The 115,343-nt window shown below is 64.3% G+C and carries 92 protein-coding genes and 3 tRNA genes (2 of these 95 cut by a window edge); 53 read left to right on the forward strand and 42 right to left on the reverse strand.

All coding sequences use genetic code 11. The annotated features are described in order from the left end of the window. The 3 genes from llg_RS19310 to llg_RS19320 form a co-directional block, all read left to right on the forward strand. Positions 1–793 carry the 3' portion of a Gfo/Idh/MocA family oxidoreductase gene (locus llg_RS19310; protein ID WP_338286602.1) on the forward strand. 455 nt of this gene lie to the left of the window's left edge, so the window shows 793 of its 1,248 coding nt (coding positions 456–1,248); its start codon lies off the left edge, out of view; the stop codon is at positions 791–793. Positions 794–895: 102 nt separating this feature from the next. After that, positions 896–2,458 carry a peptidase S10 gene (locus llg_RS19315; protein ID WP_338286603.1) on the forward strand — a complete coding sequence of 521 codons (1,563 nt, stop codon included), beginning with the start codon at positions 896–898 and terminating at the stop codon, positions 2,456–2,458. Between the two features lie 62 nt (positions 2,459–2,520). After that, positions 2,521–2,997 (forward strand): DUF4870 domain-containing protein, encoded by a 477-nt coding sequence (locus tag llg_RS19320; RefSeq protein WP_338286605.1) that lies wholly within the window; start codon positions 2,521–2,523, stop codon positions 2,995–2,997. A gap of 182 nt (positions 2,998–3,179) precedes the next feature. Here the strand turns inward: llg_RS19320 and llg_RS19325 are convergent, their stop codons facing one another. The 5 genes from llg_RS19325 to trpS all read right to left on the reverse strand — a co-directional run bounded on the left by llg_RS19325 (position 3,180) and on the right by trpS (position 7,259). Beyond that, entirely contained in the window at positions 3,180–3,752 is a 573-nt protein-coding gene (locus llg_RS19325; protein ID WP_338286607.1) for a DUF420 domain-containing protein, read from the reverse strand. Then, the gene (locus llg_RS19330; protein WP_338286609.1) at positions 3,749–4,483 is read right to left on the reverse strand and encodes an SCO family protein; all 735 of its coding nucleotides are present in this window, start codon (positions 4,481–4,483) and stop codon (positions 3,749–3,751) included. The genes llg_RS19325 and llg_RS19330 overlap by 4 nt, the downstream gene beginning before the upstream one ends. After that, positions 4,483–5,277, reverse strand: a complete 795-nt coding sequence (locus llg_RS19335; RefSeq protein WP_338286612.1) for a hypothetical protein — start codon at positions 5,275–5,277, stop codon at positions 4,483–4,485. Before llg_RS19335 ends, llg_RS19330 begins: the two co-directional genes overlap by 1 nt. A gap of 18 nt (positions 5,278–5,295) precedes the next feature. Further along, positions 5,296–6,207 (reverse strand): heme o synthase, encoded by a 912-nt coding sequence (cyoE, locus tag llg_RS19340; protein ID WP_338286614.1) that lies wholly within the window; start codon positions 6,205–6,207, stop codon positions 5,296–5,298. 83 nt (positions 6,208–6,290) lie between these two features. Beyond that, complete coding sequence (gene trpS / locus llg_RS19345; protein WP_338286615.1) at positions 6,291–7,259, reverse strand: tryptophan--tRNA ligase; 969 nt, start codon at positions 7,257–7,259, stop codon at positions 6,291–6,293. Positions 7,260–7,520: 261 nt separating this feature from the next. Between trpS and llg_RS19350 the strand changes: the two genes are divergently transcribed. After that, entirely contained in the window at positions 7,521–8,366 is an 846-nt protein-coding gene (locus llg_RS19350; protein ID WP_338286617.1) for a LysM peptidoglycan-binding domain-containing protein, read from the forward strand. A gap of 158 nt (positions 8,367–8,524) precedes the next feature. On the opposite strand, the gene llg_RS19355 is transcribed toward llg_RS19350, so the two are convergent. Beyond that, a complete protein-coding gene (locus llg_RS19355) occupies positions 8,525–9,223 on the reverse strand; it encodes a TetR/AcrR family transcriptional regulator (protein ID WP_338286619.1) in 699 nt (232 codons plus the stop codon). A gap of 346 nt (positions 9,224–9,569) precedes the next feature. Between llg_RS19355 and llg_RS19360 the strand changes: the two genes are divergently transcribed. Then, positions 9,570–10,034 carry a hypothetical protein gene (locus llg_RS19360; protein ID WP_338286620.1) on the forward strand — a complete coding sequence of 155 codons (465 nt, stop codon included), beginning with the start codon at positions 9,570–9,572 and terminating at the stop codon, positions 10,032–10,034. Positions 10,035–10,046: 12 nt separating this feature from the next. Here the strand turns inward: llg_RS19360 and llg_RS19365 are convergent, their stop codons facing one another. From llg_RS19365 to llg_RS19380, 4 genes are all read right to left on the reverse strand, one after another. Further along, positions 10,047–10,244, reverse strand: coding sequence for a hypothetical protein (locus tag llg_RS19365; RefSeq protein WP_338286621.1), 198 nt, complete (start codon positions 10,242–10,244; stop codon positions 10,047–10,049). A 79-nt stretch (positions 10,245–10,323) separates the two neighbouring features. Next, entirely contained in the window at positions 10,324–10,950 is a 627-nt protein-coding gene (locus llg_RS19370) for a peroxiredoxin (RefSeq protein WP_338286622.1), read from the reverse strand. 86 nt (positions 10,951–11,036) lie between these two features. Further along, a complete protein-coding gene (locus tag llg_RS19375; protein WP_338286624.1) occupies positions 11,037–12,485 on the reverse strand; it encodes a DHA2 family efflux MFS transporter permease subunit in 1,449 nt (482 codons plus the stop codon). Next, positions 12,482–13,246: a sulfite exporter TauE/SafE family protein gene (locus llg_RS19380; protein WP_338286625.1), complete on the reverse strand. Its 765-nt coding sequence runs from the start codon at positions 13,244–13,246 to the stop codon at positions 12,482–12,484. Before llg_RS19380 ends, llg_RS19375 begins: the two co-directional genes overlap by 4 nt. Positions 13,247–13,469: 223 nt before the next feature. Here llg_RS19380 and llg_RS19385 point away from each other — a divergent pair, with 223 nt between their 5' ends. The 5 genes from llg_RS19385 (at position 13,470) to llg_RS19405 (ending at position 24,248) form a co-directional block, all read left to right on the forward strand. Then, positions 13,470–16,973 (forward strand): hypothetical protein, encoded by a 3,504-nt coding sequence (locus tag llg_RS19385; RefSeq protein ID WP_338286626.1) that lies wholly within the window; start codon positions 13,470–13,472, stop codon positions 16,971–16,973. Between the two features lie 91 nt (positions 16,974–17,064). Next, positions 17,065–18,408 (forward strand): hypothetical protein, encoded by a 1,344-nt coding sequence (locus tag llg_RS19390; RefSeq protein ID WP_338286627.1) that lies wholly within the window; start codon positions 17,065–17,067, stop codon positions 18,406–18,408. Positions 18,409–18,500: 92 nt separating this feature from the next. Next, a complete protein-coding gene (locus llg_RS19395) occupies positions 18,501–19,850 on the forward strand; it encodes a hypothetical protein (protein WP_338286628.1) in 1,350 nt (449 codons plus the stop codon). Between the two features lie 88 nt (positions 19,851–19,938). Further along, a complete protein-coding gene (locus tag llg_RS19400; RefSeq protein ID WP_338286630.1) occupies positions 19,939–21,258 on the forward strand; it encodes a hypothetical protein in 1,320 nt (439 codons plus the stop codon). A gap of 326 nt (positions 21,259–21,584) precedes the next feature. After that, entirely contained in the window at positions 21,585–24,248 is a 2,664-nt protein-coding gene (locus tag llg_RS19405) for a trypsin-like peptidase domain-containing protein (protein WP_338286631.1), read from the forward strand. Between the two features lie 147 nt (positions 24,249–24,395). Here llg_RS19405 and llg_RS19410 read toward each other — a convergent pair whose 3' ends face one another. From llg_RS19410 to llg_RS19435, 6 genes are all read right to left on the reverse strand, one after another. Then, entirely contained in the window at positions 24,396–27,758 is a 3,363-nt protein-coding gene (locus llg_RS19410; protein WP_338286632.1) for a DEAD/DEAH box helicase, read from the reverse strand. Positions 27,759–28,125: 367 nt separating this feature from the next. Then, positions 28,126–29,052: a metal ABC transporter permease gene (locus llg_RS19415; RefSeq protein WP_338286634.1), complete on the reverse strand. Its 927-nt coding sequence runs from the start codon at positions 29,050–29,052 to the stop codon at positions 28,126–28,128. Continuing rightward, positions 29,049–30,335 (reverse strand): iron chelate uptake ABC transporter family permease subunit, encoded by a 1,287-nt coding sequence (locus tag llg_RS19420; protein ID WP_338286636.1) that lies wholly within the window; start codon positions 30,333–30,335, stop codon positions 29,049–29,051. The genes llg_RS19415 and llg_RS19420 overlap by 4 nt, the downstream gene beginning before the upstream one ends. Continuing rightward, positions 30,332–31,096 carry a metal ABC transporter ATP-binding protein gene (locus tag llg_RS19425; protein WP_338286638.1) on the reverse strand — a complete coding sequence of 255 codons (765 nt, stop codon included), beginning with the start codon at positions 31,094–31,096 and terminating at the stop codon, positions 30,332–30,334. The genes llg_RS19420 and llg_RS19425 overlap by 4 nt, the downstream gene beginning before the upstream one ends. A gap of 22 nt (positions 31,097–31,118) precedes the next feature. Beyond that, entirely contained in the window at positions 31,119–31,895 is a 777-nt protein-coding gene (locus llg_RS19430; protein WP_338286640.1) for a transporter, read from the reverse strand. Beyond that, complete coding sequence (locus llg_RS19435; protein ID WP_338286641.1) at positions 31,895–32,839, reverse strand: zinc ABC transporter substrate-binding protein; 945 nt, start codon at positions 32,837–32,839, stop codon at positions 31,895–31,897. The genes llg_RS19430 and llg_RS19435 overlap by 1 nt, the downstream gene beginning before the upstream one ends. A 198-nt stretch (positions 32,840–33,037) precedes the next feature. Here llg_RS19435 and llg_RS19440 point away from each other — a divergent pair, with 198 nt between their 5' ends. Beyond that, positions 33,038–34,273, forward strand: a complete 1,236-nt coding sequence (locus llg_RS19440; RefSeq protein ID WP_338286643.1) for a metallophosphoesterase family protein — start codon at positions 33,038–33,040, stop codon at positions 34,271–34,273. Between the two features lie 9 nt (positions 34,274–34,282). Here llg_RS19440 and llg_RS19445 read toward each other — a convergent pair whose 3' ends face one another. Beyond that, on the reverse strand, positions 34,283–36,271 hold the full coding sequence (locus llg_RS19445) for a DUF3160 domain-containing protein (protein ID WP_338286644.1): 1,989 nt from the start codon (positions 36,269–36,271) through the stop codon (positions 34,283–34,285). Between llg_RS19445 and llg_RS19450 the strand changes: the two genes are divergently transcribed. The 4 genes from llg_RS19450 (at position 36,264) to nusB (ending at position 39,351) form a co-directional block, all read left to right on the forward strand. Further along, positions 36,264–36,485, forward strand: coding sequence for a hypothetical protein (locus llg_RS19450; RefSeq protein WP_338286645.1), 222 nt, complete (start codon positions 36,264–36,266; stop codon positions 36,483–36,485). The two genes, llg_RS19445 and llg_RS19450, sit on opposite strands and share 8 nt — an antisense overlap. A 20-nt stretch (positions 36,486–36,505) precedes the next feature. Beyond that, on the forward strand, positions 36,506–37,711 hold the full coding sequence (locus llg_RS19455; RefSeq protein ID WP_338286647.1) for a bifunctional 3,4-dihydroxy-2-butanone-4-phosphate synthase/GTP cyclohydrolase II: 1,206 nt from the start codon (positions 36,506–36,508) through the stop codon (positions 37,709–37,711). Positions 37,712–37,943: 232 nt separating this feature from the next. Then, the gene (gene ribH / locus llg_RS19460; protein ID WP_338286648.1) at positions 37,944–38,462 is read left to right on the forward strand and encodes a 6,7-dimethyl-8-ribityllumazine synthase; all 519 of its coding nucleotides are present in this window, start codon (positions 37,944–37,946) and stop codon (positions 38,460–38,462) included. Further along, on the forward strand, positions 38,455–39,351 hold the full coding sequence (gene nusB, locus llg_RS19465; RefSeq protein ID WP_338286650.1) for a transcription antitermination factor NusB: 897 nt from the start codon (positions 38,455–38,457) through the stop codon (positions 39,349–39,351). Before ribH ends, nusB begins: the two co-directional genes overlap by 8 nt. Positions 39,352–39,417: 66 nt before the next feature. Here the strand turns inward: nusB and llg_RS19470 are convergent, their stop codons facing one another. Beyond that, entirely contained in the window at positions 39,418–43,137 is a 3,720-nt protein-coding gene (locus llg_RS19470; protein ID WP_338286651.1) for a LamG-like jellyroll fold domain-containing protein, read from the reverse strand. Between the two features lie 351 nt (positions 43,138–43,488). Beyond that, a complete protein-coding gene (locus llg_RS19475; protein WP_338286653.1) occupies positions 43,489–44,637 on the reverse strand; it encodes a glycosyl hydrolase family 8 in 1,149 nt (382 codons plus the stop codon). Between the two features lie 778 nt (positions 44,638–45,415). Between llg_RS19475 and llg_RS19480 the strand changes: the two genes are divergently transcribed. Further along, positions 45,416–46,702, forward strand: a complete 1,287-nt coding sequence (locus llg_RS19480; protein WP_338286655.1) for an AI-2E family transporter — start codon at positions 45,416–45,418, stop codon at positions 46,700–46,702. Positions 46,703–46,753: 51 nt separating this feature from the next. Next, positions 46,754–47,047, forward strand: a complete 294-nt coding sequence (locus llg_RS19485; RefSeq protein WP_338286657.1) for a DUF6172 family protein — start codon at positions 46,754–46,756, stop codon at positions 47,045–47,047. A 7-nt stretch (positions 47,048–47,054) separates the two neighbouring features. On the opposite strand, the gene llg_RS19490 is transcribed toward llg_RS19485, so the two are convergent. Continuing rightward, entirely contained in the window at positions 47,055–49,223 is a 2,169-nt protein-coding gene (locus llg_RS19490) for a family 1 glycosylhydrolase (RefSeq protein ID WP_338286658.1), read from the reverse strand. 197 nt (positions 49,224–49,420) lie between these two features. Here llg_RS19490 and llg_RS19495 point away from each other — a divergent pair, with 197 nt between their 5' ends. Next, positions 49,421–53,572, forward strand: coding sequence for an autotransporter-associated beta strand repeat-containing protein (locus llg_RS19495; RefSeq protein WP_338286659.1), 4,152 nt, complete (start codon positions 49,421–49,423; stop codon positions 53,570–53,572). A gap of 97 nt (positions 53,573–53,669) precedes the next feature. Beyond that, a complete protein-coding gene (locus llg_RS19500) occupies positions 53,670–54,422 on the forward strand; it encodes an ABC transporter ATP-binding protein (RefSeq protein ID WP_338286660.1) in 753 nt (250 codons plus the stop codon). Between the two features lie 16 nt (positions 54,423–54,438). Here llg_RS19500 and llg_RS19505 read toward each other — a convergent pair whose 3' ends face one another. Continuing rightward, the gene (locus llg_RS19505) at positions 54,439–59,748 is read right to left on the reverse strand and encodes an autotransporter-associated beta strand repeat-containing protein (protein ID WP_338286662.1); all 5,310 of its coding nucleotides are present in this window, start codon (positions 59,746–59,748) and stop codon (positions 54,439–54,441) included. Between the two features lie 616 nt (positions 59,749–60,364). On the opposite strand from llg_RS19505, the gene llg_RS19510 reads away from it, so the two are divergent. Then, positions 60,365–61,162 carry an ABC transporter permease gene (locus llg_RS19510; protein WP_338286664.1) on the forward strand — a complete coding sequence of 266 codons (798 nt, stop codon included), beginning with the start codon at positions 60,365–60,367 and terminating at the stop codon, positions 61,160–61,162. Positions 61,163–61,224: 62 nt separating this feature from the next. On the opposite strand, the gene llg_RS19515 is transcribed toward llg_RS19510, so the two are convergent. Both llg_RS19515 and llg_RS19520 read right to left on the reverse strand, forming a co-directional pair. Next, positions 61,225–62,619: an FAD/NAD(P)-binding protein gene (locus tag llg_RS19515; RefSeq protein WP_338286666.1), complete on the reverse strand. Its 1,395-nt coding sequence runs from the start codon at positions 62,617–62,619 to the stop codon at positions 61,225–61,227. Positions 62,620–62,704: 85 nt separating this feature from the next. Beyond that, positions 62,705–63,430, reverse strand: a complete 726-nt coding sequence (locus tag llg_RS19520) for a hypothetical protein (protein WP_338286667.1) — start codon at positions 63,428–63,430, stop codon at positions 62,705–62,707. 266 nt (positions 63,431–63,696) lie between these two features. Here llg_RS19520 and llg_RS19525 point away from each other — a divergent pair, with 266 nt between their 5' ends. From llg_RS19525 to llg_RS19580, 12 genes are all read left to right on the forward strand, one after another. Beyond that, entirely contained in the window at positions 63,697–64,290 is a 594-nt protein-coding gene (locus llg_RS19525; protein WP_338286668.1) for an Rrf2 family transcriptional regulator, read from the forward strand. Beyond that, a complete protein-coding gene (locus tag llg_RS19530) occupies positions 64,271–64,471 on the forward strand; it encodes a YezD family protein (protein ID WP_338286669.1) in 201 nt (66 codons plus the stop codon). The genes llg_RS19525 and llg_RS19530 overlap by 20 nt, the downstream gene beginning before the upstream one ends. Before the next feature lie 216 nt (positions 64,472–64,687). Beyond that, positions 64,688–66,124: an alginate export family protein gene (locus tag llg_RS19535; RefSeq protein WP_338286671.1), complete on the forward strand. Its 1,437-nt coding sequence runs from the start codon at positions 64,688–64,690 to the stop codon at positions 66,122–66,124. 7 nt (positions 66,125–66,131) lie between these two features. Next, a complete protein-coding gene (locus llg_RS19540) occupies positions 66,132–67,157 on the forward strand; it encodes a sulfate ABC transporter substrate-binding protein (RefSeq protein ID WP_338286673.1) in 1,026 nt (341 codons plus the stop codon). 111 nt (positions 67,158–67,268) lie between these two features. Continuing rightward, positions 67,269–68,153: a sulfate ABC transporter permease subunit CysT gene (locus llg_RS19545; protein WP_338286674.1), complete on the forward strand. Its 885-nt coding sequence runs from the start codon at positions 67,269–67,271 to the stop codon at positions 68,151–68,153. 2 nt (positions 68,154–68,155) lie between these two features. Beyond that, a complete protein-coding gene (cysW, locus tag llg_RS19550; RefSeq protein ID WP_338286675.1) occupies positions 68,156–68,998 on the forward strand; it encodes a sulfate ABC transporter permease subunit CysW in 843 nt (280 codons plus the stop codon). Positions 68,999–69,074: 76 nt separating this feature from the next. Beyond that, entirely contained in the window at positions 69,075–70,076 is a 1,002-nt protein-coding gene (locus tag llg_RS19555) for a TOBE-like domain-containing protein (RefSeq protein ID WP_338286677.1), read from the forward strand. Between the two features lie 256 nt (positions 70,077–70,332). Continuing rightward, entirely contained in the window at positions 70,333–71,115 is a 783-nt protein-coding gene (locus llg_RS19560; protein ID WP_338286678.1) for an Hsp33 family molecular chaperone HslO, read from the forward strand. Between the two features lie 12 nt (positions 71,116–71,127). After that, positions 71,128–72,048 (forward strand): glucosyl-3-phosphoglycerate synthase, encoded by a 921-nt coding sequence (locus llg_RS19565; RefSeq protein ID WP_338286680.1) that lies wholly within the window; start codon positions 71,128–71,130, stop codon positions 72,046–72,048. A 67-nt stretch (positions 72,049–72,115) separates the two neighbouring features. Beyond that, positions 72,116–72,559 (forward strand): GNAT family N-acetyltransferase, encoded by a 444-nt coding sequence (locus llg_RS19570; RefSeq protein ID WP_338286682.1) that lies wholly within the window; start codon positions 72,116–72,118, stop codon positions 72,557–72,559. A 25-nt stretch (positions 72,560–72,584) separates the two neighbouring features. Continuing rightward, positions 72,585–74,042: a hypothetical protein gene (locus tag llg_RS19575; RefSeq protein ID WP_338286684.1), complete on the forward strand. Its 1,458-nt coding sequence runs from the start codon at positions 72,585–72,587 to the stop codon at positions 74,040–74,042. A gap of 46 nt (positions 74,043–74,088) precedes the next feature. Continuing rightward, the gene (locus llg_RS19580) at positions 74,089–74,790 is read left to right on the forward strand and encodes an HAD family hydrolase (RefSeq protein ID WP_338286685.1); all 702 of its coding nucleotides are present in this window, start codon (positions 74,089–74,091) and stop codon (positions 74,788–74,790) included. Between the two features lie 191 nt (positions 74,791–74,981). Here llg_RS19580 and llg_RS19585 read toward each other — a convergent pair. From llg_RS19585 to llg_RS19655, 15 genes are all read right to left on the reverse strand, one after another. Beyond that, positions 74,982–75,058: transfer RNA gene (locus llg_RS19585), tRNA-Asp, on the reverse strand. A 136-nt stretch (positions 75,059–75,194) separates the two neighbouring features. Next, a tRNA-Asp gene (locus tag llg_RS19590) sits at positions 75,195–75,271 on the reverse strand. A 90-nt stretch (positions 75,272–75,361) separates the two neighbouring features. Continuing rightward, positions 75,362–76,288, reverse strand: a complete 927-nt coding sequence (gene fabD / locus llg_RS19595; RefSeq protein ID WP_338286686.1) for an ACP S-malonyltransferase — start codon at positions 76,286–76,288, stop codon at positions 75,362–75,364. A 12-nt stretch (positions 76,289–76,300) separates the two neighbouring features. Further along, positions 76,301–77,410 (reverse strand): glycerate kinase, encoded by a 1,110-nt coding sequence (locus tag llg_RS19600; protein ID WP_338286687.1) that lies wholly within the window; start codon positions 77,408–77,410, stop codon positions 76,301–76,303. Positions 77,411–77,473: 63 nt separating this feature from the next. After that, on the reverse strand, positions 77,474–78,355 hold the full coding sequence (locus tag llg_RS19605) for a hypothetical protein (RefSeq protein WP_338286689.1): 882 nt from the start codon (positions 78,353–78,355) through the stop codon (positions 77,474–77,476). 123 nt (positions 78,356–78,478) lie between these two features. Beyond that, positions 78,479–80,479, reverse strand: coding sequence for a M13-type metalloendopeptidase (locus llg_RS19610; RefSeq protein ID WP_338286691.1), 2,001 nt, complete (start codon positions 80,477–80,479; stop codon positions 78,479–78,481). A 151-nt stretch (positions 80,480–80,630) separates the two neighbouring features. Further along, positions 80,631–84,365, reverse strand: a complete 3,735-nt coding sequence (locus tag llg_RS19615) for a hypothetical protein (protein ID WP_338286692.1) — start codon at positions 84,363–84,365, stop codon at positions 80,631–80,633. Positions 84,366–84,391: 26 nt separating this feature from the next. Beyond that, positions 84,392–85,129 (reverse strand): hypothetical protein, encoded by a 738-nt coding sequence (locus tag llg_RS19620; RefSeq protein WP_338286695.1) that lies wholly within the window; start codon positions 85,127–85,129, stop codon positions 84,392–84,394. Next, a complete protein-coding gene (locus tag llg_RS19625; RefSeq protein WP_338286696.1) occupies positions 85,126–86,133 on the reverse strand; it encodes a hypothetical protein in 1,008 nt (335 codons plus the stop codon). Before llg_RS19625 ends, llg_RS19620 begins: the two co-directional genes overlap by 4 nt. A gap of 5 nt (positions 86,134–86,138) precedes the next feature. Beyond that, positions 86,139–87,062: a BatA and WFA domain-containing protein gene (locus tag llg_RS19630; RefSeq protein ID WP_338286698.1), complete on the reverse strand. Its 924-nt coding sequence runs from the start codon at positions 87,060–87,062 to the stop codon at positions 86,139–86,141. Continuing rightward, a complete protein-coding gene (locus llg_RS19635) occupies positions 87,059–87,832 on the reverse strand; it encodes a hypothetical protein (RefSeq protein WP_338286700.1) in 774 nt (257 codons plus the stop codon). Before llg_RS19635 ends, llg_RS19630 begins: the two co-directional genes overlap by 4 nt. Positions 87,833–87,873: 41 nt before the next feature. Then, complete coding sequence (locus llg_RS19640) at positions 87,874–88,731, reverse strand: DUF58 domain-containing protein (RefSeq protein ID WP_338286702.1); 858 nt, start codon at positions 88,729–88,731, stop codon at positions 87,874–87,876. Between the two features lie 11 nt (positions 88,732–88,742). Continuing rightward, the gene (locus llg_RS19645; protein WP_338286703.1) at positions 88,743–89,714 is read right to left on the reverse strand and encodes a MoxR family ATPase; all 972 of its coding nucleotides are present in this window, start codon (positions 89,712–89,714) and stop codon (positions 88,743–88,745) included. A gap of 55 nt (positions 89,715–89,769) precedes the next feature. Next, positions 89,770–90,795: a TlpA disulfide reductase family protein gene (locus tag llg_RS19650; RefSeq protein ID WP_338286705.1), complete on the reverse strand. Its 1,026-nt coding sequence runs from the start codon at positions 90,793–90,795 to the stop codon at positions 89,770–89,772. 573 nt (positions 90,796–91,368) lie between these two features. Beyond that, positions 91,369–91,458 (reverse strand) — tRNA-Ser (locus tag llg_RS19655). A 110-nt stretch (positions 91,459–91,568) separates the two neighbouring features. Between llg_RS19655 and llg_RS19660 the strand changes: the two genes are divergently transcribed. The 6 genes from llg_RS19660 (at position 91,569) to llg_RS19685 (ending at position 96,060) form a co-directional block, all read left to right on the forward strand. Then, the gene (locus llg_RS19660) at positions 91,569–92,003 is read left to right on the forward strand and encodes a hypothetical protein (RefSeq protein ID WP_338286706.1); all 435 of its coding nucleotides are present in this window, start codon (positions 91,569–91,571) and stop codon (positions 92,001–92,003) included. Positions 92,004–92,181: 178 nt separating this feature from the next. Beyond that, complete coding sequence (locus llg_RS19665) at positions 92,182–92,643, forward strand: MarR family transcriptional regulator (RefSeq protein ID WP_211634224.1); 462 nt, start codon at positions 92,182–92,184, stop codon at positions 92,641–92,643. 144 nt (positions 92,644–92,787) lie between these two features. Beyond that, complete coding sequence (locus tag llg_RS19670) at positions 92,788–93,390, forward strand: laccase domain-containing protein (RefSeq protein WP_338286711.1); 603 nt, start codon at positions 92,788–92,790, stop codon at positions 93,388–93,390. After that, entirely contained in the window at positions 93,387–94,232 is an 846-nt protein-coding gene (gene ispE, locus llg_RS19675) for a 4-(cytidine 5'-diphospho)-2-C-methyl-D-erythritol kinase (protein WP_338286712.1), read from the forward strand. The genes llg_RS19670 and ispE overlap by 4 nt, the downstream gene beginning before the upstream one ends. Positions 94,233–94,325: 93 nt before the next feature. Continuing rightward, positions 94,326–95,258 (forward strand): alpha/beta hydrolase, encoded by a 933-nt coding sequence (locus llg_RS19680; protein ID WP_338286713.1) that lies wholly within the window; start codon positions 94,326–94,328, stop codon positions 95,256–95,258. Between the two features lie 37 nt (positions 95,259–95,295). Continuing rightward, on the forward strand, positions 95,296–96,060 hold the full coding sequence (locus llg_RS19685; protein WP_338286715.1) for an SGNH/GDSL hydrolase family protein: 765 nt from the start codon (positions 95,296–95,298) through the stop codon (positions 96,058–96,060). A gap of 202 nt (positions 96,061–96,262) precedes the next feature. Here llg_RS19685 and llg_RS19690 read toward each other — a convergent pair whose 3' ends face one another. Both llg_RS19690 and llg_RS19695 read right to left on the reverse strand, forming a co-directional pair. Continuing rightward, positions 96,263–96,721 (reverse strand): SRPBCC family protein, encoded by a 459-nt coding sequence (locus llg_RS19690; RefSeq protein ID WP_338286717.1) that lies wholly within the window; start codon positions 96,719–96,721, stop codon positions 96,263–96,265. A 66-nt stretch (positions 96,722–96,787) separates the two neighbouring features. Beyond that, positions 96,788–97,270 carry a hypothetical protein gene (locus tag llg_RS19695; RefSeq protein ID WP_338286719.1) on the reverse strand — a complete coding sequence of 161 codons (483 nt, stop codon included), beginning with the start codon at positions 97,268–97,270 and terminating at the stop codon, positions 96,788–96,790. Between the two features lie 379 nt (positions 97,271–97,649). On the opposite strand from llg_RS19695, the gene tig reads away from it, so the two are divergent. From tig to llg_RS19740, 9 genes are all read left to right on the forward strand, one after another. Beyond that, positions 97,650–98,978 (forward strand): trigger factor, encoded by a 1,329-nt coding sequence (tig, locus tag llg_RS19700; protein WP_338286720.1) that lies wholly within the window; start codon positions 97,650–97,652, stop codon positions 98,976–98,978. A 195-nt stretch (positions 98,979–99,173) separates the two neighbouring features. Further along, the gene (locus llg_RS19705; protein WP_338286722.1) at positions 99,174–99,821 is read left to right on the forward strand and encodes an ATP-dependent Clp protease proteolytic subunit; all 648 of its coding nucleotides are present in this window, start codon (positions 99,174–99,176) and stop codon (positions 99,819–99,821) included. Between the two features lie 296 nt (positions 99,822–100,117). Beyond that, a complete protein-coding gene (locus llg_RS19710; protein WP_338286724.1) occupies positions 100,118–101,197 on the forward strand; it encodes an acyltransferase in 1,080 nt (359 codons plus the stop codon). A 152-nt stretch (positions 101,198–101,349) separates the two neighbouring features. Then, on the forward strand, positions 101,350–102,630 hold the full coding sequence (gene clpX, locus llg_RS19715; protein WP_338286725.1) for an ATP-dependent Clp protease ATP-binding subunit ClpX: 1,281 nt from the start codon (positions 101,350–101,352) through the stop codon (positions 102,628–102,630). 64 nt (positions 102,631–102,694) lie between these two features. Continuing rightward, positions 102,695–103,504 carry a hypothetical protein gene (locus llg_RS19720; protein ID WP_338286727.1) on the forward strand — a complete coding sequence of 270 codons (810 nt, stop codon included), beginning with the start codon at positions 102,695–102,697 and terminating at the stop codon, positions 103,502–103,504. A gap of 94 nt (positions 103,505–103,598) precedes the next feature. After that, positions 103,599–104,816, forward strand: a complete 1,218-nt coding sequence (locus llg_RS19725) for a S41 family peptidase (RefSeq protein WP_338286728.1) — start codon at positions 103,599–103,601, stop codon at positions 104,814–104,816. A gap of 16 nt (positions 104,817–104,832) precedes the next feature. Further along, positions 104,833–105,135 (forward strand): hypothetical protein, encoded by a 303-nt coding sequence (locus tag llg_RS19730; RefSeq protein WP_338286730.1) that lies wholly within the window; start codon positions 104,833–104,835, stop codon positions 105,133–105,135. 103 nt (positions 105,136–105,238) lie between these two features. Continuing rightward, positions 105,239–106,267, forward strand: a complete 1,029-nt coding sequence (gene tsaD / locus llg_RS19735; protein WP_338286732.1) for a tRNA (adenosine(37)-N6)-threonylcarbamoyltransferase complex transferase subunit TsaD — start codon at positions 105,239–105,241, stop codon at positions 106,265–106,267. A gap of 56 nt (positions 106,268–106,323) precedes the next feature. After that, positions 106,324–106,959, forward strand: a complete 636-nt coding sequence (locus tag llg_RS19740; protein WP_338286734.1) for an HAD-IA family hydrolase — start codon at positions 106,324–106,326, stop codon at positions 106,957–106,959. A gap of 54 nt (positions 106,960–107,013) precedes the next feature. On the opposite strand, the gene llg_RS19745 is transcribed toward llg_RS19740, so the two are convergent. After that, positions 107,014–107,433, reverse strand: a complete 420-nt coding sequence (locus llg_RS19745; RefSeq protein WP_338286736.1) for a DUF6515 family protein — start codon at positions 107,431–107,433, stop codon at positions 107,014–107,016. Between the two features lie 249 nt (positions 107,434–107,682). Between llg_RS19745 and llg_RS19750 the strand changes: the two genes are divergently transcribed. Together llg_RS19750 and llg_RS19755 are read left to right on the forward strand one after the other, a co-directional pair. Continuing rightward, positions 107,683–108,810, forward strand: coding sequence for an OmpA family protein (locus llg_RS19750; protein ID WP_338286738.1), 1,128 nt, complete (start codon positions 107,683–107,685; stop codon positions 108,808–108,810). A 61-nt stretch (positions 108,811–108,871) separates the two neighbouring features. Next, positions 108,872–109,285 (forward strand): hypothetical protein, encoded by a 414-nt coding sequence (locus llg_RS19755; protein ID WP_338286740.1) that lies wholly within the window; start codon positions 108,872–108,874, stop codon positions 109,283–109,285. Positions 109,286–109,468: 183 nt separating this feature from the next. On the opposite strand, the gene llg_RS19760 is transcribed toward llg_RS19755, so the two are convergent. Further along, positions 109,469–110,617, reverse strand: coding sequence for a prepilin peptidase (locus llg_RS19760; RefSeq protein WP_338286742.1), 1,149 nt, complete (start codon positions 110,615–110,617; stop codon positions 109,469–109,471). 105 nt (positions 110,618–110,722) lie between these two features. Here llg_RS19760 and llg_RS19765 point away from each other — a divergent pair, with 105 nt between their 5' ends. The 4 genes from llg_RS19765 to llg_RS19780 all read left to right on the forward strand — a co-directional run. Beyond that, a complete protein-coding gene (locus llg_RS19765) occupies positions 110,723–112,048 on the forward strand; it encodes a CCA tRNA nucleotidyltransferase (RefSeq protein WP_338286744.1) in 1,326 nt (441 codons plus the stop codon). Positions 112,049–112,212: 164 nt separating this feature from the next. Further along, on the forward strand, positions 112,213–114,555 hold the full coding sequence (locus llg_RS19770; protein ID WP_338286745.1) for a hypothetical protein: 2,343 nt from the start codon (positions 112,213–112,215) through the stop codon (positions 114,553–114,555). 141 nt (positions 114,556–114,696) lie between these two features. Next, positions 114,697–115,152 carry a VOC family protein gene (locus llg_RS19775; protein WP_338286747.1) on the forward strand — a complete coding sequence of 152 codons (456 nt, stop codon included), beginning with the start codon at positions 114,697–114,699 and terminating at the stop codon, positions 115,150–115,152. A gap of 168 nt (positions 115,153–115,320) precedes the next feature. After that, on the forward strand, positions 115,321–115,343 hold the beginning of the coding sequence (locus llg_RS19780; RefSeq protein ID WP_338286749.1) for an Lrp/AsnC family transcriptional regulator. 1,084 nt of this gene lie beyond the right edge of the window; the window shows 23 of its 1,107 coding nt (coding positions 1–23); its start codon is at positions 115,321–115,323; its stop codon lies beyond the right edge, outside the window.

The raw sequence follows: 115,343 nt of genomic DNA on the forward strand, positions 1-115,343 counted from the left end.
CTCGATCCGCACCCACGAGGGCGTGGAGCCCTACCACCAGGCCCACTCGTTCGTGCGCGGCCACTGGAGCCGCACCGACCGTTCCACGCCGATGATCGTGGCGAAATGCTCGCACGACGCCGACCTGATCTGCTGGCTCGGCGACTCCCCCGTGTCCTCGGTTTCCAGCTACGGTGATCGTAGTTGGTTCCGCGCGGAGAACGCCCCGGCCGGGGCTCCCGCCCGCTGCACCGATGGCTGCCCCGCGGCGAAGGACTGCATCTACGACTCCCACCGCTACCTGAAGGACAAGCGCCGCTGGCTGGGTATGGTGATGGACGGCTGGGAACAGGCGGACGATGGCGCGGTGATCGAATTCCTCCGCACCTCGCCCTGGGGCCGCTGCGTCTACCACTGCGACAACGACGTGGTGGATCACCAGGTGCTCGCCTGCGAGCTGGAGAACGGCATCACCGTGACCCACACCATGACCGCCTTCGACTACGCCCGCGCGATCGAGATCTACGGCACCAAGGCCGCGCTCAAGGGCGGCCATCCCTATCATGAAGCGGGAGCCCCCGAACTCTGGCTGCGCCACCATGAGCACGGCTCCATCGAGCCGGTGGAAATCGTCAAACCGGCCGATGACGGCTATGCCGGCCACGGCGGCGGCGACTACGGCATCGTCGATGCGCTGGACCACCTTTTCAAAGGCCCGCACGCACTGCCGCCGGGTCTCGATGGCCTTGCGGGACACCGCCTCGCCTTCCAAGCCGAAGCTTCCCGCGTGGCCAAGGGCGTGCCGATGCATTAGGTCGCGATCGTCTCGACCAATTTTTCAGAATGTCCCGTCCGTCGGCATCGCTGTAAGACGATCTCTCATCGCACCGTCTCCCATCCGTCCCTTTTCCCGCCCATGAAACCCGCCCGCTTCGTCCCCATCGCCCTCGCTGCTCTTTCCGCCACCGCCCTGGCCGCGGACGCCGTGAAGGACGCGCCGAAAAACGACAAGGCCGAGAAGGCGGAGGCCAAGGGTGAGGGACCTAACAAGGACATCCCGAAACCGGAGAAGGAGCCCAAGGACACCCCGCCGGTCACCCGCCCTTCCGCCGTGACCATCGCCGGCAAGACCGTCCCCTACGAGGTCACCGCCGCGAAACTGGTGCTGAAGGAGGAGGACGGCAAACCGCGCGCCTCGATCTTCCACGTGGCCTACACCCGCACCGGCCTGACCGATGCGGAGAAGGCGAAGCGCCCGGTCCTGTTCGCCTTCAATGGCGGCCCGGGTTCCTCCGCGGTGTGGCTGCACCTCGGCATCCTCGGACCGAAGCGCGTGGACATCCCCGGCGATGGCACCACTGCCCCGCCGCCACCCGCCCGCCTGATCGACAATCCGGAGAGCATCCTCGACGTTTGCGACCTGGTCTTCATCGACCCCGTTTCCACCGGCTACAGCCGCGCCGAAAAGGACACCAAGCCGAGCGACTTCCACGGCGTGGAGGAGGACATCAGCTCGGTGGGCGACTTCGTGCGCCGCTGGGTCAGCGAGCACGACCGCTGGGGTTCGCCGAAGTTCCTGCTCGGCGAGTCCTACGGCGGCGTCCGCGTGGCCGGTCTGGCGAACCATCTGCAATCCCGCTACGGGATGAGCCTCAATGGCGTGGTGATGCTCTCCTCGCTCGTCGACTTCCGCACGCTCACCGGCGACCAGGGCGATGACCTCGTCTATCAGGTCTACCTGCCGGTCTACGCCGCGGTGGCCCATTTCCACGGCAAGCTCAAGGGCGACCGCGACGCCCTCATCGAGGAGGCCCGCAAGTTCTCCTTCGGAGACTACGGCGTGGCCCTGCTCCGCGGCACCCACATTCCCGCCGAGGAACGCGCGAAGCTCGCCGAGAAGCTCGCGGCCTTCAGCGGCATCGAGGCCGCGGTGTGGCTGAGCCATGACCTGCGCATCGACCCCACCTTCTTCCGCGCCGAACTGCTGCGAAAGGAGCACAAGGTGGTGGGCCGCTTCGATGCCCGCGTCGCGTGGGGCGCCACCAGCGAGTCCGATCAATCGCCCGACTACGATCCTTCGTACGCGCTGGCGCAGGGGGCCTTCTCCACCGCCATGTTGAACTACCTGGTCCACGACCTGCAGTGGAAGGAAGACCAGCCCTACGAGATCCTCACCGGCAAGGTGAACCCGTGGCGCTGGAACGCGAGCAACGGCTACGTGAACCTCAGCGACCGGATCTCGAATGCCATGCGGGACAACCCTCACCTCAAGGTGATGGTGATGTGCGGCCACGCCGACCTCGCCACCCCGCCGGACGGCATCGGCTACTCGTTCAGCCACCTCTTCCAATTGCCGGAAGCGCAGCGTGGAAACGTGAGCTTCACCCACTACGATGGTGGTCACATGTTCTACCTGAACCCACCGGACCGGGTGAAGGCCCGCGAGGACCTGGTGAAGTTCCTCAACGGGGCGAAGTGAGGCGGCGCACGCGCCGCGCTACGTTCTCGACTCTCCCGCCCATCCTCCTATCGTCCGTGGACATGGAGTTCGATCCCACCGTGCCCCAGGGGCCGCCACCCTTGCAGCAACCGCCCCAGCCTCCGCCGATGATGCTGGCGCAGCCGCCGCCGGGCCTACCTCCAGGCATGATGGTGCCCGCGCCCGGCTACCCGCTCTCCACCCCGGACGAACGGACGATGGGATTGCTCTGCCACCTGCTCCCGATCTTCACCGGCTTCCTCGGCCCGCTCATCCTGTGGCTGGTGAAAAAGGAGGGCTCGCCGTTCGTGGATCACCACGGCCGGGAAGCGCTCAATTTCCAGATCTCGAAATTGATCTACTTCTTCGGCGGCGGCGCCTTGACCATGGTGCTCGTGTTCGCTGGCGGCATCGGCATCTTCCTGATCCCGCTGCTCATGATCATGGGCGTGCTGATGCTGGTGGCGGAAATCATGGCCGCCCTCGCCGCCAACCGCGGCGAATGGCACCGCTATCCCTGCTGCATCCGGGTGATTTGAAGGTAGGGTCATCTCGCCGAGATGACCGGGCGGAGGATGTTGTTCGCGGGACGAACGCCGCCCGATCAAACGAAGGGATGGGACATGCCGTTGGCAGCGGACGCACCCGTTAGACCCGGTCGCCCCGGCGGTGCGCCCCTACCTTCAGAGAGGCACCTTCCTTCCGAAACAACACTCCGCGCTCACCCGTAATACGGCCGCAGCATCAGGTAGCAGATCGGCCCCGTGACGGCCACGTAGAGCCACAGCGGGAACACCCATTTCGCCAAGCGGCGGTGCGCTGCGAAACGGTTCGTCCAACCGGCGGTGAACGTGAAGAGGATGAACGGCAAGCTGACACCCGCCAACGTGATGTGAGTGATCAGCAGGAACAGGTAGACCGCTTTCATCCAGCCGGTGCCGCCATAACGCGTTTCATCGGTGGTGAAGTGATAGGCCACGTAGCACAGCAGGAACACGACCGAGAGCCCCATCGCCGCGAAAATGAACGAGCGGTGGCGCGCGATCTTCCCCTGCTTCACCGCCACCAGCGCGCCGACGAGGCACACCGCCACCAGCGAATTCAGAATCGCGTGGACCGGCGGCAGGAAGGTGAACGACCAGCCCTCCGGCAGCGGGATCCGCAGTTCCGGACGCCGCATCAGACCAACCAGGATCAGCACCACGGCGGTGAGCACCCAGGTCACGATCCCGAGCTTCTTCGAAAGCGCCTCGTCCGGCGTGCGGGACAGCCACTCCTTGCGTTCGTCGCTCATCGTTCGACCGTCTCGTTCTTCTTCTCCAGCTCGGTGCGGATGCGTCCGTAGAGCTGCGTCTTGAGTTCCTCGTAAAGCCCCGGCTGGCGTTTCACCGCCTCCTCGGAGCGGGCATCGGCCAGCGGCCATTTCCCGACGATCTGCCAGTTCTTGTCCACCAGCAGGAAGGAGAGGTCGTGCGCGAAGCGGCCGTTCGACTCGATGTCGACCGGATCGCGACGCTCGCGGACGCCCATGAACTTCAGCTCGTGCTCCAGGTACTGGTGGGTCGCCTTCTCGTCACCGGCATTGAAGAACCACCAGTTTTTCGCGTCCGCGCCGAGGGCTCCGGCATACTCCTTCAAGCGTTCCGGGGAATCGCTGGTGGGATCCACCGAGATGCACACGATCTGGAAATCCGGGTTATTACGGAAAGTATCGTACAAGGCGCGCAGCTCGACGCCGTTGCGCTGCGCGCAGTGCGGGCAGACCGCGAAGAACTCGGCGACGAGGACGACCTTCCCTTTCAGGTCGGACAGCTTCACCTTCTCGCCCGCCTGGTTGGTGCCCTCGAGGTCCTTCTCGATCGGCACCCATTGGTCCTCGGTGCCCTTGCCCGCGTTCACCACCAGCGCATTTGCCGGCAGCGCGGGCTTCAGTCCCGTCCGCAGCCACATGGCGGTGCCGATGATGGCGGCGCAGACCACTGCGACCACTCCGTAAATGACAGCCAGTTTTCCTTTCGAGTGCATCAGTCTTTCAGTGGCTCCTCACGGAGCTGTTCGATGGTTTTGACCAGCACGCCCTCCAGCGTCTGGGCGTTGGTTTGATCGGTACCAGTCTTCACGCCGCGGGCGTCCCACTCGGCGGCCTGGTCGAAATCGAACCGGGCGACATAGGCCTCGCCGCCGCGCTTCTGCGGGATCACGGCGTTGCGCACGTGGCGGTTGCGGTCCACCACGACGATGGAGGTGTCATACTTCCACTTGCCATCCTCCTGGTGGGGAAAGAGCGAGGTCTTGAACTCGTTCTTGATGAACTTGTAGAGCGTCTGCGGTTCGGTCGAAGCCACCCACCATTGCGGCAGCGTCGCGCCAAGCTTCCCGCTCTCCGTCACGAGCAATCCGTGGAGGTCTTCCGCCGGACCGGGATCGATCACCAGCGTCACGAACGCCACATCCTCGGTCGCCTTGTAGCGTTCTGCGAGGCGCTTCATCACCTCCACCGAGCGGGCGGAAATGGCCGGATCGGACGAGCTGACCGCGCAGGCCAGCCACACCTTGCCACCGAGATCGAGGAGACCGGCCTGGTGGTTGTCCTGGCGCAGCACGCGCAGGTCGCGGCCCTTGTCGATGCGGGAGATGATCGCCGGCCGCGAATGATCCTCGGAAAGTGCCTTTTTCTGGTCCGCCTTGTTCTTCAGGACGTAGGCCGAGAGCACCATGATCCCGCCCAGGATCATGATCGCGACAAGGATCCACGCCGTGCGGCGCAGCTTCTTCGGATCACGGACGGCGGGCTCGAGAGTCTGAATGTCCACAGGCATCGGGCGGCGGACCGTAGCCTAGCGCCAACCGATGGCAAGCAAACCCAGCGCCGCGGGCAGGTAGATCAACGTGAAAAAGAACAATTTCCGCGCCGAGGCCCGGTCACCGGCCGATCGGAACCGCCACGCCAGCCCGGCCATCAGGACCGCCAGCAGCGGGCCGAAAATCCCCCAGGTCCAGCCGGTGAAGCCCATCGGCCACGGGGCGATCGAAATCACGGCCAGCGCCAGGGCGAACACCGCGGACAGCATCGCGCTCTTTTTGCCGCTGACGTCGCCGTTCGACCACATCTTGTAACCGGCGTCCTCGTATTCCTCGCGGCAGATCCAGTTGATCGCCACGAAATGGGGAAGCTGCCAGAAGAACAGCAGCGCGAACAGGAACGCCGCCCGCCAATCGAGCGCGCCGCCCGCCCCCACCCAGCCGATCACCGGCGGAATCGCTCCCGGGATGGCCCCCACCAGGGTATTGGTGGAGCTGAGGCGCTTCAGCGGCGTGTAAACGAAGACGTAGATGGCGATGGTCGCCGCCGTGAGCGTGGCAGCCAGGCCATTGATCATGGTGGCGAGATGGAGGATGCCGAAGGCGGAAAGCACCCAGCCGACCCCGAAGGCCACCATCGGATCCATCCGGCGGGATGGCAGCGGACGGTTCGCGGTACGGCGCATCCGCTTGTCCAGGTCGATCTCCATCAACTGGTTGAACGCCGCCGAACCGAACGCCGCCGCGGCCGTGCCGAGGAGCGTGTTGAACAGACGCCACCAGTCGAAGCCGTGGCCGCGCGAGGCCAGCAGGAAGCCGAAGAAGGCCGTGATGAGCACGAACAGGTTCAGCCGCACCTTCATCAGGACGGCCAGATCCTGCCGCAGTCCGGGAACCGGCAGCAGGGGCTCGTTTTCAGCAGGGGGCACCGGAGTTTCGTCGGCCATCGTGTCGGGGGCGGATCATGGGGACCGGCGGGCGCATGCCAAGCGCCAAGCTGCCGGATTCCCAATTGCGAGCGTCGCGAGTGTCAAACGAGGCCCACCGCCTTGCGGACGCGGTCGAGCACCTTGGAGGCCTCCTCGCGGGCCCGCTCGGCACCGCGTTTCAGCACGGCATCCACGAAGCCGGGATCCGCCAGGATCTCCTCGCGGCGGGCGCGCATCGGGGCGAAGAACTCCCAGTAGGCGTCGGCGAGGCGCGTCTTGAAATGGCCGTAGCCGAAGCCGCCGCTGAGATGGTCCGCCACCATCTGGTTGTAGTCCGCCTCACTGGCGAAAAGTTTGTAAAGCGCGAGAATGGTCGAGTCCGCCACCGGCTTCGGCTCCTCCAGCGGAGTCGAGTCGGTGATGATGTTCTTCATGATGATCTTCTTCGAAGGCTTCTCGTCGCCGAAGATCGGGAGCGTGTTGTGATAGCTCTTGCTCATTTTCCGGCCATCGGTGCCGATGACCAACGCCGTGTCCTCGCGGATGATCGGCTCCGGAACGATCACCGTGCCCTCGCCGTAGGTCTCGTTGATCTTGCCCGCGAGATCGCGGGTCATTTCCAGATGCTGCTTCTGGTCCTTGCCGACCGGCACTTGGTTCGAATCGTAAAGCAGGATGTCCGCGGCCATCAGCACCGGGTAGGCGAAAAGCGCGTGGTTCGGCGCGATCCCGTTGGCGACCTTGTCCTTGTACGAATGGCCCTTTTCCAGCAAGCTGAACGGGCAGACGGTGGAAAGAATCCACGCCAGCTCATTGACCTCCGGCACCGCGCTCTGGCGGAAGAACACCGCGCGCTCCGGATCCAGGCCGCAGGCGAGGAAATCGATGGCCAGCTCCCGGACGTTTTCGCGAAGCGCCGCCGGGTCCTGCGAGGACGTCATCGCGTGGTAGTCCGCGATGAAATAGAAGGCCTCGCCCTTGTCCTGCAATTGTACCGCCGGCTGCATCGCGCCGAAGTAATTGCCGACATGGAGTTTTCCGCTCGGTTGGAGCCCGGTCAGGATTCGCATGGCGCGGAACATGGACGCGCCCGGATGGAGCGGTCAAGCCGTCGTGGCAGTTGATCAGCACCGATGGCCTTTACTCCACCGAGGATCGCCACCTCCGTCGGCGATTCAAACACCCGCCCAAGGAGAGGGCCAAGACCTCCAATCAGCAGCCTCGCAGAGGCATCGAAACGCTCCCTTCCAGAGGCAGCTTGAAACCCTTGATCGTTAACAAATATTAAATTCTTCTTGAATCGTGGCATTTTTTTGAAAAACTTCAAACTCATGAAGGCGACCACGCTGTATGCCACTCTCGCCCTGGTGCTCGGAGCCCCGGTGGCATTTTCAAAATCTGAAGTCGAAACCCTGCGCGACCGTTGCGCGGAGCAAGAGCGCCAGATCCGCCAGCTTGAGCAGGAAAACAGCCGTTTGAAAGGCACTAAGGAGACCCCGAAGCCGGTGGTCGCTGAAAAGGCTGCTGCAGAGAAGCCCGTCGCTGAAAAACCCGCTCCGACCAAGTCCGGCACCTACACGGTTCGCTCCGGCGACACCTTGGAAAAGATCGCCCGCAAGACCGGCGTCTCCGCCCTCGCCCTCGGCAAGGCCAACGGCATCAAGAGCGAAACCATCATCCGCCCCGGCCAGGTCCTGAAACTCCCCGGCTCCTCCACCGCGACGGCCGCCCGCACCACCGAGGACTCCAAGCCGGAGCCGAAGGAAGCCAAGGAGCCGAAGACCGCGAAAAAGGACACCAAGGAGCCCGCCAAAGAAGCGAAGACCGAGACCGCGAAGACCGAGACCGCCAAGACCGAGAGCAAGTCGGCCAAGGAAAAGGAAACTCCCGCCCTCGCCTCCACGGAATCCAAGACGATCTCCAATCCCGCTCCGAAGCCCGCTCCCCAGCCAAAAGCTGAAGCGACGGCCGAAGCAGCGAAGGCTCCCACCACCGGCGGTGCCGCGAAACCTCCCACGATCCGCTCGATCATCATTCAGGACGAAACCAGCTACGGCAGCTTCGCCTCGCTGCACGGCACCACGCCGGAGCGCCTGAACGATCTGAACGGTCTCTCTCTCAGTACCAGCACGGTCCTCGCCAAGGGTTCGGAACTTTATATTCCCGCCCAGCCTTAGCACCCGAGTCCTTGGAAGGATTAAGAAAACCCGTCCGGGGTCGCTCCCCGGGCGGGTTTTATTGTTTCACCCAAGCGAGGTGGGTGACGTTTTCCAGAAGGGAAAGCCCCAGCCCAAAAAGGCCCGGTCCCGCACGCGAAGCCAAACTTCGCGCTACCTCAGAAATCGAACGTCGCCTGCGGCCCCTTCGCCACCACGGCGTCGCCATTCTCCAGACCATTGCGCAGGCCGGCGGCGGCAAAGCGGGTGAACCGCGCCAAGGTCGTTTCCACCGAAGGATTTCCGGAGACGCCCTGCGAGATCGTTTGAAGCGTGTCCTCCTGGCACATCGCGAAGCACATGGCTCCGATCACGAAATGCAGGCGCCAGATGATTTCATCGGGAGGCAGCCCGGGCAGCGATTTCGACAGGGTCTTCACGAACCGGGCGACGATCACCTTGAACTGCTCGACCATCACCGGTGGCATCGCCCCGCCCTGCTCGCCAAACATCCGGCCGACCAGCTTCAAAAACAGCCGTTCGGAAAGCTCCGAGCGACGGATCTGGGTCACCATCGGTCGAACGAACGCTTCCAACACCTCCTCGATCGGCACCGATTTCCCCGACCAGCGGCGCTCGAGCGCGTCCAGCCGGACGATGCGCTCCTCGTTGATCGGCGTGATGTAGCGGGTCATCACCGCCGCCACCAAGCCGTCACGGCTGCCGAAGTGGTAGTTCACCGAAGCGATGTTCATCGCCGCCTTCTTGGTGATGTCGCGAACCGACACCGACTCGAAGCCACGCTCGGCAAACAGCGCCTCCGCGGCCTCGACCAATTTGAGCTTGGCACCACTTTCGGGAACACTCGTGCGATCCATGGGATTGACTCCTTAGGGCCATGAAGCCCCGGTGTCAAACGTTCGATTTATCGCCGAATACAAATCGCTGCTTCGTCGGCGCAAACGATGGAATCATCTGGTTGTCAATCCCTCTTGCCAACAAACACCGATTCAATCGATCGCTTCCATCGATCGCGTGAACCTATTCACTGAAACGCGGCGGTTGTTCACGATTGTCCACAGGTTATTCACAATGGACGAGGAGGTTCACCCGGGAAAATCCCCCTCCGAAGTGTAAACGATGTCTCCGAACACCTGGGCATGCGTTTCGGAGGGTGTCACATGCTTGATTTCGCGGAGCGGGCGCGGCTAACTCCCCTCCCCGATGTCCACGAAGTCCGAGTTGATCGACCGCCTCCGCGCCGAGTTGCGCGCCCGGCTGGAGCGCCTTTCCCAAGCCGCCCGGGAAGCCCATGCCGCCGCCACCGATGCGGGCAGCAAGGCGGAGAGCAAGTACGACACCCGGAGCCTCGAGGAATCCTACCTCGCGAAGGGTCAGGCGAAGAACGTCGAGGAAACCGCGGACCAACTGCGGATCTTCGAATCGTGGGCTCCGCCGGAGTTCGAGATCACCGCGCCAATCGACGCCGGGGCCCTGGTGGAGGTCGACCTCAATGGGGAAACGGGCTTCTATCTCCTCGCCCCCACCGCGGGCGGCATGACGGCGGAGCACCTCGGCTGCGAGCTGACCGTGCTCACTCCGGAAAGCCCGCTTTACCGGAAACTCCGCGGGCTCAGCACCGGAGACACCCTGGAGAGCCCGGCGCTGATGGTCACGGAAGTCAGTTGACGGCCGCCCCGCTCAATCCCCGGACCGGTAGCAAAGCGCAACGATGAACGCGATCAACGCGGCTCCTCCCAACCCTCCAAGAATAAACAGTGGCCCGAAATCCGGACCGCCGTCGCCGGCGGAATGCCCGCTGGAGAGCGACAGGAAATAAATTCCGGCGATCGCCAGCAATAGGAGACCGATCCCAGCGGATAAGGAGGACGGCTTCATCGTGCGCCGGAAAAAAGAGAAGACGCCCATCGCGGACGTCTTCCCTGAAAACTGAACACTGAAAACGAGCAAACTCCTCTTACTTGCCGAGGTAATTGGACACTCCCTCGTGGTCCGGGGTCATGGCGTCATCGCCTTTTTCCCAGTCCATCGGGCAGACTTCACCGTGCTGCTCAAAGTGCTGGAGGGCGTCGATCACGCGCAGGGCCTCGCGGATGGAGCGGCCGAGCGGCATGTCGTTGACAACCTGGTGGCGGACGATGCCGGCCTTGTCGATGAGGAACAGGCCGCGGTAGGCGACGAGTTCACCGGTGATCTCGATGTCGCCGTCCTCGGTTTCCTCGTAGTCGCCGGCGAGGACGTCGTAGTCGGAGGAGATGGTCTTGTTGATGTCGGCCACCAGCGGGTAGGTCACGCCCTGGATGCCGCCCTTGCTGCGGGGAGTCTGGAGCCAGGCCCAGTGGGAGAACTCGGAGTCGGTCGAGCAACCGATGACCTTCACGCCGCGGGATTCGAACTGCTCCAGTTCCTCCTGGAAGCGGTGGAGTTCGGTCGGGCAGACGAAGGTGAAATCCTTCGGGTAGAAGAACAGCAGGACGTAGTTCTTCCCGAGGAACTGGGAGAGGGTGAAGTTTTCGATGATGGTTTCCCCTTTCACCGCCTTGGCGGTGAAGGCCGGAGCTTTCTTTCCAACGAGAACGGACATGGTATCGATCCCGGAGCTGCCCCGGGCGGGCGCGGGGTAATGGCTGGAAGGCCGGGAGTCAACCAAAGGCCGCAAAGGGACGGGCTCTACTCCTCCGCCGCTTCGACGTGGCCGCTGACGTCGGCGCCGTCGTTGCGCCTCAGGGTCAGGAAAGTGGCGGCACTGACGATGCTCACCGCGCCGAGCAGCCGGTAGGCCCCGTGCAGCGCCGGGATCAGGGACGCCGGATCGGAACGCTCGATGCCGCCGAGGAACCACGCCGTCACCAGCGAGGCGAAGGCGATGCCGAAGCTGATCGAGAGCTGCTGGCCGGTGCTGGCGATCGTGCTGGCATCGCTGGCCTGTTCGTCGGTGGTGTCGGCGTAGGCCAGCGAGTTCATGGCAGTGAACTGGAGGGCGGAGACGCTGCCTTGCGCGAAACTGAACAGCAGGATCACCCAGATCGGCGTGCCGGGGCCGACTTGGGAGAAGGCCGAGATCATCAGGCCGATGACGAGCGTGTTCGCCACCAGCACCTTCTTGTGGCCGAAGCGCGCGAGGATGCGCTCGACCAGCAGCTTCATCCCGATGGCCGCCAGCGCCTGTGGCATCACCAGCAGACCCGCCTGCCACGGCTGGTATCCCATCCCGAGCTGGTAGAGCAGCGGCAGCAGGAAGGGCATGCCACTGATGCCCAGCCGGGTTACGAACCCGCCCGCCACCGAGACGCGGAAGGTGCGGATCTTTAACAGGGCCACCGCCAGCAGCGGATCGCTCACCCGGCGGGCGTGCCAAGCATAGGCCCCCAGCAACGCGAACGACAACAGGGCGAACCCCACCACCCACAGCGTGTCCATCCGGTGCTCGCCGAAAATTTCCAAGACCCACGACAGCAGGGCAATACCCGCACCGAAGAGGATGAAGCCCCAGGTATCGAGCGGATCGGACACCTTGCCGCGGTGGTCTGGCATGTAGCGTTTCATCAACCACAGCCCGAGGATGCCGAAGGGCAAATTGATCAGGAAAATCCACCGCCACGGCAGCACGTGGACGATCACCCCGCCCATCAGCGGCCCCAGCAACGGGCCGAGCAGCGCCGGGATAATCACGAAATTCATCGCCCGCAGGATGCCGGACTTCGGAAAGGTCCGGAGCAGCGCGATCCGGCCCACCGGCATCATGAAAGCCGCGCCGATCCCCTGCATCACCCGGGAAGCCACCAGCATCGGCAGGTTCAGCGAGATCCCGCAGGCCAGCGAACCGAGCGTGAACATCGCCACCGCGAACCCGAACACGCGCTTGGTGCCGTAGCGGTCGGCCAGCCAACCGCTCAACGGAATGAACACCGCGATCGCGATGGTGTAGCTGGTGAGCACCGATTTCAGGCTCAGCGGCGTGACCTTCAGCGAGGTGGCGATGGTCGGCACGGCCGTGTTCACGATCGTGCCGTCGAGCTGCTGCATGAACAAGGCCACCGCCACCACCCACGGCAGGTAGCGGCGGGTGGTTTCCAGCGCCGGATCCGCGGGAGCGGGAATGACCGCGGTATCGCTCACGATTGGAACGTCCGGTAGAAGGTGATCGCCGAGATGGTGAAGCCGATCGCGAGCACCAGCCGCCGCACCCAGATCTGCGGGATCTTCTGCGACCAATGCGCGCCGATGAAGTAGCCAGCGATCGCGCCGACGGTCATCACGCCCGCCTTGTTCCAATCCACCATGCCGCGCGCGATGAACATCACCGCGGCCACCACGTTGATGAGCGAGCCGAGGATGTTCTTCAGCGCGTTCATGCGGTGGATGTCGGTCAGACCGATGAAGCCCAGCGTCGCCAGCATGAGAATGCCGATGCCCGCGCCGAAATAGCCGCCGTAGATGGCCACGCCGAATTGAAACAACACCGCGGGCCAGATCCTGTGACGATGCACCGGTTCCTCGGCGGACCGTTTCACCATCTTCGCCACCACGCCCTGCACCAGGAACAAGAGCGTGGCGAACAGGATCAGGAACGGCACCAGGTGCTTGAAGGTCTCGTTGCTGGTGACGGTGAGCAGCCAACTCCCGATCAAGCCGCCGAGCAGGCTCACCGGCACGAAGCGCCACAGCCACTCGCGGATCGCGGGAATGTGGCGGCGGAATCCGTAGACCGATCCGCCGGTCCCAATCACCAGCGCCACGGTGCTGGTGGCATTCGCGATCACGGGTGGGGTGCCCACCGCCAGCAGGGTGGGAAAGGTCAGAATCGTGCCGCCCCCCGCCACCGCATTGATCGCCCCGGCGGCCATCGCCGCCCCCAGCAGGGAAAGAATCTCAGTCACCGTCATCGCCGCGCACCCACCCTAGCCGCGCACCCGCGTCCGGCAACCGTCGAGTTCCGTACTGAATACCGGAACGGCAAGGGATTCTACGCAGCTCCCATCGGGACCGGACCGGATTCGCCACAAAAATGTGTGATCCGGGCGACCACGCCACACCCCATGAATACGGTGGCACGTTCATCTCCCCTCGAAAGGCCACCGGGCTCTGAAAACCCCCAGCTCCGTGAAACCCGCCTCCATTGCCCCCTTTCTCTCCACCGCGCCCGCTTGGAGCGCGCAATTGCTCACCAACACCGGCTTTGAAACCACGCCGTTTCCCAGCGGCTGGACCGCCACCGGCGTGACCAGCACCACCGGCCTCGGCAGCTCGCTGGGGGCCAAACTGCCCTACAACACCAGCGCGGTGCTGAGCCAGAATGCCAGCGCCAGCGCCGCGAACTTCACCGCAGACGTCTCATTCCAGATTGCCGGGACGAACGAGGCGCAATCGTTCCGCCTCACCCTGCCCGGCGGTATCTACGATGCCGTCGAGGTTCGCACGGCCACCGGCGGCATTCTCCAGGTGAAATACGGCACGGACTTCTACCCGCTGACGAAGATCTCCGGCGGCACCACCTTCGCCGTCCCGGTCAACAGCACGGTGAAACTGCGGATCATCGGCCGGAACTTCGGCACGGCGAATGCCGAATACGACCTGGTGTGGTCGGACGCAGGTTCATCCACGCTCAGCCACGCCGCCACTGGCTTGAAAACACTGACGCCGCTAATGTCCACGCGTTCGCCGGTAACCGGCGTGCGATTCGCGCGCAATGTCGCCGCCGCGAACTCGTTCACCGTCGATGACGTCTCACTGCAGGACAGCGCCGCCACGCCTCCGGCCGCGGACTACAAGATCTCCACGCCCGAGCCGGACAAGCTGGTGAACATTTCCGGCATCTATCCGCACCTAGCGATGAGCAATACCAGCGGCGAGTGTGGCACCGGCGCGGTGGTGCCCTGGGCCGGGAAACTGTGGACCATGACCTACGGCCCGCACCTGCCGAACGGTTCCGACGACGGCCTCTACGAGATCGCACTGGATCTCACCCGCATCATCCGCCCGGAAGGCATCGGCGGCACCCCGGCGAACCGGTTCATCCACACCGCGTCGAACCAGCTCATCATGGGCCCGTATTTCATCGATGCGAACCGGAACGTACGGTCCCTCTCCTACTCCACCGCACCGGGACGCTACACCGCCACCGCCGCCCATCTCAGCGATCCGAACCGCGTCTACATGTTCACGATGGAGGACGGGCTCTATGACATCAACGTCAACGACCTCTCCTTCATCACCCGCTACCCGGACGTGCAGGGCACCAGCGACCGCTTCCTCTTCGGCTACCACGGGAAGGGCGCCTACACCGGCCAAGGCCGACTGGTGGTCACCAACAACGGCGAGCCGGACCAGAAATCGCCCTCCGGTGTGCTGGCCATCTGGGACGGCACCACCGTGCAACAGAACGGCGGAAGCTACCTGGCCACCAACGATCCGAACACCGCTGAAAGCCGCCCCAGTCCCGTGGCCGCCCAGACCAACTACATGGCCGGCTGGAACCAGGTGGTGAAGATGCAGCACTGCGAAGCCACCGGCCCCGGCGACATCCGCGGCAACCAGAACCCCAGCGATCCGGTGTGGGTCAATGGCTTCGATGCGAAGTCGGTGGTGCTGCGCACCTACGAGAACGGCCAGTGGAACCTGTGGCGGCTGCCAAAGGGCTCCTACACCCACGACGGCACGCACGGCTGGCACACCGAATGGCCTCGCATCCGCGAGATCTCCCCGGGCAAGCGGCTGATGCACATGCACGGCATCTTCTACGACTTCCCCGCCACTTTCTCGGCCGCCGATTTCTCCGGCCTCACGCCGATCTGCGATTACGAGAAGATGCCCGTGGACTACTGCTCCTTCAACGGCCAACTCGTGATCGGCAAGAACGACACCTCGAAGTTCGACAACGCGCTGGTCCCACGCGCGCAATCGAACCTGTGGTTCGGTCAACCGGACGACCTGAAGAAATGGGGCGCACCACACGGCCATGGCGGCGTGTGGTTGAACGAATCCGTCGCCGCCAACACCACCTCGGAACCCTTCCTCGTGAAAGGTTTCAGCCGGGCCACGCTGCACCTTCGCAAGACCACCGGATCCGCCGCCTCTATCGAGATCCAGACCAGCAGCGGGACCGGCGCCTGGACTACGCTCCGCACCGTGCAGGTTCCGTCCTCCGGCTCGTCCTATGAGCTGCTCAACGATCTGAACACCGGCTGGGTCCGCCTGCGCGCCCTCGATGCCGCCACCAACCTCACCGCCTACTTCATCCTCGGCAATCCATATCCCCACGTCACCCCGGCCTCGACGGCCAGCGACGAATTCGCCGCGCTGGCGGACATCCGGGACACCGCCGGCACCACCGAGGGCGTGATCCGCACGATGAACAGTGGCAGTCTGCCGCTGGAATTCGCCGCCACCCACACCAACGGCACCGGCAGCTCCACCGCCTCTGGCTACTTCCGGATCGGCGGCGCGATGAAGCTCGATGCCGTCACCGACAGCACCGCGGAGTCCACCCTGCGCACCGCCGCCGCCGCGACCAAGGACTTCGGCAGCGATGCCGCCAGCGCGTGGGTGATGCAGGGCACGGCCAAGCTGCGGCTGCCGATGTTGGATGCCGCGTATGACAACGCGTTCGCCAGCGGTTGGGCGCGGGGTTTCCGCGAGGTGGTCACGGAACGCCAGATGCTCAATTGCCACGGCTCCCTCTACGAGGTGCCCCGCGACATTTCCGGCGACAAGCGCCGCATGAAGCCGATCGCCACCCACGGTAAACGCCTCGCGGACTTCGCCTCGTGGCGCGGTCTCTTTGTCGCCACCGGCGTGCTCGATTCCGCACCCGCATCGGACAAGGTCGTGCGCTCGACCAATGGCGAAGGAGCCCTGTGGCTCGGCGAAGTGGACGACCTCTGGCGGATGGGAGAACCGCGCGGCTTCGGTGGCCCATGGAAAAACACCGCGGTGACCGCGAACACCGCCTCCGACCCCTACCTGATGTATGGCTACGATCGGAAGGAACTGCGGCTCTCCCACACCAGCGGCGGCAGCGTGGCGTTCACCGTGGAGGTCGATTTCCTCGGCGACAACACCTGGGTCCCCTACTCCACCTTCAATGTCGCCGCAGGCGAGACCTTCACCCACGTCTTCCCGGAAGGTTACAGCGCCCATTGGGTGCGCGTCACCTCGAACACCGCCACCACGGCAACCGCCACCTTCTTCTATGGCCCGGTGGACAAGCGCGACGCGCTGCTCGATTGGGCGCGCGACCACGGTCTCGCCACCGGTGGCGGCCGCGGCGCGCTACAAACCACCGACACCGACCACGATGGGATCGCGGACCTCTTCGAATACTTCTTCGCCCTCGATCCGCAGGTCACCAGCCCAGACATCGGCGTGAAACTGAAGAAGGATGCCGGAGTCCACACCGCCTCCATCGACCTCCGGACGGACATCCAAAACGTGGCCCTCGTTTGGGAAATCTCGGACGACCTCGAGCATTGGTCTCCCGCTCCCTCGGAAGAGGTCAAGCCCGCGGATCAAACCGGTATTCCCTCCGGCATGGTTCGCCGCACCTTCAAGATCCCAGCGGGCGAGACGCACAAGTTCGGGCGATTGAAATACGGAGTCACACCCTGACGATGGAGATGGTTTACTTGTTCACCATGCCGCCGATAGCGTGGACCACTGCCAAAGTTCTAGATGATGGGGAACCCAAAGCCCCTTCTTCATGGAACCATCCCATCAGGATCACACCACCGCTTCCCCGCCCTCGAGAAAGAAGAACCTCTCGGTTTGGAGGAAGCTCGGCGGCGGATCGCTCTCCATCTCGATCATCGTCCACGCCATCCTGCTGGCCATCGGCGTGGTGTGGATTTTCCAGGTGATCCCGCAGAAAGACAAGCAGGCCGTCGATTTCATGCCGAAGGGCGGCGGCGGTGGTTCAGCGGGCGTGAAGGAGGTGAGCCACAAGAAGCAACGCGCCACCATGTCGAACCCGAACATGCCGCGGATGGCAGCGAAGGGCGTGGCCAGTTCGTTTACTCTTCCCGAGCCGGATGCGTCCGCCTCCATGTCGTCGGTCGGTTCTCTCAGCGCGGGTGGCCTCTCCGGAGGCCTTGGCGGCAGCGGTGCGGGTGGAGGCCGTGGCGACGGGCGCGGCACCGGTTTCGGCTCCGGCATGGGCCCGGGTCTCGGCGGCGGAGCCAGCGGTAGCACGACCAGCCCGTTCGGATTGAGCAACCCGAACGCGAACGCCTTGGTCGGCACCTTCTACGATCTCAAGCAGGATCCGAAAGGCCGCGTGACGCCGCTTGGCGAGCTGTCGAACTGGGGACAGATCATGGGCGCCACCCGTGACATCCTCCATGAGTTCGTGAGCCATGGCTGGAACGACCGCGCGCTCGCCCGCTCCTACTTCCAAGCTCCCCAAAAGCTCTTCCAGACCAAGATCTACATGCCGGTCTTGGCCGCCGACGGCGCGCCGAAGGCCTTCAACTGCGACGTGCCCGGTTCCCGCTGGGTCGTCATCTACCGCGGCGTGGTCCGTCCGCCGAAGACCGCCAAGTACCGCTTCGTGGGAGCGGGCGACGACGTGGTGGTGGTGCGTTTCAACAACAAGAACGTCTTCGACTACGGCTACGAGTCGCCCACCGCGAACATCAAGCTGGCCACCAAGGCACCGCAGTTGAGAGGCGAGACCAAGGACCGCGAGTTCGATCGCTCCCGCCGCGATCTGGCGATGCCCGAGCCGATGACCATTTATCCCTACCGCTCCCTGTCCTCCCGCGCGAAGTCCGATCTCACCGGTCTCGGCGTCGGTCTGGAATTCGAGGCTCGCGAGAACACCGACTACCCGATCGAGATCCTCGTCAGCGAGGTGCCCGGCGGCTTCTTCTTCGCCTACCTCCTCATTGAGGAAATCGGCGCCACCTATGAGAAGGACTCCACCGGTTCACCGATCCTGCCGCTGTTCCGCTTGGACAGCGGCCCCGCCACCTCGGGGGAAGGCCCGCCCTACGACAAGGCGGGTCCGGTCTGGAAACTCAACGGCAAGAGCAAAGCGGACATCTGATCCCGACCGGGTGGTTTCCATGGTGACTATGAGCCCGTTGGCCTTCGGAAACGGAACGGGCTAAGTGAAGGGGAGCTAAAACCCCCGCTTCCATGGACCCTGACCAGCAAGACGATTTCACCTCCACGCCCTTCCACGCCAGCCATGCGGTGGAGAACAAACCGTCCATCTGGAAAAAGCTCGGCGGCGGATCGCTCTCCATTTCGATCATCGTGCACGCCATCCTGCTGGCCATCGGCGTGGTGTGGATTTTCCAAATCATCCCCGCACAGGAGCCGAAGGTCGATTTCATGCCGAAGGGCGGTGGTGGAGGCTCCGCGGGCGTGAAGGAAGTGAGCAACAAGAAGCAGCGCGCCACGATGACCACCCCGAACATGCCGCGCATGGCGGCGAAGGGCGTGGCGAGTTCATTCACTCTTCCCGAACCGGATGCGGCATCGTCCATGTCGTCGGTGGGTTCGCTCTCCTCGGGCGGGTTATCCGGTGGTCTCGGCGGCAGTGGTTCCGGCGGCGGTCGCGGCGATGGCCACGGCACCGGTTTCGGCTCCGGCATGGGACCGGGTCTCGGCGGCGGCGCGGCAGGCTCCGTCAGCCCGTTCGGCCTGGTGAATCCCAATGCCAATGCCTTGGTCGGGGAATTCTACGACACCAAGCAGGACACCAAGCGGAAGCCCACCGACATCACGCCGGAGAAACTCGGCGACCTGATCCAGGATTTCACCCGCAGTTGGAACGACCGCATCCTGGAGAAATACTACAAGGCCCCGCAGAAGCTCTACCTCACCAAGCTCTTCATTCCGACCATGTCAGCCAACGAGGCCCCGAAGGCCTACAAGTGTGAGAACGAGGTCGAACCCAGCCGCTGGATGGCGATCTACCGCGGCAACGTGATCGCGCCGAAAACCGGCAAGTTCCGTTTCGTCGGCGCGGGCGACGACATCCTGATGGTCCGCTTCAACCGCAAGACGGTCTTCGACTGGGGCTACACCTTCGGCTCGATGGGCGGCTACTCGCGCCGCGACCGCAGCAAGATCTACGAGGTCCTTTCCACCGGCAAGGGCGACAAGGAAGCGGAGCGCAACGTCCGCTCGCAATTCCCGACCCGCCCCGGCTCGAACCCGATCTCCTACGAGTATCCGTCGACCGGCATCTGGAACAAAGCGCTCCACGGCCTGGGGGTCGGGCCCGAGTTCGACGTGACCGCAGGCACGACCTACCCGATCGAAATTCTCATCAGCGAGTTGCCCGGTGGACTGTTCGGCGCGGCCTTGATGATCGAGGAAGTTGGGGCCACCTACCAGAAGGCTCCGAACGGCTCGCCGATCCTGCCCATTTTCCGGACCGATGGCAGCCAACCTGCGCCCGCGAAGGGCGAATGTCCGCCCTATGACCCGCAGGGTCCGATTTGGAAGGCGGCGGGAGGCAGCACCAAGGACATCTGACGACCGGCGAACTGGTCTCCCACCAAGACCAGTTCCGCAAAATCGCCACTCGCCGGGATGAGCGTAGCTTTGGGGAAACCCGAAGCCCATGTCGACGTCAGCCCATCCCGCACCATCCCCCACCCCGCCAGCGGAGGATCGCAAGCCCACCTTCTGGAAGAAACTCGGCGGCGGCTCCCTGTCGATCTCGATCATCGTCCATGCCGTCCTGCTGGTGATTGGCATCTTCTGGATCTTCCAGATCATCCCGGAAAAGAAACAGGAGGTCGATTTCATGCCGAAGGGCGGCGGTGGTGGTTCACCGGGCGTGAAGGAGGTCAGCAACAAGAAGCAGCGTGCCACAATGACCACGCCGAACACGCCGCGTATGGCGGCGAAGGGCGTGGCGAGCAACTTCGTGCTGCCGGAACCGGACGCCGCATCCTCGATGTCGTCGGTAGGTTCGCTTTCCTCGGGCGGCCTGTCCGGTGGTCTCGGCGGCAGTGGTTCCGGCGGTGGCCGGGGAGATGGCCATGGCACCGGATTCGGCTCCGGCATGGGCCCGGGACTCGGAGGAACCGGCTCCGGCATGAGCCCGTTCGGGATGCTCAATCCGAACTCGAACGCGATGGTCGGCGTCTTCTACGACACCAAGCAGGACGAAAAGCACCATAGCACCGACATGACGCCGGAAAAGCTGGTGGAGCTGATCCGCGATTTCAGCCGCGGCTGGAACGAGCGGCTGCTGGACGGCCACTACTTCAAAGCCCCGCAGAAGCTTTACCAAACCAAGCTCTTCATCCCGGTGATGTCCGCCGATGGCGCGCCGAAGGCCTTCAACTGCGAAAAGGAAGTGCAGCCCAGCCGCTGGGTGGTGATCTACCGGGGCAATGTCACCCCGCCGAAATCCGGCAAGTACCGCTTCGTCGGCGCAGGCGATGACGTGCTGATGGTGCGTTTCAACCGCAAGACCGTGCTCGACTGGGGCTACACCTCCGGCACCACCGGCCTCCACCGCACCAAGATCTCGCCGATCCTGGCTGGCACCAGCACCGACAAGGAAGCCGAGCGCCGCGTGCGCGCCGACTTCCCGACCAAGACCAACGCCACCTTCTACAAGTATGAGAACACCGGCATCTGGAACCGCGAACTCAACGGCCTGGCCTGCGGTGCGGAGTTCGATGCCGTCGCCGGCAGCAGCTACCCGATTGAAATTCTCATCAGCGAGGTGCCGGGCGGGAAGTTCGGAGCCGCGCTGCTGATCGAGGAAATCGGCGCGACTTATCGCAAGGATTCCACCGGCTCGCCGATCCTGCCGCTGTTCCGTCTCGACAACGTCCTTCCCGCCGCGAACTCGCCGGAGATTCCGCCCTTCGATCCCCAGGGCGCGCCGTGGAAGCTGATGTCGAATGGCGTGCGGGATATTTGATGGAGGCTTCCTAGCCCCACCAATTCATCCAGGCAGGACCGCGTCGGAGAGGTTCCGTCGCAAAGGGAGCGTCGTTTTGCCACCAGCCCGAGGGGGAAAACAACCCGTCCTGAGTTGGCCAGGTTGCGGATTATTTCGAGGCCGACCGACGCCCCCGGAATGCGGCGTGATCGCTCAATCAATTGGCCAGCCCTCTCGAATCCTTAGTTCTCCAAGGCGGTTTCTCCAGTTTGAGATCCGCCATTTTTTTCGGGAAATTTCGATAAATCCGCGGCCCTCGCGACGCTATGGGGCCTGAATTCCGATTTGTCACTTCGTTCATTGTCATGAAAAAGTCCCGTCCCACCGCGTTCCCGTCGAGCCGTGCCGGCCTCGTCGCCGCCGCCCTTCTCTTCAGCTTGCCCACGGCGCAAGCCGCCCGCGACCTGGCCACGCTTGAGGGCGTGGAAAGGAAACTCCAGGCCATTCCCCCCCGCACCCGCGCCAGCGTGGTCGCGCTCCTGCATTCGATGAAAGTCGGGACGAACAGCGGAATGGCCAGCGGCTCGGGGACGATCGTTTCCGAGGACGGGCTGATCCTCACCGCGGCCCATGTGGTGGACGGAGCTGATACGGTGGACGTCGTATTTCCAGATGGCAAAAAGGTCACGGCGAAGATCCTCGGTTGCGACTTCGATCACGATCTCGCCCTGGCGAAAATCACCGAACCCGGCCGCTATCCCTTCGTGGAACTGGGCGAATCCGAGACGCTCAAGGTCGGGGATGACGTGGCCGCCCTCGGTCACTCCGGCGGCTTCGATCCGAATCGCCCCGCGCCGGTACGCTACGGCCGAATTTTCAAAGTCGATCCGGGCAAGCTCCTCCGCTCCGACTGCATTCTTGTCGGCGGAGACTCCGGCGGCCCCTTGTTCGACCTCGATGGCAAGCTCATCGGCGTGCATACCTCGGTCAGTGATGATCCGTCCGTGAACAACGATGTTCCCGTGGACGTCGCCAAAGCCGGCTGGGAGCGCCTGCTCAAGGGCGAGCGCTGGGGAGTGAACCGGGAAAGCGCCACCGATCTCACCGACGATGAGCTCGCCGGTCTGGATATGCGGGCCTTCCGCCGCACCCTGACGGAAGAAGCCGTGAATGCGGGTGGAAAACCCGTCACCGATCCCGAAAAACTCCGGAAGTGGATGCTCGAAGCGGGCATGAACAAGGACCGGGTGGAGGCCATGTCGGCCGATGAGATGAAGACGTTCGCGTTCCGCAGCCTGATGATCCATGGTCAGGACAGCGAACTCCCCGATATCCCGAAAGAAGAACTCGCAGGCCTGGATCTCGCGAAGTTCCGCGATCAGGTGATGGATGGCGCCAGAAAGTCGGGCGGCCAGTTGCAAGCCACCCCAGACACGATCGCGGGCTGGCTGCGCGCGGCAGGAATGCAGGAGGAGAAGGTCAAGACCATGGACCCCGGAGATCTGATCGGTTTCCTTGGCAAGGTTCTCGGTGAATCCGCCGAACTGAAGGCCGAGACCACGCCGCTGGAGGAAGCCGGTGAGGTGAATGTGCCCGAGGGCCTGGATCTGGAAAAACTCCGCGCCGTCCTGATGGAGGAGGCGAAGCGGACCCAAGGCAAACTTGAGGCCACCCCCGAGGCCATCACCGGCTGGCTGCAGAAGGCTGGCATGGACGAATCGAAGGCCAAGGCTCTCCCGGAGACCTCCCTCCCCGGTTTGATCAGCAAGGCGATGGGTGGCGCTGCCAAAGTCGAAACGCAGCAGGTTCCTCACCACGGGATCGACAACCCTCAGGACCTCGAAGGCGTGGACACCGGAAAATTCAAAAAGCTCATCACGGATGCAGCCATGAAGAACCAAGGCAAGCTCGCCTTGGAGCCCGCCACGATCAGCACCTGGCTCCGCGAATGCGGCATGCCGGAGGAGAAAGCCACCTCTCTCAGCCCCGGTCGCTTGTCCGCCGCGGTGAAGGCGATAATGGGAAAGAGCGTTTCCTATGGAACGGCTCCGGTGCTCACTCCAGACCAGAAGATCATCGCCGGGCTCGACCTGGAAGTTCTCAAGGCCATCCGGCCCGGCGCATCGAAGATCGCCCCCAGCGTGGTCACCTTCACCGATGGCACCAAAACGCTGGCGATGGGCACGATCGTGAAGGCCGATGGATTCATCCTCACCAAGCACTCCGAGATCGCCCGTGCCGGCGAAGGAAAGCTCAAGGTGCGACTCGCCGATGGCCGCATTTTCCCCGCCACCGAAGTCAGCACCTTCTCCGACCATGATCTGGCGCTGGTGAAGATCGATGCCACCTCGCTGCCCGCCGTGGAAATTTCCTCAAGCGACCCGACTCCCGTTCCTGGCAGTTTCCTGTTCAGCCCGGGCTCCGGAGTGAATGCTCCTCTTCTCGGCAGCGGTGTCATGAGCGTGGTGGACCGTTCACTGAAGGAATCCGGCGCCTTCCTCGGCATCCTGATGAAGGAAACCCCGGAAGGCGTGGAAATCGAAAAGACCGTCGCCGACAGCCCGGCTACCAAGGCCGGCCTGCAAGGGAAGGACCGCCTGGTCAGTTTCAACGGCACCGCATTTAAGACGCCCGCCGAGGTGTCCGCCTTCGTCCGAACCCTCAAGCCGCAGGACAAAATGCAGATCGCTTACCAGCGCGATGGCGAGGAACACGCCGCCGAAGTGGTACTGGCCGAACGTCCGCGCCCCACGAAGGAGGAGAACCCCGCCAAAGCCATGACCTCGATCGGCACCAAAACCAGCGAGGTCAGCGAGGGTTTCCCGCTCATCTTCCAGGACGACCTGCAGCTCACGCCCCAGGATTGCGGCAGCGCGGTCATGGATCTCCATGGCAATTTCGTAGGCATCAACATCGCCCGTGCGGGCCGTGTGGACTCCTACGCCATTCCCGCGAGGACCATCGGCGAACTGCTCGCCACCGTGGATTTCGGGCAGTTGAAGAATACTACTGCCGCCGGGGGCAAGTAAGCCTCACCACGGAGCCATCATCGGAACGCCCCACCCGGACGTCCCGATCGTTGGGAAAAAGAAAGCCCGCGGGGACTTCCGGGTGTTTCACCGGTTGTCCGCCGCGGGTGATTTCAAGAACGGGACAGGAATGTCACTACTCCTTGGTTAAGCTTGCTCCTCGTCCTCGCCGCCGTGGTTGAGGATGAACTGGAGGTCTTCCAGTCCCAGGTTCGAGGCGAAGCCTTCGTCGCCGAGCACGTTGGTGACGAGCTGGGTCTTCTGGTGCTGGAGAATACGGATCTTCTCTTCCACCGTGTCGCGGGTGAGGAGACGATACGCGATGACCTTGTTCTTCTGGCCGATACGGTGCGTACGGTCGATGGCCTGGTTTTCCACCGCCGGGTTCCACCACGGATCGTAGAGGATGACGTAGGAGGCCGAGGTCAGGTTCAGACCGGCGCCACCGGCCTTCAGCGAGAGCATGAAGACGGACGGATCCTTGGTCGTCTGGAAGCGCTCGATCTCGCCCTTGCGGTCCTTGGTCTGGCCGGTGAGGTAATGGAACGGGCGGGCTTCCAGCTCGAGGCGGGCCTTGATGAGGTCCAGCATCGAGACGAACTGGGAGAACACGAGCACCTTGTGGCCTTCCTCGTGGAGCTGGTCCAGGAGGTAGAACAGGGACTCCATCTTGGCCGACTCTTCCTTGAGATACTTCGGATCGATGAGGCCCGGGTGGCAGCAGATCTGGCGCAGGCGCATCAGACCCTGGAGAATGGCGAAGGAGTTCTTCTTCACCGCTTCGTCCGAGTCCAGGCCGAGCAGCGCCTTCTGGATGCGCTTGAGCTCCGCCTTGTAGAGCTCCTGCTGGATGTTCTCCATCTTCGAGTAAACCTCCTCTTCGGTTCGCGGCGGCAGGTCCTGGGCCACCTGCAGCTTGGTGCGGCGGAGCAGGAACGGACGCAGGCGGGAGGCCAGGCGGTTCTGGGAGAGCGGGTCCTTGCGCTTGTCGAAGCGCTTCTTGAAGTAGGCGCGGCTGCCGAGCACGCCGGGCATGGCGAAGGCCATGAGCGACCACATGTCGAGCAGGCGGTTTTCGATCGGCGTACCGGTGAGGACCAGGCGGTTCTCGGACTCCAGCTCGCGGGCGCACTTGGCGGCCTTCGAGTCCGGGTTCTTGATCTGCTGGCCTTCGTCGAGGATGACCGTCAGCCACTTGATCTGGTTCAACAGGTCGCCGCAGACGCGGAGCTGGGCGTAGTTGAGGATCAGGACGTCGACGTTGTTCTGGATGTACTCCACGTCGAGGTCCTCGCGGTTGCGGAGGATCTTCGCGTGCAGCTCGGGTGCGAACTTGCCGGCTTCGCTCTGCCAGACGTCGAGCACCGACTTCGGACAGACGACGAGCACCGGCATCTTGATCTTCTTCGCGGCCTTCGCCTCATCGCGGAGCCACAGGATGTAGGTGATCGATTGGATCGTCTTACCGAGACCCATGTCGTCCGCGAGGATGCCGCCGAAGCCGTTGGTGGCGAGGTAGGCGAGGAACCGGTAACCATCCACCTGGTAGGGGCGGAGGGTGGCGTTCAGGTTCGTCGGCACTTCCGGCATCACTTCGAGCTGGATGTCGCCCGCGCGATCCTTGATGCGCTTCCACGCCTTCGGATCGAAGACCTCGGCCGCCTTGGGATCGGCGAGCTGGAGAGCGTGCATGCGGTGGGTCTCACCGGAAAGGTCGAACGGATCGAGCCCGAGACGGGTGACGGCCTCGCGCTGGTCGGCGTCGAGCTTGATTTCGAGGCGCATCCACGAGCCATCGTCCATGCGGACGTAGCCACCGCGGGCGGCGACGAGCTGACGGATCTGGGCCTTGGAGAGGTTGACGCCCTGGACGTCGATGACGATGCGGAGGTCGAACCAGTCGATCTCCTGGTTCACCACCTCGAAGCGGACCGCGGCGGTGACCGGGTCGTTCAGGATCGACTTCAGGCGCAGGTCGATGTCGAGGTCGACCGCCTCCGGCATCGCCTTGATCCATTCCGCGAATTTCTCCGGGAACTGCTTGGTGATGCGGGTCTTGAAGGACAGGAGCTTCTCGTCGTAGGTGAGGCCCATCTCCTCGAGGAGGCCCGGCACCGGATAGAGGTCCTCACGGGCGAAGCGCAGGAGCTGCTTGCCCTTGACCGGCTGCTGCTCGACGAGCTCCCAGCCTTCCTTGGTCATGCGTTCGACGCGGCGGCCCTTCGTCTCGATGGCCGTCACGTCGATGACGAGGTGCTCGGTCTCGGCGGCGGTGAGGCCGGCCACGAGCTTCATCTCGAACTTCGGCTTCAGCTCCAGATCGAGCACTCGCTTCTTCAGCGACTCGGGAAGCGAAGCCCCGATCTTGCGGAGGAATTCCACGCCTTCCAGCGAGTCGATCACGCGCCGGGGAATGAGGTAGCGCGGCATCACGTCCGTCTCCTCCAGCCAACGCGGCGGGCCGGGGAACACGGTTTCGTCGGATTGATAGAGCTCCTTGCGACCCGGCAGCAGGCGCACCGAGTGGGAGACGTTCTCCCCGGCGGCGGTCACGAGCTGCAGCGCGAAGCTATTGGAATCGTATGGATCGTCCTCGCACACCCAGCTCAGGGCGTCGGTGACGACCTTGAAATCCTTGTCGTCCAGGTTCACCAGGTAGCCCTTCAGGGCCGGCTGGCGGAACAGGCGGTTCATGAAGCGGCAGGACTCCTCGGCGTCGAAATCGAGGGTCGTATCACCGTTCTGGCGGTAGAAGGACAGGAAGTGCTCCCACAGGATCTGGCTGGAGGCATCCATGCGCAGCGCGGCTTCCTGATAGAGGGAGACGTAGGCTTCGATGTCGTTTTTCTCGCGGAGCTGGATCCAGACACCGGCCTTCTCCTCCTTCACTTCGAGGCGGCCTTCATTGATGGTGGCCACCAGGCGGAAGGCCACATTGAGCGGAGCGTCCTGCGGCGGACGCTCGTTGACCTGCTCGATGCGGTCGTACCAGGCCGCGACCTCGCGCTCCTGCTCCCAATCCGCCATCTTCTTCTGAACGGCGGACAGGTCCGTGATCACGTTCATGAACTCCGGATACGGCAGCTTCCGCTTGTAGAAGGCGTAGGCGATGTAGTTCCAGAATTCCAGGATGTCACCCGGCGGCATCGGCCACAGTTCGAGCGGCTCGTAGGTGGTGATTTCCCAGCGCGGCGTGATGCGGACCATGTCGTGGTCATGCAGCTCGCCTTCGATCACGTAGCGGCGGTAGCGCTTCTCGATTTTGGTGACGAAGTCCGCCTCCTTGTCGTCCAGCTCGCGGCCGAGCTTGTCCTCGATGATGTCGAGAACGGGCGTGTCATCGAATTCGTTCGGCGATTCCGGCAGGTCCTCGCCGCGGTGCATGCGCTCCATCATCGTCGCGTACTGGCACGCGCCGGCGATGATCTCGTCTTCCGCCGTACAGGAGCCGAACCAGCGGTTGCCCTGAAGACGGAGGCTGGTGCGGAACACACCGGTCTCATCCTCCACACGGCCTTGGATGAAGAGATGGTTACCGAAAATCTGAGTGACAGCGCCCTCCCGTTGAAGGAGTTCACCACGCTTCCGGGCCTCTTCAGGAAAGCTGTTCAGGAAATTTAAGGTCGCTCTGTCTGGATTCATCGCTGGAATGTTCGAAACCGGGGTGGAGACGCAATTCCACCGGGACGACCTGACGCGGTCGTCCCGGCGGAATTGCGGGGGCGCAACCGGAATTGCGGGGCGCAACGATAGGCACCTGTTCTGAAATCCCGCAACAAAAAGTCTATGCGCTTCTCGTGCGGGAAATCCCCTACTCCCTCTCCACTCGTCACCGCGTGCGCCGCCAGCCGGAGAGGGGATGAAAAACACCGCTGTTCTAACGAACCGCCTTCTTCCGCCATTTCTTCGGGCGGATCAGGCCATCCATCGGCCCGAACAGCCAAGCCATGCAAAACAGGAAGGCCCCCGCCAGCACGATCGCCGCCGCCACGTTGCAATTCAACGCCATGGCCAGATAGAGGCCGCCCACGCTCGACGCCAATGCATGCAATCCGGAGACCAGCAGCACGCCGGGCACCCGTTTCGCGCACAACAGGGCCGTCGCCCCCGGAAGGATCAGCAGGGCCACCGCCAGCACCGCGCCGACCGCTTGGAACGAGACCACCACCACGACCGACACCGCGGCCATCAGCAGCACATTGCTCCACCCGGGCCGGAATCCGGTGGTCCGGGCATGGGCGGGGTCGAACGATCCCAACAGCAGCGGCCGATAGGCGATCAGAAGGAAGGCTCCCATCACGACGGAAGTCACCATGGCGGTGATCGTCACCCGCGGAACCTCCAGACGGCCAATTGCCACCGACGCCCCATGGACCGCGGTTTCCAGGCTGCCGAAAAGCACGCAATCCGGGTCCAGATCGACCTTCGCCGCATAGGTCCGCAGCAGCAGCACGCCACCGGCGAAGAATGCGGTAAAGGCGATGCCCGTGGCGGCGTCCTCCCGGATGCCCGCCCCGCGCCGGAGCGCCTCAATCGTCAGCATCACCAGCAAACCCGCCCCGGCGGCCCCCACCACCAGCAGCGGCGAGTCCAGCGAGCCGGTGAACAGGAAGGCGATCACGATCCCAGGCAACACGCTATGGCTGATGGCGTCCCCCGCCAGCGCCATCCGGCGCAGCACCAGGAACACCCCAGGCAGGGCCGAGGCCAGCGCCACGAAAAAGGAGGTGGCCACCAACCAGCAGGTCGATTCCGAGCGCCAGGGCAGCGCCCACCATTCCGGATCGAAAATGTCCGCGGTCATGAGTGCCCTCCTTTCCCGTCCTGGCCCACCGTGGGAATCGGGCGGCCGTGGGGGTCGCATTCGGGGAAATCGAGGACCTCCTCCAAGCGGCGCACCTCGTCCTCGCCAATGAAATGCTCCACCCGCTCGGCATCCTCGTGGACGTGGTCCGCGGCATAGGAAGCCCGGTCCGTGAGGTAGCGTTCCCACAGGCGGTGGTTGCGCACGATCTCCTCGGCCCGGCGGCGGCCGGTCGGCGTGAGCAGCAGCCCGGTGCGGTCGTCAGTCCAGATCGCATCGCGGCCCGCCACCAAACGCCCCACCCCGCGGGCAAGCGCCGTCACCGGACGGCCGTCGCGTTTCGAAAGCTCCAGCAGGGTCACACCATCGTGGCGGAAGCCCCCCTCCTCCATCACCCGGAAGATCGATTTCAGGAGATTCTCACGGGCGATCCGGCGGCGCATTTTCCAATGCCGCCAGGCATGCGCCAGCACCCCATCCCGCGGCGCGAACAGGGACACCACGGCGAAGGCCACGCAAACGGAAAGCGCCATCACCGGACCGGTGGGCAGCCCCGTGCGCACCCCGGAGATCCACACGCCGGTGGAGGCCGAAGCCGCTCCGATCAGGCAGGAAGCGGTGACCACCCGTCCGAAACGGTGGCTCAGCTTCAAGGCGGCGGCCGCCGGAGCGATCAACATCGCGCTGATCAGCACCACGCCCACCGCCTGCATCGCCACCACGATGGAGGCGGACAGGAGGAAATAGAACAGGCGGTCCAACCACTGGACCGGATAGCCGAGGAGCCGCGAGAAACCGGCGTCGAAGGCGGTGACATGCAGCAACCGGAACAGCAACCCGACCACCGACAGCGTCAGCGCCGTGACCACTGCCAGCAAACGCAGATCCCGCTGGTCGATCGCGGCGGCCTGCCCATAAAGATAAGCCTGCACGCCGGATGGCTGGTGGATCGAGATCATCGCGATGCCCGCGGCGAAGAACACGGACAGGACGATCCCGAGCGCCGCATCCGGTTTCAGCCGGGTGGTGCGCTGGATCGCATGCATCACCGCGCTGCCCGCCATCCCGGCGAGCAAGGCCGCGGCCAGCACCACCAGCGGGTCACGCTGGGTGTTCCACACCAGTCCCGCCACGATGCCGGGCAGCACGGCGTGGGACAGCATGTCTCCGGTGAGGGCCATGCGCCGCACGACCACGAAGGCCCCGAGCGTGCCGCAGCACAGCCCGAGCAGGAGCGCCGCGGCCAGCGCGGTGCCAAAGGCGGTATGGAGCCACTCCGTCATGACCGGGGTCCACGCGCCGCGCGATCCGCGACCTGGCTGAGAAGGGTGAGGCGACCGCCGTAGGTCTTGTCCAGCAACTCCGGCGTGAACACGTCCGCCGTGTCCCCGAAGGCCACCAGGTTCAGGTTCAGGAGCATCATCATGTCGAAATAACGCTCCGCGGTGTGCAGGTCGTGGTGGACGACGAGCACCGTCTTGCCGCGATCCCGCATTTCACGCAGCAACTCGACGATCGCGCGCTCGGTGGCGGCATCGACCCCGGCGAAGGGCTCGTCCATCAGGTAAAGATCCGCCTCCTGCGCCAAAGCGCGGGCGAGGAACACCCGCTGCTGCTGGCCACCGCTGAGCTCGCCGATCTGGCGGTCCGCGAAGGGCGTCATCCCCACCTTGTCCAGCGCCGCCCGGGCTCGCTCGTGCTCCGCCTTGCCGGGCCGCTTGAACCACCCGAGCGAACCGTAGGTGCCCATCAGCGCCACATCCGCCACGGTGACCGGGAAGTCCCAGTCCACGCTCTCGCGCTGCGGCACGTAGCCGACGCGCCGCAGCGATTGCTCCAGCGGCTTACCGAAGATCTCGACACGGCCGCCGGAGGGTTTCACCACCCCCATCACCGCCTTCAGCATGGTGGACTTGCCGGCACCGTTCGGGCCGATGATGCCGACCAGCCGGCCGGGCGGAACGACCACATCCACCCCGTAAAGCACCGGCTGGTGCCGGTAGCTAACGGAGAGATCGTGGGTCTCGAGAGCGGGTTCGTTCATGGACGGAGATTCAAACGCGATATTAGAAACGGAAGGTGACGCCCTGGAACAGGCCGAAGTCCTCCGCCGCGTCGTTGAGGCCCACGGTAAAACCGACGTCCCATTGCAGGTTCTCGGTCTGGCCCCAGGTCAGGCCCGCGCTGGCGGTGGCCTCGTAGCTGCCGTGGCCGGTGTTTCCGATGTATTCGACGTAAAGGCCGAGCGAATCCGTGAGATCGAAACCGAGCACCGCCGTATGGACGAAATCCCACTCGTGGCGGCCCTTGTCGGAGTCCCACACGCGATCCACTTCCGCCATCAGGCCGAGGCCCATGCCGTCGCACAGTTCGATCGAAAGCGGAGCGATGAGCCCCCCTTCCCACTCGCCGGTGCTGACCTCGGTTTGGGTCGGGATCGAAACGAAGGGCATCAGGCCGAACGCGGTCTTGCCGCCGTCATTGCCCCACAGGTTCTGCTTCCAGCGCACCTCGATGTCGCCGAAGCCCTCGGCGCGGTCGGTCATGCCGAAACCCTTGGCACGCTCGGTGACCCACGGACGCAGCACCAGTTGAAGGTCGCTGCACTCGGTGATGCCGAACTTCACGTTGGTTTCACCAAGCGTCCACGTCTCGGTGGTGATGCCCGCGTCCTTGTCACGGGTGAAGCTCCAGAAACTGGATTCGAGCTGGATCGCGCCGGGCTCGACAGTCACCGGGCTCTCGGTGGTGTCCGGGCGGTCGGGCGAAAGCTCGCGCTTGAACTCGGCGGCGGTGGCGAAGGCGGCGGTGGCCGCGAAGGCGAGGATGGTTTGGCGGATCATTACTTCAGGCCTTCCACGATGGCGTTGATGTTGTGCTTCTGCATGCCGATGTAGGTGCCCTGGTCGTAGGTCTCACCGTTCATCGTCTCGGTGTCGCCGGGCTTGCCCATGGCGTCGGAGAAGAGCTGGAACTTCGAGATCTGCGCGCCCGCCTCGGCGGCGACGGCGGAGATACCCTTGGCGTTCACCGAGGACTCGGAGAACAATGTGCGGATGCCGCGGCCACGGATGAAGGACACGAGCTGCTCGCGGTCCTTGATGCCGGCTTCCGCCACGGTGGAAACGCCCTGCAGGCCGCGCACGTCGAAACCGAAACCCTTGCCGAAGTAGAAGAACGCGTCGTGGCTGGTCACCAGCACCCGCTTGTCCGCCGGGATTTCCGCGATCCGCGTCTTGGACCAGGCGTTAAGCGCCTCCAGTTCCTTCTTGTAGGTCTCGCCGCGCTCACGGTAGCCCGCGGCCCCCTCCGGGTCCGCCTTCGAAAGCGTTTCGATCACCGGATCGACGGTCTTCACCCACAGCGAGGAATCCCCCCACACGTGCGGGTCCTTGGTGCCCTCGAAACCTTCCTGCGGGGCGAGCAGGCTGCCCTCGGGAATGCCGCTGGTCACCGGCACCACCACCCGGCCGCGCTTGGCCATGGCTTCCAGGGTTTCCTGCATCTTTCCTTCCAGATGGAGGCCGCCGTAAAAGACGACATCGGCCTTCTCCAGCGAGGTGGAGTCTTCCAGCTTCGGCACGTAGTTGTGCGGGTCGACGCCCGGCCCCATCAGGCCCTTCACCTTCACGCGGTCACCGCCCACGCGGCTCACTAGGTCCGTCACCATCGTCACCGTGGTGGTGACCTGCAGTTGCTTCCCTTCCGAGCGGGATTTCTCCGGCGAGCAGCCGGTCAAGCCCAGCGCGACCGCCAGCGCGGCCAACCATCCAGTCGTTCGTGTCATGGGCGGCAACCTAGGCACGAACCGACCCGCCTCAAGCCAAATTTTAGCCTCAGCTAATTTTAATTCCAATCAGCATGATTCATTTCCACCCGGAATTTTATTACCCAAAGGAATATTGCCCGGTAGATTCGGCAAAATGCCAGAGATCGCGGTCGTCCATCCATCGCCAATCCAGCCGGAATCGCGCTACCTTGGAGCATGCATCTCTCCCGTCGTTCCCTGCTGAAGCAAGCCGGCCTGCTGGCCACCGTCCTCCCGCTGAGCCGCGCCTTGGGAGCCGATGGCCCCGCCCCGGAACCGCTACCGGACGTGCTGCTCCCCTACCTCCAGAACCCGGGACCGGACGCGATGAGCGTGTGCTTCCTCGCCCAGAAAGCCACCGCTGTGAAGGTGGCGGTGGTGAAGGACGGCCAATCGAAGCTGGTGGAGTTCGACGCCACCGGCACCCCGATCCCCGGCACGCCCTGGACCTTCTGGAAATCCCGCCTCACCAAACTCCAGCCCGGCACCGCCTATCGCTACCAAGTGCGCCATACCACTGGCGAAGCGAAGGCAACGACCCCGACCTACACCTTCCGGACCTTCGACCCGAAGGCACCCGAGGTCCGCGTGGCAGTCTTCAATGACATCCACAACCACCTCGACACCTTCGAGGCCGCCCTCGCGAACCTGAAACCGGACGACTTCCAGTTCAGCATCTTCAACGGCGACATGATCAACGACCCGAGCGCAGCCGACGGGGCCTCGGTCGTGTTCCGCCTCTGGAACGACTACGTCCGCATCCTCGATGGCTCGCAGAAGCCGATCGTCTTCATCCGCGGCAACCACGAACTGCGCGGCAGCTTCAGCAAGAAACTCGCCTACATGTTCGACCTGCCGCATCTCGACGCCGCCGCCCCGGAGGAAGACCAGCAGTGGCAGTTCGCCTTCAATGCCGGGCCGGTCCATTTCACCTTCATGGACACCGGCGAGGACGACTCCCCCACCACCGATCCCACCAGCTACAAACGCCCGCGCTTCTGGGAGGCCTTCCGCCGCAAGCAAACGGCGTGGCTCGACCAGCACCTCGCCACGCCCGCGGTGAAGGACTCGCGGCACCGCGTGTTCGTCGCCCACATCCCGCTCCACGATCCCACCGGCGATTACTCGATCGTCTCCCGCGACGAGTGGAGCCAGCGGATTGCCACCGCGAAGTTCGACCTCATGCTCGCCGGCCACGACCACGCGTGGAAATACCTGCCGGAGAAAAAGCCCTTCACCATCGCCAAGGGCCCGGAAACCGACACCCCGCCGATCCCGGTCCTCATCGGCGGCGGCCCGGCGATGAAACAGGGCACGGTGATCCTGCTCACCGCGGATTCCAAGGGCCTGCGCACCAAGATGTTCGCCTCCGACGGCGGCAAGGTGCTGCACGAGGGCAGCTACAAGGCGTAATAGCCCCCGCTATTTCACCATCAGCGGCTGCATCCAATCGGGAGAGGCGGGTGGATTCGCGCCATCGAGCATCACCTTCCACTCTCCATCGGTGAGATGACGGTCCGAGCGGAACTCATGGAAAGGCAAGATCGCGCCCGTGCATTCGATCTCTTCGTTTTTCCACGGATATAGCACCCGGATCTCACGCGGACGTCCCACCGCTCCCATCAGCATCCCCTGCCCCGGTTGGTTGAATACGGGAGCCACCTCCGGTGCGTCGTCGCGGGGGAACTTCCAGCCCTCCGCATCGTAGGACATGATCGAGCCGAGCCGCTCGCCGAACTTCGCGATGACCTCCTCATCCCTGGCATCCAGTTCGATTCCGCGCAGCTCCTTCTGCGAGATGTCTCCGAGGTCGCCACAAAGGACGATCAGATCCAGCCACCGGGCCAACAAGGTGGGAAGGTGGTTGCCTTGCAGCAGTTCGGAGACCCCTTCGAGATCCTTCCCCGCCGCGATTTTTTCCAACACCCCGACGTAGCTGTCCGTGTCCGAAATGTCCACGCCTTCCGCCTTGAGCACCGGCCAGAAGTCCACGAGCATCGAAAACCCCTGCATGCTCTTTTCCTTCAATTCAGGAGAGAGGTTGCCATCGGGCCCGCTCTCCTCTTGATTCTCCCTCATTTTCGAAAGCTCCCGGCACAAGGCGACAGCCTCACGGGCCCTAGCCTGCACATCTTGCTGAGGGGCCAGCGAACCCGCCCTCTCGAAAACCTTGCCCGCATCCGCGGCGAGCCTGCCCACGTGCCGATAGAACTTGGGATTCGGCTCCACGAAACCGTTCGGATGACTGCTGCTGATTCCCAAGGTGATCGCAGCTTCCTGTCGTTGCAGGACAAAGTCGTGGCACAGTTTCACCCATCCGGCCAACTGCGTGTTCGTGCTCTTGGCCACCCAGACATCGGACTTCATGAAAGCCGGAGCCATGGGATCCGGAGCCGCAGTCAGATCCCTCAGACACTCCAGATAACGCGTGTGGAGGTCCTCGGCGGACTCCGACCGCCGGACTTCGCTTGCCTCTTCCGGGAATCGTCTGACACCCAAGGGAGATCCCAGAAACGCCGCCATTTCCAGGGACTCCGGAAACGGTCGCGATTCCGGATCGGTCTCCGACCTGAACAACCGGACATCGATGGTGCATGCCGCCCCGAAGATCACCCTTTTCGGATCGGTCTCCGTCGGTGACGCCAGAATCCTGCGGTAATTCTCCAAATCGAACTCCATCGGATCGACGATTTCAGACACCAGATCCATCGCATCCTTACCACTACTTCCCACCAGCGCCTGAAACACCTCCGACATCTTTTCAAACTCGGGAGCCTTTTGGAATCCCGGCACCATCAACGCCATGGCGGCCACGCTTTCATCTCTCTTCACCGCGAATGGCACCGTCTGCAGCCACCGGAGCGCTCGGAAGTAGCGGCGCAAGGACTCCTGCTCCGCATGGAATCCCGCTGGTTTGAAAACCGCATAGTCCAATCCCACCGCACCCGTCAGGTCGTCCTTCAACCACGCGGGCATGTAGACGCCTTCCGCCTTCTCCACCCGCTTCGCTTCCGCCTCGATCCTTTTGCCAAGCTCGCCCTCCGCCCGCCACTTCCCACCGGCCAATCGTGACGCCACTCCCAGCACGATCTTCGCCCGTTCCAGCCCGGCGACATACTGGGGCTTGGTCATCCCTTCGGGTGCCTTGCGTGGCAGCGATTCCAAGACCCGATCCAAAGCGGAAGGCATCCTGGCGGCGAAGCCTTCTTCCATCTGCCTGAGCGACTGCTGCAGCAACGAATGCCACCCGGCGATCACGCAATCGGTCGTGATGAAGAACGGGCTGTTCTCCGGCTCATACGCTGAAAACACCTGCCGGTAGGTCTTCGGAGTGATGACCACCTTGTCCCGCTGGAACTGCTGCTGTGCCGCCTCCGACAGGGGACGCGGCTCATCCTTGGCAATGGCCACCGCCACCCCAGATAGCATCAGCCATCCCAACCGTCCGACGCATCTTGGCGTTTTCATCATGCTGGAAAAACAGCAATTCACAACACAAGTCAACCAAAAAGCTGGATTTCCAGCACTTCAATTCCAGATCAAGCTGACGGGACATGCCTCCACCTCCATGGAAATAGCCGCTCTCCGGAAGGCTCCCCACATTCGGCGGTTGTCCCGAGGCTAATCCGGGTCTAGATCTCCTCCGTGTCCGAGACCGCATTGGAATTCAGCCCGATTGAAGAAATCATCGCCGAAGTGGCCGCCGGACGGTTGGTCATCGTGGCCGATGATCCGTCCCGCGAGAACGAGGCCGACCTGATCGGGGCTGCCTCGCTCTGCACACCGGAGATGGTCAACTTCATGGCCGTGAACGCCCGCGGCCTGGTCTGCGCGCCGATCACCGCCGAGCGCGTGGAGGCCCTTGAGCTCCCGCCGATGGCCCGCCGCAACAAGGAAGGACACAAGACCGCCTTTACCGTGGCCGTGGATGCCGCCAAAGGCATCAGCACCGGCATTTCCGCTGCCGACCGCGCGCTGGCGATCCGCCTGCTTTCCGATCACACCGCCGGCCCGGATGATTTCGTCCAGCCCGGCCACGTTTTCCCGCTCCAGGCGATGGATGGCGGCGTGCTGCGCCGCGCCGGCCACACTGAAGCCGCTGTGGACCTCGCCCGCCTCGCCGGTCTTCCACCCGCGGGCGTGATCTGCGAGATCATGAACGACGATGGCACCATGGCCCGCGTCGGCCAGCTCGGGGATTATCAGAAGAAGCACGGCTTGAAGGCCTGCACCATCAGCCAGCTCATCGAGTGGCGTCGGAAGTCCGAAAAACTCGTCGAGCGCGAGCAAACGATCCTCCTGCCCACCGACTACGGTGATTTCGACTGCCACCTCTACAAGGTCCACACCGATGGCTCGCACCACCTCGCCCTTTCGAAGGGGCCGATCGATCCGGAAAAGCCGGTGATGGTCCGCGTCCACTCGGAATGCCTGACCGGTGACGTGTTCCTCTCGAAGCGCTGCGATTGCGGCGGCCAGCTCGCGAAGGCGCTGGAGCGCATCTCGGAGGAAGGCGGCGTGCTGCTCTACCTCCGCCAGGAAGGCCGCGGCATCGGCCTGGCCGCGAAAATCCACGCCTACAAGCTCCAGGAGCTCGGCCTCGACACCATCGAGGCCAACGAAAAGCTCGGCTTCGCCTCCGACCTGCGCGACTACGGCATGGGTGCCCAGATCCTCTGTGACCTCGGCGTGCGCCGCATCCGCCTGCTCACGAACAACCCGAAGAAGGTCGTCGGCCTCGGCGGCTACGGGCTGGAAATCGTGGAGCAACTGCCGATCAGCCTGCCCTCCAACCCGCACAACGAGAAGTATCTCGAAACCAAGAAGCTGCGGATGGGCCACACGCTCTGAGCCTTTCTCTTTCCAAGAAACCACGAAAGGCACCAAATTCCACGAAACGGAGGATCCTCCGGAGCCGAGTTCTGATTTCGTGAACCTTCGTGTATTTCGTGGTTCAATGGCCTCGAAGATCATCGCGGTGAAGCTGGTGTAACGTTTTTCTTCCCTCCGGCCTGGACCGCCGGTAGGCTCTCCGCCCCTTCGCCCGGTTGACTTTTCCGTCACCCGCCTTCATATCCCGCCCATGTCGTCGGCTTTGCCACCCAGACCCCGGATCATCGGACCGAAAGTCCGGATCTGCATCGTTGCGTCGAAATACAACGAGCAATTCACCGACGCCCTCGTCGACAACACCGTGGAGGAACTCGGCGTGCTCGTGCCCCAGGCCCGCGTCGACCTGATCCGCGTGCCGGGTGCCTTCGAGATCCCGGTGACCATCGCCAACGTGCTCGACCGCGAACCGCCGGCCTGCGTGATCGCGCTGGGCCTCATCATCCGCGGCGGCACCGACCACGCCGACCAGATCGCGACCTCGATCACCAACTCTCTCCAGCAGCTCGCCCTCGAGTCCAAGCGCCCCGTGATCCACGAGGTGCTGCTCGTGAACGACGAGAAGCAGGCCTACGCCCGCTGCATCGGCGCGAACCTCAACCGCGGCCGTGAAGCCGCCCGCGCCGCCGCCAGCATGATCGATATTTTCATGGAGCTCGACCGTTCCATGCCGAAGCCCACCCCCGTCCGCGCCAACAACCGCAATGCCTAGCCGCCGTCAGATCCGCGAAGCGGTCGTTCAGTTCCTGTATTGCGCCGACCTGGAAGGCGGAGCCGATCCGATCGCGCTGCGCGAGCCGTTCTGGGAATTCATCACCGAGTCCGACCGCCGCAATCTCCAGATCGCGACCTTCCGCACCGTGCACCACTTGGCGCTCGGCCGTGAAACGCGCCTCGAGGAGTTCGTGAGCCGCAAGACCTTGGCGGATGCATTCCTTTCCGCCCGCTTGGAAGCCGAGCGCCTGAAGCTCGAGCTGGCCCGCATCGACGAGCTGGAAGCGAAATGGAGCGCCGCCTTCGACCAGCTCAACCGCATCCCGCGCGATGGCGACGATGACGCGGTGGCGAGCAAGATCGAGGTGGCCCTGCAAGCCCTCTTCAAAATCGACCGCGACCTGGCCACCAGCCGCAAGCGCTTCCTGCTCGGCCTCGAGGACTTCCCCGTGCTGCGCGGCCAATTGGAGGCCGTCGCCGCCACCGTCCGCCGCCTGCAGCGCATCTCCGACCGCCTCCGCATGGTCGAGGCCCCGGAACAATTCCCCGACCAGGCCGATCTCGCGAAACTCCGTGAGTCCCGCTCCGAAATCGCGGCCCTGCGCCACGATTCCGATGCCATGGTCGATGGCATCCTGCGGACCAAGGAGGAGCTCGACGAGCGCCTCGCCAACGTGGTCGACAACTACGTGCCGGAACGTATCGACCCCGTGGACCGCGCGGTGCTGCGCCTCGCGGCCTATGAGATTTTCCACGCCGGCGTGCCGCACAAGGTGGTGATCAACGAGGCCATCGAACTGGCCAAGCGTTTCGGCACCACCGACTCCGGCCGCTTCGTCAATGGCGTGCTCGACCGCTTGGCGAAGGACGCGAGCCCGAGTGCTTGATCCGGAAACGGCGATGCCCGCGCCGGATCGCGCGGGCATCGGAAAGACCGGCTCAGTCCGGCTTGGTCACGGGGTGACCACCAGGCGGCAGAATTTCTTCTGAGCGCCGGAAGGCATGGTGAATTTCACCTGGTTCGGATTGCCCAGGTCGATGCTCGCGTTGGGCGGCACGATGTCCGTCCAGCTACCGGCCGCGAGTGTGTCGGAAACCTGGATCTTGAACGAGGTCACGGTGGCGGAAGGATCGCGCGGCCAGGTGACCACTCCGTTCACGGGAGCCGGCTGGGCCGTGAAGCCCGCGCCATTCGCCCCCATGAAATACTCCACGCCGTTGGAGACGCCATCGCCATCGAAGTCCAGGTTCGCCGCCTGACCACCCGCGTGGGCCGTAGCCCATGCCCCGTAGCCGCCGGAAGCCTGCTGGGAGAGCGTGATCTGGTTTCCTCCGGGACCTTGGTAATACTGCACCACATAGCCCGCGGGCACGCTGGTAAAGGTGCCGGTCAGGCTGCCGGAATATTGAGCGATCACGTACGACGAAGCGGTGAAGCCTCCGGGAAGCACCGAGACCGAAAGGCTCGCGCCGGTGAGATCGAGATCACCGGAAACCAACAAAAGGTCCGATGCGGAGCCGGCAACCTCACAGGCATAGGTGCCGGAGAGAGCCACCGCGGAGGTGCCGAGCGTGCCAGCGCCGTTGCTGCCGGGAGCAATCGTGCCCGCCACCGTCATCACCCCGCCGATCGTGCCGGAGCCGCCGATAGTCCCACCCGACTGCACCGAAACAGTCCCGGGGCCGGTGCCCGAACCGGACGTGTTGTTCACGAGCAACGTGCCCTCGGAGACGGTGGTGCCACCGGTGTAGTTGTTTTCGTAGCCGATCGCGAGGGTCCCGGAACCCGCCTTCACCAGCGAGCCCCCGCCGTCATCGTTGTCCTCGATCTCGACGTTCACCGTCAGGTCCGCAGCCGGACTGGTGGTGACGTCGTTGACGACGAAGGAACGGGCACCGGCGAGCGCAATGCCGGAGTTCCCGGAGGTGCAGGTGGCGGCATTGAGCTCGATCAAGGAGGGACTGTCCCCCACGGTGGCCAAATCCCCATTCAACTGGAAGCTCTCGCCATCGTAGGCATCGCCAGCTCCCGAGTAGTCGAGGTGGATGGTACCTCCATTCAGCGTGATGTTTCCGATGTGGTTGTGGCTTTCCCCGTCAACTCCCGTCGCGGTGCTGCCACCGGACACAACGTTGAGCCTGCCGCCACCCAAGGTGAGGTTGATCGAATTGGCCGCGCTCGGCAGCGAGTTCACGCCATGGAGCTCCAGGATCCCCCCGCTGTTCACGATCACCGTCTGGTTCGCCTTCATGCGGTTGAACTGCTGGGCACCGTCCAGCAACACGGTGCCGGCATTGATGGTGACGATCCCGCCGGGAGTGTTCCGAGCGGCGATGGTGATGGTGCCTGCTCGGTCGAAGAGCTCACTGCCCGCCGCGCCGTTGATGATGCCGGTGGTGGTGACATCTCCGGTGCCCTTGAAGGAGAGCATGCCGGAGGCGAGGGTCGTCGGGGAGGCATAGGTGAAACCCGCGGCGGGATTGAGCCGGAGTTCCCCGCCGGTGATCGTCACGGCATTGGTGCCGGGAATGGAACCGGTGGTGCCATCTCCGATCTGGAGCACGCCGCTCTGCACGTCCGTGAGGCCGGTATAGGTGTTGTCGGTGGCCAGCACGGTGCGGCCATTGCCCTGCATGACCACGCCGGTGTTCCCTGTGATCGGGCTTCCCGTGAGGGTGTAGGTCAGGGTGTTGTTCTTGAAGGTCGTCGCCACCGGGGAGATGGCTCCGGACAACGCGATATTCCCGGACGAGGCGGTGTCATCGAACCGCACGAAGCCGTAGTTCCCGTAGGTGGTCGGCGTGCCGGTGGTGAGGGTCTTCCAACTGGTGGTGATCCCCTCGTCCCATGTGCCGCCGCCTGCCGCGGTCCACACGAATCCCGGCACAATCTGGATGCTCGAGGAAACGGTCAGCGTGTTCACCTCGTTGGTGATGCTGACCGAATAGACGGAGGGCTGCTGGGGATTGGCCGGGTTCACCGTGGCACTCGCCACCGACAAGGTGGTGCCGGTGGCTCCCGGGATATCCACCCCGTCCCGCTTCCACTGGTAGGTGAACGGCGGAGTGCCGGAGGGATCCACGGACAGGGAGAACGCCTGGCCCTCCATGACCTGGCCACTGGGGGTCAACACAGGGTCCGCGGAACTGGGCGGCACCGCTCCCTGCGCCGCCGCGTAGAGCTGCATCACGCGACCGGGAGTGACCGCCTTGTCGAAGACCGCCACCTCGTCGATCACGCCGTGGAAGAAGTCTCCCGCGGTGTTGAAGATTCCGCCACCGCCGATGTTGAACTTGAAGGCATTGTTGCCGTAGGTGGACACGGTGGCATTGCGTGTCCCCACAAGCGTGCCGTTCACGTAGAGCGAATTGTTGGTGCCATTACCGGTCAGCACGATGAAGCCCCAGGTCGAGTCGTCGGCAGGCACGTTGGCCGCCTTGACGTTGCCGCCGGTCGCGTTGATCCAGGCCTCGATGTTCGCCCCGGCATCGGCCTCGCCGAATTCGAGGAGATCGTTCTGCCCGAAGTAACCACCGCGCGTGGAGGGCGAGACGCTGGGGCGTTTCACCCACCCCATCACGGTGAAGGCGGAACGGTCGTTGAGCAGGCTCAGGGCGCTGCCCACGTAGCCATCGATCCCATCGCAGGACACGGCGGTGTTGCCCGATCCCATGCCGGAGAATCCGGAGGAAGAATCCGGGCCGGCCACGTTCACCGTCCCGCCATGGTAGCCCCCGTTCGCCGCGGCACCGAGTGTACCCAGATTGGTGGCCACCGGGATCGTGGGATTGAACACCGGCTCATCGAGACGCCAGTAGCCAAGCGGAGAGTCCGCCGCCACCACCGCGTTGTAGGCCGTGGGCGGCGAGGCGTTCACCCCGTTGTTGTAGTGGGCCAGGACCTGGGCGTCGCTCAAGGCGGCGGTGTAGTAGGCTGGTTCATCAATGCTTCCCTGCCAGACGAAGGCGTCGTCGGACCGGGCTCCCAGCGTGAAGGGCTTGTCGAAATTCGGGGCGAAGGTGGTGGCCGCGCTCGTCGCCTTCAGGGCGCCGTTCACATACAGCTTGCCCACGCCAGCCGCGCTGTCCCACGTGGCCACAACATGGTGCCAACTGCCCGCGGTGACTCCCGCGCCGCTGGTGATGTTCACCGCCGGGGTGGAGCCGTTCAGGTTGTAGGTCCGGAAATTGAATCCGGTGGCGGCGTCGCCTTGGTAAATGAGCCATCCGGCACGGCCGGTGCCGGTGTTCTCGTGGAAACTCGCCGTGGGGCAAACCAGCCCACCCGTGGCCGGAACCGCCGAGGGCTGGATCCACATTTCCACCGAGAACGAGCCCGCGCTGTTGAACTCGGCGTTGTAGGGCAACGCGAAGCCGCGGCCGTTGAAGGTCGCCGCCTTGTTGGCGTTCCCCGGCATGGCGCCGCCTGTGGCGTGGGTAACCGTGGCGCTGTAGAGGGCGTTGCCCGGCGTGCCGAAGCTGCCGATATTCACCGCCGTGTCCTTCGGAGCCGGCGCGGTCACGCCGTCACTGAACTTGTAGTAGGCGATGGGATGTTCGCTGAGGATTTCAGCGGTGTAGTCCGCCCGGGAGGGCAGGATCTGGCAGGCCGCGAGGACCGGGACGAGCAGCGAGGCCCGGATACCGGTACACACGGATCGGGATGGGTTCATGGGTCTTGGGGTTTTCATGCAAATGAACGGAGAGATTCACATGTCCCATGTGAACGAGCCGACGCCCCGCTGCTTCCCCCCGCTTGCCAGGAAACAACCGCCGACCATCATGAAAGCGGTGTTCCAACCCGACGCTCCGGTCCCCCACCCCGTGGGCACGATGAACCGGAAAAATAGACGAAACGCGCTTCATAAGTTACCAATTCACGCACTACAAAGACGCGCCGCGTTTTGCAAGGTGTTGCTGAAGCGAAGCTCTGGAACCCCGATAGATGCTGGAAAATTATTTTATTCCATGCATCTAACATCGTCATCCGGACCCCCTCCGGAACGATTTTTCCGCACCGCGAATCACTCCGCGGGAGAGTCCCAATAATTCCCGCTCATCGCCAGCAGGCACAGCAGGTTCACGGTGTCCTCGTAGTAGGATTGGCGCGTGCTACGGGCTTTGCCGTAGATGGAATCCAGCATCGCCTGCCCTTCCGGATCCAGCATCGCCGCCACGCCGAAGGGCGAGGAGAAGAAGCTGCTGAAGTAGTCACTGCCGGGCAAGGGTGTGCCGTCCAGCTTATACCCCGCCTTGATCTTGCCCGAATCCCCGCCCGTGGAGCGGCGCAGCCACACGGCCATTTTCCGTGCCTGTGCGGTGGACCTGGCGTTGCCATTGAGCAGGCCATCGAGCGCCAGGCGCCATGGGTCGCGGCCGGCATTGTAGAAATACGCGCCATCATGCTCCCCTTCCAGGAACTTCGGTCCCGCGGGTTTCGCGGCGGAGGGCGGATCGGCGTTGATGATGAAATCGGGCAGCAACCCGGTGTCCGGGCTGTGGTTCTTCTGCAACGCGTCCACCACCGCCGAGCAGTTTTCCGCCACCGTATTCCAGACCGGATCGCCGGAAACCTTCGCCCAGACCCGGAAGTGGGACGGCAGAAAGTCCGAGCTGCGCGGGGTGGACTGGTTGGATTTCTTGCCATCGGACGCCACCCAGTTTCCGAGCAGCGGGAGGCGGCTTTGCGGTCCAATACAGCCCTTCAACTGGGCCGCGATCACCCTCTTGGCCTCCTCCAGATACGCAATCGCCCCTCCCTTCCCCCACTGCGCGTGGGCCAGGATCAAGCCCTGCGCGATGTCCGCGTCGCCATCGAAGGCGCTGGTACCCCCGCCGCCATCCGGTGACTCCAAGGGCACCCGCCACTGCATCAGCCCCGGAGTCCGCTTGTCGGGATGGCCCTTTGCGAAAAGAAACAACCCATCGAAAAGCCCCCGCGCCTCCGGATCGTGACCGGCCATGAGCGCCGCGATCACCATCCCGTAGCCCTGCCCTTCGGACACCGTGACCTCCACCTTCGGCGCGGTCTTCCCCATGGCGATCCGATAGAGGGTCTTGCCGGTGGCGGCGTCCTTGCCCGCCTCCTTCACGTAGTCTTTTTTCCAGGCATCGTAGGCAGCCCGGACATCGGTGTCCTGTTGCTCCTGGGTGAATGCGGACGGGCGGATCACCGCGCCCGGATAGCGAGCGTGCGCGGGAAAAGGCCGGGTTTGCGCACCCAGCGGTGCCGTCAACGCCACCGGAAGCAGAAGGGAAAACAGGAAGCGGGTCATGCACTGCGGCTTACGCGTGTTGGGTACGAGCCCTTACACGCCACGAAGTTGTCCGTCCGTCCGCGGAGCCTAGGGGAAACGGACGGACGGACACGGAAGGAGTAGAGCCTTTAGGCGAGGAAGGTCTTCAGTGGGGGCGGAGTCTCGCGACTCTCAATCGCCGGAAACTCCGCGCGAGGAGGGGGAAGATGGATGGACGAACGTGAACGAAGGGAAAGGGAGAGAAGAAGAGAGAGAACGCTATCTCTCTCTATCCCTACGTTCTCCTCCACCTCGCATGCGCCTCCTAACTGACCGCCGCTGGCTCGAAGCGGAATGCCCCCCCGCGTGCCAACCGGGCTTCCACCATCGTCTCTTCCACCGGGACCGCGGACTTCAGTCCGGCCTTTGGCGATGGAGTGGAAACGCTCACCAGCCTCCGCCCCCACTGAAGACCTTCCTCGCCTAAAGGCTCTACTCCTTCAGAATCCGCCGCGATTCGCCCCGCTCCCGAGGCGTCCGTCCGTCCGTTTCCCCTAGGCTCCGCGGACGGACGGACAACCTCTTCCAAGCAAAGCCACCCACCAGCCTCCGCCTCCCGGAAGACCCTCCTCGCCTAAAGGCTCTACTCCTTCGAATCCCCGCCGGTTTTTCCAATTCCTCCCCGGGCCCTGGATCTGCTAGACCATGCCGCGAAATGTCCCGCTTCCCCACCCGCTTCCAGCAAAAAACCCTCTGGAACGCCGCCACCGGCCTCGGGCTGCTCGTGCTCGGTGCGTTGTTGGTGGGCTTCACCTGGCTGGTGGGACAGATGTTCGGCTTCCTGCAGCCGGTTCTCATCCCGCTGCTCATCGCCGGCGTGATCGCCTACCTGCTCGATCCGGTCGTGGTGTGGCTGGAGAAGCGCGGGATGAAGCGCCTGTGGGCGGTGATGATCGTCTTCTTCGCCCTGCTGCTCACCTTCGGCGGCATGGCCGCGGCCTTGGTGCCCGGCATCAAAAGCGGCAAGCAGGCGCTCCAGAAGGTTTTCCAGCCGAACAAGCAAGCCCCACAGGACAGCCCCGACGACGACAAGCATCTGATCCCGCAGCTCGTCAGCTCCCTCCGGAAACTCCGCTCCGAGCACCCTTCCGACCCCATCGGCTGGGCGCTCACCGAGGTGGACGATCACGACGACCCCGTCGCCAAGCCGTCCGAAGCGGAAACCCTCGAATTCCTCGCCACCACCCGCGTCGGCCGGATGTTCTTCGAAAACAAGGACACCATTCTTTCCACCGGCCGCTCGTGGCTGAGCACCGGCACCAGCAAGGTGCTCGCCTTCCTCGGCCTCGTCCTCGGCATGATCATGGTGCCGGTTTACCTCTTCTTCTTCCTGAAGGAATCCGCCGCCATCCGCGACCACTGGCACGACTACGTCCCGCTGAAGGCCTCCCGTTTCAAGACCGAGCTGGTCGATTGCCTGAAGGAGATCAACGGCTACCTCATCTCGTTCTTCCGCGGCCAGGTGCTGGTGGCGCTCATCGACGGCGTGCTGGTCGGCATCGGCCTGACCATTTACGGCCTGCCCTACGGCCTGCTGGTGGGTGCCTTCATGGCCATCCTCGGCGTGATCCCCTACATCGGCAACATCCTGTGCCTGGTGCCCGCCTGCATCATCGGCTACCTCCACGCCCAGGGCGTGGCCCCGTGGGGCCTCGGACCCACCGGCTACGTGATCGGGGTGGTGGCCATCTTCGTGGGTGTACAGCAGATCAACTCGCTGGTGACCGCGCCCAAGATCGTGGGCGACTCGGTGGGCCTCCATCCGCTGACGGTGATCTTCTCGATGCTGTTCTGGTCGCTGGTGCTCGGCGGCTTCGTCGGTGCCCTGCTGGCCGTGCCCCTCACCGCCGCCGTGAAGGTGCTCTTCCGCCGCTACATCTGGGAACGCCAGCTCAAGGAGGACGCCGAAACCGCCGGAGTTCCGAGGATGTTCGACGATTGACCTGCCGTTTCCGCGATGGACAAACGGGGCGTCCGGGGCCACAAGCCGCCCGTGAAGAAGACGTTCCCGCTCCAGGTCGAAGGATTGAAGCCCCCGCGCGTGGTGGAGGCCATCAAGCACGACATCCGGAAATACGTGAAGCGGGAGCGCCGCAAGGCCCTGCCGGAAGGCGTCGATTTCTGGGATTTCCACTGCCGGGTGGGTGCCGAGGCAGCCAACACCAAGGCCATTCACGTGGACGACATCCCGCGTGAGATCGACGAGGCGGCCAAGGCCGAGCAAGCCGGAATCTACATCGAGATCCTCGCCGCCCCGGGCACCCGCTCGAAGAAGCCGCAGAGCTGAGGTCCACTCAGCCCTTCTCCGCCTGACGGGAGGTACCCGCGTCGATGATGTCGCGGTAAACCCGCACCTCGTCGGTCTCCACGCGACGAAGAGACGGATCCTTGTCGAGATCCACGAAGTAGAGCCCGAAATCGGTATTCGGATCGAAGGGGTGCCCCCATTCGCGGTTCGAGGTGATGGACCAGCAATTGTAGCCGCGCACCGGCACGCCCTTGTCGAGCGCGCGCTCCACCTGCGCGAGGTGGAGCCGCAGGTACTCGCCACGGGGGATGCCATTTGCCTCCGGCACGCTGCCGTTTTCCACGATGAACAATTCCTGGTCCGGGAACCAACGGTGGAACCGCTGCAACGCGTGGAAAAGCCCCTGTGGCCACACCGGCGCTTGGATGAACTTGCCGTGCGCCGCATCCTCCAGCGAGCGGAAGCGGTGGAGTTTCCGGGTGGGCAGGCCCCAATAGTAGTCCAGCCCCACGAAATCCTGCGCGCCGACCGCCTCGTCCGGGCACAACTCGACCGGCAGCCGGCCCGAGGTTCCGAGATACCACCAGTTCGCATTCGCGATCAGACTGGTGGTGCCCCAGAACCGCCACGCCCAGTTCAGCCAGCTCGTTTTCGAAGCCAATGCCTTCGCCCGGCGGGAGGGCTCAAGTGGCACGATCTCCAACAGATTCTCGTCCCCCATCACCTGGTGGGCGATGCGCCGCGCCAGCAGAAGCTCGAGCCCCTCCCCGCGGCACGCGGGTGAAAGCCCCGGCGTGTCCTTGCGCAGGCCGATGCGGATGCGCCCGCGGCGGCGGATGCGCTTCATCGAGCGTCCCCGCCCCTGCCCCGGTGCTTCGTTCTCCGCCGGCCCCCACAACACCTCCGCCAACGAAACCGGCGGCAGCTTGTCCTCTCCCAATGGCGCCGCGGGGTGAATCCACGGCTCCTCCCGGGCCGCCGTGACCTCGCGCTGGAACGTGGCCACCACCCGGTTCACCCGCTCCAACAGGTCGCCGTGGCCGTTCGGAGCAAGCACCACGTAGGACTCGTCGCTCAACCCGCTGACAAGAAACCGGAACGAAGCGCTCTCCTCCAACCCGTGCGGTATGAGGTAAGGAGCATCCCCATACACGGCCTCCACCGCTCCGGAGGCCAGGGCACCACGGGCTTCATCATAGTTGGCAAAGATCCGCTTTTTCGCAGAAGGCGGCAGGTCCCGTTTCCATCCGTCCGGCTGGTTGCCAATGCCGAGCACCCCCACGCGCCGCTCCACGAGTGAATCGATTCCCTCACCCGGCCAATCCGTCCGCACCAGCACCGCCTTGCCGGTGCGCAGATACGGGTCGCTGGACTCGAAGCGATCGTGCCGCCCGGCAGTGATACCGCCGATCACGAGATCCACCTTCGCACGCTCGCCCACCAGGGCGCCACGGGTGGTGAATTTGAAAAGCGCCTCGGACAACCGCCGGTGGCAGGCCGCCCAATCCATGAGCATCTGGAGCCACGTCGGAAAGCCGGTCACCAGGGGATTCACGCCCACCTTCGCTTCGGACCGCCGCGCTTGGATCGCCACCCGGGCCCGGGCATGCGCCCGGAAAAGGGAAGGCACCAGCCGCCCCACCGCCGCCGCCTCCTCGTCCACTTCCTCACCACGCGGCAATCCCGGCGGCATGTAGTAGCGGTTCCGCCACCACGGCTTGATGTAGCCGAAGGTGAGCTGGCTCGGCTCATTGAAGGTGATCCAGTAGTCGACCAAATCCCCCAGCGCCTCCGCCACCCGGTCGGCATAACGGGCGAAGAGATCCGGGAACCGCTTCCCGATCATCCCGCCGTGGTCCCGCTCCAACCACACCGGCCAGACGAAGTGGTGCAGCGTGAGCATCACCTGCATGCCATGGCCGCGGATGCACTCCGCCAGCCGCCGGTAGTGGGCCAGCGCCTCCGGATCGAACCGCCCCTCCGCCGTTTCCACCCGTGCCCACGCGGTCGAGAAGCGGAACAACTTGCAGCCCATCGCCGCGGCCGCCGCGATATCCTCCTCGTAGCGGTTCCAGAAATCCGTGGCCCGTCCACGGGGCGAAAGCCCCTGGGTGCGCTCCCACAGATCCCACACATCCTCCCGCGCCGGATCGTGCGCCTCCACCTGGTGGTCCGCGTTCGCGGTGCCGAAAAGGAAGTTCAGGGGAAAGGGCATCGGATGCCTCACTTGTGGCCCTCGAACGCCCGCCGGACAAGCGGGAACCTGCGTCGCTTCCGTCGCCTGTTTCCCTTCTATCAGGCGGAAACTACGTAGATTCTGCCAAACCGGGATCGGCAGTTTTTGGGAGTTCCGGCCGTTTGATCCGCCCCCTGATGGCGTGCAACTTCCGCACGCTTCGCACTCCCGGCATCATGAAATCCAAACTCCTCCCTCTCTTCGTCGTCGTTTGCCTTTCGCCCACGACATTCGCCGACACCATTTCGTGGGTCGGCACGACCACCGGTGACTGGACCACTTCCTCCAACTGGAGCAACAACGCCGCCCCTGCCGCAGGCAACGCCTACGTGGTGAGCGGCACAGGCAAGGCCATCCTCTCGCCATCGGGCGGTGGTGCCCTCACCTTCGCAGGCGACTCCCTCACCGTGAGCAATGGTGCCATCCTGCGGCTGTACTCGACCTCCAGCGGCACCACCACGTCCACCGACACCATCCCCAATCTGACCGTCAATGGCGCGACCATCAGCCCGGCCAGCAACAACGGCTCCGTCACCGGAGTACTCGCCAACCAGGCCGCCCTCGCCAACGCGGTGACGGTGGAGATGAACGACACCGGCAGCTTCACCAACACGCTGACGTTCAACAACGGCTTCACCGGCACCGGCAGCCTGACCATCCAGCGGAGCGGCGGCAACGGCACCAGCCGCAACGTCAACATCAGCGGCACCAACTCCACATCCGCCTACAACGGCGCAGTCACCACCAGCGGCAATAGCTCGTCGAAAACCACGGCTGTGACGATCGGCACCGGCAGCGGCTGGGGCGGTGGCAGCCTGACCGTGGGCCAATGGTCCTCCGTCACGCTCACCGCCGACACCACCGGCACCGGCGGAGCCACCGTGAATGCGAACGGCTCGCTGGCCATCGGCAACGGGTCCACGGCGGGATCGCTCCCCGTGGATATCGTCAACAACGGCACGGTGAGCTTCAACCGCACCAATGCCCTCATCCGGAACAACGCCATCTCCGGCACCGGCAGTGTCACTCAGAACGGCACCGGCACGCTGACCTTGGCCGGAAACAGCAGCTACACCGGTGGCACCACGGTTGCCGCGGGCACCCTTTCGCTCGCCCATGCAAACGCGGTCGGCACCACCGGCACCATCACCATGAACGGCGGCGGGCTCCAGTTCACCCCTGCGAACAAGAGCGATCTCAGCGCCCGCCTCACGCTGGCCGATGGTAAAACCGCCACCTTCGACACCAACGGCCGCTCGGTCAGCTTTGCCACCCCGCTCACCACCGGAGCCGCCGCCACCGCCGCCCTCACCAAAACCGGCTCAGGCACCCTCACCCTTTCCGGTGCCAACACCTACACCGGCGCGACCACCGTCAGCACGGGCACGCTCAATCTCTCCGGCTCGTTGACCTCTCCGGTGACCGTTGCCTCGGGTGCTGTTCTCGCCGGATCCGGCACCACCACCGGTGCCATCACTCTCGCCACCGGCTCGACCGTGATCGCGGGAGCCGCCTACGTGTCCGGCAATGGAGTAACCGCCACCGGCGTCAGCGTCCTGCCTGATTCCGCCAGCGTGGTGATCGGCACCAATTTCCTCAACGTCATCGGCTATGGCTCCAGTGCCCCGGCGGCCGGCGAGTTCTCCACCGCGGGCTACCGCAACGGGCTTGCCTCCGATGACACCGCCAACGCGAGAATCATCCTTCAATTCGACGCCGCCGCCCGCACCTGGGCCGGAACCACCGGAAACTGGGACCTTGGAACCAGCACCGCCTGGACGGAGGGCGATCAGAAGTTCTACACCGGTGACACCGCCACCTTCGGTGACATCGCCGCGGACAATGTCGTGACCCTCACCGGCACGCTCGCTCCCTCCGGCCTCTCGGTGACGAACAACACCACCTTCAGCTACACCTTCTCGGGCACCGGCTCGATCACCGGCACCACCTCCCTGTTCAAGTCCGGCACCGGTAATCTGGTCATCGGCACCACCAACTCCTACACCGGTGGCACCATCCTCAATGGAGGCACCATCACCGCCACCGCCGCCGGAGCCCTCGGCACCGGAGCGGTCAGCATCGCCACCGGCACCATCGCCCTCAACGGCGGCACCCTGACCAACACCATCACCGGCACCGGTGACATCCTGGCCACCGGCACCACCCAAGGCACCCTCTCCGGAAACCTGGGCGGCCTCATCGGCACCGCCACCGTCTCCACCACCGCGGGCGGCAAGCTCGCGGTGACCAACGCCGCGGTCCTTCCCGCCACCCTTCCCATCAGCGTCGCCTCCGGTGCCACCCTCTATGGTGCGAATGCCACCACCATCGACAGCACGGTCACCCTCAATGGCGCCGGCAATACCGAAAACCTCGGAGCCCTGCGCCTCGACAGCGGTGCCACGGTGAGCGGGGGCGTGGTGCTGGCCGCGAACTCCTTCATCGGCAGCAACAGCGGAACCGGCATCATCAGCGGTGTGATCAGCGAGACAGGCGGAGTCCGCACCCTCACCAAACAAGGTGGCGGCACGGTCATGCTATCCGGTGCAAATACCTACACCGGCTCCACGATTCTCGCGGGAGGAACCCTGCTGGTCGGTTCGGCAAACTCCCTGTCCACCACCTCGGGCATCTCGTTCGGAGCCACCGCCTCGACCTTCGACGTCGGCGCGTTCTCGGCCACGGTGAATGCCCTCACCTTCAACACCGCCGTCACCACCAGCCTGACCCACAACGTCCGCGGCTCCGGCACTCTGACCCTCAACGGGGCAGCCGACCTGCTGCTCCAGAACTCCGGCAGCAGTACCCTCGGCGTGACCCCGACGGTGGACATGAGCAGCCTCTCCTACCTGGTCTACAACCGCTCCTCCAACAACGTTTCCATCGGCGGCACCGGCAACCAGCGCGCGATCACCGTCCATCTGGCCAACACCAGCACCTTCACTGCCGCCAACTTCAACATCCAGGATTCCACATTCAGCGCCGGCAACACCACCAAGACCACCACGGTCTCCCTAGGCACCGCCACCACCATCAACGCCAACACGGTCAACACCCAGACCAACACCTGTGACAGCGCGATCCTGCGCTTCCGCAGCGTGTCCCAGCCCCGCCTGACCGTCCGTGCCACGAACGGCACCGACCGGGCGGCCTGGAACGTGGGCAACCGCACCGCCACCACCAACAGCGCGAACACCGCCACCGTCGATCTCACCTCGAATGCCAGCGGCGGCACCACACTGGACGCTCTGGTGAGCACCCTCACCCTCGGGTCCCAATCGGTCAGCGGCACCCTCGGGTCCACTTTCCAGATGGGCGGAGGCACCCTCGATGCCACCACCATCCTGGTCGGCTCCATCACCGGCAGCGGCACCCTCACCTCGACCTTCTCGGTCACCGGTGGCATCGCCAAGGTCGGCACGCTGACCCTCGGCAACCGCACATCGGGGACGCTGAACTCCACCGTCAACCTGAACGGTGGTGGCACCATCGCCGCACAGACCATCCAGAACGGCAGCGGCACAACCACCAGCACCCGCACCTTCAACTGGAACAGCGGCACCATCACCACGCTGGATGCCAGCACCGACCTCACCGTCAGCAGCGCGCTCAAGCTCGCCGCCACCGGCACCCACGGCTTCGACATCGGCACGAGCCGCACCGGCACCGTGAGCGGGGTCATCAGCGAAGCCGCGGCAGGCGCCTCTCTCACCAAGACCGGCGCGGGCACCCTGGTCCTTTCCGGCGCGAACACCTACACCGGTGACACCCTGGTGAACGGCGGCAAGCTCTCCATTGGCAGTGCGGTCCTCGCCGACACCGCGGACGTGAAGCTGGCCAACAGCGCGGTCCTCGATCTCACCCACGCCGCCACCGACACCATCGACGAACTCTACATCGACGGCGTCCAGCAGGCTCCGGGCACCTGGGGCTCCCTCACCTCCTCCGCCACCCACAAGACCGCCCGCATCACCGGCACCGGCCTCCTGCAGGTGACCACCGGCGCGGCTGGCGGCTACACCACCTGGGCCACCGCCAATGCCGGTGGGCAGGCCGCCGATGGCGACTACGACAACGACGGCGTGAAGAACGGCGTGGAATACTTCTACGGTCCCTACGGATCGGGCCCGACGGTGAGCGGCAACACCATCACCTGGCCGAAGGACACCACCGCGACCGCCACCCCGGTCGTGGAAACCTCCACCGACCTGATCACTTGGACACCGGTGACCTTCGTGGACAACACCCCCACCACCCCGTCCATCCAATACACGCTTTCGACCGGCAGCGCGAAGCTCTTCGTCCGCCTCCGCGTGACCGTCCCGTAACGGATCCCGTTTCCCTCCAATCCCGCCAGGCACCCCGCCTGGCGGGATTTTTTTTCGCCACGCTGGACGCCGCGAATACCCCGTGCATCGTAGCTCCGTGCGCGAGCCCGTCCTTGAAATCGACCACGTCGTGAAACGCTTCGACGGCTTCACCGCCGTGGATGGCGTGTGTCTGGATGTCCATGCCGGCGAGGTCGTGGGCCTGCTCGGCGTCAATGGCGCGGGCAAGACCACGCTGATGAACATGATCCTGGGCCTGATCACGCCCACCGCGGGCAGCATCCGCGCCTTCGGCATGGATCTGGCGAAGCATCGCATGGAAATCCTGCGCCGCTCCAATTTCTGCACCACCTACGCCGCCCTCCCCGGAAACGTCAGCGTCCGCAACAATCTGACCATCTTCGCCGGCCTCTACGGGGTGAAGAAGCCGAAGGTCAAAGTCGCGGAGCTATTGGAGCTTCTGGAAATCACCAAGCTGGCGGACAAGCCCACCGGCCAGCTCTCCGCCGGAGAATCCACCCGCGTGAACCTCGCCAAGGCCCTCCTCAACGACCCCGAACTGCTGCTGCTCGACGAGCCCACCGCCTCGCTGGACCCGGACATCGCCGACAAGGTCCGCAAGCTCGTCCGCCACGTGCAGAAGGAACGCGCCCCGGCCATCCTCTACACCTCCCACAACATGCGGGACATCGAGGAGGTCTGCGACCGCATCCTCTTCCTCCACCAGGGCAAGATCCTCGCCAGCGGCACCGCGGACGATCTCACCCGCCACTTCCAGGAGGACGACCTTGAGAACGTGTTCATCAAGATCGCCCGTTCCGGAGAAGTGGAGACAGCCGCGGCCTCTTGACCAAGGCCGCGGCCTCTCAGGGCGAGACCACGCGAGTCCGAATGAAGACCGCCGGCGCGCTGTCCGGTCCACCGGTGGTACGGAAGGTGTGGTATTCCCATCCCGCGTTCGGAGCAGGCAACCCCGCCGTGATCGCGGGCACGATCTCGGACACCGGCTCGGAGTTATCCCAATCCATCACATCCACCGTGGCCTCCACGGTGTAGTCAATCCCATCCACTGACGCCACCTGGCGGTTCTCCTGTTCCAGGAATGCCGCACCGGCGCGCACCGCGATGGTGTAGGTGTAAACGCTCTCTCCACCCACGGTGTTCATGCCCGTGAAGATCTTCGCCTGCGATCCATTGGACGACGGATCGCCATCAAGGGCGAACTCCAGCAGGTTGGGCTGGCCATCGCCATCCGGGTCGGCGGTTTTACCGGCATCCAACCCGGTCAAGCCATGGTTCGCCGCCCACGCGTCGTACGGCGGAGCGCCCGTGGTGGCCAGCAGCTTGCCCGTGCCGGTGATGAGGGAGGTTTCATGATCTGCCCCCGAGCCAAGGGCACCCCAGGTCCCCGCAGCCTGCAGGACTCCATTGAGCGTCAGGCTGGCGATGGTGTCGGTCGCCGAGTGAGACAGGTTCAGCGTTGCCCCTCCCGCGATTCCCACCGCCGCCCCGTCCGCGAGGAAGGGCGAGGAAAGCGACAAGGTGCCCGCGGAGACCGTAGTGCCACCCGCATACGTGTTCGCACCGGTCAGCGTGGTGGCCCCGGTGCCCGCATGGGTCACCGACCCGGTGCCCGAAATCACCGCCGCGACCGTGAGCGATCCCGTGCGATTGAAGACCACCGCGCCGTTGTCAACGATGGTAGTGGAAGCCACGCTCCCGGTGGCACCACCATTGCCTAGCTGTAGGACACCTTCGGAAACCGTGGTGGCCCCGCTGTAGCTATGGGTGCCCGTCAGGACCAAGGTGCCCGCGCCCGCCTTCACCAAGGCCAAGGAGCCCGCCGTATTCTTGATCATGCCGGTGAAGGTGGTGCTCGCGTCATTGCCGCCGACCGACAAGGTCGAGATGCCCGCGCCGGTCTTGTCCACCGTGCCACTTCCGGAGAGCCCGTCGATGGCCTCGTCATAGGTGTTCAGGTCGAGCGTGCCGTTCACCGTCACGCTGCTGCCCGCCGGGATGGCATTCGCCACGCCGAGCTGGAGAAGCCCCTTCGTGTTCACCGTGGTGCCGCCGATCCAGGCATTCCCGGCATTCGAAAGGACGACTTTCTGGACGCCCGTGGTGGCGCTGGTGCTGTTGTTGACCGTGACATTGCCGACGTTCCCACCGATCGCGCCGCTGACCACGATGGTCCCGTTGTCCACTCCGCTCGCGTCCTCTCCGGTGCCGCTGTTGGAGAAAGTGACATTGCCGGACGGATTCACCGATCCGGCCAAGGTCATCGTGTAACTGGAGATCCCGGCAGTGGTGCTGATGGTGCCGTTGAACGTTACGTTGTTGGTCCCGGTGATCGCCGAGTTGATCGTCGGCGACTGGAATCCGAAGTTACCGATCACCAGCGTGCCGGTGGTGGTGCCGAGCGCAACCGGCTTGGTGATGGTCGCGGTGGAGAAATTGAGGATCGCTCCCATGCTGCCACCGGTGGCCCCCAGCTTGATCGTGCCGGTGGCACCAAGAGCGCTGGCATTGCGGGCGAAAATCGTGCCGCCATTGATGAACACGTTGCCGATGGTGTTGGCGTTGTTCTGGAGATCGAGCGTGCCGCTGTTGTGCGTGAGCGTGCCGGTGCCGAGGTTCAACACCGCACCAGCGCGGAAGGTGACGCTGCCGGTGTTCGACCAATTCAGCCCGCTGCCGGTGACGTTGTTGTTGATCGTCATCGCCGCACCGGAATTCGACCATGCCTGGCTGCCCGCCAGCGTGATGGCCACGTTCTGGCCGCTGACAGCCGATCCGATGGTGAGCGCACCGCCCCCCGAATTGACGGTGATGCCGCCGACATCGAGCGTCAGCGTGCGGTTGGTCCCACCACCCGTCAGCGAGGTCGTGCCGCTGGTGGCCACGGTGATGCCGCCGACACTCTGGTTCGCGTCCAGCGTGATGGCCTGTACCGTGGTCAGGCCCGTCATGTTGAACACCGCCAGGTTCGTCGTCCCCGGAACCACCGCGGGATCCGGCGTGGTGGCCCCGCTGGCCGTGGACCAATTCGCCGCCGAGTTCCAACTGGTGGACGTTCCATCCCAATACAGGTTGGTGAGGGCTCCCGCCACGTTGACCGCCACGGTGGTTTCGGCGTAAGCCCCGACCGTGTCGGTGGCCCGCACCACGAAGCTGTTCACTCCGGTGTCGCCCGCCGCCGGAGTACCGGTGAGCGCGCCATTCGCCGCCACTGTGAGCCAAGCGGGGCCACTGGTCTTCGAGAACGTCAACGTATCACCCGGATTCGCGTCGCTGGCGTCCGAGGAAACACTCGAGGAGAACGCGTTGCCCACGAACACCGAGGGCTTCACCAGCGGATTCCCGCTGAACACCGGCGCGAAGTTGTGGGTGTAATCCAGCTTCACATTGTCCACCCGCAGGTCCGCGTTGATACCGCCATTGCGGATGAAGATCGTCGTGAAGGTGGTGATCACCGGCGTGGTGTCGGTGGCGGAAATAGTGGCTCCGTCCACCGTGCCCGTGACCATCATCCCGGTGGCGGTCTTCAGCAGAGTGAACGTCGCCGTGTGCTTGAGCTGATCATTGAGCGAGGTGTGGCTGCCTGCGGTCAAGGTGCCCACCGTCCCCCCGGAATTGAATCCGCCATCCGCCCCGGTGTCCTCGGTCACGCTGTAGTTGGTCGCCCCGCCGGTGCCGTGCTGGATGCCGAAGCCGTCGCCATCGTCATTGAACAGGCCGAACCGGAAACCGCCCGAATTATTCGCCACGGTCTGGGTGTAGCGGAAATCGAAGCTCAATTTCAGGCTGTCCCCGGTATTGACCAGCGAGCGCGGATCGAACGGCGCGGAGATGCCGCTGAAGGTCCCGGTGGCGTCCATGTTAAGCGCGTTGCCGGTGCCGAACGTCGTGTCCGCTGCCAGTGTCAACGTCGCCCCGCCGCCGGTCCAGCCAAGGTCGAGCGCGTCGCCGGAATCGTTTCCGATCGTGGGCGAGGCCGTATCGAAGCCATCGTTCGCCAGCGTGGCGAGGGAACCCGCCGAGTCGCTGACGCTTACGTTGTCGAAGGCCGCCACGCCGAGGTCACCGGCGATGTGGCTGCACACCGCGAGGCCACCGCTGATCGTCGCCGACATGGAAAGGGTCGCCGTCGCCACCTGCGTCCAGCTCGTGCCATTCGCGGAAACGTAGCCGGTGAGCACGTTGCCCACGCGGGTCATGCGCACCCAGTTGTTCGGAGCGGCATTCAAGGCCGGACCGTTCACGTTGGTCGTCGCCCCGCTGGCGGCGGAGCGGTATTGGAACGAGAACCCGTTCGAGGGAGTGACATACATCGAGGCATGCGCCGCCCCCGCCCCGGTGCCATCGCGAAGCATCACGCCGGCCTTCGCGTAGCCATTGGAATTCGCCTGCTGGGTCACCCTCGCCCGCACGTCGCAATCGCCGCTGAGCGACTGCCTCACGAAGTGGAAGGCATCCGCGGTGCTCCAGATGTCCGCGCCCGCGCCATAGATGAGATGGGTGCTGTCCGCGAAGGTGGCGATGCCGGTGGCTCCCGTCGTTCCGATGTCCCCGAAGGTCCATGGCGGCGGCGGTGGCGCGGTGTTGAGATTCACCAGCACATCCATAGAATCGAACGACGCGCCGGTGACCTTCGCGAGCGTGGTGAGATACACCTTGTTCGGAGCATCCACGAAGGTCCGCCCCACCGCCAGAGGCGCATCGGTCAATCCGTTCGCGGAGCCCGAGGTCATGTCGAGGATCTGGGTCTTACCGTTGCCGGTCCCCGTCGGCCCCCACCGCACCTGCACGCCGTTGTCGTTGTAAGTCGCCTGCGTGCCGCTGCGCTCGGTCATGTAATCCAGGCAATAGTCCTGGCTCGCGGTGCGGGCCACCTTCAGCCCGCGGATGCCGGTGGCGGTGGACTTGTCGTGCGCGGCGACGCGATAGATGCCGCTGGTGGTCACGGTGGTGATGTCGGAGCCGGTCAGCCAGTTCAGGTAAAGTTTGTAGCGGGCATTGTAGGGCGAATAGACGTCGCCATTGCCCATCGTATTGTAGGGATCGCCGTATTCCGAGGTCGTGCCACCGCTGGCGATCGGATTGCTGCCGCTCACCACGTAGCTCTGGGCATGGTTCAGCCCGAGATTGTGCCCAAGCTCATGCGTGGCAACCTGGGCCGCGTAGGTGGTGCCCTCCGCACGCAGCCATGTCTTGTTTCCGCCCACCGTGCCGAGGCCGGCGAAGGTGAAACCCGGCGTGCCGTTGTCCATGCATACCATCACGAACGAATAGTTGCCGGGCGTGTAGCCCGCCGTGGTGGCCGCGGCCAAAGCATCGCTGTAGAGCGTGCTGGACGATCCATTGTATCCGGTCGAGCCCGCCACCTTCGGCATCCGCAGGATCGGTGTGGTGGCGCTCGCCGTCGTGTTCACCGTGCAGCGGCCGTAGCTCCACGCCGACCACGCGTTCGCGATGTAGGGCAGGATCACCGCGCCATCCACCGGCGGCGAGGTGTGGTCGGAGAAATCGACACGGATGAAGAGGATCGTCTTCGAACCCTCGGTGTGGGACGATTCCGCCAGAACCTCGGCTCCGCCGCCATCACCACCCGCGGCCGCCACCGGCTCGGCCTGCGCCCGTGTGGCCTGTTCCGCCGCGGTCTGTTGTTCCAACTCCAACGCCGCATGTGCCGAGGAACAGAACAGATCGGTCGTGGTTCCCACCGCCAATCCCGCCTCGTCGCCTTGACTACGGGTGTCCTCCTCGGACACCGGGCAAACCGCTCCGCCCGCCGCGGCATGGACATCCGCCACTTCCACCGGCTCCAGCAAACGCCCGGCGGTGGGCCGCACCACGATCCCGCCATCGAGCTGGTAACCGTGGATCGGCACGCGGTAGCGCGACGGTTGCTCGGAACGCTCCGCCGTCACATAAGCCTCCAGCAGCTTGCCATTCACACGAGCCTCGTAATGGTCCGCCGGAGCGGTCTGCCCTTCCTCCGCGACTCCGGCGAAGTGCTCGAGATCGCCGCGGGCATCCACCGGCTTCTCCAACAGAACAAGCACCTCACGCGGCAACATCCGCCGCACCGTTTCAGGCACCGCCAGTTCCAGCGCCCGCGCCGGATCACTCCGCATCAGCACCCCGAACTCCGCCCGGCGTTTGGTGGCCAATTCCACACCTTCGCCCACGAGAGCGGTTCTCCCCTCTCTTACCGCACCAGCATAACGTTCCGTCCAATCCCGGAACGCTTGGAACGCTGGCTCGGCCACCGACTCCCGCCACACCAGGTCTTGACGGCGGGCTTTTCCAGCCGCCCGGATCGTCACCGCCGCGGCTTGCCGGGGTGACTCGGTTTCCGGAACCAGGACGCGGGGCACCACCCGGTCCGCCCCCTTCAATGGAAGGTCGGAGTGGTGTCCACGATGCAGGCAAAGGCTAACACCCGCGACCGCCAAAGCAGACGCGAGCAGGATGAGACGGGATCGTCTGGTGAAATGAGACATGGGTTTTCGAATGGGTTTTCTTCGGTCGATGGCCCACACCGCGTGGAGACGCGGCCATACCGATCCCTGCCGCCGCCCGGAAGCCGGACGAAGACAGGTCGCTGGATCGGAAAGGAGCCATCATGGGACCCTCACCCTACGCTTCCCCCTGATTTTCAAATAGTCGGCAATTCCACCGACACGCGCGCTAGGCCATCATCCCGCAATTCCGCGCTGGATTCGCGCGTGGCCGGTGCAATGGTCGGGGCGCGCTCCCGCCCCGAACCGTCACGCGCCGCCCCGCTTGAACCCTCGCACCATTTACGCCCTTCTCAGCCGCTACATCCTCCTCTACGCGCGCAATCCCGTGCGTCTGTTCGAGCTGTTCTTCTGGCCCATCGTCCAGCTCTTGATGTGGGGCTTCGTGTCCGTCTCGCTCCAGAACCAAGGCGGGCTCGGCACCCACGGCTTCGTGCCCTCGCTAATCGCCTCCACCATCCTGTGGGACGCCCTTTTCCGCTCGCAGCAGGGCGTTTCCATCTCGTTCCTCGAGGACGTGTGGACGCGCAACCTGCTCAACATCTTCGCCGCGCCGGTGCGCATGACGGAATACGTCGCCGCGGCCTGCGGAGTGGGCGTGCTGCGCGTGGCCATCACCGCCGGGGTGCTCGCGGGCATCGCCGCCATCGCCTACCGCTTCAATATGTTCCAGTTCAACCTGGCGCTCTTCGCCTGGTATGCGAACCTGATGCTCTTCGGCTGGGCGCTGGGCATCATCTCGATCGCGCTGATCGTGAAGTGGGGCCACGGCGCCGAATCGCTGGCGTGGGCGATCCCGTTCATGGTCCAACCGTTCTCCGCGGTCTTCTACCGGGTTCAGGATCTCCCCGGCTGGATGCAGCATGTGGCGATGGCCATGCCCACCGCCCACGTCTTCGAAGGCATGCGCAACGTGATGTCCGGCAAACCACTGGACTGGTCCCACCTCGGCATCGCCCTGGCGCTCAATGCCGCCTACCTCGCCTTCGCGGGGTTCCTCTTCGCCCGCACCCTCGCCTCCGCCCGCGAAAAGGGCAAGCTGGTGAAGGTGGCTTCGTCCTGAACGGAAAAGAGCGGCTTCCCGAAAGAAGCCGCTCCCATATCCACCGGATGCCACCGGACATTTCACGCCACGGCCGCTAGATCCGCCGTGGGGCTTTTCTCCAGCTCACCCGCGATGCGCGCCGCCAGCGCCGCTGTGTGCAGTCGCAGTTCCGGCACAGCCGTCGCCTCGAAATAACGCGCGCGTAGCATCGGCCCCACCACATGCAGCCACGGCGTCGGACGCCCGTCCCGCTGCACCGCGCGGTAGTCGGCCAGCGTTTCCACACCGAGGCGGTGCTCATCCGTGGTGATGAAGCCGCGGCGCAGAAGGTTCACGAGCAGCGGATGACGCAGCGTGTGGATGTCCCGCGCCGGACCGGTGGCATCGATGATGCGGGCCGCCTCCAGCGTGCGGTTCGGCAGGTGGCGCGTGCGCGTGGCGAACTCCAGCGACCAGTGCTCCCCTTTCCGCTCGACCGACACCAGCGCGCCGCGGTGCACCGTCAGGCGTCCGCTGAGGATCAGGCGGTCGATCAATGCGCGGGTCTCGGGCGCGCTCTGGTGACGGTGGATTTCCCAGAACGGGCTGATGAAGCGCAGGAAGCGCTTGCGGTCCCGCTTCGACAACTCCTGCCACAGCCCCGGTGTGTAGGGACGGATCGCGGCGAAAAGATCGCGCCAGTTGCCCCCCGCGGCCTCATGCGCGGCGATCGCCTGGCGGAACAAACGCACGCTCTTCCGCAGGTTCGAATCCGGCAGGTGATCGAGCTCCGGCACCGGTACATTCGACGGCGGCGCGTAGGCGTGCGGCAGCAACCCATGGCGCGAGGTGATGTGGATCGGACCGCGGTGACCGCGGCGTTCCAGCTCGCCCACCGCATCGATCATCGAAAGCGCCGTGCCGATGACGACCACCGGCGCATCCGGATGCAGGCCATCGTAGGCATCCGCATCCCGCGCCGCGCGGGTATGGGACGACCACAGCGAGGCGCGGAACGCCGAACCGCGGTTGCCCGTGGCCAGCACCACCCGCGACACCTGCTGCGTGCTTCCATCCTTCAGCACCAGGCTGGCGCGGTCCGGATGCTGCGAGTCCGCCACCAGATCCACCACCGAGGAGTGGCGCACCTCCAGCCGCGGATGACGCTCCAGCGCCTGGCGCAACAGCGACCTCAAGTAAGTCCCGTAGATCGAGCGCGGCAGGAACTCGCCTGCCTCGACCTCGCGCCCGAGGGTCTGGCTGGCAAAGATCCGGAAATGATCCGGCCGCTCCGGAAAGGCGCTCATGCCTCCTGCCCGGACATTGAGCAGGTGATCGGAGGAACCGGTGCCATAGGCAAGGCCGGGCCCCACTTCGGGGCTCTCTTCGAACAGGATGATCGAGGTGTCGGGCAGGCGCTTGGCCAGGTGGATGGCGGTCAGGGTACCGCTGAAGCCACCTCCGACGATGGCGATGGGAAGACGGGTGGAACTCATGATGGTGGATCGTTGGTGAAATGGACGGGCAATGGACGGACACGAAAAGCGGCCGCACCGGAGAGGTGCGGCCGCTGGGAATCATTCAGGAGAGACGGCGGGCCTTCACCCGGCAGGCTCCAAGCAGGTGCGAGTAGGTTTCCAGGACGCGCCCGATGAAGCGGCTCACCGCGAGCACATCACCGGCCTGCGTCCACGTTTCGGGAACCTCCACCTCCAGGTGCCAGCGGGTGGTGTTGAACGCCGGCACGAACGAGGACAGCAGCGGCGGCGATGGCAGCCCGCGCGCCTTGCCGACGTTCGACGCCAGCACCTGGAACAACCGTACGTCCGAGGTGCCGCCGATCACCAGCGAGTTGCCGGAGGTCGGACGGATCTCGATCAGGCCATCCGGCACGGATTCGCGGAACTGGTCGAGCACGTAGCCGAGCACCGGCCATCCGGATAGATCCGGCGCTTCCTCGCCGAGCTCCAACGTCACCGGATCACTCACCGGCAGCACGCGGAAGATCTGGTCGACCGCGATCTCCGGCCGCAGCGTCGCGACCTCGATCAACTGGAGCAGGATGTCGGACGCCACCGTGCTGGTCGGCGTGTTGTGCGCCAGCAAGCCGATCGTCCGCGGCGGTGAACCATCGGAAGATGGCCCTTGGAAGGTGAACACCGGCGAGCCGAACTTGAATCCGTGGAAATAGATCGGGTGCTCGATGCGGCCTGCCAGGCGTTCGGAAATTTCGCAGTGCTCGGCAAACCCTTGGAGCAACTGTTTCAGATTGGTCCGGAATTCCGGAGCAAGGGGTCGTGTCTTCATGGAGTGCTTTGGTTTGGATGAGCAGCGGCTCAATGCCGCGTTCCTTTTCCCACTAATCGATATAGTTTTATATGTCCAGCTTGATTTGGAGATTGAAAGGAAGGGCATCCAAAAAGATTTCGGCTGCTAGAATCAATCGTAACCATTTGATTTTCATTTTAAATCCAAAACCCAACCGGGATACCGCCTCGACAAAATGCATCTTTCCGGTACTTTTTTCTTGAGCCCACCCGCTTAATCCACCACTAGTCCATCCAGATTTCCGAATGCATCTTTCCAAGAAAGCAGAGTACGCCCTACGTGCCACCATCCACCTGGGTATTGCCGCCGAACTTGGCCTGTCCACCGTCGCGGGAGCTGATCTCGCGGAGGCAAACCGGCTCCCGCTCAAATTCGTCGAACGTATCCTCCAGGAACTCCGGGAGGCTGGCATCGTCGAAACCCGCCGCGGGAAGTTCGGGGGATATGCCCTCGCGAAATCGCCGGACTCGATCCGCATCGGGGACCTGGTCCGTCTCATGGACGGCCGCCTGGCTCCGATCTGCTGCGCCAGCGAAAACGCCTACCAGCGCTGCTCGTGTCCGGACGAGGCCCACTGCGGCCTCCGCATGCTGATGATCGATGTCCGCAACGCCATCGCCAACATCCTCGACCGATACACCATCGCCCAGGTCGTCGAAGTCACTCTGCGCAAGATGCGCCGTGACGGAGTCGAACCACCCTTCGCCGCCCAGCTCGGAAGCCAAGCCGGGAAACCCGCCGCCAACAAGCGCCGCGCGGATCCCGAGGATGGCTTCCTGGCGGGTCTCTCACAACTCGCCCTCCAAGCCTCAGCTCCTGATGAACCCGAAGACCACTGACCGCATCGTCCCCATCAACGGATCCAACTCCGATTGGTTGGAGGTGGTGCGCACCAAAGTGGAAGCGCTCCGCTTCGGCTCCGTCCAGATCATCGTCCACGATGGACGCGTGACCCAGATCGAAGCCCTCGAGAAGACGCGCTTCAATTCCCCAAGGGAAGAAAACGGCCAGTCGATCTGACCCGGCCCGGTCCCCCTAGGACCACCCTCGCTCGCAAGAGACCGACCGGAACACCGGAGGAATCGGAGAGCGGTACGATATCCGCCGTAGCACGGCGCCCGTCCGCCTTTCCGATTCTCCGTCTTCCGGTCTCTTTTTGCCCAAAAACAACCCTCGGAGCCCATCCGGCACGAGTTTCGCACCACCCGGTTCCCCGAAAGGGAACAATTCTCCACCATGAAGACCCCTGATCGACACGCCGCACCCCGGCGCTCCATCGAGGCCCGCGGCACCAGCCGCCAGCCGTCCCGCCTGACCATCACCACCCTGCGGATCCCGCGTCACCTGGCCTCCGCGGCCATGTTGACCGCGCTCGCCGGTGTCGCCCATGCCGGCACCGCCCCCGCTCCCCAGGCCGGACCATCCGATTGTCTTCTCAACGATTTCAAATTCGACGCCGAAATCCGCGTCCGCGACGAATGGACGGACAACGTTCGCGACTTCAACGACAACGTGAATGCCGCCGATGACGACGGTTGGCTCATCACGCGCACCCGCCTCGGCCTCGCCTACCAGCCGGTCGAGTGGCTGAAGCTGTATGCCCAGGGCCAGGACTCCCGCGAGTTCTTTTCCGGTCGTCCTCATGACACGCTGAACGGCGCGAACGGCGACGACACCTTCGACCTCCGCCAGGGATACATCTCCATCGGCGACCCGAAGGACTGGCCCGTCACCTTCACGCTCGGCCGCCAGCCGCTCGACTTCGGATCGCGCCGCGTCCTCGCCGACAGTAACTGGAGCAACTACGGCCGCACCTTCGATGCCGCCCGCGCCACCTGGAAGGTGAACAAGGACTGGCAGATCGATGCCTTCGCCGGCAATGTCGTCACGATCGAGGAAGACCGCTTCAACGATTCCGACCACAACGCCGACCTCATCGGCATCTACGCCTCCGGCAAGATCTGCCACGGCCAGACGCTCGATTTCTACGCCGTCCACCTCGACAGCGAGCACAGCACCGTGGCCTCCGTGAAGGGGGACTTCTGGACGCTCGGCTCGCGCTTGTTCCGGAAGGCGGCGAAGGACTCGCCCTGGGACTGGGAACTCGAGGCCGTCGTCCAGACCGGCGACGTTCTCTCCGGTGCCAAGGAGCTCGATCTCCTTGCCTTCGGCGGTCAGGCCACGCTCGGCTACACGTTCCAGCATGCCACCTGGAGCCCGCGTGTCAGCGTGAACTACAGCTACGCCAGCGGCGACGACGACCGCACCGATGGCGACCAGCACCGTTTCCTGCCGGTCTATCCGTCCACGCACAACATGAACGGCCTGCTCGACTCCGTCGGCTGGGCGAACATCCACGATCCCTACCTCGAACTCACCGTCACTCCGGCGAAGGAGTGGAAGGTCGGCCTCCAGGCCCACGCCTTCTTCCGCGCCGAAACCGGCGACTTCGTCTACCGCGCCAACGGCTCCTCCACGCTCCGCACTCCCGCGGGCTACAATGGCGACCGTTTCATCGGCACCGAAGTCGACCTCTACGTCCAAACCAATCTGACCAAGGAACTCGAACTCCTGGCCGGCACCGGCGCCCTGTTCGCGGGTGACTACCTCGAGAGCTCCGGCACCTCCGACACGGCGAAGACCGCCTACGTCCAACTCACCTACAAATACTGACCCCCTCATGAAACCGCTCCGCATCCCTGCCCTGCTCGCCCTCGCCGCCGCGACCCTGCTGTCGTCCGCGTGCAAGAAGAGCCACGACACCGCCGCCTCCGGCGGTGCCGTCTCCCTACTGAACGTCTCCTACGACCCAACCCGCGAGCTCTACGTGGAGTTCAACAACGCCTTCGCCAAGCACTGGAAAGAGAAGACCGGCGCCGATGTGAAGATCGAGCAATCCCACGGTGGCTCCGGCAAGCAGGCCCGCTCCGTCATCGACGGTCTCTCCGCCGACGTCGTCACACTCGCCCTCGCCGGTGACATCGACGCCATCGCGAAGTCCGGTGCCCTTCCCGCCGATTGGGAAGCCAAACTCCCCGAGCACAGCGCCCCCTACACCTCGACCATCGTCTTCGTCGTCCGCAAGGGCAACCCGAAGGGGATCAAGAACTGGGACGACCTCGTGAAGTCCGGCATCGGCGTGATCACCCCGAACCCTAAGACCTCTGGCGGTGCCCGCTGGAACTACCTGGCCGCCTGGGCCTGGGCGAACAAGGAGTTCGGCGGCGACGAGGCGAAGGTGAAGGACTACATCACCAAGCTATTCAAGAACGTGCCGGTGCTGGACAGCGGTGCCCGTGGCTCCACCACCAGCTTCGCGCAGCGTGGCCTCGGCGACGTGCTCCTTTCCTGGGAAAACGAGATCGCCCTGCTGGAGAAGGAATTCCCCGGCCAGACCGAGGTCGTCTATCCGAGCCTGAGCATCCTTGCCGAGCCGCCGGTGGCCGTGGTGGAAAAGAACGCCACCAGCCACGGCACCACCGAGGTCGCCACGGAATACCTGAAGTACCTCTACACGGCTGAAGGCCAGGAGATCGCGGCGAAAAACCGCTACCGCCCGCGTGATCCGAAGGTCGCCGCGAAATACGCGAAGGACTTCCCCACCCTTACCCTGGTGAACATCCGCGACGATTTCGGCGGCTGGGAAAAGGCCCAGAAGACCCATTTCGCCGATGGCGGCACGTTTGACCAGTTGACTGCCAAATAAGTCATCATTGCCGCTTTGCCGCGCATGCCCGGTTGGACATAGTCCGCCCGGGCATGCGTCGTGCTCCGCCCGACACTTCCGATCCCGCATTCCGACCACCACCACCACGCAATGTCGCGTCGCCGCATCATCCCGGGCTTTGGCCTCTCGCTCGGCTATACCATCACCTACCTGAGCGTGATCATCCTGATCCCGCTGGCCGCCCTGTTCCTGAAGGCGAGCCAGATGGACATGGCGGATGCCATCAAACTGCTGAAATCCCCGGCCATCGTGGCCGCCGCGAAGCTCAGCTTCGGAGCCTCCGCCCTGGCCGCGGTGTTCAGCTCCGTCCTCGGGCTGCTGGTCGCCTGGGTGCTGGTCCGCTACCGCTTTCCCGGCCGCAAGTTGTTCGACGCGATGGTGGACCTGCCCTTCGCCCTCCCCACCGCGGTGGCCGGCATCACCCTGACCCAGATCTATTCCAACAAGGGCTGGGTCGGCCAATATCTCGCCAACGGTGCCAAATGGTTGAAGGAAAACCATCATCCCGGCGGCTGGCTCGGCGAGTGGGTCGACACCGTGGCGCAGCGCGGTGCAGCCTACAGCTCGATCGGCGTCTTCATCGCCCTGTTCTTCATCGGTCTGCCCTTCGTGGTCCGCACCGTGCAGCCCGTGATGGAAGACCTTTCCCGCGATACCGAGGAAGCCGCCGCCACGCTCGGAGCCGGACGTTGGACCGTCTTCTGGCGCGTCATCTTCCCCTCGATCCTGCCGGCCCTCATCACCGGCTTCACGCTCGCCTTCGCGCGCGCCGTCGGGGAATACGGTTCGGTCATTTTCATCTCGGGCAACCTGCCGCTGAAAACGGAAATCCTGCCCTCGCTGATCATCTCGCAGCTCGAGCAGTTCAAATATGAATCCGCCGCCGTGATCGCTGCCGCGATGCTGCTCGTCTCCTTCGCGCTCCTCTTCATCATCAATCTCCTCCAGCGCCGTCTCAACTGGCGCACCCGCTGATCATGCCCGCCCACAAAAACGTCACGACCGAATCCCTCGGAGTGAAAATCGTGCTGATCGGCGCGGCTTGCTCCGTGCTGGTCTTCTTCCTGTTGATGCCGTTGGCCGCGGTGTTCCTCGAGGCATTCCGCAAGGGAGCCGAGGTCTTCGCCAAGGCGCTCGTCGAGCCCGCGGCGATGTCCGCCATCAAGCTCACGCTCATCACCGCCGCCGTCACCGTCCCCTTCAACGCCCTGTTTGGCGTCGCCGCCGCCTGGCTGGTGACGAAGTTCCGCTTCCCCGGTCGTTCGCTGCTCCTCTCGCTCATCGACCTGCCATTCGCCGTGTCCCCGGTCATCGCCGGTCTGGTGTGGATGCTGATCTTCGGCTCGAAGGGCTGGTTCGGCCCGTGGCTGGACAAGCACGATCTCCAGATCGTGTTCGATACCCCCGGCATCATCATCGCCACCATCTTCGTCACCTTCCCCTTCGTCGCCCGCGAGCTCATCCCGCTGATGGAAACGCAGGGCACGGACGAGGAGGAAGCCGCCGTCACCCTCGGCGCGCACGGTTGGCAAATCTTCCGCCGCGTGACCCTGCCGAACATCAAGTGGGGCCTGCTCTACGGCGTGCTGCTCTGCAACGCCCGCGCCATGGGCGAGTTCGGCGCCGTCTCGGTCGTCTCCGGCCACATCCGCGGCAAGACCAACACCCTGCCGTTGCAGGTCGAGGTGCTCTACAACGAGTACCAGTCCAGCGCCGCCTTCGCCTGCGCCTCGCTCCTCGCCCTGCTCGCCCTCGTCACCCTCATCGTGAAGGACGTCATCGAACGCTACGCCGGCCACGCCGGTTCCAAGGGCCACTGAAACTTCTCACCCACGCCACCAAGTCTCCAGCCTCTTCGTTTAGTGCTTTGGATTTAGTGCTTAGAATTTCTCTTCCATGTCCATTTCCATCCGCTCCATCAACAAAACCTTCGGTGCCTACAAGGCCCTCGACAACGTGTCGCTCGAAGTGCCGAACGGTTCACTGACCGCTCTCCTCGGCCCGTCCGGCTCCGGCAAGACGACGCTCCTGCGCATCGTCGCCGGCCTCGAGTTCGCCGATGAGAACAGCGGCGCGATCCACTTCCACGGTGAGGACGTCACCACCCTGCACGCGGGCAAGCGCGGCGTTGGCTTCGTGTTCCAGCACTACGCGCTGTTCCGCCACATGACCATCGCGGAGAACATCGCCTTCGGCCTCACCGTTCTTCCTTCCAAGCAGCGGCCGTCCTCGACCGAGATCAAGAAGCGCGTCAGCGAGCTGCTCTCGCTGGTCCAGCTCGAAGGCCTTGAAAACCGCCGCCCGGACCAGCTTTCCGGCGGCCAGCGCCAGCGCGTCGCCCTCGCCCGCGCCCTCGCCATCCGCCCGAAGGTGCTGCTGCTGGACGAACCCTTCGGCGCGCTCGATGCCAAGGTCCGCAAGGACCTCCGCCGCTGGCTCCGCAGCTTCCACGATGAGATCGGTCTCACCACCCTGTTCGTGACCCACGACCAGGAGGAAGCCCTCGAACTGGCCGACCAGGTGGTCGTCATGGCGAACTCCCGCATCGAGCAGGTCGGTGCGCCGCAGGAGATCTACGATCACCCGGAATCCCAGTTCGTCATCCGCTTCCTCGGCAACGTCAACGCCATCCGTGACTCCCGCGATCCGGACTCCCCGGTCTACGTGCGCCCACACGATGTCGGCGTCCTGTTCGCCGCCGAGGCCGACCCCGCCACCGACCGTCTCGCGCGCGTCCATCACCTCTTCTCCGCCGGTCCGATCGCCCGCCTCAGCCTCCGTCTGGAAGACGGCCAGTTCGTCGATGCCGAGCTGTCTCGCCAGCAACTCGAGGAACTCGGCCTCGGCGTGGGCGACCCCGTCGCCGTCCGCATGCAGGGTGCCAGCCGTTTCGAGTAGGGCCCCGATCATTCGCACGCCTAGTTTGGACAGGATTTACAGAATTTGCAGAATTTACAGAACAGAGAAGAGAGTGGAGATGGATCGAATCCAAAGCCGCTCCTCTGAATCCTGTGAATTCTGCAAATTCTGTAAATCCTGTCCGAACAGGCTGATTTTTTAAGTGGAGCCGCCTCTCTCACGGATTTCGAAAAAGGAGATCTCCCCACCGCCCCGCTCTTGCAGCCCGGCTCATCCTACGGCATCCCTGAGCCACATGAGTGACGAAAGCGGCAACTTCGAGACCCCGGAGGAATTCACGAAAATCGAGTCGATCTACGTGCGCCATCGCAATGCCTTGATGGTTCGCGGCCAGTTCACCCCGGTCTACACCGACTACTACCTGCACCTGATGCAGCACGGGATCCGCCACAATGGCGATCTCGATTTGATGCTGAAGGACTTCATGGCCCTCATCACCCTCCACGCGGTCGCCCGCCCGTGGGCCGAGACCATCGCGTGGACCGTGAACCTCCGCGCGCCGCGCATCAATCTCTTCGCCACCGCCAGCTCGCTGCAGGAATCCGTGACCGGCCGCCTCTTCACCGAGGACGTCCGCGAGCCGGACCGCAACCTGTTCTATTCCCAAGTCCTGGCCCCGAACCAACACGAGCCGCGCATCTCCACCCTGGAGGTGGATGGCAAGGATCCCGTGTACTGGGTGGAGCAGTACTACCGCCAGTCCGAGCAACGGCCCGGCAAGGCCTTCCGCCTCCCCGACGAGGAGTTCGTCCTGATGGTCGCCCAGCCGGATTGCGACATGGAGTGGTTCAACTCGCTCGACGAGGCCACCGTGGCCGTCATCGAGACCGCGGAGGAAACCAAGCTGCTGGAAACCCGCCGCCTGCGTTTCCACTGCGGCTGCACGCTGGACAAGATCCTGCCGGTGCTGGGCAACTGGCGCGAGCGCCCCGAGGAACTGTTCGAAGGCGAGGACTCCATCACGATCCAGTGCCCGCGCTGCGCGGCCCGCTATGTCATCACCCGTGACATGCTCTGAGAGCCGTTTGCCTTGAAGGTTTTCCATCATTCGCGTTTCGCCGATGTCACCCGGCTGGCCGCCCTCAAACGCGGCCAGCGGGTCTCCGTGTGTATCCCCACGCTGGACGAGGCGGACACCATCGGCCGGATCGTGACCACCGTCCGCCGCGAGTTGATGGAGCGCGTGCCGCTGGTCGATGAGCTGCTGGTGATCGATTCCGGTTCCACCGATGCCACCCGCGAGCTCGCCCGCGAAGCCGGTGCCACCATTCACCTCTCGGCCGACATCGCGCCGGAACAGGGTACATTCCGCGGCAAGGGCGAGAACCTCTGGAAGGCCCTCCACGTCGCCACCGGCGACATCATCTGCTTTGTCGATGGCGACATCTGCAACTTCCACGAGCGCTTCGTGACCGGCCTCGTCGGCCCGCTGTTGGAGGACGCCTCGCTCGACTACGTGAAGGCCTTCTACGAGCGCCCGCTAGCCCACCCACACGGCTTCCGCCCCACCGGTGGCGGCCGTGTCACCGAGATCCTCGTCCGCCCCCTGCTCTCGATGTTCTATCCGGCGCTGACCACCTTCCTCCAGCCGCTATCCGGAGAATACGCGGCCCGCCGCGAAACCTTCCGCGCCCTCCCCTTCCCCTGCGGCTACGGTGTCGAGCTGGCCCACCTCATCGACCTCTCCGCCACCATCGGGCTCGGCCGCATCGCCCAGACCGATCTCGACGAGCGCCATCACCGCAACCGAAGCGATGAAGATCTCGGCCGCACCGCCTTCGGCATCCTCCAGGTGCTGTTCCGCAGGCTGGAACGCGATGGCAAGCTCACTCTAACCGGTCCACTCCCGGAAATTCTCAAATCCTGGCAATTCGACGGCGAAACCCTCGCCGTGGAGTCCCTTTCCGTGCCGGAACCCGAGCGCCCAGCGCTCGAACCGCGCGTTTCCTGAGATTCTTGTTCATACCTCGCGGTTTCCCTAGCGGAACCGCCGCGCATCGGCCAAAGTGCAGCGCCCGATGAGCTTGGAAACCCGCATGCTCGGTCCCGAGGACAGCCTGGCCGCCACCGGCCTGCTGGCGCACCTCAATCCGGACCTGCCCACCGCCACCCTCCGCGAGAGATTCGAAACCATTCTCCGCGAGCATCCGCACTACCACCCCTTCGGCGCGTTCAAGGAGGGCAAGCTCGTCGGCCTCGCCGGTGTCTGGATCGCCACCAAAGTGTGGTGCGGCCGATACCTCGAACTGGACAACATCGTCGTCCACCCGCTCCACCGCTCGGAGGGCATCGGCTCCGTCCTGATCAAGGAAATCGAGGCCCTCGGACGGGAAAGAAACTGTAATCTTCTCGTGCTTGACAGTTATACTTCCAATTATTCATCCCATCGACTGTATCATCGCCTGGGATTCGAGATCTGGGGCTTCCATTTCGTGAAGCCGCTTGCCGAGCACGGCCATTGATCCACCTCCGCCTACAACTTTCCCCATGTCCGTCGTCCTCGTCCACTATCATCTCTCGCCGGGTGGCGTCACCCGCGTGATCGAAAGCGCCTCGCGCTGCCTCACCGCCGCCGGCGTCCCGCACGTGATCCTCACCGGCGCGCCGCCGCCGACCGTCACCGACCTCCCCGTCCACGTCATCGAGGGCCTCGGCTATCTCAATGACGTCGCCAGCCACACGCCGCTGCGCCTCGTCCACGCGATGCGCGCCACCGTTCAGGACGCCATCGGACTGGGCCCCCACGTCTGGCATTTCCACAACCACTCGCTGGGCCTGAACCTGCTGATGGACGAGGTGGTCAGCACCCTCGCCGAGGCCGGCGAAAAACTGGTGCTCCAGATCCACGACCTGGCCGAGGACGGCCGCCCGAAGAACTACCCGGTGATCGCGGAGTCCGAGACCCTCTACCCGCTGGCCCCGCAGATCCGCTACGCCTTCCTCAATTCCCGCGACCGCACGTGGTTCCACCACGCCGGGCTGCCGCTGGAGCGCTCGATGGTGCTGCCGAACCCGATCAGCGCCCCGGCCACCCCGGATGGAGCCCCCGCCGCCGGCACCCCGGCCCGCGTGCTCTATCCGGTGCGCGGCATCCGCCGGAAAAACCTCGGTGAAGTCTTCCTGCTCGCCGCGATCTCGCCGCCGGACACCCGTTACGCCGTCACGCTCGCCCCGGTCCACGCGCGCTGGAAACCCTACTTCGACGATTGGTTCGCCTTCGCCTCCGATTCCGGCCTGCCCGTGGATCTGGCGGTGGTCGACCGCATCGCACCCCACCCCGGGGCCAGCAGCTCCTTCGAATCCTGGCTCGGCCAGGCCACCCACCTCGTCACGACCTCCGTGGCGGAGGGCTTCGGCCTCGGGTTCCTGGAATCCGCCGCGCTCGGCAAGCCGCTGCTCGGCCGCAACCTGCCGATGGTCACCCAGGACTACGCCGCCGCGGGCATCACCGCCGGTCGCCTCTACGACCGCATCCTCGTCCCGATCCCGTGGGTGGGCCTCGAAACCCTGCGCCAGCACCTCACCCGCTACCTCCAGGACGTGCTCGATGCCTACGGCAAGCCACTCCACAATTCCTGCGTCGATCGCGTGTTCGATGCCATCCGGTTCCGCGGCTACCTCGATTTCGGCAACCTGCCGGAGGACCTCCAGCGCCAGGTGATCCACCGCCTGATGGCCGGCGGCGACCGCGACGCCCTGCAGGTCGAGATCGGCGGCACGGTCAAACCGCTCGCCCCGTGGCTGGAGGAAACCCTCTCCCACCGCGAACCCACCGCCACCCCGGACCAGCTCGCGCAATACTCGCCCGATGCCTACCGGGAGCGCCTGGTCGCCCTCTATTCGGAATTGGAAGCCACCCAGCCCGGTGCTCCCACCTTCCTGCCGAAGCACCTGGTACTCGATGAGTATCTGAGACCGGAGAACTTCAATTTCCTGCTCACCTGAGATGCGGCGGACACCCGCCTTCATCCCGTCCGGAATACCACCGCGCTTGAACGCCCTGCCGGGCATCAAGGCGGTGGTGTTCGACGTTTACGGCACCCTGTTGCTGGGCGGTGGGCCGGTGCACCCCGATCCGGAAGCCGATGAAGCGCTGGCCGTGTTCCTCTCCACACACGGACTCCCCTTCACCGGCTCCATCACCACGGCCCTGGCGGATGCGGTCAAACGATCGCACGCGGCCTCGGCCGCCACGTTTCCCGAGGTCGATCTCCACGCCCTCTGGTCCGAAGTGCTCCAGCGGGACATCGACTCCCCAGTGTTCATCGCCCTGGAGGACATCCGCCAGCCGGTAGCGCTGATGCCTCATGCCAGCGAGACCTTGTCGGCACTCTCCCACCTGCCGCTTGGCCTGATTTCGAACGCGCAGGCCAATACCCTTCCCGTGCTGGAACGGCTAACCGGTCTCCAGCCGTTCGAGGACGACCTCTGCATACTCTCCCACCGCCACGGTGAGGCGAAGCCCTCGCCCGCTCTCTTCGATTCCCTCGCTGCAGCTCTCGCCCTACGGGGCATCGCCCCATCGGAAACCGTCATCGTCGGAAACGATCCCCGCCACGACATCGTTCCCGCCCGAGCGCGTGGCTTCCGAACCGCGCTGACCGTGGCGGACCGGGATTCCCTTCGAGACGGCGGCACCGATGCAGCGGATGCCGTCATCGCCGACCTGCGGCAGCTCATCTCCCTAATGTAATCGAAAGCTCTGCTTTCGAATCGTCTCCGCCAGCTCCAGTTGGCGGTGGAGGTCAGGCCAAACGATCTCGCCCCTCAAAGAGGGAAAGCCGGAGCTTCCCCCTACATTCTGAAAGCGGAGCTTTCAGCCACATCCGAATCCCCGAAACGCAAAAAGCCCGCCTTTCGGCGGGCTTGTTTGTTCGATCGGAATGGCGGAGCGGACGGGGCTCGAACCCGCGACCTCCAACGTGACAGGCTGGCGCTCTAACCAACTGAGCTACCGCTCCAAGGCCTTCCGTTCGGACGGGCGGAAACTAGTACGCCGCCACGCCGTGTGCAACCCATAAAATCACGAAGTACGAGATTTATCGTAGAAACAAGAAGGCCCGCCGTGATGGCGGGCCTTGCTTTACTCGAACGGACTGGCGGAGCGGACGGGGCTCGAACCCGCGACCTCCAACGTGACAGGCTGGCGCTCTAACCAACTGAGCTACCGCTCCAGAGCCGCCCGTTCGGGGTGCGCGGAAGCTATTGGGACCGGCCCCGCCGCGCAACCTGAAAATGACGGTTTTGTGATTTTTTTTCGCGGGTCAGGAGAGCGCTTCCACGGCAGCTTCCAAAGACGCCAGATCCTCAACGGAATACACCTTCGCGTCCTTGTCGATCTTCGCCACCAGGCCGGCGAGCACCTTGCCGGGCCCGATTTCCACGAAGGTGGTGTGGCCCTGGGAACGCAGGAGCTGGATCGATTCCGTCCAGCGGACCGAGCCCGTCACCTGCTTCTCCAGGTTCCCGCGGATCTCGTCCGGGCTGGAAACCACCGAGGCTCCGAAGTTGCAAACCACCGGCACGGCGGGCGACTGGATCGCCGCCCCGGCAAGCTCCGCGGCCAGCTTGTCCTGCGCGCTCTGCATCAGGCGGGAGTGGTAGGCACCGGCCACGTTCAGCTTGATCGCGCGGCGGATGCCGAAATCCTTCGCCTTCGCCACCACGGCGTCGATCCCAGCCACCGAGCCGGACAGCACGATCTGGCCCGGCGCGTTCAGGTTCGCCACGTCGACATCGCACTCGGCCGCGAGCGCGCGGATCTGCTCCTCCTCACCGCCGATCAGGGCAGCCATCGAGCCTTCCGTGGCCTGGCAGGCTTCCTCCATGAACAGGCCGCGGCGCGCGACCAGCTTCAGGCCGTCCTCGAACGAGAACGTGCCCGCCGCCGCATGGGCGGTGAATTCACCGAGCGAGAGGCCCGCGGCCGCCACGATTTCCAGGTTCGGCACGCGATCCTTCAGCAGCGCCAGGCCGATCAGGCCGTGCAAATACAGCGCCGGCTGGCAGCGCGAGGTCTTGGTCAGTTCCTCCTCCGGCCCCTCGAACATCACTTCGGACAGCGGGAATCCCAGCGCGGCATCCGCCTTCACGACCAGCGACCGGGCCGTGGCGGAGTTCTCGAACCAATCCTTGGCCATGCCCACTTTCTGGGCTCCCTGGCCGGAAAACAGCAGAACGATCTTGCTCATGTGGAGGGGGTTCTAAGCCCCAACCAACCCGCGAAGCAAGTGCGCAGCCTCCCGTGACCGGGACTCGAGCAGCTCCCCACCCCGCCGCATCGATTCCTCCACCGGCAGGCCGTAGCCCGCCAGATCGTACATCCCATCGAAGAACGGAGCCGCCACCGGCAGCGCCCGTCCCGCGAACGCCACCACCGGCTTGCCCAGCTCCCGGGCCATTTTCGCGACCCCCGCCGGGCCCTTACCGCCCAAGGTTTGCTCGTCCAGCGAGCCCTCGCCGGTGATCACCAGGTCGGTCCCGGCCAGCCGCTCCTTCAGACCAAGCGCGTCCGCCACCAGATCGAAGCCCGAAACCAGCCGCGCCCCGGCGAACCTCAGCAGGCCGAATCCCAGGCCACCCGCGGCCCCAGCCCCCGGCGTGACCGACTCCGCCTGTCCCCCGCTCACCGCGACCAACCGGGCCAGCACGCCATCGAGAAACGCCACGTCTTCCGGCGAAGCCCCCTTCTGGGGGCCAAACACCGCCGAAGCCCCCCGCTCTCCAAGCAGCGGATGATCCACATCACAGGCCACCAGAATCTCCGGCAGCACGATCCGCCCAGCCCCGTCGACCGCGGCCAGACGTTCCAAATTCGCCGGAACCGGCACCAATTCGGCACCCTCCGCATCGAGAAAACGAACGCCCAGCGCCGCCGCCATGCCCGCGCCGCCGTCATTGGTTGCACTCCCGCCGAGCCCCACGAGCAGACGTGTCGCGCCGGAAACCTCCACCGCGTGCCGCATCAGCTCACCGGTGCCGAAGGTCGAGGTGATCCGCGGATTCCGCTCGGCAGGCGTGATCCGCCACATCCCGCTGGCCTCCGCCATTTCGATCACCGCGGTCGGCACGCCCTGCACCTGGATCATCCCGTAGCTGCCGGTGATTTCTCGGCCCAGAGGGTCATGCACGAATGCCTCCACCTTCACGCCACCGAGCGCCGTCACCATGGCGTCCACGAAACCCTCGCCGCCATCCGCGATCGGACAAAGTTCCGCCTCCACTCCGGCACCCAATCCGCGCTGGATCGCCTGGCACGCCTCGAGCGCGCTCAACGACCCCTTGAACTTGTCACAGGCGATCACCACATGCATGCCACAAACCTGTCGGCCTGCCCGGGTGGCGTGAAGCGCCAAGTTTTCCCGCGGCGCTGAAAATCAGTGCCGCTTCACCGTCACCGGCTGGCTGCCACGCTCGTGCCCGCAGCTGAGCACGGTGTAGACCCGGAACGACGCCACCGTGGAAAGCTCCTCGAGATCCGATGCAACCTCGAACCGACATTCGCCACCCGCCGTCACCCGGCCCAGCGAACGTTCGTCCTCATTCTCATACTCCGCGCCCGCCATGCAGCGCACGTCGTAGTGGGAGAGCGCAGGATCGTGACTGGGCTCCCATTCGATCCGGACATGGTTTCCCACCCAACCGGCCCGGGCTTCCACCGGCTCCGGATTCTGGCCGCGCGGCAGGTTCAGGACCGGCATCGTCTTCACCAGTTCGTGGTTCGCGGGAAGCACCTCCGGCAATTTCTCCCGGTAGATCTCGGCGAACGCATGCACCTGGTCGAGGTACTCGTCGCGATGCCCGCGCGCCGTGGTCAGCGCCCGGTCCGCCGCGGTGTGCGCCAGATGCATCAGCCGCCTCGCCGAAATATCCGTCACGAAATCCAAGCGGGTGTATTCCGTCGGCAGCAGAAAAGGCTCGCCCTTCAGATCGATCTCCTGCCACAGCGCCCGCGCATCCTCCGCATTACCGCAGATCTTCGCCATCGGCACCCGCTGGTTGAATTGCTCCAGACGCCGCGCCAGCACCGCGTCCTGGGCATGCAGGTCCTCGCTCTCCGCCGCACGGGTCACTCGCGCCTTCGCCACCGCAGCTTGCGCCAGCTCCAGGCGCGCGCGCAGGTCAACCAAGGCCGCCCGGTCGATCCGCCCCTGCAGCAGCAAGGGCCCGTTCACCCCCAGCGCCGCGTCCACGGCCGCCCAGTGGACGAGAAACTCGTCCGCAAGCGGCAGGAAGGAAACGGGACCGGTGAATGGCATGGCCGAAATTAACCCGATCGCGGCCACCGAGTCAGAACAAAAAGCATGCCTAGTCCGCGATCGCGTGGGAACAGCCCCCGCCGCGCGGCAAAATCCGCACGGCGCGCTGTCGTTAGATTGAGGTCACCAGATCCGCACCCGGTCCTCAGGCTTCACGTAGAGCTTGTCACCGGGCTGGATGTCGAAGGCCTCGTACCAGGCATCGACGTTCCGCATCACCAGGTTCACCCGCGCCACCGCCGGCGAATGGGGATCGGTGTGGAGCTGCTTCACCAGCGCCTCCTTGCGGATCTTCTGACGCCATACCTGCGCCCAGCCGAGGAACACCCGCTGGTCGCCGGTCAGCCCGTCGAGCACCGGCGCGGGCTTGCCGCCGAGCGACGCCCGGTAAGCGGCCAGCGCAAGGTTGATCCCGCCCATGTCGCCGATGTTCTCGCCCATCGTCAGCTTGCCGTTGATCTTCTCCCCCGGCAGCACCTCCATCGATTCATACTGAGCGCCCAACTGTCGGGCCCGCTCATCGAACTTCGCGGCATCCTCCGCGGTCCACCAGTCCTTGAGCACGCCATCGCCATTCGACTTCCGCCCCTGGTCGTCAAAGCCGTGGCTGATCTCATGCCCGATCACGCCACCGATCCCGCCGTAGTTCACCGCCGGATCTGCATCTGGATCGAAGAACGGCGGTTGCAGGATCGCTGCGGGGAACACGATTTCGTTCATGGTCGCGTTGTAGTAAGCGTTCACCCGTTGCGGCGGCATCCCCCATTCCTTCCGGTCCACCGTCTTGTCGAGCCGGTCGAGATCCCGCTTCCACTCGAAAAGTCCGGCGCGCCGGATGTTCCCGCACAGGTCATCTGGTTTCACCTCGTAGGCCGAATAGTCACGGAACTGATCCGGATAGCCGATCTTCACGCTCAGCTTCGCCAGCTTGTCCTGCGCCGCCTTCTTCGTCTCGTCGCCCATCCAATCGAGCTTGTCGATGCGAACTGCGAGCACCTTCCGCACGTTGGCCACCAGCTCCAGCATCTTCGCCTTGGATTCCGCCGGGAAATAGCGCGCCACGTAAACCTTCCCCACCTCCTCGCCGAGAGCCTCGTTTGTCGCCGCCACCGCCCGCTTCCACCGCGCCTGCTGCTCGGGCTGCCCCGCCAGCGTCTTCGCCCGGAACCCGAACTGGGCATCCACGAAGGGCTTCGAAAGATAAGCCGCCGCGGTATCCGCCACCCCGAATGCCGCCCACGCCTTGAGGACATCCAGCGGCGTCTCCGCGAACACCTTCGCCTTCTTCGGGAAGACCGGCTTGTCGCTGACCACCACCCGCTTCACTCCGGACAAACCGCATGTTTCCAGCACACCGCGGAAATCGTAACCCTCCGCCAATGCCGCCAACTCCTCGGGCGTCACCGGGTTGTAGGTCTTGTCGCGGTCCCGGAGTTCCGCCCGCTCCCAACTCACTTCCGCCAGCCGGGTTTCAAACGCCACCACCTCCTTCGCGCGCGCCTCCGCCTCCGGCCAGTCGATGAGCTTCAGCATCGTCACGACGTAGGCCTCGTACTTCGCTTTAATCTCCGCGAAGTTCTCCTTGAGATAGTAATCCTTGTCCGGGAGCCCGAGTCCTCCGGAACCGGCGGACACCCGATAATGCTCAGGGTCTTTCGAATCGGGACCGATCCCCACGCCGAACAGGCCGCGATGGAAACCACCCGGCTTGGCCAGCACCGCGGCCAGCGCCTCGCGGGTCGCCACCGCCTTGACCTCGGCGAGGTCCACCTCGATCGGCTTCGCGCCCAGGCTATTCGCCTTCTCCTCGTCCAGGTAGGCCGCGTAAAAAGCCGCGATCTTCGCGGTGGCGGGCTCCGGCTTCTTCGCCGAACCCTCCAGGATATCCTTCACCCGCGCTTCCGACAGGATGCTCAACGCGTCGAAATTCCCGAACCGCACCCGGTCCGGCGGAATCTCCGTGCGCTCCACGAACTTCCCATTCGCATACTCGTAAAAGTCATCGCCCGGTTTCACCTCGGCATTACGGCCGGAGAGATCGAAGCCCCACGTCCCGAACCGCTGCGCGGCCGAAACCTCAGGCTCCGCCCACAACACCCCCGAGGCCAAGCAGGCCACGGACACCAAGCCAGAATACCGGAAGAAACCATTCATATCGACAGAGCCACCCCAACACGCCCGCCGGACGGTGTCCAGAGAGCACACGACTGGATAAAGAAGACGCGCTCCGGCGCGATCCAGACACCGCGCCGAAGTGAACGAAAACAGGCAGACCTCACACCGCACCCGAGGTGCGGCGGGCGATCTCGAGCCACTTGCTGACAATCGGAGCGAAGTCGCCGGTGGACGTTTCCCCCGCGCTGAAGTGGCGGGACTCGATCTCCACGATCTGGTCCCGCAAGGCCACCTTCTCCGTGTCGGACAAGGCATGACCGTGCGTCACGCCGATGCGGCGCAGGAACGCCACCGTCGAGAACGGAGTGGGATTCGCCGGTGCCGAAAGCTCCTTCGCCACCACCGCGGTCTGCTGCTGCTTCCGCTTCAGGAAGGCGATCAGCGCGCCGAGGGCCGCGAGGATCACGACCACCACGATGGACTTGCCGAGCACTCCGCCCGTCTGGCCCGCCAGCTTCACACCGGCCGCAGCCGTCGCCGCATCCACCTCCACGAGGTCCGCGTCCTGATAGTGCTTGTAGTCGATCGACGCCGGTTTCACGCCCGCCTTGAGCGCCGGGAAGGGAAACACCACGTCGCCCTTCAGTCCGGCCTGACGACGGTAGGTGAGCTGCCAGTTGCGGTCGGCCTGCGGCAGGCGCTTCTTGCCGTCGCTCACGAACTGCGACACCGAGAGCTTGCCGTCCACGTTTTCCAGATCGAAGCCCTCGCGCTTGGTGTCGAAGAGCCCGTCGAGATCCGGGATCACCCCCTGGCCACGGGCCTGGATTTCCACCACGACCTTGCCGTCCTTCCACTCGCGTTCGTCCATGGTCAGGGACAAGCCCAGATCGCCGCACGGGCGGTTCTCCACGCTGGCGTCATGCGAATCCAGCGGCTCCACCTGGGACATCACCGGCAGCACCACCTGGCCCGGCTGGTCGACGAAATCGACATCAAGCTGGACCGACGGGATGCGGTCGACGGCCGGGGTTTTCGCGCGCAGCACCATGTAAGCCATCGGCGTTTCCACCCAGCCCTCGCGTGGCAGGTCGATGGTCTTGACCGCGGCATCGTGGAAGGTGATCGACACGACCTCGAAGGTCTCATCGAGCGCGGCGTGGAGGTTCTTGGTGAAATCGTCGCGGAGGTTCTTCGCCCCCTGTCCACCACCACCGCCGTACATCCCACGCTGCTGGTCGGACTGGTTCTGGAGATACTTGCTGAAGCCGCCGCTTTCCCGCAGCAACTGGCGGGTGGTTTCGAGCGTGACGACCGCGCCGAACGGCTGGCCGTGGCCCACACGGTTCGGACCGTCCACCTTCACCCGCAGTTGGATCTCGTTCAGCAGCTCCTTGTAATAGTCCAGCGACTTGGTGGCTGCGGCCGCCGCCGGATTGTCCGCGCCGACGATCGCCAGACCGGAGCCAAGGAACAACTGGCGGACATTCGCCGGCACCCGCGGGAACAACTCGCCGAGCATCTTCGCGAACAACTCCAGGTGACGAGCGCCCGCATCTCCCGGCAGGCCGCGCATCGCGTCGCCGATCGACTTCAGCCCCGGATCGGTACGCGCCGTGTTGGTGGTGAGCTGGCCGAGATCGCTCGCACCGAGCATGACGATGAACCACGCTTGGTAGGGCTCGATCGTCCACTGGCCGCGCGGCAGCGTCGGCAGCTTCGCCGCGTAAATTTCCGTCGCCTTGCGGAAGCTCGCGAAAGCCTCGTCGCGCAGGCTCACGTAGTCGGTGAGTTTCACCTGCCGCTCCAGTTCATACTGCGAGGCATCGTAGAACAACTGCCCGCGCGTGATGAACGCGGACCAGTCCCCGCTCTCCGGGCGGATGCCGCGCTTCGCCAGCTCCAGGGCCGTGCGATAGCCACGGGAAACCTCGTCCTTCGCCTCCTGCTCGGTGCGATTCGTGCCCGCCTGCTGCTGCGCCTTCGGATCGCGCCACTCCTGGTTGAGGCGCTCGCGCATGCCGCCCAGCAGGTCCAGCAACTCCTTCGGCACCATCTTCTCCGGCGGCCCGAAGATCGCCTCGATGTCCTCCATCCGGTAAACCTCCGCTCCGCTGTGCAGGGTCATGAAAGCCTGCACGATCAGCTTGGGATCGAGCGAATCCCGGGAAAGCCCGCGCAGCTCGGTGAGCAACGCCTTGAAATGCTGGATGTTCTGGTTCTGGCGCAGGCGCGTGAGCGGGATGCCAGAACCCTGCTGCTGCATCTGCGGCGGGACATACATGCCATAGGCGCGCATCTGCTTCACCTGCTCGCTTTCGGAAGGCTTCGTCCGCTTCGACACCCAACCGGCCAGCACGTCCTGGCAAACCTCGCGCTCGAGGCCCGGATGCTTCTTCACGTAGTCCTTGAGCAGCGTGAGATCCGCCTCGTCCGGACGCAGGATGCCCACCTTCACCAGCGTGAGCTCGACCCGCTGGGCCAGCCCCGCGTTGAGCCGCCCGATCAGCGCCTTCGGCGGAGCCGTGGAGAGCACTTGGTCGGTGGAAAGCGTCGGTGCCTTTTCCTGCCCGTTTCCATAGCCGTAGCGGCGCAGCATCATCCGCTCCGCCTGGGACATCTCGGTGACCACCACGCCACCGGCGCGGTAGCAACCCTCCGCCTCATTGAGCCAATTCATCACCAGCACCGTGGCATTGGGTGGCAGCGCTCCCTCCTTGTCCGCCAGCGCCTCGAGGATGAGATGCTGCGTGCCGAGGCTGGACGCGCGCGCCTGCACGTCGGTGCCCTGCGCGGTCTTCTGGCCCAGCTCGCCGATGATGCCAATGAGCTCCGAAAGCGTGGCGGTCTGGTTGAACAGCTGCTCCTTGATGAGCTTCTGCGCCTGCGCGGGGTCGAGCGCGGGCAGCAACTGCACCAGCCGCTCCATCGCGGGGCGGAACTGCGGGCGCGTGTAGTTCCCGAAGCGCGCGCTCTTCATCAGCCGCGCCGCGATGTCAGCGGCCGACTGGAGCTGCCGCTCGTCCTTCTCCTCCACCCCCATGCGGGTGAAATACTCCATCGCGAAGATGAGCTGGGTGGTGTCCGCCTCCTCCCACGCTTCCTTCTGGAGCGGCAGGAAAGGACCGGCATCGCGGATCCAGCCGAGCGTGGACAGCAGCTTCGCGGCCAGCTTCTTCCCCTCGGGAGTTGAGCCACCGAGCCCCTTCCAGCCCTTCTCCATCCGGGCGACGAGCGTGACCCGGCCACCTTCGCCCAGCGCGGTCTTCACCAGCTTCGCGAGCGCGGGCACGTTCTCCTCCTTCAGGTCACCCGGGCAGGCGTCCACCAGCGCGTGGAAATCCTCACTGAGGATCGGCGCGGGCTTCTTCTTCAGCTCCTCGCGCTCCTTCTGCAGGCGCTGCGAGCGTTCCCGCGGATCCTCGTCGTCATCGACCGCATTCTCCGGAGTCTTCAACACCGCACCCACCGAAATCGACTGGTCCGCCAGCGAATCCAACAGCCTCGTGTACCCCGCGCTGGCGTCCTGCGGCGGCAGGGCAGCCAGCATCTTGCCGACTTCCGCCCAATCGCCGTACATCACCGCCATGCCGAAGGTCTCCGCGGGAGTCGGCGGTGTGTCCTTCTTCTGCGACTTGGTCGCTGCGATCAAAGCTTCCCCCGACCGATCGAACTTCATCGTCCGCAGCGCCTTGCCGAGGTCCTGGTCCGCGGTGGCCTCCTTGGCAGGCTCCGCGGCCGCCGGTTGGCCCGCAGGGGCCTGCTGGGCGGGTTGCGGGGCTGCCGGTTGGAGTGGCACGATCTGGATCACCTGGGCGGAGGCCGCCGATGCCGCGAGCAACAGGGCGAGTCGCACCGATCCATGGAAAAGCGGGTTGCTGAACGAAGGCTTCATGAGAGTCTGGATGTTTTTGAAATCGGTTAGGAGCCGGAACCCGGCTGGAAACGTTGGGTGCCACTGCCGGACGACGGCGGGCCCTCCTCACCCGGCCCCTTGCCGGGTTTGTTGCCACGCTGGCCGCGGCGCTTGCCCATCTGCTCGCTGAGGCCCTGGCCGCTCGCCGAGCGTCCTTCCTCGGGCAGCGGACGGGCCATCAGTTCGGTGAGGCTCAGCCTCTGGAGCTGCACGGCGGATTCGAGATCCTCCTTCTGGCGGCGCTTCTGATCATCGCTGGCGCCCTCCGAGTGGTGTTCGGAAAGTAGGCGGAAATTCTGGCGGGCCAGCTCGGCCTCCTCCATCCACAGCTCACGCTTCGCCCCTTCCAGCCGCATCACCCAGCCCGCGTAGTAGTGCAGGCGGGCCGCCAGTTCGTGCGCCTCGCGCTGGAAATCCGCGGGCATCGCCGCCACCGCCGTGTCGCTCAACAGCTTGTCCACCCCATCGATCGCGGCGACCACCTCACCCGTGCGGAAGCCGGTGCGTGCCCGCGCGAGATCGAGCCGCAGTTTCAGTTCACGGTCCTGCGCGCCGACGGCCTGGTCGGCATCGCGATAGAGTTCATCGGCGCGTTTCCAATCCCCGGCCTTCTCCGCGGCCTCGGCCTGGGTGATGAACGAATGCGCCTTGTCGCGGGCGAGCCACTGCTGGCCGCGACCGAAATGCACCACCACCACGGGCAGTGGCAGCAGCAACCAGACGAGAACGAGATACTTCCTCATGGGGCCGTGCGGGGCTGGAGTGAACGGAGCGGTGCCGGACGCGGGCGCCACGCGCTGCCGAGGTATTCGAGTGCCAGAGGCAGCAGGCACAGCACGACGGAGCCACCCGCGAGGATCGCCAGCGCGATGAAACGCCGGTCCGTGCGCCAGCGGGCGGAACCGGTGTCCTCCGCATTGAGCTTCTTCAGCGCCTCGCTGGGCACCTGGCGGACGTTGCAGTCGTAGAAGTTCCCGTGCAGCCGCCGCGCGAGCTGCGAGAGGTTCGCCGTGTCCTGGCGGGACAGGTGGCCATCGATGAACGTGCCGCGGCTGGAATCCCCCACCCCGGCGAAGATGACTTCGGAAACCGAGGACGGCATCGGGTTGAGTCCCGTTGGCGGGACGCTGTCGCCATCCGAGATCACCAGCAGCGTCGTCGATTTCCGCTCCCAATCCTTCATGATCACCCCGGCCTGGTTGAGCGATTTCAGCAGGTCGGTCTTCCCCGGCTTGTAGGTGATGTGGAACGGCGTGCCACCCGCGAGATGCAGGATCAATTCGCGGTCCTGGCATTCCTTCACCAACATCCGCGTCTCGGTGTAGAACCCGGCGGCGGTGAAGCGCACCCGATCGCCGGGCACACGGTCCAGCACCGACTTGAGCACGGCGGAGGCACGGGCATTGCGGGTGTCACTCCGGCTTTCACCGGCGTCCTTGAGCAACATCGAGGGCGACACGTCGAGCAACACCATGAGGTTCCTGTCCGGTGCCTTGCGCCCATCGCGCTCGCGCGTCAGGCGGTCGAAGGAAAGCAGCGTGACCAGCGACCAAGCGAGCCCGGTCAGCCCGATCACCCGCAGGGTGGGAGCCACCACGGTCCAGCGCCGCGGACGACCGCCCGGGCCGAAGGCCAGCGCCTGCACCCGCGCGATGCGGCGGGCGTGCAGCCATTCGCCGGCACCAGCGATCACGGCGACGGCGAGGGCGGCCCAGATGGCCTGAAGATGAAGGGTTTCAGGATTCATGGGCATCACCACGGGTTGTATCGGAGCCCCAGCAAGGAGAGGACATAAAGCGCGGCTGCCGCGAGGCCGGCGATGGACAGCGGGGTGTAGTCGTCCACCCAATCCGCGGTCACCTGCTTGAAGCGCGCCTTCTGCATCCGGTCGATCTCGCGGAACACGTTGTCGAGGGCCGAGCGGTCGGAAACATTGAAGACCTTGCCACCGGTCGTCCCCGCGATGGTCTCCATGCCACCGGTTCCCATGCCATCCTCGCCGCCACCGATAAGGATGCCGAAGACGCGGATGTTCGCCGCCGCCAGTTCCTCCGCCGCGCGACGGTCGCCGCCATCAGCGAAGTCGCTGCTGCCGCCGTCCGTGATCAGGATCACCGCGCGGTCGCCCTGCTCGGTGCGGAGTAGCTGCTCGCGGCAGCCATGCAGCGCGTTGGCGATCATCGTGCCCCCCATCCACGGCGGCATGTTGTCCGGGCGGATGTACTTCATCGCGTTGGTCAGCGCGGACATCTCCTTCGTCGGCGGCACCCAGTGGATGTACTCGGAACCGAAGATCGTGAGCCCGAAGGCGTCGCCCTTGCGGTAGGTGCAGAAATCGCGCGCGGCCTCCACGGCGGCCTCGAAGCGCGTGCCTTTGCCGAAGCGCATGCCCATCGAGCCGGACACGTCGATGCACAGGATGATGTTGTTCATCACCCGCTCGTCCTGCGGCGGCGCGGACTTGCGCGGTCCGGCCAGCATCAGCACGGCGATCGCGAGCAGCACCGCGGGCAGTGTTCCCGCCAGGTTGGTGAGGAAGCGCAGCGCCTTGCCCCCGCCCTGCTGGCCATGGTCGAACGGCAGCACCACCGGATGGCCGCGGCGCACCCATTGCCAGAAGCCCCACAGGACCGGCAGCGCCAGCAGCCACAACACCTCGGGATGATGGAAACTCACGCGCCCACCCCGCTTTCCACGGCCAGGTGCCGGTAGGGCTCCAACAAGGAATCGATCTCGCCGCGGCTCGCGCCGCCGGGATGGTGCAGCCAGCGCTCCAGGGCCCGCAGCAGCGGCCCCGCCTCGGCGTGCTGTTTGAGGGATGCCAGCGCGACGGTCATGCGCTGGTCCGCGCCCACGAGCTTCTCACGCCAGTATCCGGACATCAGCCGCTCCAACTCCGCCTGCCCGGAGGCAGTGAGATTACCAGCCGCTGCGGCCTCCACCAGCGGACGCATCCGCTCGGCATAGGACGGCACCGGCGGCGCGGCTTCCTCCGCGTTCTCCACCGGCTTCTTCCGGCCCAGCCAGATCAAGGCCGGAAGCCCGCACAGCCACAACACCGCCAGACCACCGAGCGCCATCCGGTAGCCCCCGAACCAGGGAAACGGCTGCGGCGTGAACTTGTTGAGCTCGCCCTGGTAGTCGGCAGGTAGCAACGAGCCCACCTCGATCTTGAGATCACCGATCTCCACCGCGGGCGTGCCATCCGGATGCACCAGGTAATCCGCCAACCGGTGATTGCCCGGCTCGAAACCGATCGGATGGAACACGTAAGTGAAGCGCCCGTCCTTCTCCTGCTGCACCCTTTCAAGGCGCAGAATCAGCGGCGTCCGATCGTCCATCGGCCGCGGCTGGTAATCGCCGCGGTCGAGCGTGACCGCGTAGTCCCGCTCCAAGCCAATGTCGCCCGGCTTCGGAACCGCTGCCGCAAACTGGGCCGACGCCATGGCGCAGGCCGCCACGCGAATGAATCCAAGGGAGCGCGATCTCATCCGTTCCTCCTCGAGTTCGTGCGGTTCTTCAGGAAATGCCGCAGCCGCGCCACGATCGGTTCGTCAGTCGGCAGCTTCAGATAATCCACTCCGGCGCGGGCCAACGGACCGGCCGTGTCCTCCGTGAGGAATCGCGTGCCACCCCGGGCCACGAATTCCTTCCCGGACTCCGCCTCCAGGCCCCGCAGGATTCCGGCGCGAAGCGCCCCGCGTTCCGCCGGGTCCTCCAGATGCAGCACCGCGCAATCGTGGTCCTGCGCCATCAGCTTGATCGCGGGCAGCGCGTCCGGATCGTGAAGGTCGCTGATCACCACGAACAGGCAGCGCTGTTCCACCCGCGGGATGAGTTCCCGAACCCGCTTGCCGAGCGTCGTGCCCTCGCTGAAATGCAGGTGCCGGAGTTGGTGCAGCCATTGCAGGATGATGCCGCGGGAAAGCGCCGGTGTGTGGTGCAGCGCGCGCTCCCCCACTCCCATCAGGCCCACCGGGTTCATGTGCTCCACCGCCGCCAGCGCCAGCCCGCCGGCGATCTGCACCGCCCACGCGTACTTGCTCATCTTCAGCGAGCTGATCGACATCGAGGCCGAGGTGTCCACCAGCAGATACACGGGCATCTGCTTCGGGGCCTCGTATTCCTTCACGTGAAAACGCCCGGTGCGGCCGGTCGTCCGCCAGTCGATGAACTTCACCGGATCTCCCGGCTGATAGAGGCGCGATTGCACGTACTCGATGCCCGAGCCGAGGAAAGGCGAGCTTTCCTGGCCATAGGCGAGCGCGTTGGCGAGCCGCTTCACGGCCACCTCGAACTGCCGCGCGTCGAGATGGTCGGAGGGCAGGGTCCCGGAGGGTTTCATCGGGCGCGGGATCAGCCGAGTTGGTGAAGCAGCTCCTCGAGCACCTGTCCCGGCTTCCGGCCTTCCGCCAGCGCCTCGTAGCTGAGGCGAATGCGGTGGAGAATGACGTCCTCCGCCAGTTCGAAAAGATCCTCCGGCACCACGTAGTCACGCTGGTTCACGAACGCCCGGGCCCGCGCGGCCTGCACGATGGAAAGACTGGCGCGCGTCGAGCATCCCATCTCGATCGAGGGATGCGTGCGGGTCAGGCGGATGAGCTCCACGCAGTGCTTCATGAACACCTCGCTGACATGCACCGCCTGCACATCGGACATCGCGGAAATCAGATCCTCCAGGCGGCACACCGGCTCGGCGTTGATCATGTCGAACGCACTCTTCGGCATCGCGCCGCCGTCGACCTTCTTCAGGCCCATCTTCAACTGGCGGCGCAGCACTTCCTCCTCCTGCTCGGCGGTGGGATAGTCGATGCGGTGGCACAACATGAAGCGGTCGAGCTGCGCTTCCGGAAGCTCGAACGTGCCCGCCTGCTCGATCGGGTTCTGGGTGGCGATCACCAGGAACGGCATCGGCAGCGGATGGGTCGCGTTGCCGATCGTGACCTTGCGCTCCTGCATCGCCTCCAGCAGCGCGCTCTGCACCTTCGGCGCCGCGCGGTTGATTTCATCCGCCAGCAGCAGGTTCGTGAACACCGGACCCTGGTGGGTGCGGAAACGGCCGGTCGCCTGGTCAAGCAACTCCGAACCGATGATGTCGGACGGCAGCATGTCGATCGTGAACTGCACGCGGCTGAACTGGAGGTCGATCGCCTTCGCCACCGAGTTGACCAGCAGGGTCTTCGCCGTGCCGGGAACGCCCAGCAACAGCAGGTGGCCGCCGGTGAGCAACGCGATCATCATGCGTTCGACGACGACGTCCTGGCCGACGACGACTTCACTGACGCGCTCGCGCACGGCCTGGACGAAATGGGTTCGGGTATCAATCATGGAGGATGCTGGAACGAATGGGAAAAGAAAATGGTGAGGTTCTGGAGGGAGGACCTCAGGGCTTGAGGTTCGGAGCGGTCGGGGCGGCTTGCTTGGCCTTGGCCTGAAGTTCCGCCGCGCGGTCCTTGTCGCCATTGAGCTCCGCGATGCGCGCCAGCGTCGTCAACGCGACAGCCTGCGCAGGACCCGCGGCCGCTGTCAGCGGGGTCGCGATCTTTTCCGCCGCGCTCCGCAACGGTGCACCCGCGTCCGGCTGCGCCACCAAGTGGGCCGCGATGGACACCAGCACCTCGGGTTGCTTCGCGTAGTCCTCGCAGAGGATCTTGCCGAGTTCGAGCGCGTCGCCCGGCTGCTTCTTCGCCAGCAGCAGGTCCAGCTCCGCCAGGCCACCGATGTAACCGAATTTCCCGGTGAGCGATTCCTGGAGCTGCGCGATGGTCGCCTCGGCCTCGTCCAGCTTGCCCGCGCGGATCTCGGTCTGGGCGCGCGCCGCCAGTTCAGCGGCCTTCGCGCTCGGTGCCGTCGCTTCCGCCGTCGGCTGGTCGCCGGAGGAGGACTTGATGGAGGCCTCCGCCAGCAGTCCCTCGATCAACGATTCCTTCAGCTCCATCGGATGGCCGATGTAGGCGAGCGCGCCCTTCTTGTTCACCACGAACGCGCAGGGGATGCCGTTCTGGCCCGCCGCGGTGAGCCAGTGCTTCGCCATCCAGCCACCTTCGCTCTTGTTGTCGTCCACCGTCACGCGGTAGCTCATTTTCCCGGCCATCTTTTTGACGAACTCGGAAACCTTCGCCGAGTCCTCGCCGAGGTTCTGCCCGATGACCACCAGGCCCTTGTCCTTGTATTTCTTCTGCAGCTCGTCGACGTGCGGGATCGAGGCAATGCACGGCCCGCACCAGGTGGCCCAGAACTCGACGATGTAGACCTTGTCCCCCTCGAACTCCTTCACTTCCTCGCCTTGTGCCCACGCGCTCACCTGGATCTTCGGCGCCGGATCTCCGGTTTTCAGGACAGCGTGGGCCGCAGGCGCGGACCAGACGTACGCAGCCACCGCGGGCAAGCAGAAGAGCCAGGACTTCATCGGGTTTGGGATCGGGTTTCAGTGTTCGGAAACGTTCCTGCCAGCGGGCGCGTTTCGAGAATGTGCGATCCAAAACGCCGCAAAACCCGGAATCCATCTCTAAATTGTTGGAATATAGAACCACTCAACTCACTAGGGATTCCTTACTCCTCATGACGGGATCGGAGCAGATGCGGACAATCATTGGGACGTCCCCACCGTTCTGATCGACCAGCCCCAATCCCTCGATGTCATCGGAGCGAACCAGTGGCTCCTCCACCCGAAAATAATCGTGCCAGGATCGGGCTGCTCAAACCCACCTTCCCCTCATCAGCCCATCCAACTCGCCACAAAAAAGCCGACCTTAAATAGGTCGGCCTGAATGGCGGAGCGGGAGGGATTGCCGCCGCTTCGCTCCGGCCCTGTCACCTTGCATGCTTCGCATGAGCCTTGGCACGCCGTTGCCAACGGCTACCGCGGTCGAACCCTCAAGAAGCCTCGCGGCGCTCGGCAAGGGTTCTCGCCCCTCCCTCCGCCAACAGGTCACGCGGATCACAGACACAAAAAAGCCGACCTTGATGAGGTCGGCCTGAATGGCGGAGCGGGAGGGATTCGAACCCTCGGTAAGGTTTCCCCTACGCCTCTTTAGCAAAGAGGTACTTTCGACCGCTCAGCCACCGCTCCGTGTTGCTTGCGCGGGAGCGTTGAACCACAGGTGACGGAGATCGTCAACATCCTCGCGCAGAAAATTCATCGGCTTGCAGGAAAGTCCAGCCGCGAGCACCTTCAAGGCCATGAACCGGGCCACTGGAATCCTTCTCACCGTCCTCGTCACCGCCTCGCTGCCCGCCTGCTCCTTGTTCCATTCTGAAAAGCCCAAAAAGGAGGAGAAGCCGAAGGAGCCCGCCACCAAATTGGTCGGCCGGATATCTTCCATCTCCGGCGACAAGAAGTTCGTGCTGATCCAAAGCTACGGCCAATGGGAGGTCCCCACCGGAGCGATCCTGACCACCCGGGCCGGCGAAAACCGGGTCTCGAACCTCCGCTGCAGCGGCGAGAAGCTCGGACAATTCGCCGCCGCTGACATTCAAGCAGGCCTGCCGGAGGTCGGGGATGGCGTCCTCTACACCCTTCCCATCGAGGAAGAGACGTCCAAACCGATCCCGGAACCGCCTTCGGATAAAAAGAAACCGGCGGAAAACATTCCCCCTCCCCCCTCCGCCCCCTGATTCCCCCCTTGCAGGACGAACCAAGCGGCGTAATTTCAAAAACTTGGACTCCCGATAATCAGGAAGTCTTAAATTTTCGCAGTTTGGAGTTGAATACTATTTGGCATTCCTGCTAGTTTTCCTCTCGCAAAGGCTGTGCTCCCTTACTTGTCCCGAAGCATGAACACTAAAACCAGCCATGAAACTGAGCACATCGAGCGCGTCGAGCGCGTCGGTTCAAGCCGATGCGGATCGTCTCGCTGACTTCGTCTTGTTTACGCAGCGTAGCTGCATTCTGAACCTGTCGTCCGAACTCAACAAAGGAAACGTGTCATTCCCCCAGTTCTTCCTTTTGACGTATCTTTCGAGCGAGGAATATCTGACCATGTCGGATATCGCGAAGAAGATGGGCCATTCGACCGCCGCGGCCACTGGCCTCGTCGATCGGCTGGAGAAGCTGGCCTATGTGGAACGTGTCCACGCTGCCGAAGATCGTCGTAAGATCATGGTGCGTATCACCGCCAAGGGCGCCGAGCTTGTCTCGAAAATGCGCAAGGAGATCGCCAGTGACCTCGCGGGAATCCTCGCCGGCATGGATGAGGACGAGGCGGAAGCCGTCGAACACACGAAGCGCGCCATCAAGGGCCGCGCCATCGCGTGAGCGTCGGACTCCGCTAACGAAACCCGCTTGGCGGATCCCTCGCGCCTCCGTTACGGTCGCTCCGTGACGGAGGCGCCCCCCTTTCTAGACCCTATCAATTCCCTGCCCGGTTTCCGGGCCACCTGGATCCCACGCATTCCCGGCGTGGTGGTGGAAGATGCGGACCGCGATGAAGCGATGCGTCGTCTGCGGCCACATCATGAAAACGCGGTGGCCGCCTTCGGTGGCACGGCGGAAAGCTGGTGGCGCGCCGAACAGGTGCACGGCACCGGCGTGGCCGTGGTGCCCGGAGCGGAAACGATTTCCGCGCCGGACGGTTTACCGGTGGTGCCCGGTGTCGATGGCCTGGTAACGAACACTCCCGGCACGGTCCTGGCCATTTACGTGGCGGACTGCGGGGCCATCTGGCTGGCGGACCAGCAGACCGGAGCCATCGGGATGCTGCATTCCGGCAAGAAGGGCACGGAGGGAAATATCTTCCAGACCGCCTTGGAGACCATGGCCCGCGAATTCGGCACCCGGCCGGAGGACGTCACCGCCGTGCTCGGCCCGTGCATCCGCCCGCCGCACTACGAAATCGATTTCGCCACCGAGATCGGACGCCAGGCGGAGCAGGCCGGGCTTGCCTCGTTCACCGACTGCCGCGAGAACACGGCCACCGATTTGGCCCGTCACTACAGCTACCGCATCGAGATGGGCAAGACGGGTCGCATGATGGCCCTCATCACCCGCGATTTCCCCGCATGATCCAAGTCTCCGCTCCCGCCAAACTCAACCTCTCGCTGCGCGTGGTGCGTCGGCGTGAGGACGGTTTCCACGAACTCGACACGCTCATGATCCGCCTGCCGGGATTGGCGGACACCCTGGAGTTCCGCGAGGCGGAGGCGTTCGCGTTCTCCTGCTCCGATCCCACGGTGCCGGGCGATGAATCGAACCTGGTGGTGAAGGCGATCCGTGCTTGGGAAGCCGCCGCCGGACGGAAGGCGGAATGCCACGCCCACCTTGAAAAGCACGTGCCGCACGGCGCGGGCCTCGGCGGTGGCAGCAGCGATGCCGCCAGCGCGCTGGCGGCGGTGAACGAGATGCACGGCACGCCATTGTCTTTGGAGCGCCTGATCGAGATCGCCGGCAGCTTCGGCTCCGACATTCCTTTCTTCCTGATGCCGGGCGCGGTGCGCTGCACCGGCCGCGGCGAGGTTCTGGAACCAGCCCCCTGCCCGCCCGCATTGCCGGTGCTGCTTTTGAAACCGGGTTTCGGGGTGGCCACGCCGGATGCGTACAAGCGATGGAAGGATTCGCAGCCGCTGCCGGGCGTCCGCTATGACGCTCAGGTCTTCTCGTGGGGCGAACTCGTGAATGATCTGGAACGACCGGTCTTCGAGAAGCACCGCTTCCTCGCCGAGGTGAAGGAATGGCTGCTCGATCGGCCGGAGGTGGCCGGGGCGCTGATGAGCGGTTCCGGCTCGACCATGCTTGCCGTGCTCCACGATCTGGCGTCAGCCGATACCGTGGCAGAAGCCGCGCGAGCCGAGCTCGACCCGGGATTGTGGTCGTGGGCGGGACTCACGGATGGCGGGGTTCCCGCGTAACGCGCACAGCGGCCTGCCAGACGATTCGTTTCCATATCCCGGAAAGGAATCTTGAAAATTGCATGGAATTTAAGACGTTGATAGCGACGAATCATGCCGAAATCCCACCTCCACCTCTTTCTAGCCTTGCTGGTCGCGATCATGACCCTGCCATTGTCCGCGGAAGAACCGTCCGCCGCGTGGTCGCCGGACTACTGGCAGAAGATGCCGAGCGACGAAATGCCCCTCTGGCCGAAGGGCGCTCCCGGAGCCAAGGGCAAAGAGCCACAGGACATCCCCACCCTCACCCCCTTCTTCGCGCCCCCCACGAACGCCACCGGGGCGGCGATGATCATTTGTCCGGGAGGCGCTTACGCGAAACTCACCCCGCATGAAGGGCTCTATTACGCGTTTTGGCTGAACGAGATGGGCATTTCGGCATTCGTCCTGAAATACCGCCTCGGCACCAATGGCTACCATCACCCGGCGATGATGAACGACGTCCAGCGCGCGATCCGCTACGTCCGGGCGAAGGCCCCGGAATGGAAACTCGATCCGAAGCGCATCGGAATCATCGGCTCTTCGGCGGGCGGGCATCTGGCCTCGACCGCGCTCACGCATTTCGATCCCGGTCAGGCGGGTGCCTCCGATCCCATCGAGCGGGTGAGCTCCCGACCCGACCTCGGCATCCTCTGCTATCCGGTGATCACGCTCGGACCGGCCACCCATGAGGACAGCCGGAAGAACCTGCTCGGTGAGCAACCGGACCCGGCGCTGGTCGATTCGCTCTCGAATGAAAAGCAGGTAACCAAGGACACCCCTCCCACGTTCATCTTCCACACCGAGGACGACACTATCGTGAAGGTCGAGAACTCGCGGCTCTTCGCCGCGGCCTTGAAGCAAAATGGCGTCCCCTTCGCCCTGCACCTCTACCCTTCCGGCCCCCACGGCATCGGACTCGGCAGCCGGCAGTGGGACCCGCAGCACCGCCATCCGTGGACCGGCGAGTGCGCGCTGTGGCTGAAGCAAATGGGTTTTGCCCGATGAGCGCGGCAACGCCAGCATCCTCCAATCGAACCATTCCATGCGTTCCCTGATTCCGTCCATCTCCCGGTCGATCCGAGCACTGGCTTTGCCGGTGCTTTTCCTGGGACTCCTGTCCGCGACCCATGCCGCCGAGGAACCGGTCCAGTCCCCCTTGCCCGTGAACTTTTTCAAAAACCTCCAGACGGCCAAGCGGGAGACCGTGGTGGTCTATGGCACCAGCCTGTCCCACACCGCCGCCTGGCCGCAGGCGTTGAAGGGCTACTTCGACCAGCGGTTTCCCGGCAAGGTCGAGGTGATCAACAGCGCGCAATCCGGACAGCAGTCGAACTGGGGCCTCGCCAACCTCCAGGAGCGGGTGCTTTCGAAGAAGCCCGACCTCGTCTTCATCGAGTTCTCGATGAACGACTCCGCCACCAAGCACCAGATCCCGGTCGAGCAGGCGGTGAAGAACCTCGACGCCATGGTGAAAGCCCTGCGCGAGCAGAACCCGCAGGTGGACATCGTGCTCCAGACCATGAACCCGGCGTGGGACTCACCCGCCGAGCCGCCGGAACGCGCGTCCGCCAAGGCCCGGCCGCATCTCGCGGATTACTACGAGAGTTATCGTGGCTACGCCCGGGAACACGGGCTGCCGCTGGTGGACCACTACCCGAACTGGCTGAAGCTCCAGCAGGAGCATGAAGAGCAATTCAAGAAGTGGATTCCCGATGGCACCCACCCAATCCCGGAAGCCAGCCTGGCGGTAACTTGGACGGCGATCGAGGCCCTTCTTGAGAAGGCGAGGAATGCGGCAGCGAAGTAGCACAAGTTTCCAACTTGCGGTAGGGAAGATCCACGAACACCTCCGCACATCCAGTCGCCCTGGTCGACGGAACCTCATAGTCCGATTGTTCCTGTACGAGAACGCGCGAGCGCTCCCACCCACAAGCAGGAATGCTTGTGCTACATTTGCTGCGCCGGAGCGGAAGAACCGCCCCGACTGCAAATGGGAAACCCGCGCTATTTCACATCTGATCCGGAATCTCCGGCTCGGTGAGCTTCGCAAGGAGTTCCAGCGATTCCTGCCAGCCCATGTAGCAGGCCTCCACCGGGATCATGCCGGGGATGCCTTCCTGGGTGATGTTCACCTCGGTCCCGCAGAACACCTCCCGCAGCTCGACGGTGGTGATCATCGTGCCGGGAAGATTGGGGTCCTCGAACTGGTCGTCGTAGCGGAGGCGTTCGTTCGGGACGAGCTCCAGGAACTTCCCGCCGAAGGCGTGGCTGCTGCCGGTATTGAAGTTCGTGAAGGACATCCGGTAGGTGCCGCCCACGGTGGCGTCCATGTGGTGGACCTTGCCGGTGAAGCCGTGCGGCGGCAGCCACTTGGCCATCGCATCGGGATCGAGGAAAGCGCGGTAGATGCGCTCGGGCTTGGAACGGAGGACGCGGTGGAGGCGGACGGTATTGGTGGTGGCACTCATGGTTGTTTCAAATGGGGTCGTTTCATCTAGACGACGAACGGCCCCGGCGCAGCAGGACATTTTCCGTCACATTTTTTTCCGGCCGAATTGCGTGCGGTTCCGCAGGTTGAATTCAAATTCATGGGGCCCATTTGAGAGTAGGAATCCATCCGCACTACAACTCTCAACCGTCACCTCACCGAGGAACTCCAGTCGAATGCCGCGAGTTTCAAAACGAACCTCCTCTCCTGAGATTTTGTCCACCAATAAGGGATGTCGCCCGCCGGTCATTCCTCCTTGTTCGATTACAACGATTGCCTTGAGCGCCGGCAGCTCAAGATAAGACTGTGAATCGAGAAGCGGAAACACCTTCCCACGGACATGCAGTAGGCGGGTGGATCCCGAGTGCACATTGAGATTCTTGAAAAATGCATCGTGGAGATTTTCCACCCAAGGTTCGTGATCACCGAAGTGACGCAGTCTGGGAAAATAGAGCACCCCGAAGAAAATCGCGGGAAGCGCCAGCCCCCACCCAACACCGCGAAGGCCCTTCACAAATTTCGATGCCATCGCTCCAATGCTCCGCAATTTTCCCGCCAAAGGAAGGCCTTAGTTCAGCTCCCGATCACAACGGAACAGTATCGAATGGCAGGACGCCTCTCAACCAACCGAACTGAGCGAGCCCGGCGATCAGGTGACAAACTCCGTTCAGATGGAGGGGTAACGGTCTTCACGCTCCTGGCCCTCTCTCTTTCGAGCTGCTGAATCATCAACTTCCGTTGACTAAGACGTTACCGTCCCGGTTTTGCCCCGGGAATCCTTGGATTCCGCCCCGCCGGGCTCCCAATCCCCACCGAATCGGGGCGGAATGGCGAATACCCGGTTTGACAAGCGGGCCGGAGCGGCCCTAGCTTCCCGCCCCCGGCCGTACCGTGCCGGTCCCGCCACCATGAACATTGTTGTCGAAAAGCAGCCCAAGTGCGTCGCCACCCTCCGCGTCGAGATTCCCGCCGAGCAGGTTTCCGGCGAGCGCGAGCGCATTGTCGCGGGTTACACCAAACAGGCCAAGCTGCCCGGTTTCCGCCCCGGCAAGGCCCCCCGCAAGGTCATCGAAAAGCGCTACGAGAAGGAAATCAGCGAGGAACTCCGCGACCGCCTGATGCAGGAAGGCTGCGATGAGGCGCTCCGCAAGGAGTCCCTGAAGGTGCTCGACTTCGGCGTGCCGGAGTCCACCGAATTCACCGCCGACGGCGGTTTCTCCTTCTCCACCCGCATTCTCCTCGCCCCGGAAATCACCCTTCCGGAGTACAAAGGCATCCCGGTGAAGGTCCCGGCCGTCGCCGTGCCGGATGAAGAACTCAACAAGCAGCTCGACGGCCTCCGCGAGCGTTTCGCCGATTTCAACACGCTGGAAGGCCGCGCCCTCCAGACCGGTGACTTCGCCGTGATCGACTACACCTCGACCACCGAAGGCAAGCCGCTCGAGGAATTCCTCGGCAAGCCGGCCGGTTACATCGGCGGCCGCGAGGGCTTCTGGGTCCGCATCAACGACGACTCCTTCCTCCCGGGCTTCGCCGCCCAGCTCGTCGGCCTGAACGCCGGCGACAGCAAGGAAGTGACCGTGACCATCCCGGCCGATTTCCCGCTCTCCGACCTGCGCGAGAAGGAAGTGGTCTTCGCGGTGACCGTGAAGGAGCTCAAGGAAGCCGTGCTTCCGGAGCTGGATGACGAACTCGCCGCCAAGCTCGCCCCGGGCAAGACGCTGGAAGAGATCAAGACGATCATCCGCGACAACATGGAGCGCGAGCGCCGCCGCCAGATCGACGACCTCAAGGTCAACCAGATCGTGGAGCACTTCAACACGCAGGTCGAATTCGACGTGCCGGAAGAACTCCTCGCCCAGGAGACCCAGAACCAGGCCGACGCCATGGTCCGCCAGGGCATCCAGTCCGGTCTCTCCCAGGAAGAAGTCGAAGCCCAGCAGACCGAGATCTTCGCGAACGCCGGCAGCCAGGCGAAGTCGAACATCAAGACCAACTTCATCCTCCAGGAAATCGCCCGCGCCGAGAACATCAGCGTGAGCGACCAGGAGCTGGTGAACCACCTGGTGGCGATCGCCAACTCCCGCAAGCAGGCTCCGAAGAAGTTCATCCGCGACCTGCAGCGCTCCGGCCGCCTCCCGGGCGTGCGCAACTCGATGCTCGTCGGCAAGGCGATCGACTTCGTGGTCGAAAACGCCAAGGTCGAGGAAACCAGCGAGCCGCTCGGCGAAGCCTGATTTTCCGGCCGCGGTGAACACCGCGATCGAGATTCCTTTTAAAAAAGCGCCGGGTGCATCCACCCGGCGCTTTTGTTTTGAAGAAGCCACCAAACTAGCCGCAAGGGGCCATTGACATTACAGACGGGCGCGCCAAGGTCGGGGAGAACGATGAACATTTCGCAGACGCCGAATTTTCCAAACGTCTCCCGCGCCATGGGTCCTCAAAACAGCTACTATGTCCCAGTCGTCGTCGAAAACGACGGCCGCGGTGAACGCTCCTTCGACATCTATTCCCGTCTTCTCAAGGACCGGATCATCTTCATCGGCACGCCGATCGACGATTTCGTGGCGAACTCCGTGATCGCCCAGCTCCTCTTCCTCCAAATGCAGGATCCGAAGAAGGACATCCACATCTACATCAACTCGCCGGGTGGCTCGGTGACCGCCGGTCTGGCGATGTACGACACGATGCAGTTCCTGACCTGCGACGTGAACACCTACTGCATCGGCATCGCCGCCTCGATGGGCTCGGTGCTGCTCACCGCGGGCACCAAGGGCAAGCGCTACTGCCTGCCGAACTCCCACGTGATGATCCACCAGGTCTCCGGCGGTGCCCAGGGCACGGCCTCCGACGTGGAGCGCACCATCGGCTTCATGTTCAACCTGAAGAAGCGCCTCAACGGCATTCTCGCCAAGCACACCGGCAAGTCGGTGGAGCAGATCGAGCGCGATTCCGACCGCGACAACTACATGAGCGCGGAAGAGTCCATGGCCTACGGTCTGGTCGACAAGGTGCTGGAAAGCCGCAAGCAACTCCCGGACGCGGTGCTTTCCGCGATCGACGAGAAGAAGGAAGGCTGAGCCTCTTTCGACAACAGTTCAAAGGAAGCGCCGGGTGGAAACATCCGGCGCTTTTTGTTTTCTCTTCGTAAGTAGTTCCTCCTTCAAGAGGGCGTCTCCAACTCCGCCTTTGCATCAAAGCCACCAGACCCATGCCGCTTTGACGATCCATGCCCACGCTGCATCGGTCTGGTTGGAAAGCACGGCACCCACCCCACCCTCCTGAAGGACGGCCGGAACGTGCGATTTCCACGAGATCACCCTTGCGCTTCTTCCTCCGGGACGGCGTCTTTTCCGCGTCCCGACCCATTTCTCCCGTGTCCGATTCCGCTGCTCCCCGTCATCACCGCGCCCTCGATGGGTTCCGCGGAGTGGCAATCGTGCTGGTGATGTGGAGCCACTTCATCACCGCGGGCGGACTGATCGACAAGGGCAACGCGTTCTTCCGGTTCCTCCACGGCGGGTTCACGGGCGTCGACATGTTCTTCGTGCTGTCCGGCTTCTTGATCACCGGCATCCTGCTGGATGCGCCGAAAACGGGCGGACGCTACTTTTCCGTCTTCTACCTGCGGCGGGCGGTGCGGATTTTCCCGCTCTACTACGCGGTGTTGATCGGGGTCTTCCTGACCCGGCCCGCGGGTCCGGATTCGCCATGGTGGTACTGGCTCTTCGCCTCGAACCTCGGGGCGACGTGGAAGCACGATTGGCTGGTATCGCCCTCTGGCGTGAACCTGAGCCACCTGTGGTCGCTGGCGGTGGAGGAACAGTTCTACCTCGTCTGGCCGCTGCTGGTGCGGTGCCTTCCGCGGCGGGGGATCGAGCGGATCTGCCTGGCGTGCCTCGTAATCGCGCCGGTGGTTCATTTCGCGCTGCACTTTTCCGGGAACCCGGTGGGAGCGTACCTATTCACGGCCACGCGGTTGAACACGCTCGCCGTCGGAGCCTGGCTGGCGATCGTGTTCCGCGATCCGGCTCGGTGGGAGCACTGGATGGGACGGGCCCCGGCGGCGGCCGCGGTCAGTGGCGTGGCGATGCTGGCCGGAATCCTGTTTCCAGAGCAGGTGTCGCTGGTGCCGTTCTCGCCGTTTTTCTGGGGAGCGCTGCTAATGCTGGCACTACGGCAGGCTTCGCCCGTGTGGCGGATACTTTCCGGCAGCGGCTGGGTGGTGTTCGGAAAATTCAGCTACGGGCTGTATCTCCTTCATTACCTGTTCGATCCGTGGCTGAAGGACGTGGTGTTCGGGCGCTGGATCGTCGGGCTCACGGGCGGAGTCTCGATCGGCGCGGTGCTGATGTTCGTGGTGGTGGCGTTCGGACTGACGTTCGCCGGGGCGTGGGTGAGCTGGCAGGTGCTGGAGCGTCCGATGCTGTCGCTGAAGCGGTTCTTCCGCTACTGAGACGCCCGAAAAAACGAAGTCGCTTACGTGCATTCCCGCAGATCCGCTTCGAAAATCCCCCTTCCCGTTCCATTCCCGAATTTTCTCGTTTCTCGCGGCGTTTACTGGGGTAAGATCGCCTGCACCGAAGGAACCTCCTTCCCCCTTTCACCATGGCCCGCGCTTCCAATCTCACGATGTGCTCGTTCTGCGGCAAGAGCCACTCCGAGGTCAAAAAACTGATCGCCGGTCCGGGCGTTTACATCTGCAACGAATGCATCGAGGTCTGCTCGAACATCCTTGAAAAGGAACTCGCCGGCACTCCCGGGAAGGGCAAAGGCACCGGCGACAAAGCCGGCAACCGCGTCCCCTCGCCCGCCGAGATCCGCGCCCGCCTAGACGAGCACGTGATCGGCCAGGAGCACGCGAAGAAGGTGCTCTCCGTCGCCGTCTACAACCACTACCAGCGCCTGCGCCAGGACGTGGCGAAGCTCGATGACGAGTTCAAGGACGTGGAGATCGAGAAATCGAACATCCTACTGCTCGGTCCGACCGGTTCCGGCAAGACCCTGCTCGCCCGCACGCTGGCCCGAGTGCTGGACGTTCCGTTCTGCATCGTGGACGCCACCACTCTCACGGAAGCGGGCTACGTCGGCGAGGACGTGGAGAACATCATCCTGCGCCTGCTCCAGGCTTCCGATTTCGACGTTTCCCGCGCCGAGCGCGGCATCATCTACGTGGACGAGATCGACAAGATCGGTCGCAAGACCGAAAACGTCTCGATCACCCGCGATGTGTCCGGCGAGGGCGTGCAGCAGGCGCTGCTGAAGATCCTCGAAGGCACCGTCTGCAACGTGCCGCCGCAGGGCGGCCGCAAGCACCCGCAGCAGGAATACATCCAGGTGAACACGGAGAAGATCCTGTTCATCTGCGGTGGCGCCTTCGTGGGCTTGGAGGATATGGTGCGTCGCCGCCTCGGCCGGAACACCCTCGGTTTCCATGCCGAGAAGGACGGCGAGGACCTCGACAATCCGAACGTGAACGTCCTTGAGAAGGTGCAGCCGGAAGACCTGCTGCACTTCGGGATGATCCCGGAATTCATCGGCCGCCTGCCGGTGATCTCCTCGCTGCGGAAGCTGACCGAGGACGAACTGATCTCCATCCTCACCGAGCCGAAGAACGCGCTGGTGAAGCAGTACGGCAAGCAGCTCGCCATGAACGGCGTGAAACTCCGCGTGACTCGCGATGCCCTGCGCGCGCTGGCCGAGGAGGCCGTGCGCCGCGGCACCGGCGCCCGCGCGCTGCGCTCGATCTTCGAACGCCTGATGCTGGACGTGATGTTCGATGTGCCCTCCCGCGGCGACATCGAGGCCGTCACGATCAACCGTCCGGTGGTTCAGGGCGAGCGCCCGCCGCTCATCCGCCGCCGCAGGGCGGACCAGGACGCGGCGTGAGGAAGTAGCAATGGTCACACGCACGGCCTCCGCGCCTCCGTTCTGTTAGAACGTGCCTTCTTTCATGGCTGATCCAGTCATTCCCGACATGAACCCACGCCCACCGATGGGCGTGGTGGTGGCAGCGATCATCCTGATGGTGGCGGGTTTCGCGGCCATGTTCTCGATGATTGTCGCGTGCTGGAGCAAAGGCGGGCCCTTCTTCAGCGCCCAACCCTTTGCGATCGCGGCGGGATACTTCCTGCTGCTGCGTGTGGGATTCGCATGGAAAGTCACGCGGTGGTTTGCAGTCATGACTACCGTGGGGGGACTTGCCGCCACGGCTTGGCTGCTTTGGACTCCATCCAGCAGCCCCATTTCCGCGTCCGATTGGGTCCAGCTTGCCGCCACCTGTGGCGCGGGGGCACTTGTCTCCTGGAGCCTTTTCACACGAGAGGCCAGAGGATGGTTCACTGAGCACAACGACGCTCCCGTCAATCGGCGCTTGGCCTGGCCCCTGCTGGCATTGTCGGGACTGATCGCGGCGGCCTATGTCGGACAGACCGAAAGTTGGCGGAGTGACCTCACACGGATGTTCGCGGTCAACACCACGTTTATCCTCAAGCGAGCCTCGGACGGCACCCGGCTCACCAACTTCCAAGTTCCGCCCCCTCCCTACCTGAAAAGCCCTTGGGGACAGTCCCTCACCCCAACGGTGAGCTATGACGTGAGGTATCCGGGAGACACAACCCAGGTTCAAGTGCATGGTCTCTCCAGCAATCCCGTTCCGGTGTTCTTTCAGGCCGACGGGATGACGTCCATCAACTACACCATCACTCCAGAAACCCCTGTCGAGGTGGAGATCCGCTTCGAAACACTGGATCGCGGAAAGTGATCCCCGACCAAAGCTCAAGGGGACAGAGAGTTAGGGGCTTCATAAACGATCTCCCTCTTCCCATCTTCCGGACCTCCTGCTAGGAATCGTGGCGATGCGCGCGATCGCCTTTGCCCTCTGCCTTTCCTGTGGAATCTCCGCCGCGGAGACGAATGTCCCGCCGGACGCGGAGGAGACGGCTTATCCAGCGATCGAGCGCTTCGTGCAGGTGCTGGAGGCGGTGCGGAAGCGCCATCCGGACGTGGACAAGGTGACCTACGACCGCCTGGTGAACCACGCGTTGGAAGGCATGCTCGCCAGCCTCGATCCGCACTCCTCGTTCATCTATCCGGAAATGGCGGGAGCCCTTCAGAAGGGCGACGTCGATCCGCATCTGCCATCGCTGGGAATCACGCTCGGGCTGCGCGATGGCGGCCCGTATGTGGCCGGTGTGGACACGCGGGGACCCGGAGCGGATGCCGGGTTGCTGCCGGAGAGCGGCATTCTCAAGATCGACGACCAGGACGTGCGTGATCTGCCGCTGCCGGACCTGATGGCGCGCTTGACCCGACCACCGGGGGAAATCTCGCGCTTGAGCGTGAAGTCGATGGACGCGCCGAAGCCGAAGGACGTGAAGCTCACCCACATCGTGGTCGAGACGAAGTCGCTGCCCGAAAGCCATCTCCTCGACCAAGCGAAGACCACCGGCTACGTGCGCCTCGCCCAGTTCGGCAACGGTTGTGCGAAGGAAATGGAGGCCGCACTCGATGACTTGGAAGACCAGGGCATGAAGTCGCTGGTGCTTGATCTGCGTCAAAATGGAGGCGGCAACCTCGATGAGACCGTGAGAATTCTCGGCCTGTTCCTGCCGCCATCGACCGCCGTGGTCACCACCATCGGCCGCGATGGCCAGATCGGCGAGGCCATGAAGACGCCCGACCGCCAGCGCCGTCGCCGCGATTACCCGATCGTGGTGCTGGTGGACCGCATGTCCGCCTCGGCCTCCGAGCTCACCTCCGGCGCGCTGCAGGACTTGAAGCGCGCAAAGGTCATCGGCGAGCAAAGCTACGGCAAGGGCTCGGTGCAGAACATCATCCCGATGGGCGGCGGCACGGCGCTGCGGCTCACGATCGCGCATTACCACACCCCATCCGGCCGCACGCCGCACGGGATCGGGATCACGCCGGATGTGGTCATCCCCTTCAGCGATGAAGATCGCGTGTGCTTTGATCTCTACCGCCACAAAGACTCGCTGAAGCCGGAGGAAGCCGCACGGCTGGCGAAATGGAAGGATCCAGTGATGGAGGCGGCGTTGAAGGCGCTGGCTCCATGAACTCCGCCCATTTCCCATGAGCACTCCAAATCCCGAGTTTTGCAGAATCCCGCGCCCGCTGAAAATCGAGAACCTTCTCGCGGAAGTGGAGGACCCCAGGCCGCTTTCGCTCTGGCGGCGAGGGCTCCCCTATTTCCTGGGTGTGGCTTACGGGGCCATCGCCTGGATCGATGGCACACCGTTTTTCATGCTCTTCTGCGGCGTTCTGGCTGTCGTGTTTGCATTCCAGGACGTGGCCGCGGACCGGGCCAAGAAGCGCAACGCCGCGCTGGTGAAGCTGCTGCGGGAAATGGTGGAGATCGACGACACCCCGAAGTGATCCGAACTCAAAAATTCGTGTTCATTCGCGTTCATTCGTGGTTTTGGATTCCGCCCGACTCCGCCCCCCCTGAAGACCCTCCTCGGCTGAAGCCTCCACTCCTTTGAAGACCCTCCTCGCCATCGAATCGTCCTGTGATGAAACCGCCGTCTCCATCGTGCGTGGCGAGGATGGCGTGCCCACGGAGATCCTGGCTTCGGAGATTTCCTCACAAATCGAGCTGCACCGCGTGCACGGCGGGGTGGTGCCGGAGCTGGCCTCGCGAAACCACTCGCTGAGATTGAGACCGCTGGTCGAGCAGGCCCTCGACCACGCAAAGCTGACCGTCGCGGACATCGACGCCTTCGCCGCCACCACCGGCCCCGGGCTGGCGTCCTCGCTTCTCATCGGCAGCACGGCGGCCAAGGCGCTCTCCTGCGCGACCGGCAAGCCGTTCCTCTCCATCAACCACCTCGAGGGCCATCTGCTCTCTCCCTTCGTGGCCGAAACGCGGGTGCCGGAGCACCTCGCGCTGATCGTCTCCGGCGGCCACACCCTGCTGCTGGAGGTGAAGGGGCCGGGCCATTACAGCAAACTCGGCGGCACCCGCGACGATGCCGCGGGCGAGGCCTACGACAAGGTCGGGAAGATGCTCGGCCTCCCCTACCCCGGCGGGCCGGAAATCGAGAAAATCGCGCGCGAGGGCAATCCCGCCGCCTTCGATTTCCCGCGCTCGATGCTGCACGATCCGCACCACGACTTCTCGTTCTCCGGCCTCAAAACCGCCGTCCTCTACACCCTGCAGGGCCTCGGCGAGCCGCTGGAGGTCATCCAGAACCGCCAGACGGTGGCCGACCTCGCCGCCTCCTTCCAACAGGCGGTCATCGAGATCCTCGTCGGCAAAACGATCAAGGCGGCGCGCAAGCACCGGCTGAAGATCATCGCCCTCTCCGGCGGAGTCAGCATGAACCGCACGCTCCGCGAAGCCTTCCAGGCCGCCTGCACCAAGCACGGCTTCCGGCTCGCGGTGGCCGCGCCCGCGCTGTGCACCGACAACGCCGCGATGATCGCCTTCGCAGCACTGCTGAGGCATCTCGGAGGGGAATCGAGCCCGCTCGATGCGGACATCGATCCGAACCTGCGGCTGGCATGATGTCACAGGTTCCACGTTGACCATCTCCCCTAGGTGGGATTTCCTGTTGGGACGTCATGGCCTACCGCACTTTCATCTTCGACTTCGACGGCACGCTCGCCGACACGCTCGAGGAATCCCGGTTGATCTACAACCGCATGGCCCCGGATTACGGACTGCGGGAGGTGACCCAGGATGAAATCCACCACCTGCGCCATCTTTCGCTGAAGGAGCTGCTGGACCACCTGGACATCCCGAAGCGCCGCGTCCCCTCGCTGCTGGCACGGGGCACCACCTTGATGCGGGCGAATATTTCCAAACTGCCGCTCATTCCCGGCATGGCCGAGGTGCTGCCCCAGCTCCGCACCCAGGCCCGCAGCTTCGGCATCCTGACCTCGAACGCGACCGCGAACGTGGACCTCTTCCTACGCGCCCACGGCCTGCGCGACCTGTTCGATTTCATCTCGTCCACCTCGAAGCTGACCGGCAAGGCCAAGCACCTCCGCGCGATCCGCAAGACCTTCTCGCTGGACGCCGGTGAGATGGTTTACGTCGGCGATGAAATCCGTGACATCAAGGCCTCGAAAAAGGCTGGCATCCCGGTGGCAGCGGTCACCTGGGGCTTCAACTCCGCCGAATCGCTCGCGGGCGAAAATCCGGAACATATTCTCTCCCGGCCGGACGAGTTCCTGCTTCTGACCGCAGACTCCTGAAACACAAACGGCCGGGAAATCCCCGGCCGTTCGCTTTTCCCGGTGTGCCATCCCTTACAGGAACGGACTGCGCACGATCACATAGCCGTCGCCGCGGGACTGGTAGTAGACGTTGTCGTGGACCCAATAGCGGGTGCGGTTGTGGGTCACGATGCGCGCTCCATTCGGCAGCGTGGTCACCGTGGTGCCGAACCCCATGTGTCCGGGAGGCGGCATCATCGGGCCATGCATGCGCGGCGATTCGACCACGACGTAGCCACGGCCCTGCGGGCGGTAGTAGATGTTGTCGTGGTGGTAGTACTGAACGCCTCCGACCACCTCCGTCTGGTAGCCACCCGGCAGGGTTTCCACCACGTAACCCGGGCGGTAATCCCGGTAAACCACCCGCTGCGGCGGAGCGGGATCGACGATACAACTCGTGAGCATCAAGCCCCCGAAGCCGGTGAGTGCGGCAAGTGATACGATCTTGTTCATGTGCTGGGTTGGTTGGTTTCGGAAGGCATGAGCCATCCGTTTGAAATGATTTCGCAGTGGCTGTGCCAGCCCCCTCGCCCTCCTTTCAACCCATTCATGGAATGCGACTTGCGATTTGGAATCGCAGGCACCGGCCCGGGAATCCTCTGCACCGTGCATGAAGAGTCCATGCATTATGCAAAGCCTCTCCATGGCGGTGGCTTCCCGCACGGTTGACACATCCGCCCGCCTCCTCCAAAACCTGCGGCCATGACGGAACCTTCTGCCACGCCGCCCGCCCCGACTTCTCCGGTGCAACCCGCCACGCCTCCCGCGGCGGCTCCGGTGCCCGCGGCAGAACCGTCCGTCGCCGCCGCGAAAACCGCGCCTCCCTCGAACGCCGTGCTGGCGCTCGGGTTCATCATCATGGTTCTGCTCGGAGCGATCCTCGCGGTGAATCTGAAACCTCGTCCAGCCGCTCCCGAAACCTCGGCGGATCTCGCCAGCCGGATCAAGAAGGACAGCGAGGCTCTCATCTCGATGAACAGCCAGGCCCAAGGCCAGCTCACCGAGCGGGATTCCCAGATCCTCGCCAAGACCAAGGCGCTGGTGGACGCCGAACGGATCAACCAGGCCCTCGTTTCCCAGAACGCCACGCTCCGCAACGATCTCGACCGCGCCTTGGCCAATGCCGGTTCCTCCGATCTCTTCAAGCGCCAGCTCAGCGATACCCTCAAGCAGGTCGATGGCCTGACCGCAGATCTCGCCAAAGCCCGCACCCAGCTCGCCGCCTACGCGAGCCGCCCGGATCCCGGCGACCTTTCCGATCTCCAGCGCCGCCTGGAGGAAACCACCCGCGCGAAGAGCTTCCTCGAAACCCGCGTGCGGGAACTGGAAGCGAAACTGGCCCAGGCAGGCAGCGCCCCGGCTCCGGCACCCCGCCTTTTCGCCGCCAGCGAGAACGAACTGCTACCGGTGGCCACCGCCCTGTTCCGCGGCCTGCGTGAACTTGAAAACCACTCGGACAGCGAGATCCTTGCCGCCTACACCGGCTTCGCGAACCTGCTCGGGGCCAGCGTGGTGTCGAACGTGAATTTCCCGACCGGCTCCAGCGCCCCCTCCCCAACCGACGACGCCGCCCTGCGCGCGAAGGTCCAGACCCTGCCAGACGAAGGCCTGCTGCTCGTCGTGGGCTACGCCTCCGAAACGGGCAACCCGGACGACAACCGCACCCTCTCCTCCGACCGCGCCACCGCCGTGGCGAAGTCCCTTGATGAGGTGAAACTGCCCGGCCAGAAGGTCCAGGCCGTCTACCTCGGCCAGACCGACCGCTTCGGCAGCACCAAGCCGGAACGCAACCAGATGTGCGAAATCTGGCAAATCCGCTCGAAGAACTGAGGTCGGGCCCGCTCGGGCTTGATATTTGACTATCCCGGCTGATTCAGGCATCTGAATCAGTGTGCGGGGAGTCTCCGACCATGACCTGAGGCGGATCCTGGACGCGAGGGATCGCGAGCTGGAGGCCAAACGCCGCCGTCAGGGCAAGCACGGCGGCACCATCCTGCTCGCCTTGATCGCCATCGTGGCGGTTTGGTTCTGGATCGTAGTGCAGCGGAACGACGGCATGGTAATGCCACCCACCCCAAAGGAGACAGCGGCAGCGCCGGAGCTGCCCGCCATCCTCCAGCCCTCGGACTCCGCGAAAGCCGGGCAAATGCCGGGGGTGTTCGCCGAGGACCCGGCGAAGGCCAAGAAACCCGGCTCTCTGCCGGACCTCAATGTGGACCAGCAGGACGTGAAGTTCGCAACCGAGCTGATGAATTTCCTCCAGCCGCCAGCGGCCTCGAAACCCGCCGAGCCGGAGAAGCACTAATCGGCCACTTCTTTTGCCGTAGCCGCGCTCGTGAGAGCGTGGGCGGGGCGATTTACCATTGCCCTCGCGCGCCCAGTGCTCCATCGGGCTACCTCTCTTCAAGCCCGGAGGGCGAGCAGGATGATGGTGGATCCCCCTTCCCACCCTCTCACGAGGGCGGCTACGAAGAGAAGAACTCTCCCATCAACGTCCAAAGTCCATCGGACCGAGGAGGGTCATGTACCACTCCCAAAGCTTCCACCCGCCGAACATCCACGTCACAGCCCCCAGTGCGAGGAACGGTCCGAAGGGCAGCGGTCGACCGAACCCGATGCGGGCGATAAGCGCCAGCACGGTGGCGAAAATGGAGGCACTGAAGATGGTGAAGAACACGCCGGTCCAGCCGAAGAAGGCCCCGATCATGCCCAGCAACGGCGGATCGCCCATGCCCATCGCCTCGCGCGGAATCACGGCGCGGGTGGCGGTGCCTTCCATCGATCGGATGTCGAGGAAGGGCTTCACGGTGCCATCGGGAAGCTCGAACTCCAGTTCACGGACCACCAGTTGCCCCCCGCCCCGGTCCTCGCCATCGATCACGATGGCTTTCGCCTCGAGGATGAGGCGGTCGGTCTTGCGGGAGAAGATGTCCCACCACTGGGTGGTCTCGCCATCGATGATGAACTCCATCGGCGCGTCATCGCCCTCTCCTTCCTGAACTTTCCACGCGACCGCGGAGGCGAATTTCTTGTCCAGCCGTCCGAACGCCAGCTTGCCCAGTTCCACCACGGCGCGCAGGCCCACGTAGCCCGCGAGCAGGCCGATGACCGCCTGTTTGAGACCATCCTGCCAAGTTCCCACGCCGGTCCCGGAAAGGGCGGCCAGTTTCGGCCACAGGGCGCAGGCCACCAGACCGAACGCGGTCCCCGCCCAAGTCAGGCCGGTGGGGATGATCATGTGCTCCACGTCGATGAAGGTGATCGAGACCAGCAGCGCCAGCAGGATCCACAGGAAGGGCACGACAATCGCTCCTTCGACACCGGGCCGCGTGTATACCCACCAGGCGGCGGTGAAGAGCAGGGCCGTGAGAAGCTCCACCGCGAAGTAGCGGACGGGGATCTTGCATTTGCAGTCGGCACAACGCCCGCGGAGCAGCAGCCAACTGAAGAGCGGGATGTTCCGCTTCAGCGGGATCGGGCTCTTGCACTTCGGGCAGAACGAGCGCTTCGGCTCGTTGACGGAAAGCCCGAGCGGCACCCGGTAAATGACGACATTGAGGAAGGAGCCGATGCAGGCCCCGATCAGGAACGCCGGAATCAGCCAGAGCCAGTGGTCGAAAGGAGGATAGAAAGGCAAGGTGGTGCTATTCAACGGGCTGGCGGAAATGTGCCAAGCGCGAAGTTCAGTCGATCCACCGGCTTGGCGGTTGAAATGTGAAGCCTCGGACGAAACACTGCCGCCATGTCCGCCCGCACCGCCGCCACCGAAGTCGCCCGCCGTCTCGCCGAAGCCGGCCACACCGCGCTCTTCGCGGGCGGTTGCGTGCGCGATGGTTTGTTAGGCAAGGAGCCGAAGGATTACGACGTGGCCACCTCCGCCACACCCGCTCAGGTGCTGCGGTTGTTCCCCGGCTCGAACGAGGTCGGCGCGCACTTCGGCGTGGTGATCGTGAAACAGGACGGTGTCCACATCGAGGTGGCCACCTTCCGCACCGATGGCAGCTACAAGGACGGCCGTCGTCCCGAAACCGTGGAGTTCTCGACGCCCCCGGAAGACGCGCAACGCCGCGACTTCACGGTGAACGGGCTGTTCCAGAATCCGGTCAGCGGCGAGATCATCGATTACGTCGGCGGCCTCGCCGACCTGAAGGCCCGCACGCTGCGGGCGATCGGTACACCGGGCGACCGCTTCGGCGAGGACGCGCTGCGGCTGCTGCGCGCGGTCCGTTTCGCCACCGTGCTGGGATTCGAAATCGAACCGATTACCTGGCAGGCGATCCGCGACCACGCGGACGATCTCGCGAAGATCTCTCCGGAGCGCATCCGGGACGAGTTCTCGAAACTGATCACCGCGCCGAACCGTCGCCGCGGTCTGGAACTGCTGGTGGATTCCGGTTTGATCCGTCACATCGTACCCGAGGTGTTGGCTTTGATCGGTTGCGACCAGCCGCCTCAATGGCACCCCGAGGGCGATGTCTACATCCACACCTCCATCATGCTGGAAATGCTCGGCACGGATGCCTCGCTGGAGCTGTGCTTGGCGGTGCTGCTGCACGACATCGCGAAGCCACCGACCCGCACCTACGATGAAGCCGAGGATCGCATCCGGTTCAACGGCCACGACGCGATGGGCGCGGTGATGGCGGAGGAAATCCTGCGCCGCCTGAAGTATCCGAACCACGTGATCGAAGCGGTGGTCCCGATGGTGGCCCGTCACATGCAGTTCATGAACGTCCAGAAAATGCGCACCGCGAAGCTGAAGCGCTTCATGGCCAGCGCGGAGTTCGAGGACGAGCTGGAACTGCATCGCGTGGACTGCGGTTCTTCGAACGGCTTCACGGACAACTACGAGTATCTGCTGGCGAAGCGCGAGGAGTTCTCCAGCCAGCCCTTGATCCCCGCCCCGCTCGTCGGCGGCCGGGACCTCATCGCCATGGGGTTCACTCCGGGACCGCAGTTCCGGGAATGGCTGGAAGCGGTGGAAACCGAGCAACTCGAAGGCCGGATCACCGACCGGGAGGCGGCTCTGGGCTTGCTGCGTGAATTGACGTCAAAGGCCAAAAATTGACAGGAACACCAAGACCCGGCGTAGAGTGCCGTGTGTTTAGGTTGGATGTCATGCCCCTGATACGGGTGGCGGCTTGCTGCGCCCTCGTGTCTCCTGTGAATGCCGGAGCAGAAGCGCTCGATTTAGCGAAGGCCTATCCGTCCCAATCCCCTCTCCCGGCGGAGATGGATGATGCCAAGCAGGCGGCCATCGCGAAAATGGCGGCCGCATATCCGGTGCGGCCGGTGAAACCGAATGGCAAGGGCCTGAAGGAAGAAGATCTGCTGAAGGCACTCGATGACATCCGCGACACCTTCGGTTTGCCCGGCGAAGGACGTCGCATCGAGGTGGACGATGAATCCGCCAAGCCGCAACCCGCGTCGGCCGCGGCGGGCTTGAACAGCGATCTCATCCCCGCGGTGTCGAACCTCTCCAAGCTCTACGCGGGCTGCAATCCCGACCAAGCCACGCGCGTCGAAGCCCTCTACAAGGAGCTCATCGGGCTGTGGCTCAAGTCCGCGCCGAAGCCCGGCGACCAGGTGCGCTGGATGGGCAATGGCTATGCCTGGCGTTCGCGCGGACCGGCCTTACTCGGCATGCTGCACACCTTGCCAGCGGAGTTGCACGACCGCGCCGCGGCGGCGATCGCGCTCACCTCGGGTGGCGAGTGGTTGTTCCGGGAAACGCCGAGCACCTCGACCGACATCCAGCTCAACTACTATCCCACGATGTTCGCCGCGATTGGCGCGATGAACGACGCCTCGTTGAAATGGCAGTATCTCGTGGGTGTCCGCCGCGGGCTCGATCTCACGCTGCTGGGAAATGAACCCGTCTCCCCGGATGGCGGTATCATCCATCACGAGGGCCACCACATCTCCTACGCCTCCTATAGTTTCGGGCCGATCGTTTCCCATGCCACGAACCTCGCCCGCGCCGGCATCAGCAGTCCCTACAGTGCCCGGGCGCTCGACCGCCTCAAGCTGGCGGTGGACGCGTGGGCGTGGACCAGCCTCGCCGGGCAGATTCCGACGGTCTTCCAACTGCGTCCCGGCCCGGTCTGGAACACCTCGAAGAGCCCGGGGGACGATCCCGGCCTGACCATCGACTTTGCCAAACGCGTGGCGGAACTGGAAGCCGCGGATCGCGGCGAACCGGATCTGTCCAAGATCACCGACCTCGCCCGCATCGCCGGATCGAAAACCTATGGCCACGTCGATCGGGTTCCGGCCTCGTGGCAGGCACTGATGTCGCCGGAAACCACCCGTCCGCTCACCGGTCACCGCCCCTTCCCCGTCATGGGCGCGGCGATCCACCGCCGCGACGATTGGACGGTGGTCGTGCGCGGCGCGAACACCTCATGGCGCGGGGCCGAGGTCTATGCCGGCCCGGAATGGCCGGGTGCCTACATGGACGAGATCATGCAGGGCGCGCTGTTCATCTTCTCCAAAGGCGCGAACGGCGCACCGCCGAACGTGGTTGACAGCGGCTATGGCACGGACGGCTACGATCCGAACAAGGTGCCGAACGCCTCGTCCGTGCAAATGGACAACGTTGCCCGCGCTGGCCGAGGCAATCCGGACTACATGGGTTCCAACGCGAAGCAGGGCGGCGGTGTGGATCTCGATGACAACGGGATGTGGGCCTGGACGCCCGCGCACTGCCACAAGAGCGCGTTCTTCTTCGGCAACCGCATCACACTGGTGACCCGCGATCTGACGATGAAAGGCGAGGTCGATACCGGGCTGATCCAAACCCGCCTCGCCGATCCCACCGTTTGCCCGCTGGTCATCGACGGCACGGCGCGCACCGCCGATGGCAATTGGACGCTGTCCGGCAAAACCGCCCACACGTTCCTCGACGACAAGGGCACCGGCTACTTCGTGCCAGCCGGCAACCCGGACATCCGGGTCCACCGCGGACTCCAGGAATACACCTACGCCATCCCGGCGAATCTCAAACCGGGGCTCGATCCGAAAGCCCAGCCGCCGATCAAGACCCGCACGGACCTGGCGACGGCGCTACCCAACTACACCCCCACCCGGGCGGCGTTCTCCACCGCGTGGTTCGACCACGGCAAGGACCCGCAGGGAGCCGCCTGCACCTTCACCGTGCTGGTGAAAACCACGGCGGAGGAACTGGAAAAATTCGCGGCCACCATGACCGGGAAGACGCCACCCTTCACGCTGGTCACGAGCAACAGCCTGCACGACTTCCGGGACACGGCGACCGGCACCCGCTGCGTGGCCACCTTCGTGAACGACGCCGCGTTCGAACCAGATGGCATCGTTTCCGTCAACCGTCCTTCAACCCTGATGTGGACGCACAGGGATAAGAAACTGAGCGTCTCCCTGGGCTCCACCGATCTCAAGGACACGCGCCCGTTCGTCATCATGCTGGAAGGCAAATGGCAGCCGAATGGGGCCTCGCCAGAAGGAGCCACCCTCACCCCGGAAGGCGCGAAAACCCGCCTCGAAATCCCCTATAGGAATCAAAATCCGGTGAAACTCGCGCTGAGGCGGCCAATGTAACCGAGTACTCCGCCAATTCCCGTTGGTGCCTTGCCAATCAGCGACGCTCTCACTTTTTCGCACTGGCATGTCCATTTTCCGGATGCTCGTTCGTCGCTGTAGTGAAACCGATGCGGATGCACGGTAGAAATCCCAGACACCATGAGCACCCACACCGCCGCCACTCCGGCCAGCCCGATCACCGCTTCACAGATGTGCGTGAGCCTACCTGTGAAGGACCTTCAGGCCTCGATCGCCTTCTTCAAGGCACTCGGCTTCGCTTTCAATCCGGATTTCAGCAGCGAAAACGCTGCCTGCGTGGCTCTCGGCACGAATTTCCAGGCGATGCTGCTGGATCATCAGATGTTCCGCAGTTTCGCCCCCCGGGACATCGCGGACACCAGCAAGGTTTGCGAAATGCTGGTCGCTCTTCATCTGGAGTCCCGCGCGGCGGTCGATGAAATCGTGCGCCGCGCCGTGGCCCCCGGTGGGGCCAGCCACGATGAGCCGCAGGACCACGGGTTCATGTATGACCACGGCTTCACCGACCTGGACGGGCACGGGTGGGGCGTCTTCCACATGGTTGGCGCGCCGTGCCAGCAGACTTCACCGGGCTGAAAACAAGGCTCCGGGGCCCCTCCGGATCCCCAAAAGAACGGTTCACCGCCAAAAATCCCCGGATTTTGCTGCGAAACGCTGAGATTTTCGGGAGATCCGGCCGTTACATTTCCCACGAAAATCGCCGTAGCCAGTCCGGCTTTCGGCGTTTAGCCTCCCGTCCCGCCCATGAGCCACATTGTCCCCGTCGA

Source organism: Luteolibacter sp. LG18 (genome assembly GCF_036322585.1).
Taxonomy (GTDB): Bacteria; Verrucomicrobiota; Verrucomicrobiia; order Verrucomicrobiales; family Akkermansiaceae; genus Luteolibacter.

What these genes read in the sequence shown, in the direction of transcription:
- llg_RS19730 (WP_338286730.1), top strand. Translation starts at nt 104,833, where the DNA reads ATGAGCACTCCAAATCCCGAGTTTTGCAGAATCCCGCGCCCGCTGAAA.
- llg_RS19525 (WP_338286668.1), top strand. Translation starts at nt 63,697, where the DNA reads ATGCATCTTTCCAAGAAAGCAGAGTACGCCCTACGTGCCACCATCCAC.
- llg_RS19625 (WP_338286696.1), bottom strand. Translation starts at nt 86,133, where the DNA reads ATGAATCCTGAAACCCTTCATCTTCAGGCCATCTGGGCCGCCCTCGCC.
- llg_RS19540 (WP_338286673.1), top strand. Translation starts at nt 66,132, where the DNA reads ATGAAACCGCTCCGCATCCCTGCCCTGCTCGCCCTCGCCGCCGCGACC.
- llg_RS19350 (WP_338286617.1), top strand. Translation starts at nt 7,521, where the DNA reads ATGAAGGCGACCACGCTGTATGCCACTCTCGCCCTGGTGCTCGGAGCC.
- llg_RS19425 (WP_338286638.1), bottom strand. Translation starts at nt 31,096, where the DNA reads ATGAACGAACCCGCTCTCGAGACCCACGATCTCTCCGTTAGCTACCGG.
- llg_RS19435 (WP_338286641.1), bottom strand. Translation starts at nt 32,839, where the DNA reads ATGACACGAACGACTGGATGGTTGGCCGCGCTGGCGGTCGCGCTGGGC.
- fabD (WP_338286686.1), bottom strand. Translation starts at nt 76,288, where the DNA reads ATGAGCAAGATCGTTCTGCTGTTTTCCGGCCAGGGAGCCCAGAAAGTG.
- llg_RS19600 (WP_338286687.1), bottom strand. Translation starts at nt 77,410, where the DNA reads ATGCATGTGGTGATCGCCTGTGACAAGTTCAAGGGGTCGTTGAGCGCG.
- nusB (WP_338286650.1), top strand. Translation starts at nt 38,455, where the DNA reads ATGCCTAGCCGCCGTCAGATCCGCGAAGCGGTCGTTCAGTTCCTGTAT.
- llg_RS19750 (WP_338286738.1), top strand. Translation starts at nt 107,683, where the DNA reads ATGACGGAACCTTCTGCCACGCCGCCCGCCCCGACTTCTCCGGTGCAA.
- llg_RS19520 (WP_338286667.1), bottom strand. Translation starts at nt 63,430, where the DNA reads ATGAAGACACGACCCCTTGCTCCGGAATTCCGGACCAATCTGAAACAG.
- llg_RS19650 (WP_338286705.1), bottom strand. Translation starts at nt 90,795, where the DNA reads ATGAAGTCCTGGCTCTTCTGCTTGCCCGCGGTGGCTGCGTACGTCTGG.
- llg_RS19775 (WP_338286747.1), top strand. Translation starts at nt 114,697, where the DNA reads ATGAGCACCCACACCGCCGCCACTCCGGCCAGCCCGATCACCGCTTCA.
- llg_RS19770 (WP_338286745.1), top strand. Translation starts at nt 112,213, where the DNA reads ATGGATGATGCCAAGCAGGCGGCCATCGCGAAAATGGCGGCCGCATAT.
- llg_RS19545 (WP_338286674.1), top strand. Translation starts at nt 67,269, where the DNA reads ATGTCGCGTCGCCGCATCATCCCGGGCTTTGGCCTCTCGCTCGGCTAT.
- cysW (WP_338286675.1), top strand. Translation starts at nt 68,156, where the DNA reads ATGCCCGCCCACAAAAACGTCACGACCGAATCCCTCGGAGTGAAAATC.
- llg_RS19405 (WP_338286631.1), top strand. Translation starts at nt 21,585, where the DNA reads ATGAAAAAGTCCCGTCCCACCGCGTTCCCGTCGAGCCGTGCCGGCCTC.
- cyoE (WP_338286614.1), bottom strand. Translation starts at nt 6,207, where the DNA reads ATGGCCGACGAAACTCCGGTGCCCCCTGCTGAAAACGAGCCCCTGCTG.
- llg_RS19320 (WP_338286605.1), top strand. Translation starts at nt 2,521, where the DNA reads ATGGAGTTCGATCCCACCGTGCCCCAGGGGCCGCCACCCTTGCAGCAA.
- llg_RS19355 (WP_338286619.1), bottom strand. Translation starts at nt 9,223, where the DNA reads ATGGATCGCACGAGTGTTCCCGAAAGTGGTGCCAAGCTCAAATTGGTC.
- llg_RS19430 (WP_338286640.1), bottom strand. Translation starts at nt 31,895, where the DNA reads ATGATCCGCCAAACCATCCTCGCCTTCGCGGCCACCGCCGCCTTCGCC.
- llg_RS19740 (WP_338286734.1), top strand. Translation starts at nt 106,324, where the DNA reads ATGGCCTACCGCACTTTCATCTTCGACTTCGACGGCACGCTCGCCGAC.
- llg_RS19325 (WP_338286607.1), bottom strand. Translation starts at nt 3,752, where the DNA reads ATGAGCGACGAACGCAAGGAGTGGCTGTCCCGCACGCCGGACGAGGCG.
- llg_RS19660 (WP_338286706.1), top strand. Translation starts at nt 91,569, where the DNA reads ATGAACCGGGCCACTGGAATCCTTCTCACCGTCCTCGTCACCGCCTCG.
- llg_RS19620 (WP_338286695.1), bottom strand. Translation starts at nt 85,129, where the DNA reads ATGAGGAAGTATCTCGTTCTCGTCTGGTTGCTGCTGCCACTGCCCGTG.
- trpS (WP_338286615.1), bottom strand. Translation starts at nt 7,259, where the DNA reads ATGCGAATCCTGACCGGGCTCCAACCGAGCGGAAAACTCCATGTCGGC.
- llg_RS19695 (WP_338286719.1), bottom strand. Translation starts at nt 97,270, where the DNA reads ATGGCATCGAAATTTGTGAAGGGCCTTCGCGGTGTTGGGTGGGGGCTG.
- llg_RS19315 (WP_338286603.1), top strand. Translation starts at nt 896, where the DNA reads ATGAAACCCGCCCGCTTCGTCCCCATCGCCCTCGCTGCTCTTTCCGCC.
- llg_RS19450 (WP_338286645.1), top strand. Translation starts at nt 36,264, where the DNA reads ATGGCCACCGCCACCCCAGATAGCATCAGCCATCCCAACCGTCCGACG.
- llg_RS19570 (WP_338286682.1), top strand. Translation starts at nt 72,116, where the DNA reads ATGAGCTTGGAAACCCGCATGCTCGGTCCCGAGGACAGCCTGGCCGCC.
- ispE (WP_338286712.1), top strand. Translation starts at nt 93,387, where the DNA reads ATGATCCAAGTCTCCGCTCCCGCCAAACTCAACCTCTCGCTGCGCGTG.
- llg_RS19605 (WP_338286689.1), bottom strand. Translation starts at nt 78,355, where the DNA reads ATGCCATTCACCGGTCCCGTTTCCTTCCTGCCGCTTGCGGACGAGTTT.
- llg_RS19665 (WP_211634224.1), top strand. Translation starts at nt 92,182, where the DNA reads ATGAAACTGAGCACATCGAGCGCGTCGAGCGCGTCGGTTCAAGCCGAT.
- llg_RS19390 (WP_338286627.1), top strand. Translation starts at nt 17,065, where the DNA reads ATGGAACCATCCCATCAGGATCACACCACCGCTTCCCCGCCCTCGAGA.
- llg_RS19415 (WP_338286634.1), bottom strand. Translation starts at nt 29,052, where the DNA reads ATGACCGCGGACATTTTCGATCCGGAATGGTGGGCGCTGCCCTGGCGC.
- llg_RS19690 (WP_338286717.1), bottom strand. Translation starts at nt 96,721, where the DNA reads ATGAGTGCCACCACCAATACCGTCCGCCTCCACCGCGTCCTCCGTTCC.
- llg_RS19440 (WP_338286643.1), top strand. Translation starts at nt 33,038, where the DNA reads ATGCATCTCTCCCGTCGTTCCCTGCTGAAGCAAGCCGGCCTGCTGGCC.
- llg_RS19480 (WP_338286655.1), top strand. Translation starts at nt 45,416, where the DNA reads ATGTCCCGCTTCCCCACCCGCTTCCAGCAAAAAACCCTCTGGAACGCC.
- llg_RS19645 (WP_338286703.1), bottom strand. Translation starts at nt 89,714, where the DNA reads ATGATTGATACCCGAACCCATTTCGTCCAGGCCGTGCGCGAGCGCGTC.
- llg_RS19530 (WP_338286669.1), top strand. Translation starts at nt 64,271, where the DNA reads ATGAACCCGAAGACCACTGACCGCATCGTCCCCATCAACGGATCCAAC.
- llg_RS19535 (WP_338286671.1), top strand. Translation starts at nt 64,688, where the DNA reads ATGAAGACCCCTGATCGACACGCCGCACCCCGGCGCTCCATCGAGGCC.
- tig (WP_338286720.1), top strand. Translation starts at nt 97,650, where the DNA reads ATGAACATTGTTGTCGAAAAGCAGCCCAAGTGCGTCGCCACCCTCCGC.
- llg_RS19685 (WP_338286715.1), top strand. Translation starts at nt 95,296, where the DNA reads ATGCGTTCCCTGATTCCGTCCATCTCCCGGTCGATCCGAGCACTGGCT.
- llg_RS19635 (WP_338286700.1), bottom strand. Translation starts at nt 87,832, where the DNA reads ATGGCGTCGGCCCAGTTTGCGGCAGCGGTTCCGAAGCCGGGCGACATT.
- llg_RS19720 (WP_338286727.1), top strand. Translation starts at nt 102,695, where the DNA reads ATGGCTGATCCAGTCATTCCCGACATGAACCCACGCCCACCGATGGGC.
- llg_RS19555 (WP_338286677.1), top strand. Translation starts at nt 69,075, where the DNA reads ATGTCCATTTCCATCCGCTCCATCAACAAAACCTTCGGTGCCTACAAG.
- llg_RS19640 (WP_338286702.1), bottom strand. Translation starts at nt 88,731, where the DNA reads ATGAAACCCTCCGGGACCCTGCCCTCCGACCATCTCGACGCGCGGCAG.
- llg_RS19575 (WP_338286684.1), top strand. Translation starts at nt 72,585, where the DNA reads ATGTCCGTCGTCCTCGTCCACTATCATCTCTCGCCGGGTGGCGTCACC.
- llg_RS19490 (WP_338286658.1), bottom strand. Translation starts at nt 49,223, where the DNA reads ATGCCCTTTCCCCTGAACTTCCTTTTCGGCACCGCGAACGCGGACCAC.
- llg_RS19560 (WP_338286678.1), top strand. Translation starts at nt 70,333, where the DNA reads ATGAGTGACGAAAGCGGCAACTTCGAGACCCCGGAGGAATTCACGAAA.
- llg_RS19615 (WP_338286692.1), bottom strand. Translation starts at nt 84,365, where the DNA reads ATGAAGCCTTCGTTCAGCAACCCGCTTTTCCATGGATCGGTGCGACTC.
- llg_RS19420 (WP_338286636.1), bottom strand. Translation starts at nt 30,335, where the DNA reads ATGACGGAGTGGCTCCATACCGCCTTTGGCACCGCGCTGGCCGCGGCG.
- llg_RS19335 (WP_338286612.1), bottom strand. Translation starts at nt 5,277, where the DNA reads ATGCCTGTGGACATTCAGACTCTCGAGCCCGCCGTCCGTGATCCGAAG.
- llg_RS19705 (WP_338286722.1), top strand. Translation starts at nt 99,174, where the DNA reads ATGGGTCCTCAAAACAGCTACTATGTCCCAGTCGTCGTCGAAAACGAC.
- llg_RS19360 (WP_338286620.1), top strand. Translation starts at nt 9,570, where the DNA reads ATGTCCACGAAGTCCGAGTTGATCGACCGCCTCCGCGCCGAGTTGCGC.
- ribH (WP_338286648.1), top strand. Translation starts at nt 37,944, where the DNA reads ATGTCGTCGGCTTTGCCACCCAGACCCCGGATCATCGGACCGAAAGTC.
- llg_RS19515 (WP_338286666.1), bottom strand. Translation starts at nt 62,619, where the DNA reads ATGAGTTCCACCCGTCTTCCCATCGCCATCGTCGGAGGTGGCTTCAGC.
- llg_RS19370 (WP_338286622.1), bottom strand. Translation starts at nt 10,950, where the DNA reads ATGTCCGTTCTCGTTGGAAAGAAAGCTCCGGCCTTCACCGCCAAGGCG.
- llg_RS19395 (WP_338286628.1), top strand. Translation starts at nt 18,501, where the DNA reads ATGGACCCTGACCAGCAAGACGATTTCACCTCCACGCCCTTCCACGCC.
- llg_RS19495 (WP_338286659.1), top strand. Translation starts at nt 49,421, where the DNA reads ATGAAATCCAAACTCCTCCCTCTCTTCGTCGTCGTTTGCCTTTCGCCC.
- llg_RS19470 (WP_338286651.1), bottom strand. Translation starts at nt 43,137, where the DNA reads ATGAACCCATCCCGATCCGTGTGTACCGGTATCCGGGCCTCGCTGCTC.
- llg_RS19725 (WP_338286728.1), top strand. Translation starts at nt 103,599, where the DNA reads ATGCGCGCGATCGCCTTTGCCCTCTGCCTTTCCTGTGGAATCTCCGCC.
- llg_RS19400 (WP_338286630.1), top strand. Translation starts at nt 19,939, where the DNA reads ATGTCGACGTCAGCCCATCCCGCACCATCCCCCACCCCGCCAGCGGAG.
- llg_RS19765 (WP_338286744.1), top strand. Translation starts at nt 110,723, where the DNA reads ATGTCCGCCCGCACCGCCGCCACCGAAGTCGCCCGCCGTCTCGCCGAA.
- llg_RS19330 (WP_338286609.1), bottom strand. Translation starts at nt 4,483, where the DNA reads ATGCACTCGAAAGGAAAACTGGCTGTCATTTACGGAGTGGTCGCAGTG.
- llg_RS19365 (WP_338286621.1), bottom strand. Translation starts at nt 10,244, where the DNA reads ATGAAGCCGTCCTCCTTATCCGCTGGGATCGGTCTCCTATTGCTGGCG.
- llg_RS19745 (WP_338286736.1), bottom strand. Translation starts at nt 107,433, where the DNA reads ATGAACAAGATCGTATCACTTGCCGCACTCACCGGCTTCGGGGGCTTG.
- llg_RS19680 (WP_338286713.1), top strand. Translation starts at nt 94,326, where the DNA reads ATGCCGAAATCCCACCTCCACCTCTTTCTAGCCTTGCTGGTCGCGATC.
- clpX (WP_338286725.1), top strand. Translation starts at nt 101,350, where the DNA reads ATGGCCCGCGCTTCCAATCTCACGATGTGCTCGTTCTGCGGCAAGAGC.